Annotated in this window: 74 protein-coding genes, 1 tRNA gene and 2 pseudogenes (1 of these 77 only partly in view); 32 read left to right on the forward strand and 45 right to left on the reverse strand. The window is 47.6% G+C overall.

Annotated elements, in window-relative coordinates; genetic code table 11:
* The 4 genes from AC2VDX_RS11390 to AC2VDX_RS11405 form a co-directional block, all read right to left on the reverse strand.
* Nucleotides 1-1,243, reverse strand: partial view of an ABC1 kinase family protein gene (locus AC2VDX_RS11390; RefSeq protein WP_486928160.1) — the 5' portion only. The gene continues 485 nt to the left of window position 1, outside the view; 1,243 of the gene's 1,728 nt are visible here — the first part of the coding sequence; the start codon lies at nucleotides 1,241-1,243; its stop codon lies off the left edge, out of view.
* Nucleotides 1,244-1,402: 159 nt separating this feature from the next.
* Nucleotides 1,403-1,729 carry a DUF6825 family protein gene (locus AC2VDX_RS11395; RefSeq protein WP_378180181.1) on the reverse strand — a complete coding sequence of 109 codons (327 nt, stop codon included), beginning with the start codon at nucleotides 1,727-1,729 and terminating at the stop codon, nucleotides 1,403-1,405.
* Between the two features lie 69 nt (nucleotides 1,730-1,798).
* Nucleotides 1,799-3,250, reverse strand: a complete 1,452-nt coding sequence (locus tag AC2VDX_RS11400) for a serine/threonine protein kinase (RefSeq protein ID WP_378180184.1) — start codon at nucleotides 3,248-3,250, stop codon at nucleotides 1,799-1,801.
* A 176-nt stretch (nucleotides 3,251-3,426) separates the two neighbouring features.
* A complete protein-coding gene (locus tag AC2VDX_RS11405; protein WP_378180363.1) occupies nucleotides 3,427-6,156 on the reverse strand; it encodes a CBS domain-containing protein in 2,730 nt (909 codons plus the stop codon).
* Nucleotides 6,157-6,314: 158 nt separating this feature from the next.
* Between AC2VDX_RS11405 and psbZ the strand changes: the two genes are divergently transcribed.
* Together psbZ and ribH are read left to right on the forward strand one after the other, a co-directional pair.
* The gene (gene psbZ / locus AC2VDX_RS11410; RefSeq protein ID WP_378180187.1) at nucleotides 6,315-6,503 is read left to right on the forward strand and encodes a photosystem II reaction center protein PsbZ; all 189 of its coding nucleotides are present in this window, start codon (nucleotides 6,315-6,317) and stop codon (nucleotides 6,501-6,503) included.
* Between the two features lie 122 nt (nucleotides 6,504-6,625).
* The gene (gene ribH / locus AC2VDX_RS11415) at nucleotides 6,626-7,231 is read left to right on the forward strand and encodes a 6,7-dimethyl-8-ribityllumazine synthase (RefSeq protein ID WP_378180190.1); all 606 of its coding nucleotides are present in this window, start codon (nucleotides 6,626-6,628) and stop codon (nucleotides 7,229-7,231) included.
* A 111-nt stretch (nucleotides 7,232-7,342) separates the two neighbouring features.
* On the opposite strand, the gene serS is transcribed toward ribH, so the two are convergent.
* Both serS and AC2VDX_RS11425 read right to left on the reverse strand, forming a co-directional pair.
* On the reverse strand, nucleotides 7,343-8,635 hold the full coding sequence (gene serS, locus AC2VDX_RS11420; protein ID WP_378180194.1) for a serine--tRNA ligase: 1,293 nt from the start codon (nucleotides 8,633-8,635) through the stop codon (nucleotides 7,343-7,345).
* Nucleotides 8,636-8,785: 150 nt separating this feature from the next.
* Nucleotides 8,786-9,379 carry a DUF3611 family protein gene (locus tag AC2VDX_RS11425; RefSeq protein WP_378180197.1) on the reverse strand — a complete coding sequence of 198 codons (594 nt, stop codon included), beginning with the start codon at nucleotides 9,377-9,379 and terminating at the stop codon, nucleotides 8,786-8,788.
* A 136-nt stretch (nucleotides 9,380-9,515) separates the two neighbouring features.
* Between AC2VDX_RS11425 and AC2VDX_RS11430 the strand changes: the two genes are divergently transcribed.
* From AC2VDX_RS11430 to AC2VDX_RS11440, 3 genes are all read left to right on the forward strand, one after another.
* A complete protein-coding gene (locus tag AC2VDX_RS11430; RefSeq protein WP_378180200.1) occupies nucleotides 9,516-10,109 on the forward strand; it encodes a nuclear transport factor 2-like protein in 594 nt (197 codons plus the stop codon).
* 187 nt (nucleotides 10,110-10,296) lie between these two features.
* Nucleotides 10,297-10,650 (forward strand): PadR family transcriptional regulator, encoded by a 354-nt coding sequence (locus AC2VDX_RS11435; RefSeq protein ID WP_378180365.1) that lies wholly within the window; start codon nucleotides 10,297-10,299, stop codon nucleotides 10,648-10,650.
* Between the two features lie 101 nt (nucleotides 10,651-10,751).
* Nucleotides 10,752-11,285: a cofactor assembly of complex C subunit B gene (locus tag AC2VDX_RS11440; protein WP_378180203.1), complete on the forward strand. Its 534-nt coding sequence runs from the start codon at nucleotides 10,752-10,754 to the stop codon at nucleotides 11,283-11,285.
* A gap of 154 nt (nucleotides 11,286-11,439) precedes the next feature.
* Here AC2VDX_RS11440 and AC2VDX_RS11445 read toward each other — a convergent pair whose 3' ends face one another.
* Nucleotides 11,440-11,760, reverse strand: coding sequence for a DUF3155 domain-containing protein (locus AC2VDX_RS11445; protein ID WP_378180206.1), 321 nt, complete (start codon nucleotides 11,758-11,760; stop codon nucleotides 11,440-11,442).
* Nucleotides 11,761-12,204: 444 nt separating this feature from the next.
* Between AC2VDX_RS11445 and AC2VDX_RS11450 the strand changes: the two genes are divergently transcribed.
* Nucleotides 12,205-13,698, forward strand: coding sequence for an ATP-binding protein (locus AC2VDX_RS11450; protein ID WP_378180209.1), 1,494 nt, complete (start codon nucleotides 12,205-12,207; stop codon nucleotides 13,696-13,698).
* A gap of 251 nt (nucleotides 13,699-13,949) precedes the next feature.
* Here AC2VDX_RS11450 and AC2VDX_RS11455 read toward each other — a convergent pair whose 3' ends face one another.
* From AC2VDX_RS11455 to AC2VDX_RS11465, 3 genes are all read right to left on the reverse strand, one after another.
* On the reverse strand, nucleotides 13,950-15,200 hold the full coding sequence (locus tag AC2VDX_RS11455; protein ID WP_378180212.1) for an S-layer homology domain-containing protein: 1,251 nt from the start codon (nucleotides 15,198-15,200) through the stop codon (nucleotides 13,950-13,952).
* A gap of 335 nt (nucleotides 15,201-15,535) precedes the next feature.
* A complete protein-coding gene (locus AC2VDX_RS11460) occupies nucleotides 15,536-15,958 on the reverse strand; it encodes a tellurite resistance TerB family protein (protein WP_378180215.1) in 423 nt (140 codons plus the stop codon).
* A gap of 72 nt (nucleotides 15,959-16,030) precedes the next feature.
* On the reverse strand, nucleotides 16,031-17,416 hold the full coding sequence (locus AC2VDX_RS11465; RefSeq protein WP_378180218.1) for a 16S rRNA (cytosine(967)-C(5))-methyltransferase: 1,386 nt from the start codon (nucleotides 17,414-17,416) through the stop codon (nucleotides 16,031-16,033).
* A 365-nt stretch (nucleotides 17,417-17,781) separates the two neighbouring features.
* Here AC2VDX_RS11465 and AC2VDX_RS11470 point away from each other — a divergent pair, with 365 nt between their 5' ends.
* On the forward strand, nucleotides 17,782-18,918 hold the full coding sequence (locus tag AC2VDX_RS11470; protein WP_378180221.1) for a hypothetical protein: 1,137 nt from the start codon (nucleotides 17,782-17,784) through the stop codon (nucleotides 18,916-18,918).
* 633 nt (nucleotides 18,919-19,551) lie between these two features.
* Here AC2VDX_RS11470 and AC2VDX_RS11475 read toward each other — a convergent pair.
* Nucleotides 19,552-20,178 (reverse strand): annotated as a pseudogene (locus AC2VDX_RS11475) (PspA/IM30 family protein); the annotation flags it as partial.
* Nucleotides 20,179-20,411: 233 nt separating this feature from the next.
* On the opposite strand from AC2VDX_RS11475, the gene AC2VDX_RS11480 reads away from it, so the two are divergent.
* Nucleotides 20,412-21,608: a Coenzyme F420 hydrogenase/dehydrogenase, beta subunit C-terminal domain gene (locus AC2VDX_RS11480; protein WP_378180228.1), complete on the forward strand. Its 1,197-nt coding sequence runs from the start codon at nucleotides 20,412-20,414 to the stop codon at nucleotides 21,606-21,608.
* Between the two features lie 72 nt (nucleotides 21,609-21,680).
* On the opposite strand, the gene AC2VDX_RS11485 is transcribed toward AC2VDX_RS11480, so the two are convergent.
* Nucleotides 21,681-22,058, reverse strand: coding sequence for a GxxExxY protein (locus AC2VDX_RS11485; protein WP_378180231.1), 378 nt, complete (start codon nucleotides 22,056-22,058; stop codon nucleotides 21,681-21,683).
* Nucleotides 22,059-22,133: 75 nt separating this feature from the next.
* Nucleotides 22,134-23,363, reverse strand: a complete 1,230-nt coding sequence (locus AC2VDX_RS11490) for a methionine gamma-lyase family protein (protein WP_378180234.1) — start codon at nucleotides 23,361-23,363, stop codon at nucleotides 22,134-22,136.
* A gap of 172 nt (nucleotides 23,364-23,535) precedes the next feature.
* Between AC2VDX_RS11490 and AC2VDX_RS11495 the strand changes: the two genes are divergently transcribed.
* Nucleotides 23,536-24,387 (forward strand): acyl-CoA desaturase, encoded by an 852-nt coding sequence (locus AC2VDX_RS11495; RefSeq protein ID WP_378180237.1) that lies wholly within the window; start codon nucleotides 23,536-23,538, stop codon nucleotides 24,385-24,387.
* Between the two features lie 82 nt (nucleotides 24,388-24,469).
* Here AC2VDX_RS11495 and AC2VDX_RS11500 read toward each other — a convergent pair whose 3' ends face one another.
* The 3 genes from AC2VDX_RS11500 to AC2VDX_RS11510 form a co-directional block, all read right to left on the reverse strand.
* On the reverse strand, nucleotides 24,470-25,729 hold the full coding sequence (locus AC2VDX_RS11500) for a glutamate-5-semialdehyde dehydrogenase (RefSeq protein WP_378180239.1): 1,260 nt from the start codon (nucleotides 25,727-25,729) through the stop codon (nucleotides 24,470-24,472).
* A gap of 4 nt (nucleotides 25,730-25,733) precedes the next feature.
* Nucleotides 25,734-26,150, reverse strand: a complete 417-nt coding sequence (locus AC2VDX_RS11505; RefSeq protein WP_378180241.1) for a hypothetical protein — start codon at nucleotides 26,148-26,150, stop codon at nucleotides 25,734-25,736.
* Nucleotides 26,151-26,426: 276 nt separating this feature from the next.
* A tRNA-Gly gene (locus AC2VDX_RS11510) sits at nucleotides 26,427-26,498 on the reverse strand.
* Between the two features lie 257 nt (nucleotides 26,499-26,755).
* Here AC2VDX_RS11510 and rseP point away from each other — a divergent pair.
* The 3 genes from rseP to rpsN all read left to right on the forward strand — a co-directional run bounded on the left by rseP (nucleotide 26,756) and on the right by rpsN (nucleotide 29,014).
* Nucleotides 26,756-27,847: an RIP metalloprotease RseP gene (gene rseP / locus AC2VDX_RS11515; RefSeq protein WP_378180244.1), complete on the forward strand. Its 1,092-nt coding sequence runs from the start codon at nucleotides 26,756-26,758 to the stop codon at nucleotides 27,845-27,847.
* 89 nt (nucleotides 27,848-27,936) lie between these two features.
* Entirely contained in the window at nucleotides 27,937-28,653 is a 717-nt protein-coding gene (nth, locus tag AC2VDX_RS11520) for an endonuclease III (protein WP_378180246.1), read from the forward strand.
* A gap of 58 nt (nucleotides 28,654-28,711) precedes the next feature.
* The gene (rpsN, locus tag AC2VDX_RS11525; protein WP_378180248.1) at nucleotides 28,712-29,014 is read left to right on the forward strand and encodes a 30S ribosomal protein S14; all 303 of its coding nucleotides are present in this window, start codon (nucleotides 28,712-28,714) and stop codon (nucleotides 29,012-29,014) included.
* Nucleotides 29,015-29,077: 63 nt separating this feature from the next.
* Here the strand turns inward: rpsN and AC2VDX_RS11530 are convergent, their stop codons facing one another.
* Nucleotides 29,078-29,407, reverse strand: coding sequence for a hypothetical protein (locus AC2VDX_RS11530; protein ID WP_378180250.1), 330 nt, complete (start codon nucleotides 29,405-29,407; stop codon nucleotides 29,078-29,080).
* A gap of 187 nt (nucleotides 29,408-29,594) precedes the next feature.
* Here AC2VDX_RS11530 and aat point away from each other — a divergent pair, with 187 nt between their 5' ends.
* Both aat and crtA read left to right on the forward strand, forming a co-directional pair.
* Complete coding sequence (aat, locus tag AC2VDX_RS11535) at nucleotides 29,595-30,170, forward strand: leucyl/phenylalanyl-tRNA--protein transferase (protein ID WP_378180252.1); 576 nt, start codon at nucleotides 29,595-29,597, stop codon at nucleotides 30,168-30,170.
* 46 nt (nucleotides 30,171-30,216) lie between these two features.
* Complete coding sequence (gene crtA / locus AC2VDX_RS11540; RefSeq protein WP_378180254.1) at nucleotides 30,217-31,047, forward strand: cyanoexosortase A; 831 nt, start codon at nucleotides 30,217-30,219, stop codon at nucleotides 31,045-31,047.
* Between the two features lie 520 nt (nucleotides 31,048-31,567).
* On the opposite strand, the gene AC2VDX_RS11545 is transcribed toward crtA, so the two are convergent.
* From AC2VDX_RS11545 to kdpA, 7 genes are all read right to left on the reverse strand, one after another.
* Nucleotides 31,568-34,735, reverse strand: a complete 3,168-nt coding sequence (locus tag AC2VDX_RS11545) for a VIT domain-containing protein (protein WP_378180367.1) — start codon at nucleotides 34,733-34,735, stop codon at nucleotides 31,568-31,570.
* An 82-nt stretch (nucleotides 34,736-34,817) separates the two neighbouring features.
* Nucleotides 34,818-36,047 carry an anhydro-N-acetylmuramic acid kinase gene (locus tag AC2VDX_RS11550; protein ID WP_378180255.1) on the reverse strand — a complete coding sequence of 410 codons (1,230 nt, stop codon included), beginning with the start codon at nucleotides 36,045-36,047 and terminating at the stop codon, nucleotides 34,818-34,820.
* 29 nt (nucleotides 36,048-36,076) lie between these two features.
* The gene (locus tag AC2VDX_RS11555) at nucleotides 36,077-37,210 is read right to left on the reverse strand and encodes a sensor histidine kinase KdpD (RefSeq protein WP_378180257.1); all 1,134 of its coding nucleotides are present in this window, start codon (nucleotides 37,208-37,210) and stop codon (nucleotides 36,077-36,079) included.
* A 75-nt stretch (nucleotides 37,211-37,285) separates the two neighbouring features.
* Nucleotides 37,286-37,894 carry a K(+)-transporting ATPase subunit C gene (gene kdpC / locus AC2VDX_RS11560; protein WP_378180259.1) on the reverse strand — a complete coding sequence of 203 codons (609 nt, stop codon included), beginning with the start codon at nucleotides 37,892-37,894 and terminating at the stop codon, nucleotides 37,286-37,288.
* A gap of 107 nt (nucleotides 37,895-38,001) precedes the next feature.
* Nucleotides 38,002-38,268 carry a potassium-transporting ATPase subunit F gene (locus AC2VDX_RS11565; protein ID WP_378180261.1) on the reverse strand — a complete coding sequence of 89 codons (267 nt, stop codon included), beginning with the start codon at nucleotides 38,266-38,268 and terminating at the stop codon, nucleotides 38,002-38,004.
* Between the two features lie 48 nt (nucleotides 38,269-38,316).
* Nucleotides 38,317-40,434, reverse strand: a complete 2,118-nt coding sequence (kdpB, locus tag AC2VDX_RS11570; RefSeq protein WP_378180263.1) for a potassium-transporting ATPase subunit KdpB — start codon at nucleotides 40,432-40,434, stop codon at nucleotides 38,317-38,319.
* Between the two features lie 89 nt (nucleotides 40,435-40,523).
* Nucleotides 40,524-42,215: a potassium-transporting ATPase subunit KdpA gene (gene kdpA / locus AC2VDX_RS11575; protein ID WP_378180265.1), complete on the reverse strand. Its 1,692-nt coding sequence runs from the start codon at nucleotides 42,213-42,215 to the stop codon at nucleotides 40,524-40,526.
* Nucleotides 42,216-42,460: 245 nt separating this feature from the next.
* Here kdpA and AC2VDX_RS11580 point away from each other — a divergent pair, with 245 nt between their 5' ends.
* From AC2VDX_RS11580 to AC2VDX_RS11595, 4 genes are read left to right on the forward strand one after another with little or no spacing between them, the layout of a single operon-like run.
* Complete coding sequence (locus AC2VDX_RS11580; RefSeq protein WP_378180267.1) at nucleotides 42,461-43,561, forward strand: sensor histidine kinase; 1,101 nt, start codon at nucleotides 42,461-42,463, stop codon at nucleotides 43,559-43,561.
* A gap of 54 nt (nucleotides 43,562-43,615) precedes the next feature.
* Entirely contained in the window at nucleotides 43,616-44,299 is a 684-nt protein-coding gene (locus AC2VDX_RS11585) for a response regulator transcription factor (protein WP_378180269.1), read from the forward strand.
* 33 nt (nucleotides 44,300-44,332) lie between these two features.
* The gene (locus AC2VDX_RS11590) at nucleotides 44,333-45,106 is read left to right on the forward strand and encodes a Uma2 family endonuclease (protein WP_378180271.1); all 774 of its coding nucleotides are present in this window, start codon (nucleotides 44,333-44,335) and stop codon (nucleotides 45,104-45,106) included.
* A gap of 40 nt (nucleotides 45,107-45,146) precedes the next feature.
* Nucleotides 45,147-45,875, forward strand: a complete 729-nt coding sequence (locus AC2VDX_RS11595; protein WP_378180273.1) for a Uma2 family endonuclease — start codon at nucleotides 45,147-45,149, stop codon at nucleotides 45,873-45,875.
* Between the two features lie 29 nt (nucleotides 45,876-45,904).
* Here the strand turns inward: AC2VDX_RS11595 and priA are convergent, their stop codons facing one another.
* Nucleotides 45,905-48,490, reverse strand: a complete 2,586-nt coding sequence (gene priA / locus AC2VDX_RS11600) for a primosomal protein N' (protein WP_378180275.1) — start codon at nucleotides 48,488-48,490, stop codon at nucleotides 45,905-45,907.
* An 808-nt stretch (nucleotides 48,491-49,298) separates the two neighbouring features.
* Here priA and AC2VDX_RS11605 point away from each other — a divergent pair.
* Nucleotides 49,299-50,429, forward strand: a complete 1,131-nt coding sequence (locus AC2VDX_RS11605; protein WP_378180369.1) for an RNA polymerase sigma factor, RpoD/SigA family — start codon at nucleotides 49,299-49,301, stop codon at nucleotides 50,427-50,429.
* 67 nt (nucleotides 50,430-50,496) lie between these two features.
* Entirely contained in the window at nucleotides 50,497-51,000 is a 504-nt protein-coding gene (locus AC2VDX_RS11610; protein WP_378180277.1) for a GNAT family N-acetyltransferase, read from the forward strand.
* Here AC2VDX_RS11610 and AC2VDX_RS11615 read toward each other — a convergent pair.
* From AC2VDX_RS11615 to AC2VDX_RS11655, 9 genes are all read right to left on the reverse strand, one after another.
* Nucleotides 50,981-51,802 (reverse strand): phosphate ABC transporter ATP-binding protein, encoded by an 822-nt coding sequence (locus AC2VDX_RS11615; protein WP_378180279.1) that lies wholly within the window; start codon nucleotides 51,800-51,802, stop codon nucleotides 50,981-50,983. The two genes, AC2VDX_RS11610 and AC2VDX_RS11615, sit on opposite strands and share 20 nt — an antisense overlap.
* 60 nt (nucleotides 51,803-51,862) lie before the next feature.
* The gene (pstA, locus tag AC2VDX_RS11620; RefSeq protein WP_486928158.1) at nucleotides 51,863-52,843 is read right to left on the reverse strand and encodes a phosphate ABC transporter permease PstA; all 981 of its coding nucleotides are present in this window, start codon (nucleotides 52,841-52,843) and stop codon (nucleotides 51,863-51,865) included.
* A 52-nt stretch (nucleotides 52,844-52,895) separates the two neighbouring features.
* A complete protein-coding gene (gene pstC / locus AC2VDX_RS11625) occupies nucleotides 52,896-53,747 on the reverse strand; it encodes a phosphate ABC transporter permease subunit PstC (protein ID WP_378180284.1) in 852 nt (283 codons plus the stop codon).
* The gene (locus AC2VDX_RS11630; protein ID WP_378180287.1) at nucleotides 53,728-54,582 is read right to left on the reverse strand and encodes a phosphate ABC transporter substrate-binding protein; all 855 of its coding nucleotides are present in this window, start codon (nucleotides 54,580-54,582) and stop codon (nucleotides 53,728-53,730) included. The genes pstC and AC2VDX_RS11630 overlap by 20 nt, the downstream gene beginning before the upstream one ends.
* A gap of 21 nt (nucleotides 54,583-54,603) precedes the next feature.
* Nucleotides 54,604-54,918 (reverse strand): ArsR/SmtB family transcription factor, encoded by a 315-nt coding sequence (locus tag AC2VDX_RS11635; RefSeq protein WP_378180290.1) that lies wholly within the window; start codon nucleotides 54,916-54,918, stop codon nucleotides 54,604-54,606.
* Nucleotides 54,919-55,147: 229 nt separating this feature from the next.
* Entirely contained in the window at nucleotides 55,148-58,024 is a 2,877-nt protein-coding gene (locus AC2VDX_RS11640) for a GAF domain-containing sensor histidine kinase (RefSeq protein ID WP_378180293.1), read from the reverse strand.
* A gap of 275 nt (nucleotides 58,025-58,299) precedes the next feature.
* Entirely contained in the window at nucleotides 58,300-60,921 is a 2,622-nt protein-coding gene (locus AC2VDX_RS11645; RefSeq protein ID WP_378180296.1) for an ATP-binding protein, read from the reverse strand.
* Nucleotides 60,922-60,923: 2 nt separating this feature from the next.
* Entirely contained in the window at nucleotides 60,924-61,844 is a 921-nt protein-coding gene (locus AC2VDX_RS11650; protein ID WP_486928159.1) for an ABC transporter substrate-binding protein, read from the reverse strand.
* A gap of 128 nt (nucleotides 61,845-61,972) precedes the next feature.
* Nucleotides 61,973-62,971, reverse strand: a complete 999-nt coding sequence (locus tag AC2VDX_RS11655; RefSeq protein WP_378180302.1) for an ABC transporter substrate-binding protein — start codon at nucleotides 62,969-62,971, stop codon at nucleotides 61,973-61,975.
* A 524-nt stretch (nucleotides 62,972-63,495) separates the two neighbouring features.
* Between AC2VDX_RS11655 and AC2VDX_RS11660 the strand changes: the two genes are divergently transcribed.
* Nucleotides 63,496-63,702 (forward strand): glycogen debranching protein, encoded by a 207-nt coding sequence (locus tag AC2VDX_RS11660; protein ID WP_378180305.1) that lies wholly within the window; start codon nucleotides 63,496-63,498, stop codon nucleotides 63,700-63,702.
* Between the two features lie 143 nt (nucleotides 63,703-63,845).
* Here AC2VDX_RS11660 and AC2VDX_RS11665 read toward each other — a convergent pair whose 3' ends face one another.
* Nucleotides 63,846-64,910 carry a potassium channel family protein gene (locus AC2VDX_RS11665; RefSeq protein ID WP_378180309.1) on the reverse strand — a complete coding sequence of 355 codons (1,065 nt, stop codon included), beginning with the start codon at nucleotides 64,908-64,910 and terminating at the stop codon, nucleotides 63,846-63,848.
* A gap of 220 nt (nucleotides 64,911-65,130) precedes the next feature.
* On the opposite strand from AC2VDX_RS11665, the gene AC2VDX_RS11670 reads away from it, so the two are divergent.
* A complete protein-coding gene (locus AC2VDX_RS11670; protein WP_378180312.1) occupies nucleotides 65,131-66,408 on the forward strand; it encodes an aspartate aminotransferase family protein in 1,278 nt (425 codons plus the stop codon).
* Nucleotides 66,409-66,473: 65 nt separating this feature from the next.
* Here the strand turns inward: AC2VDX_RS11670 and clpS are convergent, their stop codons facing one another.
* Both clpS and AC2VDX_RS11680 read right to left on the reverse strand, forming a co-directional pair.
* Entirely contained in the window at nucleotides 66,474-66,824 is a 351-nt protein-coding gene (gene clpS, locus AC2VDX_RS11675) for an ATP-dependent Clp protease adapter ClpS (protein WP_378180315.1), read from the reverse strand.
* 266 nt (nucleotides 66,825-67,090) lie between these two features.
* A complete protein-coding gene (locus AC2VDX_RS11680) occupies nucleotides 67,091-67,657 on the reverse strand; it encodes a hypothetical protein (protein ID WP_378180318.1) in 567 nt (188 codons plus the stop codon).
* A gap of 137 nt (nucleotides 67,658-67,794) precedes the next feature.
* Here AC2VDX_RS11680 and AC2VDX_RS11685 point away from each other — a divergent pair, with 137 nt between their 5' ends.
* Nucleotides 67,795-68,814 carry a hypothetical protein gene (locus tag AC2VDX_RS11685; protein ID WP_378180321.1) on the forward strand — a complete coding sequence of 340 codons (1,020 nt, stop codon included), beginning with the start codon at nucleotides 67,795-67,797 and terminating at the stop codon, nucleotides 68,812-68,814.
* A 171-nt stretch (nucleotides 68,815-68,985) separates the two neighbouring features.
* On the opposite strand, the gene AC2VDX_RS11690 is transcribed toward AC2VDX_RS11685, so the two are convergent.
* On the reverse strand, nucleotides 68,986-71,007 hold the full coding sequence (locus tag AC2VDX_RS11690; protein ID WP_378180323.1) for an FAD-dependent oxidoreductase: 2,022 nt from the start codon (nucleotides 71,005-71,007) through the stop codon (nucleotides 68,986-68,988).
* 794 nt (nucleotides 71,008-71,801) lie between these two features.
* On the opposite strand from AC2VDX_RS11690, the gene AC2VDX_RS11695 reads away from it, so the two are divergent.
* Genes AC2VDX_RS11695 through AC2VDX_RS11715 form a run of 5 tightly spaced genes read left to right on the forward strand, consistent with a single transcriptional unit; the run spans nucleotide 71,802 to nucleotide 76,744 of the window.
* Nucleotides 71,802-72,641, forward strand: coding sequence for a DUF4142 domain-containing protein (locus AC2VDX_RS11695; protein WP_378180326.1), 840 nt, complete (start codon nucleotides 71,802-71,804; stop codon nucleotides 72,639-72,641).
* Nucleotides 72,642-72,685: 44 nt separating this feature from the next.
* Nucleotides 72,686-72,826, forward strand: a complete 141-nt coding sequence (locus AC2VDX_RS11700; RefSeq protein ID WP_378180329.1) for a hypothetical protein — start codon at nucleotides 72,686-72,688, stop codon at nucleotides 72,824-72,826.
* An 18-nt stretch (nucleotides 72,827-72,844) separates the two neighbouring features.
* Nucleotides 72,845-73,081 (forward strand): DUF2905 domain-containing protein, encoded by a 237-nt coding sequence (locus tag AC2VDX_RS11705; RefSeq protein ID WP_378180332.1) that lies wholly within the window; start codon nucleotides 72,845-72,847, stop codon nucleotides 73,079-73,081.
* Nucleotides 73,082-73,125: 44 nt separating this feature from the next.
* A complete protein-coding gene (locus AC2VDX_RS11710; RefSeq protein ID WP_378180335.1) occupies nucleotides 73,126-73,449 on the forward strand; it encodes a hypothetical protein in 324 nt (107 codons plus the stop codon).
* 10 nt (nucleotides 73,450-73,459) lie between these two features.
* Nucleotides 73,460-76,744, forward strand: a complete 3,285-nt coding sequence (locus tag AC2VDX_RS11715) for a tetratricopeptide repeat protein (RefSeq protein WP_378180338.1) — start codon at nucleotides 73,460-73,462, stop codon at nucleotides 76,742-76,744.
* 135 nt (nucleotides 76,745-76,879) lie between these two features.
* Here the strand turns inward: AC2VDX_RS11715 and AC2VDX_RS11720 are convergent, their stop codons facing one another.
* The 5 genes from AC2VDX_RS11720 to AC2VDX_RS11740 all read right to left on the reverse strand — a co-directional run bounded on the left by AC2VDX_RS11720 (nucleotide 76,880) and on the right by AC2VDX_RS11740 (nucleotide 82,236).
* A complete protein-coding gene (locus AC2VDX_RS11720; RefSeq protein WP_378180341.1) occupies nucleotides 76,880-77,215 on the reverse strand; it encodes a DUF4870 domain-containing protein in 336 nt (111 codons plus the stop codon).
* A gap of 74 nt (nucleotides 77,216-77,289) precedes the next feature.
* Nucleotides 77,290-78,975 carry an apolipoprotein N-acyltransferase gene (gene lnt / locus AC2VDX_RS11725; protein ID WP_378180344.1) on the reverse strand — a complete coding sequence of 562 codons (1,686 nt, stop codon included), beginning with the start codon at nucleotides 78,973-78,975 and terminating at the stop codon, nucleotides 77,290-77,292.
* A gap of 23 nt (nucleotides 78,976-78,998) precedes the next feature.
* Entirely contained in the window at nucleotides 78,999-81,566 is a 2,568-nt protein-coding gene (gene gyrA, locus AC2VDX_RS11730) for a DNA gyrase subunit A (RefSeq protein WP_378180347.1), read from the reverse strand.
* 213 nt (nucleotides 81,567-81,779) lie between these two features.
* Nucleotides 81,780-82,028, reverse strand: a complete 249-nt coding sequence (locus AC2VDX_RS11735; RefSeq protein ID WP_378180371.1) for a chloride channel protein — start codon at nucleotides 82,026-82,028, stop codon at nucleotides 81,780-81,782.
* Between the two features lie 76 nt (nucleotides 82,029-82,104).
* Nucleotides 82,105-82,236, reverse strand: coding sequence for a hypothetical protein (locus AC2VDX_RS11740; protein ID WP_378180349.1), 132 nt, complete (start codon nucleotides 82,234-82,236; stop codon nucleotides 82,105-82,107).
* Nucleotides 82,237-82,266: 30 nt separating this feature from the next.
* Between AC2VDX_RS11740 and AC2VDX_RS11745 the strand changes: the two genes are divergently transcribed.
* A complete protein-coding gene (locus tag AC2VDX_RS11745; RefSeq protein ID WP_378180351.1) occupies nucleotides 82,267-82,485 on the forward strand; it encodes a hypothetical protein in 219 nt (72 codons plus the stop codon).
* A gap of 75 nt (nucleotides 82,486-82,560) precedes the next feature.
* Entirely contained in the window at nucleotides 82,561-83,481 is a 921-nt protein-coding gene (locus tag AC2VDX_RS11750; protein ID WP_378180373.1) for a histone deacetylase family protein, read from the forward strand.
* Between the two features lie 569 nt (nucleotides 83,482-84,050).
* On the opposite strand, the gene AC2VDX_RS11755 is transcribed toward AC2VDX_RS11750, so the two are convergent.
* On the reverse strand, nucleotides 84,051-85,658 hold the full coding sequence (locus AC2VDX_RS11755; RefSeq protein ID WP_378180375.1) for a peptide ligase PGM1-related protein: 1,608 nt from the start codon (nucleotides 85,656-85,658) through the stop codon (nucleotides 84,051-84,053).
* A gap of 330 nt (nucleotides 85,659-85,988) precedes the next feature.
* Nucleotides 85,989-87,278: an aminopeptidase P N-terminal domain-containing protein gene (locus AC2VDX_RS11760; protein ID WP_378180353.1), complete on the reverse strand. Its 1,290-nt coding sequence runs from the start codon at nucleotides 87,276-87,278 to the stop codon at nucleotides 85,989-85,991.
* Nucleotides 87,279-87,595: 317 nt separating this feature from the next.
* On the opposite strand from AC2VDX_RS11760, the gene AC2VDX_RS11765 reads away from it, so the two are divergent.
* Nucleotides 87,596-88,138, forward strand: coding sequence for a carboxymuconolactone decarboxylase family protein (locus AC2VDX_RS11765; RefSeq protein WP_378180355.1), 543 nt, complete (start codon nucleotides 87,596-87,598; stop codon nucleotides 88,136-88,138).
* A gap of 80 nt (nucleotides 88,139-88,218) precedes the next feature.
* Nucleotides 88,219-89,379: pseudogene (locus AC2VDX_RS11770) on the forward strand (adenylate/guanylate cyclase domain-containing protein); the annotation flags it as partial.
* Nucleotides 89,380-89,504 lie beyond the last annotated feature (125 nt).

Consider the following 89,504-nt stretch of genomic DNA (forward strand, 5'->3'; position numbering starts at 1 on the left):
ACCGAAAAGGTTGGTCGTAAGCAATTTCATAAAGGTCTTCACTAATTTGACTCACCGATTGGTTTTCAAACGGCTTATCCATAAAGTGATCCAGCATATACTGAATCGATCGCCGCACGGGTCCCATATCATCAACCACTGCCAGCGCTCCCATTTCGACGAGCGAATTCATCACTCGGTCGCCATCTTTTTGGGCAATGCCAAACAGCGTTTCCATCAGTTGCTCGCGAATGTTGGACTTGATCCGCCCCATCATGCCGAAATCATAGAAAATTAGGGCACCTTCGGGACTGACTGCGATATTGCCAGGGTGAGGGTCGGCGTGGAAGAAGCCATCGTTGAGCAATTGTTGCAGGTAAGCTTTTGCACCCATGTGAGCCAGTTCCTTTCGATCCAGCCCCGCTGCTTCCAGCGCTTCATAGTGACTTATTTTAATCCCCGGAATGTACTCAAGAGTTACAACCCGTGGCGACGTATATCGCCAGTAGACACGCGGCACCTTTACCCAATCATAGGCGCGGAAGTTGCGGCGAAACGTATCGGCGTTGCTGCCTTCATTCAGGTAATCAATTTCTTCCCAAAGAATTCGGCTGCACTCCTCATAGATTCCCAGCCAGTCACGACCTCGACCCCAGTCGGGATGGTTTTGAAAGAAACGGGCAATTCCTCTAAGAATTTGCAAATCAACCGTAAACAGCTGCCGCAGTCCGGGTCGTTGTACCTTGACCACGACTTCTTCGCCGCTGTGGAGAGTTGCTTTATGTACCTGTCCCAAGCTAGCAGCCGCGAGGGGAATCGGGTCAAAAGTGCGGTAAAGTTGCGAAACTTTCTTGCCGAAGTCCTTCTCAATCATCACCTCAGCTTGTTCGTAACTAAAAGCAGGCACCTTGTCTTGCAGCTTAGAAAGTTCCTCCACATACTCCGAGGGGAATAAATCGGCACGGGTGGAGAACAGCTGCCCGACTTTAATAAAAGTTGGCCCTAAGTCTAAGAACGTCTCTCGAATCCAAATGGCTTGCGCTCTGCGTCTGTGGACTTGTTTTTCCTCTGTAACTCCGCCCTGATAGCTCCAAGATTTGTTGTAGCGCCAGAGCTTAAACAATAAGGTTAAAACAAACCCCCAAATATCTAAGAAGCGCCGTTGGTGGGAGTAACTTTCGCGGTTCCACCGATAAGCCTTATCCTTACGGGCTTTATCAGCGGCACGCTGGGCACTCGGCGTGCTAGCCGCGTATCGCTTCAGTTTAGAGTCATTAGGATAGGCTGACACTCGGATTCCTAAGTCGGTTTTTTCAAGTAATTGGCGCAAGAGCAGTTGAGTTTTGAGAGTTTTGGATAACTAACAACTCACAACTGAATTCCCACTCAGCACGCGAACAGAGCGCTGGTACGCTAACAGAATTTATACTGAGCGGCTGCGATAGCGTTGTAATTCGGAGCGAAAGCGAGCGACTTCTGCCCGAAGTTCATCAATCGTCGCTTGCAAATCTGTGGTTTGGTTGCCTTGAGGCACAATGCTGGTAGTGGTTCGCCCCCGCATCACCGTTTCAGCTTGGGCGTCAGAGCGTTCGGTCACTCGTGAGGTGAAGTGCCGCAAAGACTCTCGTTGTTCAGCATCAAATTTGCCGAGTTCCGAGAGAGCATTGGTGACGGCGTTTTCTACCTGTTCATTCAGAGCTTCTGCAACCGCTCTGCCGAGAAAAAATGCATGAACTACAGGATTAGTCATGAAAAAATCTATTTGTGCGTCCGTAACAAATTATAACTTGCTTGCTCTCAATACTACCTACAGCCTAGGTTACAGCTCAGGCTTTGGCAGTGTGCCTGGGGAAGGTGGCACGGGTGCGACAACGGCAGCGGGGGGTGATAGCAGATTAGCGCTGGAAGTGGGATCGGGGGTGTCTGAGATGGGCCAGTCGTCGCGGGGTGGAAAGGATTGTTCGGTGTGCAGGATAGAAGATCCTGGCCCCATTGCTTTGTTCAAGCGAACTGCTAAGCCAAATCCAGCACCCGTACAGGTAGCGATCGCTGCTGTGATCATCAGCCCTCTGGCTAGTGTCAGTTTGGGAAACTTTAAGTTTTGTAAGCTAGGAATGCCCGCTGACGAGCCAAGCTTTGTAGAGACAAGGGTTATCGCCTCTGGAATCTTGAAACTCTCTAACGAGATTTTCAGTTTGGCGAGGGCAATCGGGAAGGTTGCCCGTATCGCTGTTTTGAGTTTTTTCGGGGCAGCACTAACAATAGCAGGCTGAGTTTTTGCGGGGCGGGTTTTGCCCGGTCGCTTCACATCCTGACTGAGATTCCAGTTCACTCCGCTGGCAATCGATGTCTCCGGTTTCTTGTTGCTGGCTGGTTGCCGCTTTTGGGGGGCAGGCTGAGATTTGGGGAGATTCACAGGGGGACGAGCCGTTTGGGTCGCCCTGTGAACCTGTGGAGCCTTGCTAGCTGGCAACAGGGATAGCCAATCTTCTACTTTTTGGGGACGCTTCTCGGCTTTGATTTCCAAGCCACATAAAATTGCCGCGATCGCAGTTGGGCTGAGTTTGGGTTGAATTTGCCTTAAATTTGGGAGTGGGATGCGATCGCGTAGCGGTGCCGGAACCGGCGGTTGACCTGTCAGCAAGCAATACAAACTTGCTGCTAAAGCATACACATCTGTCGCTGGGGTGAGTTTTTTCTGGGAAAGAGATTGTTCGATTGGCGCATATCCGGGATTCAGCAAATTGGCTTGGGTTTGCGTCACTCCCTGCGTAAATTCATCGCCAAAACCAACGTCTATCAGCACTACATCATCAGTTCCTTGACGCCGGATGATGTTTTGGGGTTTGACATCTCGGTGCAGTAAACCTGCCTTGTGGATAACATTTAGGGCACTGCCAATTTGACGAATATAGCCAAGGGCTTGTGCTTCTGGCAACATCTGACCTGCTGGCAGCGATTCAGCCAGGGTCTGCCCCGGTATAAACTCCATGACAATGAAACATCGCCGAGATTCCTCAAACAAGTCGAGAACCCGAACCAGGTGAGGATGCTTGCAGCGGGCAAGGCGACGTGCCTGGGTAAGAAATTGCTGCCCAAACCGCTCAAAATCGGGATGAGTCCGCAGACTGTCGTTGAGGGTTTTGATGACGACCGCTTTCCCCGACTGAGTATGAGTCGCCCGGTAGGTGATCCCAAAGATACCTTGACCCAGTGGGGCGTCGAGGACGTATTTGCCGTTCTTCAGGACTGCTCCAGCCGTTAAGTTCATTAAAGATTTGTTACAGTTTTCCCAACTATGCTACCGTCTTGGTACCGAGTTTTGAGTCCTAGGAAATAGGTAGCGGCGGTTGATTACCCGGCTACCTACTGCTGGTGTCCCCGATCCCGGCTTTCTGTTGTCCGCGCATCTAAAGCAAACGTCCCCGGCTTTGACTTTTAGCCGCTTCAAAGTGGATAATACTCTGCCAAAAATTTTTCAGCATCAGCGCGATCGCGGATTTCTCCATCCAGTGTTGCCGCCAACAGACGATCTAACATGGGCTTGAATTCACGCCCCGGTTTGTAGCCCAGTGCTTTCAAATCATTACCGTTTAATATCGGTTGAATATTCGCCCAGATAGTGAGATACCGCCAAATTAGCCGCCGAATCAGACGCGAATTTTTTACAGCAATCAAAATCAACGTGGGCAACTCGTACCGCTTCAGCAAGACGACTTGACTGGGTCGCTGACATTCTGGCAAAAATTTCACCACCAAAGCGCGATCGCGATCTAGTTGCTCTAATCGTTCGATACTGTCTGTCGGTAATTGAAGATTGATTGCCACTTTCGCGCGATATTCGGGAGCGAGGTAGGCGATTAAAATTTCTAGCCGCATCTGCCAATGATCGAGGGTTTTCTGGGGATCAAACCGGCGCAGACACCGATCTAGTAAACGCACCTGCTTCCATAATTGCTCATTTAACTCTAGCGTGGGATGGAGACACCGCAACGCCCCCAGATCGGCAAGTAATTGCAACGCCGGTTTCCAGTAAGGCGCTTGTAGGATGTATTTGAGTTCTGCTTTCAGCCGTGTTTGTAGCGCCGGGGCTTTGCTATTTTCAGAGAGCGATCGCTCGTAAATTCCACTCTCTAGCGCATAGCGAATATACCCTTCCGTCTGCGGTTCAATCTGAAATCCCAGGCGGACTGCAAACCGCACGGCGCGATAAATGCGCGTGGGATCTTCAATAAAGCTATTAGCATGGAGGACGCGGATTTGGCGCGATCGCAAATCTAGCATTCCGCCAAAGAAATCCAATAATTCACCCGCACGGGGTGGCGTCAGTCGCATCGCCAAGGCGTTAATGGTGAAATCCCGCCGATACAAATCTTGGCGAATCGAACTCGCTTCGACTTCTGGATTCGCGGCTGGGTAAGGATAAAACTCAGTTCGAGCCGTCGCAATATCCACCCAGAGAGAGTCTAGGACTGGGTCATTGTGCCACAGTAGCGCGGCAGTTTGAAATTGACCGTGGACTTCCAGACGGGCATTTGAGTAGGTTTGTTGAAGTGCTTTCGCCAGTTCTACTCCAGCGCCGACATCCGCCGAGCGGTGAAAGCCATCTACCACCAAGTCAATATCTGAAAGCATCAGGGTTTCATGGGCAGCGGCGAGCAGTAAATCCCGCACCCCTCCGCCGACCAGATAGAGATTCCAGCCGCGTTGTTCTGCCTGCTGGGAGGCTCTGGTGAGAAATTCCCACAAGGGGGGAGCAAGGCGATCGCGCAAAATATCGGTCAGGGGTTGATGGGCATTCGTAATTGATAATGGGTAATTGGTAATCGGATTTTCTTTCCCATCACTGACTAATGCTCCATTTCCTCTTCCCTGATGCAACTGCCGCAAGACATCGGTGCGCGTAACCATTCCCACCAGATGTCCATCCTGCAATACCGGCAAGCGCCCGATATCGTAAGTCACCATAATCGATTCAATCTCTGGCAAGGACGTATCCGGGGTAATCGTCTTCAGATTGTTAGTCATGTAGCCTTTTACCGGCGCATGACTAAAGCCATGATGCAACGCCAGATCGATATCCCGCCGGGAAACAATCCCCACCAGTTGGTCTTCGGAATTAACGACCGAAAGACCAGAATGCCCATAACGTAATAAAATTCTCTGGGCTTGCTCAATTGTCGTGTCAGGGCGAATCGTCCGCACTGGCGATGACATCAGTTCCCGTGCTGTCAGCGGCTGGGGAATTTGGTCTTTTAGCTGACTGACTAGCCGATCGAGAGTTGCCTGGGTATCGACGCCACGCAGTGTCACCGACGCCGCCTGGGAATGCCCACCGCCACCCAACGGTTGAAACAATTCATTGAGATTGGTACCTTCAATGCGCGATCGCCCAATGACCGTGAATCGCTCCTCACCTCCATCCCCCACGGGATACGCCACTGCTAGTAATAAAGCATCGCTTTCGCCCAGATCGAGCAGTCGAGTGGCAAGCGTTGACAAACCAGGAACGTAGTCAGAGGTTTTGAGCAGCACCCAAGAAACGTTATAGCCGCACGTTGTCGCTCTTTGCAAGTTGTCCAGCGCTTCTGTCAAGAGTTCCTGCAATTGAGGAGATAAACCCGGCTCAACATAATCGGCAATTAAGCGCAAGCTTGCCCCTTGTTCCATTAACCAAGCCAACGCGATCGCATCTCTTGCCGTCGCCCCTTCATAAGTTAACGATCCCGTATCGACGTGGATTCCCAACGCCATCACGGTTGCCTCAGAAGGCGTCAGATGGATGCCTTCTTGCTGGAGCTGCTCGGCAATCAGAGTGGTGGTTGCTCCTACCGGCTCAACTTGGGTGCGGGTAGCGGGGATATCTCCTTCCCCGTCTGGGTGATGGTCGTAGACGACAACTTCCAATAAATCGGGCAAATCCAGCCATTCAGATGCCTTTCCCACGCGATCGCGCTTTTGAGTATCCACAACTGCAATCGACCGAATCTGCTTCGGGTTCACAGAGCGACGTTCAATCAGCGCATACTCATCTCGGTGCAACGCCAAAAAATCGCGCACCGCTGGATGGCAACCGCCGGTCAGCACGACCCTAGATCCCGGCTGGAGACGGGTTAGCCCCACTGCCGCTCCCAAGGTGTCAAAGTCCGCTGTTGTATGGCACAAAATCAGATTCATCATTATTAGTCCTTAGTCATTAGTCCTTTGCCCACGATCCATAACCAATGACCCATGACGAATGACCAATGAGTGTCGATTTTTGATACGGTACTACTGTATAGAATTGCGGCTGAACTATTTCTAGCCAGCCCGTTGCTGTCTTGGGAGAAGAGAAAATGACAATTTTATTTCAGTTGGTACTAGCTGCTTTAGTCTTTTTATCATTCGTCATGGTCATTGGGGTTCCGCTTGCCTATGCCACTCCTCAGAACTGGGCTCAGTCTAAGCCGCTCCTTCTTTTAGGATCTGGGGTTTGGATTGCTCTGGTACTTCTGACAGGTGCCCTAAACTATTTAGTAGTTTAAGGATAGTCAGACTCAGTCATCGGTCAGGGGTCATTGGTCATCAGTCCACTGCACCCGACTCAGGACTAAAGACAAATGACTGATGACTAAGAACAACTGGCAAAAAGCTTATATCTAAAATCATGGCAGTTTTCGAGGGAACGTTTACTCAGACTCAACCCCTGCGGTTTGCGATCGTCATCGGTCGCTTCAACGATCTGGTGACGACTAAACTATTGGAGGGGTGTCAAGATTGTCTGAAACGCCACGGTATCGATGTCAATCCTCAAGGCACTCAAGTGGACTATGTTTGGGTTCCTGGGAGTTTTGAGGTGCCTTTGGTGGCTCACCAGTTGGCACTCACGCGCCGATATGATGCTGTGATTTGCCTGGGTGCAGTCATTCGGGGTCAAACCCCCCACTTTGATTATGTCGCCTCGGAAGTCTCCAAGGGAATTGCCAACGCTGGGTTTCAAACGGGTGTGCCGATAATTTTTGGCATTCTGACGGTAGATACGATGCAACAAGCCTTGGAAAGAGCTGGCATCAAGAGTAACCACGGCTGGGACTATGCGATGAATGCCCTAGAGATGGCAAGCTTGATGCAGCAGCTCAAAGGGAATACAGGTGCTGCACCCTACGGTAATAATGCGGTTCATACGGTGACAACTCAAGCGCTGCCAGTTTCGCCGAACTTGGCGATTTCTCCAGATTCAGCAGTTGAACGCAACGCATCTGATTCTCTTTGATCGTTGCACTGAATGCAGGGGCGGGGTTTTCCCGCCCAAAGTCGGTAAGCCAGGAAGATTTATTTCTCGTCTTTCATCCCACCCTTTGGGAAGGGCAAAGCCTGACATTCTTCATCCTTTACCTAGCACTTCTCGTCCCAGGTAAGGTTGCAGCGCTTCTGGTATCTTGACGGTGCCATCTGGTTGTTGATAGTTCTCCAGAATTGCTGCCATCGTGCGCCCGATTGCTAATCCGGAACCATTCAACGTGTGGACAAATTGGGTTCCTTTCTTTCCAGCTTCTTTGAAACGAATGCTGCCGCGTCGCGCCTGAAAATCCATAAAGTTGGAGCAGCTAGAAATCTCGCGGTATTTCCCAGCCGAAGGTAGCCATACCTCCAGGTCATAGCACTTTGCTGCCCCAAACCCTAAATCCCCAGTGCATAACTCAATGACGCGATAAGGCAACTTCAAAGCCTGTAAAATTGCCTCGGCATTTTGTACCAGCGATTCATGCTCTGCGGGTGAATTGTTGGGATGGACAAGTTTCACCAACTCGACTTTATTAAACTGGTGCAGTCGAATTAGCCCCCGCGTGTCTCGTCCGTAGCTACCCGCTTCCCGGCGAAAACAGGGAGTATAGGCACAGTGATAGATAGGCAGCTGCGACGCCTCCAAGATTTCATCTCGATAGAGATTCGTCACCGGCACTTCAGCGGTGGGAGCTAGCCACAAGTCATCTTGAGCGCATTTGAAGCTTTCGTCGGCAAATTTGGGCAGCTGGCTTGTGGCGGTGAGAGATTTGCTGTTGATCAGAAAGGGGGGAATGACTTCTACATATCCAGCAGCGATTTGCCGGTCGAGCATGAAGCTAATTAAAGCTCTTTCCAAGGCAGCACCGGCACCGATTAGCGTGACAAAACGACTTTGTGCAACTTTAGCGGAGCGCTCAAAGTTAAGAATTCCCATTTGTTCGCCGATTTCCCAGTGGGGAAGAATTTCGGAGTTTTGAGGCAAGTATTCATCCCCCCAGCGGCGGACTTCTACATTCTCTTCTTCACTTTTACCAATGGGTGTGGACTGACTGGGTAAGTTAGGAAACGATAACAAGAGTGCTTCTAACTCGGCTTTCAGGTTTCTTTCTTGTGGTTCTAGTTCGGCAATCTGGGTTTTGATTTGGTTGCCTTCTTCCCGCAACGCTTGGATTTCTGAGCCGTTGGGATCGCTACCCGATTTAATTTTTTGACCGACTAATTTGCCGATTTCGTTCCCACGAGCTTGGAGTTGACTTCGCTTTGCTTCCAGTTCCCGTTGCTGCTGGTCTAGCTGCAAAATCGGCTGTATGTCATATTGCCCGATCCCGCGACGATTCAGGCGCTCTTGTACACCTTCTGAATTTTCCCGTATCTGCTTGAGGTCTAGCACAGATTTTTTCCAGCTTTTTTTGCCAATAAATCAGAATACACTGCGATCGCGCGATCGGATGATACAGCCGGATGATACAGCCGCTAGTCCGGATGCGCTCTCAGCCTTCTTTGCTTGCTGATGCCGCAATCTTTCGACCCTTCGCCTTTGTTACTGTCGGTTGATGCGACTATATAACCACAAGGAAACCACAATCCCGGCAAAGTGAGCGGTAATTGTATGCGTATTCGCCAGCACCACAAAAATATCTAAGGGTTGAATCAACCGATTAATAAATTGGGGATCGTAGATTGCTACCCCACCTTGAGCTTGAGCCAGCGACTTTGCCAACAGAGTGCCGGTAATCGCTTCTGCGCCCAAAACTGCCAGCAACAATCCCCCTAAACTGACGAGTAATCCAAACCTTAAAACTTTAATCGTATCTGCCTTTTTCGGGCGGAGGTTGGGATTAGAATCTTTTAGCTGTATGCCCAAACGGGTGTAACGCCAAGCTTGATAAACGCTGAAATACAGCACTAAAAGACCGCAAACTGCAAAAAATATACTGCCACTCGTCCCTGGACTAGCAGCGGCAGCGCCACTGGCACGCGGCTGGGCAGCGGGGATGGCAAACAAGAAAATTATGGTTGAAACAACGGCTAGGACTAACTGAACCCAGAAGCCAATCCAGCCAGTTATCCGAAAAGCGCCAGCGATTCGCTGTAGAGCTGAAGGAACGGGAGATGAATCAAACTGTTCTCGCATAAATTGATTTTAAATCGGTTTAATTCCGGATTTATCTATAAACAGAGCGTTTTGTTGAACAAGTAATGCAATCCCAAATTTATACGGTAATCTTCCTAACCACCAGTTTGAGGCAATGGGGCAGCAAAATTCAAATATGTTTAACCTCTGGAGAACTTTTAACCCAAGGTCGCCGTCTTTCTTTCGAGAGCAGGCTTCTGATTTACTTGGCTTTGATGACGACCTGCCATTTCCAGAGCAGCCCTCTCGAAGTGGAAGCAGCATGATGAAATTCCGGCGACCGAATCTCAGGCAGCATTTACTCTGTGTCGCTTATGCAGTTGCTTTGGTGGGGAGTTTGGCAATCTATCAAAGGACGGTGATGCCGAAACCGCTTTCGGTGGCGCAAAAACATTGGGCAGCGATCGCTACCGAAAACCCGGAGCGTACAATCACCCAATACAGTGACAATGCCATTTTAATGCGCTCCTATGGCGCGCTGGATGAAGTCTACCAGGGGAAATCCATCTACCCAGCTTGGCAAGAATTCTTCTCAAAGTACAAAATTCAAGATTTCCAGGTTGTTAAACAACAGCAGCGCGATCGCGCAGTCGCAGCGGTCATCACGATCTATGCCCAGTCCAAGCACGGAACCCCTGTGGTTCTGTCGCTTTCCTACCAAGTGCAATTTGATCGGGATGGCAAAATTATCCGTGAAGTCTGGCAGACCAACCCAGAATTGAGTGTCTAAAATTGATGGTATCGTTCTGTTATTTTGCTATTGACATCACACGCTGCTTTTGATCGTTCGCGGTCTCAGTACAGCAGTGATAGAAGCGTTATTTCGGGTGTGTTTTCTGATTGATAAAGGCATCGTTAGTTTGGGGAAACCGATCCTAATCCAATTTGTTTGGCTGGGAGTTCAGTGAATTATGCAGATGAAATTTGAGGATATTTATCAGTTTTTTCAAGACCCTCCTCCCACTTATCTCAACAAGGAACTAGCGGTGTGTTATGTCCTTTCAGTTTTGATGAGTGGAGAATCCTACGGAACAGAACTCATCGGGCGACTAGAGAGTGAATATCCCACCTATCGGCTTTCTGATACCGTCTTATACAGCGCCTTAAAATTTCTTGAAGACCAAGCCGCTATCACGGGTTATTGGAAAAAAGTGGAAGGGAGAGGAAGACCTCGTCGAATGTATCAAATTCGCCCAGAGTGTCTGGAACAGGCTCAGAACCTGGCTCGTCTTTGGGACGAGTATACAATGAGAGACTCTCAAGCCATCTGAGCCAATCCCAAAGGAAGCTCTCTTGCGATAGGCTATAGGTTATAGGCGATCTTGTATCTATTGGACAAGAGCCTATTTTCCATTGCCCTATCTAGAAATTCGTGAATACGACAATTCTCTTTTCAACATTTCTGCTAACACTGTTGTTAGCAGTAGGTCTATTTTTCTTTATTCGAGCCTCCGCTAAAGACCGAACGCAACAAGTGAAACTGATTGCGGAGCAACCAGAAGAATCGATTTTAATTCAATTGCAGCAGTATTTCGATCGTCGTGCCTACCGGATTGCTGCGGTGGATGCAAAGCAAAATCAAGTTACATTCCAAGGATTTGTCCGCCCCAGCTGGTTTTTGGCAATTTTTCTGAGCTTGTTAGCTTTTTGTGGCTTTCTTTGTTTGGCACTCGTTTTAGCAATACTATTTCCCCAGTTAGCTAGAATTTTTCTAGGTTTGGTTCTCCTTTCACCAGCAGCTGGCGTTTTTTACTGGAAAAAAGCTGGACGCAGCGAACAGGTTTCCCTGAAGGTGGAAGCATTCGCAGGTGTCGAAAAAGAGACAAGAAGTTTAATTACTGTCATCGCCCATCGTGATGAATTGGCTCAATTGCAACACGAACTCCAATTAAAGCCTTGCGAATGACGACTTTCCCGCTAAAAATCCCAAAATATAGTCAGTCTGCGAATCAAAAAAAGTTTTAATTAAAAGGAAAAATTCAAAATTTCTCCTGAAAACAATAGGGGCGGTTCGCAAACCGCCCCTACAACCGAGTTTTCACGTTTAAATGCCTAAAACTTCAGCTGCTACGAACAGCGGCAACGGTAGGCTTTTCCACACTATTGTCGATTATCCTAAGGCTAGGAAACAGAAAATGATTTTCTTCAACGTATTGGGCACCAAATAGCCCCTTTTCCGCCCAAAAGTACCGATCTGTGGTGTGTTCGTTCCGCTTCACGAGCAGCAAAGCGGGCGGAAGGATTCCCTCGGTTTGAATAAACTTTCGCGCGGCGGTGACTGGTTTATCTTCGCCGCTTTCAATACTATACTGAGGGACATGCTCTAAAATTCTACGTCCTTCCTGGCGACGGCGACTTTTCCGCTTGCGTCTTCTAGCCAACCTCCTTACCTCCTCTTTAAATCTGACAGTTGTAATGATAGATACAAAAACCGTCGCAAGTATATCGGTTTGAGTTCAAAATATCAACCGCTTTTTACGGATTGATACAAATATTACAGATATCAGAAATCAAAATAGGACAGCAGCAGAACGGGCAATAGACGCTATATATGCAAGCTTGTCCAAACTAGAGCCTAGATGTAGCGTAGAAAGCGCTATATTCCTTCAGTCTTGACAAAATTTAGCCAGTTTGGAAGCAGTTTTGTAACCAAACTATCATAAGAGATCGCTAAAATTTTTGTAATAAAAAGAAACAAAAATGAGGTCTTTGCACGACCTTTGCCGCTTCAGCGCCATTGCGTGCCAGGAGCGACGAAAGAAAACTCGACCCGATTAATGCAATTCTCCTCGCTGTCAAGTACCCAAGTATAAGCGAATGTGTCTATGTCTACCAGTTCAGAATTCGTAACTTTGTGCCAATCACAAGTAGCACTATTAACTCAAGGACTGGGAGCTGCCTTGAGTGTTGTGTATTTAACGGAAGAACTGGTAGAGGGCGTCCCAACTAAGCTAAGGCCGGTTGTTGCTTACCCACAGACAGCGGTGGAATGGGAAACGGATGAGGCTTCGGCTCTGGGATTTTCCGATCGACCGCTGGCATCAATTCCTCGGTTACTGTCAGCGGCACAGTCTCCGGTTCCTCAGAAGTCCGATGATGTTTCTGAGAAGGGTTCAACGGAATCGGCTGCTGAAGTCGGAAAAGAAGAGACCATTGATGAATTGCGGGCAAACACGGGGACATCGCCCCTCCAGCGATCGCTCTTCGCCTATGCCGCCCTGAGTGGCTCCCCCTTGCAAATTGTGGTGCCTTTGTTGCATGAAGGTGTGGTGATGGGGTTGCTGGTGACGGCTCGTGAAGATAGACCGTGGAACCAGCGAGAACGAACCGCGATTGAACGGATTGCCGATACACTAGCGATCGCCTGTATTCTGGATCGGCGTTCTCAATGGTTTGAGCAGCAACTGAGGACTCATCGGCGTCTTCAGGCTCAACAGCGCGATCTCATGGACGATCTGATACACCAGTTTCGCAATCCCATGACCGCCTTACGGACGTTTGGCAAGTTGCTCCTCAGACGACTGCTACCCGGAGATGCGAACCGCGAAGTTGCCAACAGTATCGTGCGCGAAAGCGATCGCCTGCAAGAGTTGCTTCTACAGTTCGATCGGGCAGTTGATATAAATGAAGGAGAGTTGGTGCCTTCTACCTTGCAAATCGCGGATCGTTCCTACGATGCAGTGCCCGTGCCAATTGCCCCGTCTTGTCCGCTTCCCCCTTCATGTGAAGACTTAGGATATCCCAACTCTCCCGCCGGGTTGCAACCTCAGACGATTCCGACGAGAGCGCTGATGCTGGAATCTTGCTCGGTAGCTGAAGTCTTAGAACCGTTAGTGGTGACATCCAGCGCTCTAGCCCAAGAAAAAAATCTGGATTTATTGGCAGAAATTCCCCCCAATTTGCCACCAGTACAAGCCAATGCGAAAGCGCTGCGCGAGGTGTTGAGCAATCTGATCGACAATGCCTTGAAATATACCCCAGCGGGTGGGCAAGTTTACATTCATGCCGGAAATCGACGACAAACATCTCAAGGGGATTTTCAGGCGATCGCAATTAGCGATACTGGTCCTGGCATTCCCGTGCAAGATAAAGAGCATTTGTTTGAGCGACATTACCGAGGCGTCCAGGCAGAAACTGAGATTCCGGGGAGTGGATTGGGTTTAGCGATCGCGCGAGATTTGGTAGAACAAATGCAGGGCGAAATTGAAGTGATTAGCCCCGCCGAACGCAACTGGCTCGATCGTAGTATCCCGCACACTCAAGGACAGGGAACGACATTTATTGTCTGGTTACCAACTGAAGGCTCAAAGATCGATTAGGAAGTTTGATCCATGTTCCCGTAGGGGCATTTCTTGTGAGTGCCCCTACTCAAAGCTCAAAGGTCGCTCTGGAAGTTTGATCCGCAGTGTGGCACAAATAAACGTCAGAAAAGCCTTTCGCACTAAAAACCCGATTTCTGGGAAGAAATCGGGCGCGAGAAAATGCCTATTTTTTTGTACCTATCTGCTTAAAGGATGAAGCAATCAGCGGTCATCTGAAATTACACACTGCACACTTCATCCGACAAATATTACTGCTCCAGCACTAACTCTTCATTTAACTTCAGATTCAGATCGGTATCTGGGTCAATCGCAATCAGATCGACTTTATCCCGACCTAGGAACAGTCCGATGAGTCCACCAATTCCCAGACCGCCCAAGACTTCTTCGGTAGCGATCGCTTTGTCACCCGTTACAGCGGAAACCGCCGCCGCCGCCGCCGCACCTAATGCGGCATTCTTGAGGATATTAGTGACGCTAGAACCCTTGGTAATGGATTGGGTTTTGGTAATGGTTTGAGAAGTAGCATTGATAGCCACCCGTTGACCGTTTGTGAAAACCAGTTCCTTTGCCACAAACTGAGAGCCTCCCTGAGCCGGTTGCAGTTCACCAACCACTTGACTTCCAGAGGGGATTAGTACCGTTCCATCAGATGTGGTGATATTTGCTGCCACCGTCAGCGTTAGCGGTGCCTTCTCGTCCTTTGTAACCAGAATTCTTTCTTTCTCGTACCTAACTGGGATCGTGGTTCCAGCCGGAATCGCCACAGTCGTGTTCTCTGGTGGTGTGTCCTGAAGAGAGACAATATAGGGCGAGTTGATTGCCGCTACTTGTCCAGAACTCACCAATGCCTGGTATATGAAAGCTGCCACTTCCGCTCTTGTCGCATTCCGAGTTGGATTCAGCGTCTGGAGAGTCGGATAGTTCACCACAATGCTCTTCTCTGTCGCCGCAGCAATGCTATTGCGAGCATAGCTAGAGATAGAAGAAGCATCGTTATACACTTGCAAATCAGTCGCTACGGAACTGCTGGCAGTATAATTCAAGCCATTCGCCAACGAAACTAGAACTTGCTCGCGGGGAATATTTTGTGTGGGTCTGAAGACATTACCAGGATAACCTGACAAAAATCCCATTTCATAAGCTTCGCGGATAGCCGAATATGCCCAGTAAGTCGATGAAAGATCCACAAAATTAACAGCATTGCGGATTTTATTCTTGTTGAAGGCTTTACGAACCATCGCCGCGAATTGGGCACGAGTCACCGGATCGTTGGGTCGGAACGTACCATCGGGGAACCCGGCGATTACATCCCGTTGTGCCAGCTCTTGAATAAAACTAGCAGCCCAGTAGCTTGAGGATACATCACTAAAGTTGATACTTTGAGCAACAGCCGGTGCCGGTGACACAATTGTTTCTACTAGGGGAGCCATCGAACCTGCCGACATTCCCAGCATTAGTAGTAAAGCTGTTCCAGATTTCAAGCGATTTAAGTTAGACATTGAGAACCTTCTCCACTTTTCACATTCCTTTGATTATTTAGACCTAAGATTACCTGATAGGTTCCTAGAAATTTCAATCTCAACAAATTTATTTACTGCCGTGACAGATTATAGAAATATAGACAGTTTCAGAGGAAAGTTCTGGACTCCCCAAGAGGGAAAGACGCAGATTTTGCAAAAATAGTTGCTTGTTGTAGAAAAAATTGGCTTCCAGAGCCTCTGGAAGCCGATAACAATAGATTGGGAATGCAAAAAAAAGGCACGCTATGTGTAGCGTGCCCTAACTTGTGGAATGATTGTGTCGAAATTCTGGTCTTTATCTATTAGTCTCAAAGCTAGTTCTGATGGTCAACCCACCGATGGTAGAGTTTTTGAATAGCTTTGAGGACAGGACTAGGGGCTGACTTCTGGGAGGCACTGTTGGGATCTAGAAGCTGTAATCGAGTCAGGAGTTTAGCTTCCTCGATCGCTACCTCGCCATCGCTATAAATTAAGGCACTGAGGGCTTCGATGAGGTGCTGGTAATCTTCGGTGCTGGGGCGATCGCCTAAATAATCTTGCACCCAATTGTAGACCTCGCTTGGGCTTACAGCTACGAGTTCATACAACAAAGGCTGAATCTCAGGATCGTCAGCAATGCCCTTTTCCTTCGCCACTCGCTGAAGATATTGCCGTTCCTCTGGCTGAATTTTGCCATCAATCCAAGCTGCACCGATGAGAATTTTGACAAGCTGTTTAACACTAGAATTGGCTACCATTGGCTTCTCCCTTATTTCCCCTAACAGATTAATCCATCAACAGATTTCTGCAACCACAACTACCATAGAGGCTTACCCATTTTTCTGCTGTAGCCGCACCATGAAAAATCCATCCATTTGATGCCGGTGAGGCCAGACTTCGATCCATCCAGCGGGGGTAGTATAGGCTGCTGCTGGTGAACTGGGGTTGGGTGGCGAAATCTGCCAATTGGGGTGACTCGCTAAAAAGGCGCGAACAACACCTTCATTCTCCAATGGATGCAGCGTACAAGTTGCATAAACCAAAATGCCATCCGGTTTAACCCAGGTAGCCACTCGATCTAATAGTTCGCCTTGCAGAATTGAAAGTTCCTGAACCGTCTGTAGGGTTTGCCGCCAACGGGCGTCAGCATGACGATGCAAAGTACCCAATCCAGAACAGGGGGCATCAAGTAATACCCTATCAGCTAGATTGATAAACTGGGGTAGGTTGCGGCTGTCCCCCTCCTGAATTTGAATCGAGTGCAAACTTAACCGTTTGGCATTTTCTTGCAGTTTCCGGAGACGAGAAGCAGTCTTGTCACACGCCCAAACAGTTCCCTTGTCTTCCATCAATTGGGCGATGTGCGTTGTCTTTCCCCCCGGTGCTGCACAGGCATCGATGACGACTTCACCCGGTTGGGGATTTAGCAGATAACTCACTAGCTGGGCACTACTATCTTGCACCGTCCACCAACCTTCGCTGAAACCAGGTAAATTTTGAATCGCACCTGTGCCGCCAGTTAGTCTCAAAGCTTGCGGTAGATGGGGCACGCGACTAACTGAGATACCCGCAGCTTGCAGTGCTGCCTCAACTTTCTCTATCTCAGCGCGGAGGGGATTTACCCGCAGGTCAATTGCCGGTGTTTGGTTCATCCATTCACACAGATGTTCCGTTTCTTCTAAACCCAGATGTTCTAGCCATACTTCAATAATCCAGTCGGGATAGCTGTGTAAGATGCCTAATCGTTCAACTGGATTTTTTGGCAGATGTAGAGGGTCAGATTCTAAGTCCTGAACTTCCCCTCCCATGTTTCCCGGCTTCTTGCCTTCCGCTAGACGAATATACTGCCGCAATAGACCATTGACAAAGCCGGAAAGTCCAGAAAATCCGTTTTCTTTCGCTAATTGCACGGTAGTATTAACAGCCGCCGAGACAGGAATTCGGTCTTGATAACGAAGTTGGTATAAGCCTAAATGTAGAATGGCGCGGAGGTCTGGGGGTTGTTGGTGGGCTTTCTTTTTACCTAGATGGTCGATGAGTGCATCGAGCGATCGCTGTCTTCTTACACTCCCATAAACTAACTCTGTCACTAACCGTCGATCGGTAGCACTTAAGTCTGCTTGACGCAGCAGTCGGTCGAGTGCTACGTCAGCAAAAGCGCCTTTACGGTGGACATCCCGAAGTGCCAGAAATGCTATTTGACGAGGATTTTGCATACTATTTAGTATGCGTTAGCAGATGCATTTGGAAGCATTGCTGTCTCACTTTGATTCAGCAGGTTTCTCTCTACGTCTTTATTGAAACAACGACTTTACGTTCCCTTCAACTGTCTGTGTCACTCTCTCGATTGTCCCAGTGACCGCCAGAAGGCTTCAGGAGATTCAGAAAGCCCCTGTCAGCCCTCAAACTCCATTTTTTGCCAGACAGAACGTTTCTACTTTTTCAGGAAACAACTCACAAGAGCTTGTTTCCACTTAATGTCACTCGAAGTATTGACACACAACCGCATCAGTTTTCTGCTGACGGCTTTCTACAATAGAGGACGTAAGAAATTAGTCATTCATCTATCTCTAAAGACAAAATGCACCGCATCCGCAAATCAACTTTATTATCTTTCTGCTTGTTATTGACAGTTGCGGGTATCAGTGCCTGTGGAACTCAAGTCACAGATGCCGCACAATCCTCAGAAACACTCAAATCCGCAATCAGACCATCGACAGAAGCAACCCGTTCCCAATCAAACTTAGAAGAATCTTCTTCAGAACAAACCGCTCAAACCAAACAAGCTCTTCTAAGCAGCTTCGAGCCAGTAAAAGCCACTCCAAAAAATGTCAAAGTCTTTTTTCCTAAAGACCCCCAAAGCGGGCAAGATTTCACTTATGTTGAGCCAGTTTGGCGAACAACAAACAGTCCGAGTATAGCCCAGTTTGCCATTGAGCAATTAATCGCAGGTCCTACAAGTCAGGAAAAAGTTCGTGGTTTGAGCGATCCTATTGAATTCAAAGGCAGTTCCAACTGCGGCAAAGATTTTACGATTTCCATCACTAATGGAATTGCTAAACTGAAATTTTGTAAGTCGGTTGTTTCGGGAGGCATTGGAGATGATGCTCGTCAAAAAAGCTCTATTAATGCCACACTTAAGCAATTTTCAACTATCAACTCAGTTATTATTCTGGATAGGAACGGCAACTGCTTAAGCGATCAAAGTGGCGAGAATTTTTGCCTAAAGAAAGCCGAAAAACTGACAACCCAATCGAGACTATCGATGAACGGCATTGGGTCAGTTAAAATTAACATGACTGTTGCTGAGGCATCAGGCGTTGCTGGGACTCAAATAGTACCATCCCGGCAAAATCCCAATCGCGTTTGTGACTATTACAAGCCAGCAAAGGGGCCTGAGGGTGTTACTTTCATGGTCACGGAAGGTCGGATCGCTACGGTGGAAATTGAAACCAATAAAATTACTACTGTTCATGGTATCAAAGTTGACGATACAGAAAGCACGATTAAGTCTGCTTATCCGGGACAAATTCAGGTAATTCGTCTTCTCAACAGCGAAAAAGGTAAAGCCTGGGTCGTTCAACCAAGCAGCTTTGCTGAAAAAGACTTGCGTCTCGTGTTTGTGTCTACGAATGGCAAGACTGTAAATCGCATGATTGCGGGTAAAGTGCCAGAAGTGAATTATGCAGAAGGCTGTCTTGATGTTCGCCCTGGGTGATAGGGTTGTAGTATAAATTTGCTAACCCAGCTAGTTAAACTGGCTGGGTTTGGCGTTTTGGTGGAAGGTGGGAAAGCGATCGCGCTCCTACATTACCTAGCTGTACGGAAGAAGTGGAACCACGAAGACTAGCTGTACGGAAGAAGTGGAACCGCGAAGACGCAAAGAACACGAAGGAAGAGAAAGAAAGAGCGATCGCTCTTTCTTTCCCTGCTCTGTCCTCAATAATGAAGCAGGTTAAGCGAGTCTATTTCCTATGAGACAGTCTACTTTTTAAAGGTTATCTAGTTGCTTTTTTAGGTCTTCCAATTCGTTATCAACTGCTGAATTAGATTTAGAGGTGGTATTTTGGTTAGCTGGCGGTAGTTGTACTTGGGTTGTAGAATAACCAGTCAGTTGTGCTTTTATCGCCTCCAATTCATCATTAAGGTCGCTGCCAGATTCCAGCATGGCAAATTGCTCGTCTAAATTATAGGAAATCAGTTCTTGCATGGGCTGGAAAAGAAAATCTTTAGTAGCCAGTTCCGTTTTAGACTGGGAACGAACTTCCTGAAGCATATCTCTCACCTCTTCTAAAGCAGTGGAGTTCAGTGTAAGGCTGTTTACAATAGCTGTCTGCTGAATTAGTAATTGAGCTTTCATAGCTTTAAGCTCACCTTCAAGCTTCAGCAATCGAGTTTCGATAGAATAAGGAGTTTGTTGAGTAACCACCTGAGAACGGGTTTCCAATTCCAAAACTTTTTCTTCCATGCGCTCGAAGGCGCTCATCGCACTGCTGGTATTTAAGCGTCCCACAGCGCTTTGAAGCTGTTCCTGAGCTTTGGTAGCTTGTACCTGTGCCTTGAGCCTATCCTGTTTCTGTTTGGCTTCAGAAATTTTACTTTTTAGGACAATTAAATTGCGCTTGAGGGTTTCTACATGAGCTGTTTGCTGATCCAAACTAGTTTTCAGGGTATTGGCAGTGTCAGAATTTACTTTTTTGCGTACTAACGCTTCTCTAGCAAGATTCTCATCGCCTTTTTGCAGAGCCAACTGGGCGCGGTTTTGCCAGTTATCTGCTTCGGTTTGGGCTTGGTTGTATTGTTGCTGAGTCCGTTTTTGCGTCGCAATGGCTCTGGCAACTGCCTGACCCAACTGCACTAAGTCTTCCTGCATATCAATGATGGACTGCTCCAAAATTTTTTCTAGGTTTTCAGCCTTGCTAAGCGCGTCATTTAGATTGGCTCTGGCATTTAGACTAATGCGCTCGAATAATCCCATGAGTGTTTCTTGCCTTTTGAGGAATATGAGAATTCACATAGCTCTGGTGTCAGTTCAGATAACTATCGCAGTGGCATTTGGGTAGTAGAACTTACTCAAAATTAAACTAAGTCAATTATTAATGCTTCGTAATAATTACTGAAGTCTTCATCAACTCTCTCGCTTTTTGTGTAAAAGTAAGCTTTGGGCTATCTTGCTCTGGTAAATGTTTTAGTTAATAAACTGCCCTTAATATGACCTCAGTGCGCCCTCACGATAAAGCCAAAGCCCTCAAACCCTCTAGCCGTCGCCCTGCTAAAGAACTATGTAGCGAGTGCGGGCTGTGCGACACATACTATATTCACTATGTCAAGGAAGCGTGTGCATTTCTTAATCAGCAGATAGCGGAACTAGAAGAACAAACTCACGGAAGAAGCCGCAATCTGGATAATCCCGATGATTGGTACTTTGGGGTTAGTCAAGACATGATGGCGGCGCGGAAAACTGAGCCAATTGAGGGGGCGCAGTGGACGGGAATTGTCAGCACCATTGCCATCGAAATGCTGAATCGCGGCATGGTTGAAGGTGTCGTCTGCGTCCAGAATACTAAGGAAGACAGATTTCAGCCGATGCCGATAATCGCTCGAACTCCAGAGGAGATTCTAGCAGCGCGGGTGAATAAACCAACGCTGTCCCCTAATCTCTCGGTGTTGGAGCAAATTGAGCAATCTGGGATGAAGCGGCTGTTGGTAATTGGCGTTGGTTGCCAAATCCAGGCATTACGCGCAGTCGAGAAGCAACTGGGACTAGAAAAGCTTTACGTTTTGGGTACGCCCTGCGTCGATAATGTTAACCGCGCCGGATTGCAAAAATTCTTAGAAACCACCAGCCGTTCCCCGGATACAGTGGTGCATTACGAGTTTATGCAAGATTTCCGGGTTCACTTCAAGCACGAAGATGGCTCTATGGAAATGGTGCCTTTCTTTGGACTGAAGACAAACCAGTTAAAGGATGTATTTGCTCCTTCTTGCATGAGCTGCTTTGATTATGTCAATTCTCTGGCAGATTTAGTAGTAGGATACATGGGCGCACCTTTTGGCTGGCAGTGGATTGTGGTGCGGAATGACACTGGCAAAGAAATGCTGGATTTGGTGCAAGATCAGATAGACACGCAGCCAGTGATGTCCCAAGGAAACCGCAAAGAAGCGGTACAACAAAGTATCCCTGCCTATGATAAAGGCGTTACTCTCCCGATGTGGGCGGCAAAGCTGATGGGAGTTGTGATTGAAAAAATTGGCCCCAAAGGTTTAGAGTATGCCCGTTTCTCAATTGATTCCCACTTTACCCGCAATTATTTGTATGTGAAGCGCAATCATCCGGAGAAGTTAGAGGCGCACGTACCAGAATATGCCAAGCGGATTGTCGGGCAGTATAAGTTACCAGAATCTTAGAAGGTTTCGCGCAAAGGCGCAAAGACGCTAAGAAAAACTTTGCGACGAGAGCGTCTTTGCGCGAAATAATTCCTACAGCCCATTCACCAGCCGCGTAATACCATCCTTGATCAGTACCTCACCGAAATTTATCAGCAAGCCAAGCCGCTTGTTAGTCAGGCGAAGGTAGGTCAGCAGTTGCTTCTTATGTACCGGAGCCAGTTTTTCCAAGGACTTGAGTTCAATAATTACCTTGTTTTCGACGATCAGATCGGCTCGAAAGCCTTCCTCCAGTTTTACACTCTCGTAAATTACCGGGATAGGCTGCTGCCGAACTACCCGCAGCCCTCGTCTCTCTAACTCATAAGCTAGAACTGCTTCATACACAGATTCAAACAACCCCGGTCCAAGGTGGGTGTGAACTTTGTAGGCAGCATCAACAATCTCTTTAGCGATCTCGTTTTCAGTCATATTATTTAGTTTCGCGCAAAGACACAAAGGCGCAAAGTTTTTCTTAGCGTCTTTGCGCCTTTGCGCGAAATTATCCTAAGCTGGTCCCACGGCTTCAATCGCAGATTCCAGAGCGATCGCTACATGAGTCCAATGGGTTCCCCCTTGACAAAATACAACGTATGGTTCTCGCAGCGGCCCATCGGCTGACAATTCAGAGGTGCTGCCTTCAATAAACGTGCCTCCAGCCATCACTAGCTGACTCTCATATCCCGGCATATCACCGGGTATGGGATCAACATAGGAATCGATGGGCGAGTGCTGTTGAATGGCTCGACAAAAGGCAATCAGCTTCTCACGCGAACCCAATTTGATGGCTTGAATTACGTCGCGGCGGGGTGCCATTGGTAAAGGATTCACTGCATAACCCAGCCGATCGAAAACGTAAGCCGTCAGGTGATTACCTTTCATGGCTTCCCCGACCATTTGCGGTGCGAGGAACAATCCTTGGAACAGCAGGCGATGTTGATCGAAACTGGCACCGCCACTACTGCCAATTCCTGGTGCAGTCAAACGGCAGGCAGCGGCTTCTACTAAGTCTGCCCGACCCGCAATATAGCCGCCAGATGTTACAATAGTACCACCAGGATTTTTAATCAAAGAGCCAGCCATCAGATCGGCACCGACAGCAGTTGGTTCGTGTTCTTCAATAAATTCCCCGTAACAATTATCGACAAAGCAAATCGTGTGGGGATTTTGTTGTTTAACCAGGAAAACAATTTTTTCGATGTCGGTAATGGAAAGACTAGGACGCCAGGAATACCCGCAGGAACGCTGGATTAACACGAGACGGGTGCGATCGCTAACTGCTGTCGCCAGCGCTTGGCAATCAATAATTCCTTCGCCAGTAAGAGCCAATTCTTTGTAACTAACGCCAAAATCAAGTAAGGAGCCTTGGCCTTGCCCTCGCAAACCAATGACTTCTTCTAGTGTGTCATAGGGGGCACCGGCTACTGCCAGCATTTCATCTCCAGGACGAAGAACTCCAAATAAGGCACAAGCGATCGCATGAGTACCGGAAACAAACTGCACTCGAACCGCAGCGGCTTCGGCATCCATTACTTCGGCAAATACCCGATCGAGCGTCTGTCGCCCTAAATCATCGTGACCGTAGCCGGTGACACCAGCGAAATGGTGCGCCCCCACCCGATGGTGACGAAAGGCTTCCAGCACTCGTTTGAGATTTTGCTTGACTGTGGCGTCAATTGCGGAAAAAATCGGAAACAGTACCTTTTCTGCTTCCTGTAGCTGTTGAAAGCTGTTCATCAATACCTGGAGAAAGAGATTTCTTATTTATTTTAGATTTTGGAGCTTTTGCCAATGTAAAAATTTGCATTTCCAGTCAAGGCGGGGCAAACAAGCCGCCCTTACAGACCGAGACCAAAATCCCAAATCCACTTAGCAGATTGGGCTGCACAATTCTTATCAAGGTTACTGCATGACTGTTGCGACCACAACTAAAGCTCAAGAACAGGTGAGACAAGACTCGCCTCTCCGTCCTGATTGGGTCATTATTATCTACATGGCTGCGTTACACATCGCAGCGCTTTTCGCCTTGTTTCCCAGTAACTTCAGCTGGGCTGCAGTTGGTGTCGCTGTCTTTTTCCACTGGGTGACGGGTGGCTTGGGAATTACGCTGGGATTTCATCGTCTGGTAACGCATCGTAGTTTCCAAACGCCTAAGTGGTTAGAATACTTTTTTGTTCTCTGCGGCACCCTTTCCTGCCAAGGAGGCCCGATTAACTGGATAGGCATACACCGCCTCCATCATTTGCACTCGGATCAAAACTTAGATCCCCATGATTCCAATAAAGGCTTTTGGTGGAGTCACATGGGCTGGATGCTTTATAAAAACCCTGCGGATACGGACATCCCTCGCGTTACTAAAGATATTTCTGGCGACCCAGTTTATCAGTTTTTCCAAAACTATTTCATTCCCATTCAGGTTGTCTTAGGTCTAATTCTTTACTTCTTGGGCGGTTGGCCTTTTGTGGTTTGGGGAATTTTTGTTCGAGTCGTAGCAGTGTTTCACTGCACTTGGTTTGTCAACAGTGCAACGCATAAATTTGGCTATCGCACTTACGAATCTGAGGATCGCTCAACCAATTGTTGGTGGGTGGCTTTACTCACCTATGGCGAAGGTTGGCACAACAACCACCACGCTTTTCAATATTCCGCTCGACATGGCCTAAAATGGTGGGAAATTGACCTGACGTGGATGACTATTCAATTCCTTCAGGCGCTCGGTTTAGCCTCGAAGGTAAAACTGGCCGAAGAAAGTAAACAATAAATAGTAAAAAAGCAAAAGAAAGCGGAAACAAAGGATGAAGGATGAAACAGTTTTCTCCTCCATCCTTCTCTCTTTTGCCTTTTTAGTTGTGTCCCTGCACGACGTGCTTCACGGTGGTAAAAGATTCCAAGCCAATTGGTCCTCGGCGATGTCCTTTTTGGTTAGACATTCCCAGAAATAGCGAATCTCCTCCCTTCGGGTTACGCGAAAATCGGGGAGAGGAATTGAGATAGACGGAGGCACTATTAACGCCGAGAGCAAATTGGCGGCTTTCTTGATAGGATTCAGAAACTAGACAGTCGGCGTGACCGCTGCTGTATTGATTAATCCAGGCGATCGCTTCCTCGATACTCTCTACCACTTTGAAAGCCACAATCTTGTCAAGATAGGCTTGACTCCACTCCAATTCCTCAGTCAGTTTCAAATCTGGAAATTGTGTCACCAGATCCTTATCTCCTCTGAGTTGAAACCCTTTTTCCTTGAGGCTGTTCCAAAGCATCGTCAGAGATGAAGGTTTGCCAGCTGGATGAATCAAAACCTTTTCAATCGCATTAACGGGGTCAGGATCGCTCTGATGACTGTCTAAAATTGCGTTCCGAGCCATATCTAAGCTACCCGTAGGCGACCAATAGAGGTAGCAGTTTCCCATCGCCGACTTCAAGACGGGTGCAGTTGAGAGCTGGATCACTTTTTGGACTAAACTGGGGCGACCGTAGGGAATCACCAAATTGATGTATCGGTCTTGGATGACTAAATCCCGGATGGAAGCGCCTTGATCTGATGGTAGTAGCTCCAGACAACCGGGTGGCATACCCGCCTGTTCTAAGGCTGATTGTAAAACTTGGGCAATGACTGTATTAGAGTGGCTGGCTTCGCTTCCACCTCGGAGAATCAGGCTGTTGCCAGTTTTCAGACACATCCCAGCAGCGATCGCTCCTAACTCCGGAAAGGCTTCGTAAATCAAGGCAATTACCCCCAGCGGCATTAGCTGAGAGTAGGTTTGCGAGTGTTCTAGCTGATAAGTCGCGTTCATCACCCGCCGGATCGGATCGGATAACTCAGCTAACCGTTGCAAAATGTGGATAGTGGTTTGCAGCCGCTCCGGTGTCAGCTTCAACCAATCTAAAATCAGCTCATGCGCTGCCATTTCCCGACTAGCTTCCAGATCCAGGGTGTTTGCTTCCAAAATATCGTCTAAGGATCTCTGAAGTGCCTGCGCCATCGCTGCAACAGCACGGCTACGCTCTACTCCCTTGGTGGTTGCCAATTCCAGGGAAGCTTCATAAGCGCGATGAACGGCGGTCATTGGGTCGGGGGTGGGAGTAAAAGCGTTGATTGCCATTGGGCTAACGTCGGTGAGTCAGCCAGATGAAGAGCGCTGGCACCAGTAGCGCCAGCACGCTCACCATCGCACACAGCACAATAATGATACCAGGAGGGGCTGGAGGTGAAATCTGAGCTAAGCAAAGCCCTGCGATCAGTACCACCGCAATAATTCCTAAGGACACGGGTAGGTAGCTGTCCCCAAGACCTGGATGAGCGGTACTCCAGCGATGACCCGTCCACCGCCACGATCGCTTGTAGGGATAGCTTGTAGAAAGTTGTTCGATCGCATACCCACTCTCTTCTACCACAAAGATTTGCTGGCAGCGATCGCAGCCTAACGCTTCTGTCAGCGTAATCGGGATTAAACGCCCTCTACGTCGGCATGGGCACGGGTAATCGTTATTTAAGTCAATCTTCTGATCTTTCTGAGATGGCACAAGCGCTAATTAAACAAAGATATGAAAGTGTTAACTTAAGGATTTTCGGAACCGGGTTCGTCTCTTAGACTTTTTTAGTTTGCACCTAGCAACCGCCTTTCTTGGGACTGGGTACGACTGAATGCCCTTGAAGCCACAGACCATCTAGGCGAATTTTAACACTGTAAACCTTTGCCTAGAAATGCTCCGACTTATAGATAATCAGATGTTGCCTCTCTACCTCTGGAGACCTACGCCTGGAGAAATGGCTACTTTTTATATGATTTTAACTAGAAGAGCGGGTAACGCGATTCGAACGCGCGACATTCACCTTGGCAAGGTGACGCTCTACCACTGAGCTATACCCGCAAAACTTTATCTATATCTAGATTCTCAAAATTCTCAGCATCTGTCAACTATCTTTAATCATTTCATCACCCACGCGATGGGGTTGGAAGTTGGCTAGAGTGTGACAGCTTGGTGAAGCGATTTCTGTGGGGAGGCGAGGAAGGAATTTCCACCCTCTCTTGTGACACTTCCCGGCTCCTCTTCTCTCAACTCACCCAGCTTCCGGACGCAACACCGTAGAATGAAGAAGTATGTAGTTAGTTGAATTAATTATTAATATGCCTGTTTTTGCGGCGATCGCAGTCTTGGCACTTTTGATTGTGGTACATGAGCTGGGTCATTTCATGGCAGCTCGTCTTCAAGGAATTCACGTCAACCGCTTCTCCCTCGGTTTTGGCCCGATTCTCTGGAAGTACCAGGGACCGGAAACCGAATATGCCATCCGAGCTTTTCCCCTAGGCGGATTTGTCGGTTTCCCCGATGATGACCCCGACAGTGATATCCCCCCAGAAGACCCCAATCTACTACGCAACCGACCCATCCTCGACAGAGCCATTGTCATCAGCGCTGGTGTCATCGCCAACTTGCTATTTGCTTACTTACTGCTAGCGACTCAACTGGGTTTAGTGGGCGTTCAGGAATTTAATTATCAGCCTGGTGTCCTGGTTCCCCAAGTCGCCTCAGAGGTAAGTTCTGCTGCACTCAAGGCTGGCATCAAAGCAGGAGACATTATTCTCTTGGCAGACGGTCAACCACTGAAAGCCTCCAAGGAAGCCATCCCCAAGCTTATGGAGGTCATTCAAAACAATCCCAACCAGCCAATCCCGCTGAGCGTTAAACGTCAAGGTCAAATCATTTCCCTGACCGTGACACCGCAACCCGGAAGCGACGGGAAAGGTCGCATCGGTGTCCAGCTAGCTCCTAGCGGCAAAGTAGTCCGTCGGCACCTCAAGAATCCTGTGGAAGTTTTGACCGCTGCGGCTACAAAGTACCAAGAATTCGTAGTTTTAACGGCTCAGGGCTTTGTACAACTGATCAGTAACTTTGGCGAAACAGCCGATCAGGTTGCTGGGCCGGTTAAAATTGTGGAACTTGGTGCCAGTATTGCCAAATCAGACGCGGCGAATCTGTTTCAGTTTGCTGCCTTGATCAGCATTAACCTGGCAATTATCAACATTTTGCCCCTACCGGCTCTAGATGGCGGTCAGCTGGCTTTCTTATTGATTGAAGGTTTGCGGGGTAAACCTTTGCCGACTCAAATCCAAGATGGGATTATGCAAACTGGTTTGATGTTGCTGCTGGGTTTGGGAATTTTCTTGATTGTTCGAGACACTGCTAACCTGGAGTGGGTTCAAAAACTCTTGCAATGAACGCAGTTGTCTGTCGTCCTTAACAAGGGATAACTGACCAGTAAGGGCGCACGACCGTGCGCCCTTACCAATTCGATAATTGACAATTTATGAGCATTACCCGTACATGGTCAGCTAAGCAGCAACGGACTTTGGAGATTCTGATTCGCTTGAAGCGATTGTATCGAGACGCACCCTGTACGCTGAACTACGAGACGCCGGTACAGTTATTGGTCGCAACCATTCTCTCAGCTCAATGTACCGATGAGCGGGTGAATCAAGTAACACCCGCGTTATTTGCTCGGTTTCCCGACGCCCCAGCTTTGGCAACCGCTGATATTGCTGAGTTGGAAACCCTGATTCGTTCAACCGGCTTTTATCGCAACAAGGCTAAAAATATTCAAGGTGCCTGCCGTCTCATTGTGGAGAAATTTAAAGGACAGGTGCCAAAACGAATGGAATTGTTGCTGGAATTACCAGGAGTAGCGCGAAAGACGGCAAATGTAGTTCTCGCTCATGCTTACGGCATCAATCAAGGCGTGACGGTGGATACCCATGTGAAGCGCCTTAGCTATCGATTGGGTTTGACAGAACATACAGACCCAGTGCGGATAGAGCGAGATTTAATGAGACTATTGCCCTTAGAGGATTGGGAAAATTGGTCAATTCGGTTGGTCTATCACGGTCGGGCAATTTGTACAGCCAGGAATCCGGCGTGCCACGCTTGTGTCCTCGCGGATTTGTGTCCTGCTGCCAATTTGTCTGCGTCGGATTCTGTAAATCTTAGCCTCGCCATATCCCCTCAAATTGTGGAAGCTTCTAATTGATGCCATCCGCTAGAATGGAGAATGGTGTCTTTATTGCTGGGAAGAAGTAGGATAATTCATGGCTAAAAAGAGCATGATTGAGCGGGAGAAAAAACGCCAGAAGCTGGTAGATAAGTATGCCGCTAAGCGTGAAACGTTGCAGGAAGAATTTCATAATGCAACGACCCAACAACAGAAGCTGACGATTCATCGGCAGATACAGCAACTGCCGCGCAACAGTGCGCCCACGCGCCTGCGGAATCGCTGCTGGGTGACTGGGCGTCCTAGAGGCGTGTACCGGGATTTTGGTCTGTCTCGCAACGTTATGCGGGAATGGGCACACCAAGGTCTGTTGCCGGGAGTGGTCAAGTCTAGCTGGTAGTCCTTAGTCTTTAGTCTTTAGTCTTTAGTTGATTACGTTTGACCAATGACTATTGACTATTGACTATTGACCGCAACAGCGGTCGATGCCAAGACTGTCTAAGAGCAATTCACTGACCGCATTCGCGATCGCAAACTCGCTATAAAAACTTTTGGAAAAGTCAAACGCCTGCATCTCTGTCAGAATGGCAATCACCAGAGAACCCAGGTCGTTTTCACCTTCCATCCGCTGGCGGACATAAATCTGGGAAGCTCTTTGGGCAATCTCCTGATTGACAGCCTCCGGAATAAACTCTTCATCAAGCCACTTGTGCAATGCACTTTGCAGCCATTTGCCCTCCTGCTGAGGATTTTCGGCTGGTGGTAAGGCGATCGGTGGGATGGGTTGAGACATTTTCACGTATCAGCTTTTCGCTTATCAGCTTTTAAATTTCAGCTGCCGACTCAATGATTCTAAAAGTTGGGGCAGTATTTTAGATATTAAGATGGCTCTATCTCATCAGGACATCTACCCAGCCATTTGTGGCTGTTTAGAGATATACACACGGATAATACGTCATTAACCCGCTTGGGCTGAGTGCATGGAGTTTGATATTCCCACCATTATTCAGGGGTATGCCCAAGGCTACTTCTTGATGGCGGATGACGACAATGGCTTGGGGTGGTATTCCAGTCGTCAGAGGACACTCGTTCCCCTAGATGAGCAGTTTCGCTACCCGAAGTCACTGCGGCGTGTTCTCAACCAAGAACGCTTTACCGTTGCCGTCAATCGGGATTTCCAGGGTGTGGTGGCTGGGTGTGCGGATCGAGAAACAACGTGGATCTCCCCAGAACTACAAGAGATTTATGGGGCACTCTACGAAGAGGGCTGGGCTTATAGCTTCGAGACTTGGCAGGGAGAGGAACTAGCTGGGGGAATTTTAGGAATTGTCATCGGGGGCGCGTTTATTGGGGAATCGATGTTCTACCGGATTCCAGAGGGGTCAAAGGTGGCGATGGTGAAGTTGGTGGAAAGATTGCGCGATCGCAATTTTGTTTTCTTTGACGCCCAAATGATGAATCCCCATTTAGAACGCTTTGGTGCCTACATCGTTAACGATCCACAATATCAAGTCTTGTTACGGAAAGCGTTGCAGCGTCGGTGTTCTTTAGTATAGCCGCAGTTAGCGGGTGAGTCCTACCGAGCAAAACTTTTATCGAATCATGAGCAGGCTAAAACTTGTTAAAGACTTGAAATTCTGGTTGTTAGCGATCGCGGCAGGCTTAATTACGATTCATCTTACTTTGACTTGGAGGAGTGGTAATACTGAACTGCTGAGTACAAGTTTCTTATTTTGGGTTGCTGTTGTGTCCCTGCTTTGCAAGAAACGGGACGCATTAGAGCTGAAAAGCGACAATTTTTCTAGCATTGTTGGGTTAGCACTGATTAGTTTGGTACTTTTTAAAAGTCTTTACCCAGCCTATGGTTTTACCCTTCACGTTACACCTTTGATTTCAATGCTGGGCTTGGGTTTAATTGCCTCTGGTGTTAAAGGATTAAAGCAATATTGGCGGGAATTGCTGCTTCTGGCTTTTTTCGTCTTAAATCAACAATTAATATTGAAATTTTTAAATGTATCTTTATTAACCGCTAAATTCACATCTGTTCTTCTTTGGTTTTTAGGCTTCCCAGTTGTGCAGCAAGGGGAGATTTTAAGTTTGCCAACGGGTTCTGTACAAATTGGAGGAGCTTGTTCTGGTGTAGGTACAATTCTTCAGCTATTGGGATTAACTTTAGTTTTTTTACTAATTTTTCCTACTAAATTGAAGGAAAAGATTTTATTGCCATTAGTCGCCGTCATCGTAGCATTTACGCTAAATGGGATGCGGGTGGCTTTGATGACTGTTTTGGCAGGGTTGTCTAACAAAGAAGCTTTTGAATATTGGCATTTAGGGGATGGTTCGCTGATATTTTCTCTAACTTCTGTATTAATTTTTGGATTAATCTGTCGATTTTGGCTAATAAAAAATATCGGTGAAAATGGGAGTACATAGAATTTTAATTGCACCTGTTTTTGGCTGATTGCAAGATAATCAATCCCTCTAACACCGATTCTATTCAATTCTCTCTAAAAATAAAAACCCTTGTAGGTTGGGTTGAGGTAACGAAACCCAACGATATTTTCGCATAGGTTGGGTTGAGCGCCTAAGCGAAACCCAACCTACAATTATTTTTAAATGTATTTTGTTTGAGTTAGATTTTGATTTAGCGAATTTTCTCAACCCAGTATTTTAGGCTGGATGCGCTAGTAGGTTGGGTTGAGGTAACGAAACCCAACGATATTTTCGCATGGGTTGGGTTTCGCTTAGGCGCTCAACCCAACCTACAATTATTTTTAAATGTATTTTGTTTGAGTTAGTATATCAATTTTAAATGCTAAAAATAGACAGCAAGAATAAAAGTTCCGTATCATTTTAATTGCCCATATCTTTTGCCGATTATAAAATAAGAAATTCCCCAACTCCGTGATGAATTGGGGGGCGAGAAATGTAACAGCAGTATCTTGAAATGGAATTAGTTGCGAGGCGGAGTGCTTTTTAAACCCTTCAACCGCTTCCAGGCAAAGTACATCCCCAGCAAGAGAATAGCCAAGATGTTGCCTAAGATTTGGCTGGGTTCGGGCACTGGATCGGGAGCTGACGATTGGCTGGATGGCTGTGCTGGACTAGATAGCGGCACGCTGTTGGCTGCTGAGGGTGCTGACTGGGATGGCGGCACTTTGCTGACGGTTAGTGGTTTGCTAGCTACTAGCGCTTTGCTAGGGGGCGGTGCTTGGCTGAGTGGGGGCACGTTACCGTTTTGACTAGAAGTTGGTTCGGCGTCCATACCCTCTGGGGTTTCTACCGGCACTTGTACCTGCTGAGTTTTCTTGGGATCGACTCGCACTTCTTCAGTGACAGCGACAAAGGAAGTGTATTGCGACAACAACCGATAAGCTAGCGCGGTATCTGTAACGGCTTTGACAGCAGTTGGATTTTCGCCGCCATACATTTGATTCATCAAATCTTTAATCCGGGCGCGTCCCCAAAGTTGAGCGATCGCGCTATTGCCACCGCCGTCAAATTCAATCGCTAACTTCTTCTCATAGCGTTTGCCACCCGCGACGATCCCAGTAATTCGCAAAGTTCCCTTGGCGCGATCGCCTTTGCGTCCAAACAATACTAATGGCTGATTGGCAAACAAATCTGGTGCCTTTAGCGGATAGATTTCTGGTGCTTTTCCAGTCCCTTCCCAGTCAACTTCGATATTTGTTAGTACGGGATTGTTGATTTGTTGGGAGAATTTTTCGACGACTTTTTGAGCGGGTTCATTAGGGGGAACAACTTCAGAAGTACCCCGTCCTTCCTCTGCCAGACGATCGATCAAGAAGCGGTTCACTGAAGGACCAACACCGAAGCTATAAAGCCGATTTCCAGGCTTCAGCCGCTTTTTAATTTCTGCGATCGCTTGCTGGTCGTTACCGATCAAACCGTCAGTAATCAAGACAATACTCCGCAGGCGTCCTGCTGGTGAGGCGGGGAAATTCAAGACTGTTTGAATTCCATTGAGTAACTCGGTGCCACCGTTAGCATCTAGGCGATTGATATAATTTAGGGCTTTCTCACGGTTTTGCGGCGTATTCGCTAAAGGTGTGGAAGATAGCTGCGTTGTGCTATCGGAAAAGTCAATAACATTAAAGGTATCGCCGGGATTGAGTCCATTGATAAACCGGCGCATCAGTTCCTTCGATTGCTCGATTGGCGGGCCACTTTGAGATCCAGAAGTATCCATGAGAAATACCACATCTTTGGGTACAATCTCATTACTTTGATACTCCACTGCTGGAATTAAATAGGCGGCAAAGTGACCGCCGCGTTCATCCGCCTCAGATAAGACTGTGGACTCGGTTTGGGCACTTGATACCTGATAACGCAGAATCAGGTCTTTATTAGGAATTGCGTTCTCCTTGCTCAATTCAACCCGCATAATGCGACCATCTTGAGTGGTGCGGATTTGATGAGAAGGCGATCGCACTTCTTTCACTGGCACCCCCGCTTCAATTTCCACCGTTACGCCAATATTTTGTCCCGAACGAGTTCCATCTGGTAAAGTCGGCGGATTTATCTGCGAAGCGTCGGTAACTGAGTTTGTATTGCCTTGATTATTCGTTGAAGTTCCTGAAATGTATCGCTGTCCTACCACCATTGGGAAGACAAATTCATAGTTACCTTTTTCAAACTTCAGGCTTTCACTGTAGCGAATTGTCACATCGATTTTTTCGCCTGGTTTGATGTTAGCCAAGGACTGAGTAAAAATATTGTCTCGTTCTTGGTCTAATAATGCAGCAGTTTTGCCTTCTTGTTTAGCTTGTTCGTAAATTTTCTTCGCTTCTTCGCGCTTTTTGATGACGCCTCGGATAATGCGATCGCCTACTTTTATTTCCATGTCATCCACTGCCGCTTCATCGGGAAGTGGAAACTTATAGACAGCTTCTAAGGGATTATTAAAGGGATTTTCAAAGGTCTGCGTTACCTCCACCCGCGACACATTTCCTGTTACTTTCGCCACTACTTCCGTATGTTTCAACGGAAACACTTGCTGCTGTCCGTCTATGATAGCGAATAAGCTGCCTTCCGTCAGAGACGCTTGCTTCTCAATTTGCTGAGTTACCATCTCCGCCACAGGAGATACTAAGTACCGCACTCCCACCAATCCAAACAACAGGAAGGCACCGGCTATCAGCCATTTTTTCTTAGAATTACGTTTAGTAATTGGGAGCGATCGCGCATTCAAATCTTGCAACACTTCATCTGCTGATTGATAGCGCCGCTTCGTACCCGTTTGCAACATTTTGTCGAGAATGCTACCTAACTGATTACTCACTGGCGTCTTCAAGAAATGCCGCCAAACCCAGGTATCTTCACTCGTATCGCTCAGATCGAAAGGAGGAATTTGGGTTAGCAAATGGATACAAGTAACACCCAAACTATACAAATCGCTCGCAAAAACTGCCTTACCTTTTGCTTGTTCGGGAGCCGTATACGCCGCAGAACCAATAACCGTTCCAGTTCTGCCTAACATCGTCTCAGTCGCATACTTTGCTGCGCCAAAATCGACTAACACGAGGTTGCCATCTCGACGGTTGCGAATGATGTTTTCGGGTTTAATATCCCGGTGAATCATCTGCTGACTGTGGACAAATTGCAACACTGGCAGCAAACTTTGCAGGAGTTGCCGAATTTCTACTTCTTTAAATGGTCCTTTTTGTGCTAATTCTTGAGCTAAGTTTTCTCCATCGATAAACTGTTGCACCAGATACTGATGATCGTCTTGCTCAAAAGATGCCAGCAGTTCGGGAATTTGATGATGTTTGCCAACTACCTCTAAGCGAGTTGCTTCTTGACGGAATAACTCTGCTGCTTTTTGGCGATTGTTAGTTCCTTGTTGTTGGAGAAAAAACTGTTTGATCGCACAGCGCGGTTCCGATGGCTGGGACTTATCCACCGCCAGAAAAGTTCTCCCCATACCCCCTTGACCAATCGGTTTAATCGCACGATAGCGATCGCGTAGCAGTAACTGAGATCCGCAACTTTCGCAGATAGAGGCATTTCCAGGATTTTCTGGCTGCTTACAATTAGGATTCAGGCAATAACACCGACGCTGATCGTGAGCTGTGCTTTCTTGAGGCGGAAAGGTTGTCATAGCAGCCATTTTTCAAAACCGTTCACGCCATTCTAGCCATTTCATTTCTAAAATTAGTATGAAGAATTGGCTGAAAACGCGCTCAGGAAATGGTTTTGAGCTTTGTAGGAAGATGAACTTCTCCAAGTAGTACGGCGGAAGTTGCGCCGGTAACTTGGGGAAGATTGCCAGGAATGCCTAGCTGTCGCCAATATGCCAAAACAGCGAAAGCGATCGCTTCTTTGAAATCAGCATTCACACCCGCTTCATCCGTCGTCAACACCGGCACGGGTTCCAAAGTCGCTTGTAGCCGCTGCTTTAAGTAGAGATTGCGGCTGCCACCGCCACACAATAACACCTCCTCAGGCATCTGTGGCAGGAAAGTGCGGTAGCTATGAACAATTGACGCAGCAGTAAGTTCAGTCAGCGTCGCCAGCAGGTCAGCGCTACTCAGCTCATAAGCAGAGGCATCTGCAATACACTGCTGGAGATAGGTGTAGCTAAATAGCTCTCGACCCGTTGATTTGGGCGGTTGCTGCTGGAAGTAGTCCTGCTGGAGCCATCGCTCTACTAAATTGGTGCAGATTGTGCCTGCTGCGGCCCATGCTCCATCTTGATCGTAGCTTTTGGCTCCATTCGTTAAATACTGCACCGCCAGGTCTAGAAGCGCATTTCCCGGCCCGGTGTCCCAGCCTCGGATATCTTCTAGCCAGCTGCCGCGACGCGCTGGTAGGTAAGTGACATTACCAATACCGCCAATATTTTGAACACATCGGTTCTTGTCAGGCTGGCTCAATAAATAGGCATCTATCCCTGAAACCATCGGGGCACCCTGTCCACCGGCAGCAATATCCGCCGCCCGGAAATTACTCACCGTGGGAATGCCCGTCAGGTGGGCAATTAAGGCACCCCGACCTAATTGCAGGCTGTAACCTAAAGGAGTGCTGAGGGCGGAGGACTGAGGACTGAGTGAAGGATGAAGCATAGAATTCTCCTCTTCTCCCCCTTTCCCCTGCTCTTTGGGCGGGCGATGAAAAACTGTCTGTCCGTGAGAGCCAATTAACTCGGCTGGGGGGTTGCCGTTTTGAATGTTTTGGGCGGCTTGAGCGAAGGCGGAAGCGATCGCATCATCTAATTGGGCAAATTCAGCCATTGACAAAGATGCCCCGCCACAGACCTCTAGAATTTGCTTTGAGAGCGCATCTGGATAAGGATAGGTGGCTCCTGCTAGCAGAGTCACTTTTATATCCAAGTCTTTACCAGTAATCTCTACTAAAGCGGCGTCAATGCCATCTACCGACGTGCCGCTAATTAAACCAATTACACGCATCATTTTAGTAATTAAAAATTAATCAGTTGTATTCATTGTTTAGATGAGGTTTGTTCAGATGCAATGATGTGCAAATCGATATTTTTGAGATAGCGCATCAACTGCTGGACAAAAGACCCCTTCCAGAATAACTCCCAACGAGATTTTTGAGAATGCCCAAGCACCACTTGAGTAATGCGATACTCTTGAGCGACAGAAGCGATCGCTTGCGGTACGTCAAGATTAGTTACTCTTAAAAATTCCCCGCCAAATTCCCAAGTCAGCTTCTCGCAAGTTTCAATATATAAACTTTCTTCCTTCGTCAAAAAGCGTTCCGGATGGGACACAAACACCGCATACAGGCGACCCCTCATATAATCAGTAATTCTCGCCCCGCGTCGCAATAATTGCACCGAATTCGGATAAGTCGAAATACACACCAGCACCCGTTCGTGAACTGAGCAAAATCCATCACTGGGTGTAGAAGTAATCGCATCCTCTTCAACGTTATCCGCCACTTTCCGCAGCGCCAACTCTCGCAACGCTACTAAATGACGCCTTTGAAAGAAATTTTGCAGCGCCCGATCTATCTTATCCGGCGCGTAGATTTTCCCCTCCACCAACCTGTCTTCCAAAGTTTCCGGCGTAACGTCAATCACCACCACTTGCGTTGCTTCATCCAACAACCGATCGGGAATGCGTTCTCGCACCACAACGCCAGTAATTCGCGCCACCAGATCGTTGAGACTTTCCAGATGCTGGATATTCACCGTAGAATTGACATCAATTCCTGCATCCAGAATCACCTCAACATCCTGGTAGCGCTTTTCCCGTAGAGAACCGGGGACATTTGTATGCGCCAGTTCATCTACTAACGCCAACTGCGGTTGACGCTCCAAAATGGCATCTGTATCCATTTCCGTCAGAGTCATCCCGCCTCTAATAATTGTTTTGCGGGGTATTATCTCTAGCCCCTTAGCTTTTTGGGCTGTCTCCTTGCGCCCGTGGGTTTCCAGAACCCCGATGACAACATCAATCCCTTCCTGTTTAAGTTGGTGGGCTTCTTCCAGCATCCGGTAAGTTTTACCGACACCGGGAGCCATACCAATGTATATTTTGTGCTTGCCTCGTCTGGCGGGACGAATGTTAGAATTCAGCGTTCCTGAAAACTCACTTTTAGGAATCATAATTGTTGAATGTTAATTATTCATTGCTCATTGCTGATTGTTAATTGTTCATTGCCTTTCACTATGAACTATGAACTATGAATTACTGGCAGATGGTAAATTATCCAGTGCCAAATTCAACTTGAGGACATTCACCCCAGGTTCGCCGAAAATCCCCAAAAATCTACCATCAGTGTATTTGGGAATCAATGCTTGAACTCGATCTGCTGATAAAGAGCGAGCCGCCGCCACCCTTGCGGCTTGGTTATAGGCAGTTTCTACGCTGATATGTGGATCTAAGCTAGAGCCAGACGTGTAAACTAAATCGGCTGTGGGCTGGATACCAGACGCTTTCAATTGTTGGGTTGTTGCTTCTACCCGCTTGAGTAAATCTGGATTGCTAGGAGCAAGGTTGCTAGCACCAGATACACCAGTGATTTGACCTATATTCTTTGGATCGCGTTCTGCGGTTGTAAAGCTACTGTAGTTCGTCGTGCTGGGACGACTTGTGAAATATTCAGGAGAAGAGAAGGGTTGACCAATTAAGGCAGAGCCATAGACTCGTCCTTGATTTTCGATGATGCTACCATTTGCCTGATAGGAAAACAAAACTTGCCCAACTATTATCGTGAACAAGGGATAAATTATTGCTGTTAAAAGCCAGAGAACTAAAGTGACTCGAATTGCTTTAATGGTTTCTCGCATAAAAGACCTAAAAAATGGGAGTTTTGTAGGAGCGGGAAAACCCCGCCCTTGCTTGCAGAGGTTTGAGTTTTATTAAAAATTCAAAATTCAAACCTCAAAATTATTTTTTAGAAGCGTTCCGGTTGGAAAATAACCACAAATAGGTAAATCGACAAGGTTATAGTTACCAGACCGAGCGCCATCAACCAGAAAGTTTGTCCTGAAGAAAGAGTTCCTCCGGTTGCGGCTTGCACAGCTGGCGTTATTAGCAGATTCAAGCACAACAAAATAAATAGTTGCCGCAGCAAAGGTTGCTTGCGCCATTGAGCTTTCAACAAATCAATACTCTGTGCCATTTCCCCCGAAAATATCTCACTCAAATTAAATCTGTTCATAAATCTCCGCGTTCACTCCTTCTTTTTGTGTCCTGGAGCGGTTCGTTTTTAAGCCAAACCCACAGCAGCAATCAAAACATCAATTACTTTAATTGCAATAAACGGCGCAATCACTCCACCCAAGCCATAAATTAGGATATTTCGTTGCAGCAATTGATTAGCCGTGAGCGGTCTGAATTTGACTCCAGTCAGCGCCAAAGGAATCAAAGCGGGAATAATCAAAGCGTTGTAAACCAGAGCTGATAAAACCGCCGATTTGGCACTAGCTAATCCCATAACATTGAGACTGTTAATTCCAGATGAAGCAAATATTGCGGGGATAATAGCGAAGTATTTGGCAATATCATTAGCAAGTGAAAAAGTGGTCAGCGCCCCGCGAGTAATTAACAGTTGTTTGCCGATTGTCACTAAGTCGATTAACTTGGTGGGGTCAGAATCCAAATCCACCATATTCGCAGCTTCTTTCGCCGCCTGAGTGCCAGAGTTCATTGCTACACCCACATTAGCCTGAGCCAAGGCTGGGGCGTCGTTGGTGCCATCGCCAGTCATGGCAACCAATTTACCAGCTGCTTGTTCGCGCTGAATGACGGCGATTTTGTCCTCTGGCGTAGCTTCGGCGATGAAGTCATCGACTCCGGCTTCTTGGGCGATAACGGAAGCGGTGATTCGGTTGTCGCCAGTTAACATAACGGTGCGAATGCCCATCCGCCGCAGTTGGTCAAAGCGATCGCGTATACCTGGTTTGATGATATCTTTCAGGTAAATGATGCCGTAGATGTCGCTACCTTGACAAACTGCTAGAGGTGTGCCACCGAATCGGGAAACTTTTTCGTAGGCTGCATTGAGGTCTGGTGCCAGATTACCATCACGGGAGAGAGCATCCGCCCCGCTTCGCGAACGCACAAATCCCTTGATCGCATCTACCGCACCCTTACGGACTTCACCACCATCGGGCAAATCCGTACCGCTCATGCGCGTTTTGGCAGAAAATTCGATTGCCTCAGCTGCATTGCGGTCAAAATCCACTGTTGACCCTAACTTCTCTGCTAGCCTGACAATTGACTTGCCTTCTGGCGTCTCATCAAATACGCTGGCAGCCAGAGCAACTTTAGCAATATCATCCATCGAATGACCGTTAACTGGGATAAATTCCTCGGCTAAACGGTTTCCTAGGGTAATCGTGCCCGTTTTGTCCAAAATCAGGGTATTGACATCGCCACACGCTTCTACGGCTCGTCCAGATGTCGCTACCACGTTAAACTGGGCGACTCTGTCCATCCCGGCAATCCCAATCGCACTCAGCAAGCCGCCAATCGTGGTTGGAATCAACGCCACTAACAGAGCAATCAGCGTGGCTACGCCCACCGGGTTATTTACGTAGTTGCCGTATGATGGCAGCGTTGCTACGACAATCAGAAACACCTGAGTCAGAACTGCCAGCAATACCGTCAAGGCGATTTCGTTGGGTGTTTTGCTACGTTCTGCGCCTTCCACCAGAGCAATCATCCGGTCTAAAAACCCCTTACCTGGGTCGGATGTTACTCGCAGAGTTAGTTCATCGGAGATAATCTTCGTGCCGCCTGTAACAGAACTCGCAATATCTGAGCCTGGTTCTTTCAACACTGGCGCAGATTCCCCAGTAATTGCCGATTCATCGACGGAGGCGACACCAGCAATCACTTCCCCGTCGGCGGGGATGATATCACCAGCAATAACTTTAATGCGATCGCCTTGCCTTAAATTAGTTGAAGATACCTCCTCAATTGAGCCATCGGGCAATAATTTCCGAGCAGTTGTGTCCGATTTGGTTGCCCGCATCGAGTCGGCTTGTGCCTTACCGCGTCCTTCTGCCACCGCTTCCGCAAAATTGGCAAATAGCAGGGTAAATAGCAAAATTACGGTAATTAGACCATTAAATAGCCGCTGGTTTTCGCCCGGTACTGTGCCAAACAAATTTGGGTCAATTGTTACCAGTGCAGTGATGATGGTGCCAACCCACACTAGAAACATAACTGGATTTTTCAGCATGATTCGTGGGTTGAGCTTGACAAAAGCATCCCGGAAAGCTCGCTGATAAAGCCCTTTAGTATTTACCTTGGGGGTATGTTTGCGCGAAGAACGTGCCCCTCTTGGCTGCTGGGGAGAAGAAATATTGTTAGAAGTCATATTTCAAGATTCCTTAAAGTTTAAACCCAAACAAGGTTCAAAATTTGAACAAAGGTTGTTATAACTTTGCGTACCGAGAGCGTTAAAAATTACCCTCCTTTAGCAATTTGGAAAGCTTCGGCTATAGGACCAAGTGCTAAAACTGGGAAGAAGGTTAGTGCGCCTAAAATCAAGATAATTCCCGCTGTGACGGCGGTAAATAGAAGTGTATCGGTGCGGAGGGTGCCGCTAGTTTCGGGTACTGGTTGTTTGTGAGCCATGCTGTCGGCTAACAGCAGCAGGGCGATAATCGGGATGTAGCGACCGAGTAAGAGGCTGAAACACGTACTCAAGTTCCACCACAGGGTAGCGTCGCCCAATCCTTCAAAGCCAGATCCGTTGTTGGCGGAGGCTGAGGTGTACTCGTAGACGACTTGGGAGATGCCGTGAAAGCCGGGGTTACTGATTCCAGCCAGGGTGTTGGGAAAAGCGAGAGTAATGGCTGAGGGAATCAATACTGCTATCGGGTGGATGAGTAGCACGACGCTGGCAAGAACGATTTCTTTTTTCTCAACTTTTCGCCCCAAAAATTCTGGGGTTCTTCCCACCATCAAGCCTGTCAGAAATACTGTCAAAATTAGGTAGATGAACAAGTAAGCTGTTCCAGTCCCCTGACCACCCCAGACAATCTGAAGGAACATATTAAACAGGGTGGAAAAGCCTCCCGGAGGCATTAGAGAATCGTGCATCCCGTTGACAGCACCGCACATAGTTCCTGTTGTCGTAATTGCCCAAAGTGCTGTCTGTGCCCAACCAAATCTAACTTCTTTGCCTTCTAAGTTGGGAATAGGTTGCTGTCCTCCCAGGAGATTATTAACTAGAGGATTTCCTTGATATTCGGCAATGGCAGTAATACTAATCAAGACAGCATAAATAATAAATACCATCCAAAATAGCAGCCATCCCTGCTTTTTGTTATTGGCAAAGATGCCGTAGGTTATAATCAGCGACGCCGGAATGCAAACCATCGCAATTGTTTCTAGCAGATTGGAGAAGCCATTGGGATTTTCAAATGGATGGGCGGAGTTGATGGCAAAAAATCCACCGCCATTTTCTCCTAGCTGTTTGATACTTTCAAAGTGGGCTACAGGGCCACGGGCAATGATTTGTATTCCATTTTCTAAGGTGGTAGCTACCTGCGGTCTAGCTAAGGTTTCCGGAACGCCCAGAATTATTAACAATAGCGCTCCTAAGATGGACAGAGGCAGCAATATCCGCGTAATGGATTGGATTAAATCAACGTAAAAGTTACCTAGCGATCTGCCAGTTAAGCCGCGAATAAAGGCAATTCCCACTGCTAATCCTGTCGCGGCTGAGGTAAACATTAGATAACCCAGCGCTAACATCTGACTGGCATAACTGAAGGTGGTTTCGCCAGAATAATGCTGCTGGTTTGTGTTGGTCAAAAATGAGATTGTTGTGTGCAGTGCTAAATCCCAACTGGGGGCACTTAATCCGGTAGGATTTAGGGGCAGGAATTGCTGTAGTATGAGAATTAGATAAACTAATATACCCATGACCAAGTTGGTATAAAGCACGGCACGGACATACTGCCAACCCGTCTGATTGTCTTGGTTTCGCACGCCCCCTAGTGCGTAGATAGCTTTTTCTATCGGTATCATTACCGGGTCAAAAAAGGTTTTTTCTCCTTTAAATACACGAGCTATGTAGTCGCCCAAAACCTTACTTGTTACTACCAGAATAGATAAGGTTATGACAATTTGAAAGAAGCCTTGCCACATAAATTAAACCTAATTTAATCTAAGTACAATTTACTTGCAGATAAATTAGACAAATAAATCTTTAACTTGTCTGATTAGCATCCTAATACGTAAGCGACAAATACCACAATTAGATTACATATATAACCTAGATATATATGTATTAATACATCTTCTATATCTGCAAGTATAGATTCAGGTTTGTCGCTAAACTGAGGATATAGTATAGGTCATGTGGTGCCGTTCATCAGTTAAAACTAAATCTGATGAGGAGGTTACGCACCTTGGTGGCTATCAAAGCAAATCTTGTGATAAAAAATCAGCACTCGAATATGGGTTGGCTAATTGCAGGGGCATTTGCTGTCTTGATTATGCTGGAGTTTTCCACACCTCCATCCTATGTATTTGGCTACCTCTATATCGGACCAATTTTACTGACGAATTCGCGCTTGAGTCGCCACGCAACGCTTAAACTCACGCTTTCTGCTGCTAGTCTAACTATCTTAAATTTGTTTTCTCCCACTATTGAACCGATCCAACCGTCAACGGTGGCAAACCGATTGATTGCAGTGATAGCGTTGGCGGTGACTTGCTGGTTGCTGCGTCGCAACCAGCGTTATGAAGAGGCGATGCAGAGACAACAAGCCCAATTGCGATCGCAAACACAACTGGCAAGTCTTCGTGAAGATTTTGCCTCCACTTTGACACACGATCTCAAAACTCCTTTATTAGGCGCGATTGCAACGATTAAATCTTTCCAATTAGGGCACTTCGGTGCTTGTACGTCTCAGCAACAAAAAGTTTTGGCGATGATGGTTCGTTCTCACACTTCGACATTACATCTGGTGGAGACGCTGCTGGATGTATATCGTAACGATACCAAAGGGCTAAAACTGGTGCTTTCGCCCGTGAATTTAGTTACCTTGGCTACTGAAGCGATCGCTACATTGACAGATTTAGCTTCTTCGCGTCGGGTGTACATTACTCTCAGTCATGGTTCAACCGATTTTCGCCGCTTTTTGTGGGTGAATGGAGATGCCTTGCAATTACAGCGAGTCTTTATAAATTTACTCACTAATGGCATTAATCATTCCCCGCGTGGCGGTAAGGTAGAAGTCATACTGGAGTACCATGCTGATTATCAAATTGTGAAAATTCTCGATAATGGGCAGGGCATCACAGAAGAAGAGTTACCCTACCTATTTGAGCGATTTTATCAAGGACATAGCGATCGCGTTGCTACAGGATCTGGACTGGGTTTATATCTGACTCGTCAGATTATTGAAGCGCACGGCGGTACAATTTGGGGAGAAAACCAGAAACCACGCGGGGCAATGTTTGGCTTTCGACTACCCGGTGGGAATTAAAAATTAATCATTAAAAATTTTTATGATTGCAACTTAACTTTTAAGACCTTAAAGATGAAACCTTCGTTGCGGATTTTATTAGTGGAAGATGATGAACTGTTTCGCCTGGGACTGCGGATGCGGTTGCAACAGGAAGGGTTAGAAGTCGTTGGAGAAGCGGTTGATGGCGAAACCGCTGTGGAACTGACGAATTGCTATTTACCAGATGTAGTGTTGTTGGATGTGGGATTGCCTGGTTTGGGAGGCGTTGAAGCGTGTCGCCAAATTAAACAGCGTCATCCCAAAATGCCGATTTTGGTTTTAACTTCTCATTCCCAAAAGCCTTTAATTGAGCGGTTAATTGCTGCTGGCGCTCATGGCTATTGTCTCAAAGGAATCGAAGCTGAACTATTAATTTTAGCACTACGTTCAGTTGCAGCCGGTGCCTCATGGTGGGATCAAACGGGGACAGCAGAAATTCGCGCTGCATTTACAGAAAATCCACACTCAGCACTTGCATCTAAAACCGCTGAACCTTTAGCAACTCCGCTTACCAGTCGGGAATTGGAGATTTTAGCATTAATTGCCGCCGGGAAGACAAATCAGGAAATTGCCGAACTTCTAAATATCGCCTTGGGTACAGTTCGGGTTCACGTCCACGCTATTTTACAAAAGTTGGAGGTACGCGATCGCACTCAAGCCGCCATCTTGGCAATTCAAAAAGGATTAGTAGCCGTAGATTTGTTACTACAAGAATAATTAATCAAGATTCATTTATATTAGCAAGTTCCTATGACCTCAACAGAAACACCATTTCCCATTGGTTTCACCCTTCCCGACCATACCCAATTACCAGAGTCGGATGGCAGCATCGTGCAAAACTTTCAAGAACATCCGCAAAGCATTTTGCTCACCGACTCTATACAGCCACTCTTACAACAAATACATCCCGATGGGCAATACTGCATCGGTCAAGATAGCGGTATCTATTGGCGGATAACTGACCCGCCGCTAAACGGATGCAAAGCTCCCGACTGGTTTTATGTGCCGAATGTCCCGCCGACTTTAAATGGTCAATACCGACGTTCTTATGTAATTTGGCAAGAACTCATAGCACCGCTGATTGTACTAGAATTTGTCTCTGGAGATGGCAGCGAAGAACGAGACCAAACCCCCATGAGTGGCAAGTTTTGGGTTTATGAGCAGGCAATTCGCGTTCCCTTTTATGGCATCTTTGATGCTGGAGTGCTTGTTGATTCTTCTCCTAGACCAGCGTTACTAGAAGTCTATCAGTTGATAGCGGGACGCTATGTAAGAATGCCAGCTAATGAGCGAGGACGCTACCTTATTCCGCCGATGGGAGTTGAGTTAGGAATTTGGCAGGGTCGATACCAAAATACAGAAGTTCCCTGGTTGCGCTGGTGGGATGCTCAGGGGAACCTATTGTTAACTGGATGGGAACGCAATCAGCAGGCTCAATCTCAGATAGAACAGCAACGCGATCGCGCTGAACGCTTAGCAGAAAGGTTAAGAGCAATGGGCGTTAATCCCGATGAGTTAACGTGAGATAAAAAACCGCGATCGGTCGGTATATTAGCAAGTTCCTATGACATCAACAGAAACACCATTTCCCATTGGTTTCACCCTTCCCGACCATACCCAATTACCAGAGTCGGATGGCACATTTGTGAAAAACTTTCAAGAACCGCCCCAAGGCGATCTGCTGACCCACTGTATAGAACCAGTTTTGCAGCAAATTCATCCCGATGGGCAATATTGCATCGGTCGAGATAGCGGTATCTATTGGCGGATAACAGAACCGCCTGAAAGAGGAGCAGAAGCACCAGACTGGTTTTATGTGCCGAATGTCCCGCCGACTTTGAACGGTCAATACCGACGTTCTTATGTCTTGTGGCAAGAATACGTTGCGCCGCTGATGGCGCTGGAGTTTGTCTCAGGCGATGGTTCCCAAGAACGAGACAGAACCCCGATAACTGGCAAGTTTTGGGTTTACGAGCAGGCGATTCGAGTTCCCTTCTATGGCATCTATGAAGTAAATCTGGCACGAGTGGAAGTGTACCAATTAATTAACGGGCGCTATCAGATGATGCAGCCTAACGAGCGCGGACACTATCCCATTGAGCCTTTAGGAGTAGAGTTGGGAATTTGGCAAGGTCGATATACAAATATGGAATTTCCCTGGTTGCGCTGGTGGGATGCTCAGGGAAACTTGCTGCTAGACGGTACTGAGATAGCACAGCTTGCAGAAGAACGCGCTGAACGCTTGGCAGAACGATTGAGGGCAATGGGTGTTAATCCGGATGAATTAGCTTAAGATCGGAAACCGGGTTTCTGGTTTGGATATCACATCAAATTCAGCGGGTCAACATCTATTGTCAAGCTGACTGAGGACGGGCAGAGGAGGCGCAACTCGTTGAAATCCGGTAATTCTGGCAGCGAATCAGGCGCAAACTTGAGCATAATCTGCCATCGATATCGATTCGCCACCCGTAAGATACTCGCCGGTGCTGGCCCTAATATCTCATACATCGGGCTGGTGGGATGGGCATCTGAACTGCTATCCCCCTGGAGTGTATTTGAAGCCAGCCCCGCTGCTAGCATTTCGGCAGTTTCCTGAACTTCAGCGGCATCGGTGCTGCTTAGCCGCAACAAAATGAGACGTCCGTAGGGAGGATAATTCAGCGCCTCTCGTTGTTCTAACTCTGTCTCGATGAAAGATTGATACTGGTGACGCCGTACTGCTTGAATGACTGCGTGTTCTGGGGTGTAAGTTTGAATAATTACTTGACCGGGGTCATTGCCTCGACCAGCACGACCTGCAACTTGTGTCAAGGTTTGAAATGCTCTTTCTGAGGCTCGGTAGTCGGGTAGATGCAGCAACCCATCAGCGGCGACAACTCCCACCAGTGTCACCTGGGATATATCTAGCCCTTTGGTGAGCATTTGAGTCCCAATTAACAAGTCGGCTTCTCCGTTGGTAAAGCGCGTCAGCAGCGTGCGATGAGCGCCTTTGGTGCGGGTGGTGTCGCTATCGAACCGGATATAGCGCAACTGAGGGAACTGCTGCGCTAATTCCTGGGCGACTCGCTGGGTGCCACTGCCGAAAAATTTTAGGTAGGGGGAACCGCATTCGGGGCAGGATTGAGGATGCGATCGCACAAAATTACAGTAATGACACCTCAATAATTCAGCGGCTTCTTCATGAGTGTGGTGATACGCCAGCGAAACATCGCAGTGAGGACACTCAATCACATACCCACAGCTGCGGCAAGAAACAAAGGTACTATGTCCCCGCCGATGGATAAATAAAATTCCCTGTTTCCCCTCATCTTGTAGCTGCTGCAAGCCTTCCTGAAGCGACCGGCTAAAAATCGAGCGATTCCCTTGCTGCAACTCTTGGCGCATATCCACCACTTCTACCGGCGGTAGAGGGCGCGATTGGATGCGTTCAGGCAATGAGAGGTAATGGGTAAGAGAGTTTTCAGTTGAAGAGGTTAACTCCTGACTCGTAATATTCACCCAGGTTTCTAGGGAAGGGGTGGCGGAACCTAAGACGAGGGGGCAGTTTTCCAACTCGGCACGCCAAGTCGCAACCGTGCGGGCGTGATAAGTGGGTGCGGGTTGGTCTTGCTTGAAGCTGGAGTCGTGTTCCTCATCTAACACTATCAGCCCCAGGCGTGGCAGTGGGGCAAAGATGGCTGAGCGGGTGCCAATGACGACTTGGGCTGCACCCGCCAGCATTTGCCGCCAGGTGTCGTAGCGTTCGCCATCGGAAAGGGCGCTGTGATAGACGCAGACTTTGTTGCCAAAACGGGCGCGGAATCGGTCGGTGAGTTGGGGTGTAAGACCAATTTCCGGGACGAGGACGAGGGCAGATTGTCCCCGTTCTAAGATCGGGGCGATCGCTTGTAAATATACCTCTGTCTTCCCGGAACCCGTGACTCCGTGCAACAGCACCCTCGCAAAACTAGATAAAGATGCGATCGCTTCTAACGCCTCAGATTGAGCAGGTGTTAATGCTTTCGGTTGATCCCCAGCCAAGATCGGTTCTGCGGAAGTTCGCAACATCTCCCGTTCTTGAATGACCACACAGCCTTTTTGCTCCAGCGTCTTGATGGTGGATGAACTGGCATTGCAGATTTGCAGCAACTCAGTCAACAACAAATCGCCGCCGCGCCGCCGCAGCACTTCCAAAATTTCCCGTTGGCGCTGCGTCAAGTCGAGGGGAAAAACATCGGCAACCAGCGTCACGGCTTTCTGTAACTTCGGTCGCTGGGTTCTGGGCGGTTCCAGGTAACTTTCGACTAATTTAACCCGCAATAACTCCCGGATTGCTCGATACGCTCCTCTAACTTGACGCTGGAGGTAGACGAAGCTGTAGTCTCCAGAGGGTTGAGCTTGCAGAAGTTCCAAAATCTGACAGGCAGATGGACTCAAGTAATTGGCACTTCCCGCTTGTCCGGCTTGTCCCCCCCTCTCCCCTTCTCCTGGGGCAAGACGGATGCGACGCTGCGATCGCCCTAACAATCCCGGCGGTAGCGCTACTCGAATCACCTGAATCAGCTGGGTGTAGTAATATTCTGCGACTTGGTTCAGCAGTTGCCAGTAAGTCGGCGGGAAAAACCCAGCACTCACCACATCCTCCACATCCCGGATTTTGGCTGGGTTCAAATCTGGCGGCGGTGCATCGCAAATCCGGATAGCGATCGCTCCCAAAACTTGCGCCCCAAACGGCACGCTCAAAATATCCCCCGGCTGCACTTGCAACTGGGCGGGCAACCGATAGGTATACAACCGCTTCTGCGCTTCTGCTTCTGGACAATCCACCAGCACTTCTATCCATCGATTCTGTCCAGAATCAGACTGGTCGTAGGATGCTCTACTTTCCAGCACAATGCCCGAACGCCCGACATTGGGATTTGACGACATATTCCCCCTCTCCCTTGGCAGCCAGATGCTACAGCCAGCTCTCCAGACCGCCATGCTTGTCGCTTACTGTAGACCAGTTAATTTTAGCTGGCTGTAGACTCTTGAGGGACTTGAAATTCAACAACGTCTGAGGTCGTAACGACTAGGATAAAAGTAGGATACAAATGTCCCGCCTGGATGCTTGTATGTGAGTATACTTGCTATCCTCTATCTATCGTGCAGAGCGCGGATGCCTATTTTCTCCCTATCGATAGAGAGGAAAGCTATCAAGTATATGAGATCCTGTGTGAATAGCATAGGAAATTTAAAAAAGTTTAAACTTTCCTGAATTAGGAGTCAGAAAGATGCAAACAATTCCCAGGTTTGGCATGGATTTGAATTTAATTTAATTGAAAATTATCTACGACCTCAAAGCTGATGGCAAGCTTCTGATAGACTAGGGCATCACCTTCATGTTCCCTGATTTTTTCTTAAGACGCATACCAAATCTAAAGCGCTTCTAGATTCTGTAATCGAGAAATGTAATCAGGGAAACAATCAAAAAGCTATTTTCTGGTAGCCTTAAAAAGCTATTTGTAACTTGAAAGGTTGGAAAAAAATTTTGAGTGTTACAAAGCTGGGAACCGATCTGGCATAGCCACGAGCGGATAAATGAAGCTCAAAATTAGCAAAGAATCCAGACAGTAAAAATAAAGTTGACCCTTGAGTCTATGCTCGTAGAGCCTGTCTTCAGTCCGTCATGGATATGTACAAAGAGAGCATCCGTTCCCATCAACTCGCTTTATCCAATACCGACTCAGACCTTGCTATGAATATTGCTGACCTGAACCGAAGCGACGTGGAATCTACATCCGATCGGGATTTTGTAGATATTACCGACCAGCAAATGGAAGAAACCACTGAAATAGAAATCGTCAGTGTTGAAGATGAAATTTCAGAGGAAATCGATAAATTAGCCGATGCCCGCCCCTCTGAATACCGCAAAACCATCTCCGACGATACTGTAGGAGCGTTTTTTAAGGAGATGGCACGCTATCCACTTCTGAAACCAGATGAAGAAGTGGAATTAGCCCATCGCGTCCAATATTTAGTCAAAATAGAAGCGCTCCAAGAAAAATTACAAAAAGAGTTGGAACGCGATCCCACAAAAGCAGAACTGGCAGCAGCAGATGGGATCTCGGAACGGCAGATGGAACATCTGCTGTATCGTGGACGGGTAGCGAAACGGAAGATGATTCGCTCGAACCTGCGATTGGTTGTTTCTATTGCTAAACGATATTTGAACCGAGGTGTTCAATTCCTCGATTTAATTCAGGAAGGGGCGCTGGGATTAAACCGCGCTACGGAAAAGTTTGATCCCGACAAAGGTTACAAGTTTTCTACCTATGCCTATTGGTGGATTCGGCAAGCAATCACGCGGACAATCGCCAACGATGCCAGAACGATTCGATTGCCGATTCACATTGTCGAGAAGTTAAACAAGCTCAAAAAAGCGCAGCGAGAACTCAAGCAAGAACTGCACCGCAATCCGACAGAAGAGGAACTGGCGCAATCTTTAGATATTGAGGCTTCGCAGTTGCGTCAGTTGTTGCAACTTAGAAGGCGATCGCTTTCTCTCAACCATCGCATCGGGAAGGGAGAAGAGACGGAACTGATGGATCTGTTGGAAGATGGCGATAATCAATCTCCCGAAGAGCAGATGAGCGAAGCCATGATGCGCCAGGAAATCTGGGAAGTGTTGGGCGACGTTCTTACCGATCGGGAAAAAGATGTCATATCTCTGCGGTATGGTTTAACCAGCAGCGAACCCTACACGTTAGAAGAAGTGGGCTGTTTATTTAATTTGTCCCGCGAACGAGTGCGTCAAATTCAAAGTAAAGCGATGCGGAAACTGCGGCGTCCCCAGGTTGCCAAACGCTTGAAAGGATGGCTCACGTAAAAGTTGTTCGTTATCAGTGATTAGTTATTAGTTTTATGATTGACCAATGACCACTGACTGATGACTAATGACTACTGAATTGATTTTACGTCCAGCGGAGCCTGGGGATGCGTCGGTGCTGTTTGGGCTAATTAAAGCACTGGCGGAGTATGAGAAACTCTCTGACGCTGTCACTGGCAATGCTGACGCCCTAAAAGACCATCTCTTCGGTTCTAAGCCTTATGTCGAGGCAATTCTAGCAGAATATGCGGGGCAAGCCGTGGGGTTTGCCCTGTTTTTCCATAACTATTCCACCTTTCTGACGAAGCCGGGAATTTATCTGGAAGACTTGTTTGTACTCCCGGAATATCGGCGTCAGGGGATCGGGAAGGCGCTTCTCACCCACCTAGCTCAGTTGGCTTTATCTCGCGGCTGTGGACGCTTGGAGTGGAGCGTTTTAGATTGGAATGAACCGGCGATCGCATTCTACAAGTGCATGGGTGCTGACGTTTTGCCCGACTGGCGGATTTGCCGCGTTACGGGCGATTCTCTCGTGAGTATGGCTGCAACCCTTAACCCCTTCTGCCAGTGACGTAGGCAGCCGTTAGAGGGTGCTGGGGAGATTCAAAAATCTGGGCAACTGAACCGGATTCGATCAATTGTCCAGCGCCATCCTGAACCCAAAACAGCGCCACATCATCCGCAATCCGCTTTGCCTGTGCCAGATTGTGAGTGACGACGAGGACTGTATATTTGCCGCGCAGATTGACGATCAAATCCTCTACGACTTCACCAGAAAGCGGATCGAGGGCACTGCAAGGCTCATCCATTAGGAGAACATCGGGAATGAGTGCGATCGCTCTGGCAAGACACAACCGTTGTTGTTGACCGCCAGAAAGGGCAAGGGCAGGAGATTTCAGCCTGTCCTTCACCTCATCCCACAAGCCGACATCCCGCAAAGCATCTTCGACAATTTCATCGATTTTTTCTCGATTCCTAACTCCGTGTTCTCTAAGCGGAAATTCAAGATTTCTGATAATGGAAAGTGGGAAGGGGTTGGGTTTTTGAAATAGCATTCCTACCCGGCGGCGCAATGAAATTACATCGATTTCTTGCACATCTCGATCCCCCAGCAGAATCCGCCCTGATAACCGACAGTTGTTCGTTAAATCGGTAAGGCGGTTCAGACAAGAGAGAAAGCTTGTTTTACCACAACCGGAAGGGCCAATTAGAGCTGCGATTTCACCTGATTTAATCGCGAGTGTGACATCTTTAAATGCGGGTTTATTCGCGTAAGAAAGGCTTAAATTCTCGGTTTTTATTTCCGGTGGATTACTGGGAAGTGAGGCTAAATTTTGCTCTTGGATATGAATTTCGCTTGTAGAGTGTTTCATGAAGAATTTGAACCGCAAAGACGCGAAGTATGCAAAGGAAGAACGCGAGGTAAGATTGGTTTACGCTACCCAAATTCGGGATTGCCGAAAACGCTCTGCTAGCCAAGATATTGCAGCATTAATGAGTAATAGAAAGCTGACTAATACGAGAGCAGAGGCATAGGCGTTTGGTTCGCCACCAGAGACGTTCATGGCGAGATCGTAAATGTGAACCGAGAGCGATCGCCCGGAATCCCACAGTGACTCTGGCATCCGATCGACATAACCGCTGGTAAAGATTAAAGCAGCAGTTTCAGCGATCGCTCTTCCCAAACCCAACAGCAACCCCACGACTAATCCAGGCATTGCGGCTGGTAGCAGTAACTCCCATAATGTTGCTGTACGCGAGAGTCCCAGCGCCGCCGCCGAACGTCGATAGTCATCCGGTACGCCTCGGAAACCCTCCTGGGTTGAGCGAATCACAATCGGCAGCACCATACACGCCAGCGTCAACCCACCAGAAAGAATCGAAAAGCCCATTCCCAAGGTTTTACAGAAAAAAGCATTGCCGAAAAGACCGAAAACAATTGAAGGGACGCCTGCTAAAACATCCAAGCTAAGGCGCACCAACCGCCCCAAAATACTCTCATTTGAGGTAAATTCAGCCAGCAATATTGCAGTCCCTACTCCTAAAGGAATTGAAACTGCCATGCAAACTCCTACAATCAGCGCTGTCGAGACTAAAATGGGTGCAATTCCTCCATCTCGACCAGCATTGTGGGGCGTTGTTGTCAGAAACTCCCAGTTAATTTGACCGATACCAGAAACAAAAATCTCGCTCAATAGCCATAACAGCGAAGCTGTTATTAAAGCGACAGATGCCCAGACAACTACAATTGAAATTAACTCATAAACAGGTAAAGATTTTAAACCCAAAAGATGGGTTCCTTCTTTTGATTCTCGCCTTTTTACTGGTGATTTTACCAAGGGTTTAGTCATAGATGTGTAATACCGTCCAGGTAAGAATAATTGTAGGTTGGGTTGAGGAACGAAACCCAACATTGATAAGCCTTTGTTGGGTTTCGTTCCTCAACCCAACCTACATTGAATCCTATTAATAAAAATCTCCCTGATTAATCGTTTCGGCAACAACGACTAAAACCACAATCATTGCCATCAATATCAACCCGCTGACAAACAAGGCGGCGCGGTGATTTCCCACGGCATAAGCCATCTCTAGAGCAATATTTGCCGTCAACGTCCGCACTGGCTCAAATACACCCTTTGGTACCTGCACGACGTTACCGCAAACCATTAGCACCGCCATTGTTTCACCGATCGCCCGTCCCGTCTCCAAGATGATCCCCGTTAATAGCCCTGATTTTGCTGCCGGAAAAACCACACCACGCACCATTGCCCAGCGTCCCAATCCCAGCGCCGCTGCACCCTGCAGGTAATCTGCGGGCACGTTGGCAAAGGTGGCATCTGCGACGAGGGCAATGGTGGGAAGAATCATCAGAGTTAGGATAAGAATCCCAGCGAATAAACTCGGTCCCGGCGGGTGAATCCGCCCGATAATTGGCACCAGCACGACTAAACCCCAAAAACCATAAACGACTGAGGGAATCCCTGCTAAAAGCTCAATTAAGCGTCGGTAAATTTTGGCTAGAATCGGGGGTGCGTAATAGTGACAAAAAACTGCTGAAAGAATGCCCAATGGTGTTGCGACTAGCACAGAACCCGCCGTCACAAACAGCGACCCCCACAGCATCGGCATTAGGTTAAATTCTTCGCTAGCTGGATGCCAGGAGGGGTCGTTAAAGAAGCGCGTCAGCCCAATATTTTGCAAGATCGGCAAGGTTTCCCAGATCAGGAATAGCAGAATTAAAAGAGCGATCGCGCCAGAAACAATCGCCATTCCCCGCAATATCCAGACGAGTATGACTTCATTTCGCGACTGGGACAAAATATTGCTCCTTCACAATGTCTTGCACATCTTGAGAACCGGCAAAATCAATAAAGTCTTTTTGCAATCCAGTAGGTGTGGTTTTTGTTACTAAATTGAGAGGACGAGAAATCGGAAATGTGCCGTTGCTGACGTTGGCGATGGAGGCGTCTACTCCTTCTATTGGCAGCAGTTTGATCGGAGTATTGTGAGTGGCACCATATTCGCCAGAACCAATGGAGACATAAGCGATCGCGTTGGGATTCCCTGCTACGGTTTTGATCCCTTGTTCGTTATCGCCAATCACCACATCGGCGCGAATGTCAGTTGTCTTTAATTTGAAGTGGTCGGCAAACAGTTCCAGGGTGGATCGACCCTCAGCTTTATTGACCACCGTAATCGGCGCATCTTTCCCCCCGACTTGTTTCCAGTTATTGATTTTGTCGGTGTAGATATCGACAATTTGCTTGTCGGTCAGATTTTTAACTGGATTGTCTTGATTGAGAATGACCGAGACGCCATCGTTAGCAATGGTAAAAGCTTGCAAATCCTTCTCGCTGTCTTTGAGACTTCGCGAAACCATCCCAATATCCGCCACCCCCTGACGGGCATCTGCTACTCCCCGCGAAGATCCGCCCGTTTGCACGTCAATCCGGACTCCCGGATGTTGAGTTTCATAGCGCTTGGCAATCTCAGCCGCCAGAGGCGCTACCGTACTCGATCCCGTCAAAACCAGCTTGCCTTGTAACTTATCAGACGACTGGGTTGCCGCTTCTTGGGGCTTCCCGCAAGATTGCAGCCAAAAGCAGGTCGCCAACGCCATAGAAAGCGGCACCAGCAGTCTTAGGTTTTTCATCTGTTATAAATTGAGGTTTTTTTATTGATTGGAATCAAAGGAAAGGAAACAACATCCCAAATCAATCGCCCGACCAGCATTTGCCCTACCGATTGCAGGAGCTAGCTGATAAAGCACCGCCTTGCCATCTCGCGTCGCCGTCACAAAACCCTCTTCCCGCAAAACTTTTAGATGATGCGATAGCAAACTCTGTTGCAATCCCAGCACGGCATTCATCTCGCCAACGTGCTTGGGACCGCTGATGAGCAGTTCTAAAACCTGAAGCCGCGTTGAATCTGCCAAAGTTTTCAGTTTTTGGGCACAAAAGGACTGCGATGAGACTTTTTGGGTACTCATAGATTCACCTGTGCGAAGTTGGGAACCAACCCAGGCTTGCCCTGGATCGAGATTGATATCAACTTATATTTATATCAATAACTGTTTATTAATTACAAATTAACCTATTCTTAACCAATGCTGAGATAACGCAGTTGCTCCCAAGATGTCGGGAAAATTCAGATTTTTCACCTGAAAAACAGAACCTCCTTTCCTTGCAAGGAAAGGAGGTTTCCGAGTGTAAGCCGTTCTAGCAGCTTTGTACTAACTGGCTGTTCAGGGGAATTTCTATCGAGAACTCAGTACCCTGACCGGGTTGAGACATACATTTAAAGAAACCGCCGTGTTTTTCTACCACAATCTGGTAGCTAATGGAAAGTCCCAGACCCGTGCCTTTCCCAACCGGCTTGGTGGTGAAAAAGGGATCGAAAACTTGGCACTGCACGTCTGCACTCATGCCAGGGCCATTGTCACTAATCTGAATGACAACGCGGGGGATACCATCTGGGTTGTCCTGCATCACAAAAGTGCGAATCGTAATCTGACTGGGTAAGTTTTTAATTTCCTCAAGCGATCGCAATTCATCGCGTTGCTCTAGAGCGTCAATGGCGTTGCTGATGACGTTCATAAAAACTTGATTTAGCTGACCGGCGTAGCACTCGATAGGCGGCAAGTCTCCATAATCTTTCACCACGTCGATATCGGCATGGTCTGGCTTTGCTTTCAGTCGCTGTTGCAAGATTAACAGAGTGCTGTCGATGCCACTGTGGAGATCGACAGGCTTCCTCTCAGCCTCGTCCAGTCGGGAGAAATTGCGTAAAGACAGAACGATCTGGCGGATGCGGTCAGCTCCAACCTTCATCGATGACAACATCTGGGGTAGATCCGAAGTCAGGAACTCTATGTCAATCGCCTCTGCTCGCTCCACAATTTCCGCATGGGGATTCGGGTAATGCCGTTGGTAGAGTTCCATGAGTCTGAGCATATCTTGGGTATACTCATCAACGTGGCTGATATTGCCGTAGATAAAATTAACCGGATTATTAATTTCGTGAGCGACACCGGCAACCAGTTGACCCAAACTCGACATTTTTTCGGTTTGAATTAGCTGGGTTTGGGTTTTCTGTAACTCTTGGAGGGCGCTAGAGAGTTGTTCTGCTTGCTGCTGGGTTTGAGCGAGTAATTCCGCTTGCTGTTGGTAGAGTTCGGCTTGCTGAATCGCGATCGCCGCTTGATCGGCGAGTTGTTGCAGCAGATCGACTTCCTCCGCCTTCCAAACTCTTGGCGCATGACACGCATGGGCAACCAGTAGCCCCCACAGTTGCTCCCCTCTGCGAATCGGGACGACTAAATTGGCTTTTACCTGAATATGTTCCAAGAATTCGAGATGACAAGCTTGCAAAGAAGCTTGATGCACGTCGCTAATTGCCCGAACCCGTCCGCCCTGGTATAAGATTGCGTACTCTATAGGAAAGCAGTTCTCGTCATATACCTGCCCCAGAATTGATTTCGTTTTGCAAGTGACCTCTTCGACAACCACCTCGCCTTGCCAGCGTCGGGTGAACTGGTAAATTATCACTCGATCTGTATTTAACAGGTTCCGGACTTCGCGCACGATGGTTTGCAGGATGGTTTTTAGCTCCAAAGTGCTGCGGATTTGGTCGATGACTTGCTTAAGAACGCTAGCCCACTCCAAGGATTGTTGTAACTTGACTGTACGCTCTTGGACTTGACAATCGAGGTTGACATTCAGACGCTGCACCTTTTGGTACAGTCCATACTGCTCAATCGCCATTGAGAAGCGATCGCCCAAAGCATCAGCGAGTTCAATCTCTTCCGGAGTCCACTGGCGAGGTTGACCTCTTTTTAGCTGTCGCCAAAGTTCAAAGGATTTACGGGGGTGGACTTGTCGCGTATCGGGGTCAAAATGCCCAGCCCATAACGTTTCTGTGTCAATTTCATCTCGAAAAATGGTCAAGTATCCCACCAACTGTTGACGGTGTTGGAGGGGTACAATCAACACGCCTTGAATCAGAGTAGATTGAAATACGGTTCCTAGCGGTTGCAAATATGTTTGTTTATACAAATCAGCGATCGCCACAATGCCACTGCTACCGCTAGCATCTGCTGTAACGAGGTTTAAATTGGTCCCACTTAACCATTCTTGCCAGAGAGGATGCTGCTCAATTAGAACGGATGAGGCAGGATTTGCTGCTACCACTCCCGGTTCTACTAGCGTCAATTGATTGCCACAGGTGTATACCACCGCTGACAAGCCAGTGGTTTCTGGGGTTATGTACAGTCTGCCACCGGAACCTTGCAAAGCGGTAACGGTTTCCTCAAGGGCTGATTGCAGCTCAATGGTATGTAGTGAATGCAGCAGGGTAGAGACACGGTTAAGAGTGACTTCTCGTTGAGTTTTTTCGCGGGTTTGGGTGAGTAAAGTTGATTGGGCGATCGCCATCGACACTTGATCCGCTACCATCTGGACAATTTCCAGTTCCCGTTCTGAAATTACTTGCGGTTGCGAATAGTGAGCGACTAAAAGCCCCCACAAGCGATCGCCATGCAGAATCGGCACCACCAGCGAAGACTCCACGCCCATTGATTTGAGATATGCCACATGGCAAGGGTCTACAGGGCGATAGTGGATCTTTCTGGTTTCTAGGGATTCTCCGGTTTCTGGAGAATCCAGTAGCGATAAACCAATAAGTCCGGAAGCAACATTCACAATCGAACGCAGACGCACTTTCCGATAGAGTTCGCGTGCTTGGGGAGGAATGTCATCCGCTGGAAAGTTCAAACCTTTTAAAGACGGAAGGCGATTTTTATGAATAAATTCGGCAATCACTTCTCCACTTTCATCAGCATGAAACCGATATACCATGACTCGGTCTGCTTCTAGTAACGAACTGACTTCTGCCACCGTTGCGATTAAAATTTCTTGAAATTCTAGGGATTGACGAATCCGGTTAGTGATTCGGTGCAGCAATCCTTCCCGATCTAATTCTGGCTGTAAAACTTGCGTATTTCTACTGAAAGTCATTTCTTTATCCACGACGCTTATAATATTTGTGGCTTTTTCCGCACTGTATCTATTTTCGGTGTGCTGACTAACTTCAGTCATACGTGAAAATATGGAACTTTTAAAAAAATGCTGTAGATTTGGGGATTTTTTATAAAATGAGTTGCTATAAATCCTATCCAGCAGCTAAAGTTTCTAGCTTTCTTTCCCGTCCACTGGGTAAACGCATCTTGAGCCTGGTGATTTCCCCTAAATAGCCTAGGGTTGAGGATTACGGAGTCAACGGCGTCGTGGTAGATTCGGTCAGTCCGGAAATTCCCCAGCGCGATCGCGCGTTGCGCCGACCTGTCGGTTCGCTCTTAAGAAGGTCAGTTAATTTAAACTCTAATTGGAATCTTGATGGCAAACTCAGCCCCTTGACCGGCTGCTGAAATACACTCCAATTGTCCCCCGTGTTTTTCCACTACAATTTGGTAGCTAATCGCTAAACCCAGCCCAGTTCCTTTGCCAACGTTTTTCGTCGTAAAGAAGGGATCGAAGAGTCTTGGCTGAACCTCAGATGGAATCCCCAAGCCATTGTCAATTATTCGGATTTCTACTTGATTTTTCCCTGCAACTTTGGTGCAAATCCAGATAGTAGTGGGGTTACATTTAATTTCATCGGTCGAGCGTTTACGATTAAATTCATCGAGAGAATCAATTGCATTTGTAAGTAAATTCATAAACACTTGATTCAGTTGTCCGGCATAGCATTCTACTAAAGGCAAATTGCCATACTCTTTAATAACCTGAATTTCAGGATGTCCCGGCTTATCTTTTAGTTGATTTTGTAAAATTACCAGCGTATTCTCAAGACCCTCATGAATATCAACGGCTTTCATTTCCGCCTCATCCAAACGAGAGAAGTTTCTCAGAGATAGAACAATTTGACGAATCCGTTCGGCTCCAACTTTCATAGAAGATAGAATTTTATGAAAATCTAGGAGCAGGAATTCGAGTTCAATTTCTTCGATATAGGCTTGAATTTCCGGATCAGGATTGGGGTAGTGTTGCTGGTACAAATTTAGGAGTTTGAGCAAATCTTCTAGGTATTCATTGGCAGGAGAGACGTTGCCATAAATGAAGTTGACTGGATTATTAATTTCATGAGCAACTCCAGCCACCAGTTGACCCAAACTAGACATTTTTTCAGTTTGAATTAATTGAGTTTGAGTTTGTTTCAACTCAGATAGAGTTTGTTGCAACTCTTGAGCTTTGTCTCGGTATTGAGCTTCAGCCTTTTGAATCTCTTCAAACAACCGGGCATTTTCTAAAGCAGTGGCGATTTGTCCCGCCAGGGTGTTGAACGTCTCCAGATCAGTTTGACTGAAGCGATCGCTTTCATTGTCTTGAATGTCCAGCACTCCTAGTAGCGCCCCACGGGCGATCAAGGGCACCGCTGCGGAAGAACCGATTGGGATGGGTTTCAAGCCTGCTGCTAGCCCTGCATTGTCCTGATTATCCACCCAGATCGTTTGCTGATTTCGGGCAGCAAGGGCGACCAAGCTGCGATCGTCAAGAGACAGACAAGCACTTTCATCATGCCCAAGCATATCCTGGTTGCCAGAGTCAGCCCGTCGGATGAGTTGATTCGTGGTTTGATCCAACAGATAAATTTGCACGTAGTGTAAGCCAAAGCGATTCTGCATGAGGGCGATCGCTTCGCGCAACAGCCGTTCCGGATCTACGATCGCTTTCGACAGTTCGCTGACGGCAACCGTAACGTGTTGACTGACTTCCAGTTCGCGGGTACGCTCTTCTAAGCCTTGAAGCAATTTACCGACTTGTTCTGCCATCGCATTGAAACTCAAAGCTAGCACCCCAATTTCATCCTGTGATTTGATAGAAGTACGAGCATCAAGGTTGCCAGCAGTGAATTGAGTCACTGTCCCAGCTAGATTAATCAGCGGCTTAGCCAGAAGTTGTCCGATCGTGATAGCCGCGATAATGACTACACCGGCAATGATCGCAGCCAGTAATAGCGTGGCGCGGATTTGGGCTTCGATAGGCGCTAGAAATACTGCTTTCGGCTGCACAAACACTACAAACCACGGCTGCGTCTTTAACTTGGTGACAGCGGCTGCATTTAGATCGTTGTTTGTAGAGGATAAAGCGGTTGTAAAGTAAGGGGATGTGGCAGCGTTATCTAGACCTTGCTCAAAAGCAGGGAAATTTGTCGATAAGTCTGCCGTTGTACCCTTTGGCAACCGTCCTTTTACTTGCAGAGCTTTCACTTTAGCCGGTGGGAGTGGTGTTACCGATTTAAAATTTAACTCAGGTGCGTTGCCGTCAGCTAAACGGATATGATTTTCGTCCAGCAAAATCGCAAAAGATGCGCTTCTTCTCACTAGGTTGGTATTTTGGCTAACCAATCGCTGGACAACAGCAGCCTTATAACAGATATGCAACACACCGATAATATTTCCAGCGGCATTCCGTACCGGGCTACTGAAAAACACACTCACCTCACGAGTAGTTGGGGAAAACTGGATGGGCGAGACATAGGGTAAGCCAGTTTTGAGCGGTTGCTGAAAGTAATCCTGGTCAGATTTATCTTTACCAATATCTGGTGTATACGTATCAATTACATCTCGCCCCTGGCGATCGAGCAGCGCGTATGATGAGATATTCAAAGTATCTTTACGGCTGAGCGAACGTAAAGCGCCCTCGACTTCTGCGGCAATATTTTGTCTCTGATTAGCAGGTAAACTTAAGTACTTCGCGAATACTGGCAACTGAGCTTCAACCCGGACAGCATCCAGATTGGAGGAGATAAAGGCATCTAGACTCAGGGCAGTTTGAGAGGCGGCTGTTAAGAGGGTTTGATTGGCATTGTTCGTCAGTGTCTTTTGGGTGGAGCGCTGATTCAAGAATGCCAGTAATAGCAAAGGGAGAAGCGCTACACCCAAGAAAGAAAAGATCAGTTTATTGCGTAGGGTATAAAGTTGAAAATGTTTCACGCTCACTTTACCTTTTGTAACTGCTGTACAAAGGATGGATCGAGCAGTTTTTGAATATTTAGCGCCGCGTTTAGCCCTCCGGTGCGAGTATAGAAGTCGGCGTACAATTTGGCTGTATAGTACAAAGAATCCTCTGTGTTGCCAGGAGTAAAGGCTTTTAAATTGTCTTGCAAGGTGTATAACTGGACTCCATCGGTGGAAACTTCTTCAGGTTTGAGGTTTAGTGTTTTGGCAATCAGTGCATTACTTTCCTCTGGATGAGCCTTCCAGTAATCTTGGGCTTGGAACCAAGCTCGGATAAATGCCTGTATTTGAAGAGGGCGATCGCGTACTACCGAAGTGCGAAAAGCGATGACATTCGGAAGCAATCCAGGTGTTTGCTTAGTGCTAAGTAGCACCTGCGCCCCGGCTTTTACCGCTTGCCCTGTGTATGGCTCCCAAGTATTTCCAGCTTGAATGTCACCACTTTGTAAACCCGCTGGAACCGATTCCGGTTCTACATTGACGAGAGTCACGTCATTAGTGGTGAGGTGATTTTTGTGCAGCAAGGTGCTGATAAATAATTCTCCAAAATCACCTAACTTAGTGCCGATTCGCTTGCCTTTTAAGTCATTCATGCTTTTAATATCGCGTTGCACCACCAAAACGTCCGCACCCGCTGATTGATCTGTCACTTGGGTAATCTGTACGTCTGGATTTTTCCCAATAATGTTGATGATGCTACCCAATGAGGTAGCGATCCCGTCGGCTCTATCAGCACTAAAGGCAGATATTGATTCTACGTAGTTTTCTATATAGATGGGTTCAACTTTCACCCCTTGAGCCGTGAAGAAACCTTTTTCGTGAGCGATCGCTATCGGAAAATTCCCAGGCCACAAATTGTAAATAACTCTCAGGGTCGGAAGCTCGCTTCGAGAAGTCACCTTGGGCGTGCTATTACAAGCGGTGATGAGTACAATGCTTAACAAGAAAAAAGATAGAAAGCGGAAAAATCGAGATTTCATACAAACCTATTGATTTTGTGACTGAATGCGGTCATGTTAGCTAAGTGTCAACTTCCCGATTGCAACTGCTGCACAAAAGACGGAACAATCAGTTTTTGAATATCCGGTGCAACGCTTAGCCCTCCGGTGCGAATATAGAAGTCAGCGTACAATTTGGCAGTATAGTACAACGACTGGGTTGTGGAACCGGGAGTAAACGCTTTTAAGTTGTCTTTTAAGGTGTACAACTTGACACCCTCATTGGAAACTTCTTCAGGTTTGATAGAAAGCGTTTTAGCAATCAGTGCTTTACTTTCTTCGGGATTTGCCTGCCAATAGTCTTGAGCTTGGAACCAAGCGCGAATAAAAGCTTGAATATCTTTTGGGCGATCGCGTACTACTGAGGTGCGAAACACAATTACCGTTGAAATTAAACCGGGTGTGTCCTTACTGGTGAATAATACTCGCCCTCCAGATTTGGTTACTTCAGATAGGTACGGTTCCCAAGTATGTCCCGCTTGAATATCACCGCTCTTAAAACCTGCTGGAACCGCTTCTCCTTCTACGTTGACTAGGGTCACATTATCGGTAGTCAAACCATGTTTCTGGAGCATTTCGATAACAAACAATTCTCCATCGCCTAACCTGACTCCGAGGCGCTTGCCCTTCAAGTCAGCGACATTTTTAATATCCGGGCGAACTACAATTGAGTCAGAACCAGCCGATTCATCAGTTGCCATCGCAATCTGCACATCTGGGTTTTTCTCAATCATGCTCATCAAGCTACCCATTGTGATGGCGACTCCATCATATTTTCCAGCACTGAATTCAGATACCGATTCTAGATAGTTTTGGATATAGACGGGTTTGACTTTCACCCCTTGAGCTGAGAAGAATTCTTTTTCAGATGCGATCGCTATCGGAAACAGTCCAGGCCACAGATTGTAACCGACGATCAGGGGCTGAGTCTCTTTTTGGGAAGTTACGGTTGTCGTGCTATTGCAGGCTGCGATTAGCACAATGCTGAGCAAAAAAAGAGACACCAAGCGGAAAAGTCGAGATTTCATAGAAACTTTTTTTGTGACTAAACTGGGATTATGCTGCCTTTTATCGTTGAACCGATCGACAGCTTTACGAACGTTCGGTCTCAACTCCTGCGCTTCTATTGGCTCAAAGCCTTGTCATCCCTTGGTTTTTGTCTCGCTAACTCAGGAATTCAGCGATCGCCTACAAGGATGACCTGCAATAATTAGAGTTTGCATCAGTACCCTTGTTAGAGTTCCCGATTTTTTGCAGGATGTAACGGGAGGTGTTCTATCTCTTTCGTGGAGGTAGGCTGTGGGGAGCAAAGTGGGTCGATTCCTTAGCCCCACAGAGCCAAAAAATGTAAAATACCTTGGCGTTGCCATTGGATTTGAAGGATGTGACAACGCGACTTGGTATAAGTATTAAATCAGCACCAATCAACAGATTGCTCTTTCAAGAGTGCGAACTGACTTTTTGGAGTGCTTCGCGATCGCAGCGAGAGAGGTAAGCGTTTTTTGTCGAGTTGCAAGCAGTCTATGCATTTAAAATTCAGGGAGAATGCCCGATGACCATTTGGGTAAACGAACAGATCGATCCGTCTGGAATGATCCATGCCTGTATTGCCTGTTGTGATGAAGGGCAGGCAAAAGATTGTCATGAGTCCTACGAGAAGAATTTAACCGATTTCCAAAAACAGGCAGGTTGGATTGCCAGATTGCGAACGGTTGATTCTTGGGATGAGGTGCCAGTGAATTCCCTGAAGCTGGATTAATATTAAATCAGTTTAGGTAGAAAGTGCGTTCGCGTAGCGGATGCTTCTAAACTGATTTACTTGCACTTTCACCCACCGTTCTTTTTACCGATGAGTCGCCGGATCTCCCAAAGTAATAGGTCGAAAACAATAACTGAATGTTATTAGGTATGCTTGGGCGGACGCAGCTTCCGAGAATTAATGGGAATCAGGATTTGGCTGAGGATTCGCAGTTGTTCTGCCGTACCCATGCAAATGAGCAAATCTCCCGCCAGTAATTGAGTTTCTCCCGTGGGACCACCGATGAGGCTGCCATCAGCGCGACGAATGGCGAGAACTAAAGCGCCGGATTGCGATCGCAACCGTGCTTCTCTAAGCGTTTGTCCCACAACAGGACAAGTTTGGGGATCGATCAGGAACTCTTCCATATAAAAAGCTCGATCGGTTCCCGTGAGGATACCATCCACAAAGTCCATCACTTGGGGTCTAAGCGCTGCTGCTGCCATGCGCCTGCCGCCGGTAATATAGGGAGAAACCACGGCATCAGCACCGGCACGTTGCATTTTTTGCACCGCTTCTTCTGTACTAGCACGGGCGATCGCTCGAATGGTGGGATTGAGCGTTTTCGCCGAAATCACCGTATAGAGATTTTCCGCATCCGAAGGCAGCGCCGCCACCAAACAAATCGCCCGTTCAATCGCTACCCTGTGGAGAGTGTCATCCAGAGTCGCATCGCCTTGCACCGCGATATAACCCAACTGTAGCGCCTCCTCTACCGGCTCCACCTGAGAGTCTATCGTCACAAACGGAATGCCTTCAGCCTGAAATTCCAGGGCAACCTGACGCCCCGTGCGCCCAAATCCACAAAGGATATAGTGTTCATTTAAAGAATTTACCAAACGCCGCCGCTGCCTCAGTCGTCCTCCCTCTTGAAAGTAGCCTTGAATTAGGGCTTCTGTAAACCGATTGACGATGTAGCCGATGCTGACTACACCCATCAAAATTAGGGTGATGGTAAACAAGCGACCGCGATTACCCAGCGGATTAGTTTCTCCATATCCCACTGTTGCTAGCGTGATCACAGTCATATAGGCAGCATCTGACCACGACCAACCCTCCACCAGCTTGTACCATAAAGTGCCGAACAGGGCGACACCAAAAAGTGCGATCGCACCGCCAATCAACTCTTTGCGAAGGCGTCGATATTTTTGTTCAAGGGTTGAGTACACCAGTCTTTGTCACCACTGCTGCGCGTTGAACGTATTCCCCTTGTAAAGATAACCGCGCCTGACCCAAGAACGCCAAAAAGAGGTTTGAGTTTTGAATTAACAAACCCTCCCTATTGCCTATTTATGTTTTCTCTTGCGTTTATAGTTCCCGTTAAACAGAACTTTTTGAAAATTCCCTTTAAGATTGCCAGATAAGGATAAAAAATTTCAGGAGTAAGCAGTGAGTTTAGAAACTCTGGTTGAAAATCCCTCAATTCCGGCAGAGTCAGGCGTGTCTGTTCCGTATGACCCAGAAAACTTTGACGCCTCGGTGATGAGTACCTACGGGCGCTATCCTCTAGCTTTAGAACGGGGTGCGGGTTGCCGCCTTTGGGATAGCGAGGGGCGCGAATATCTGGACTTTGTTGCCGGAATTGCCACTTGTACCCTCGGACACGCCCACCCAGCAATGGTAGAAACCGTAACTCGCCAAATCCAGACGCTGCACCATGTTTCTAACTTGTATTACATCCCGGTGCAGGGGGAATTAGCAAAATGGCTGATCGACCATTCCTGCGCGGATCGGGCGTTTTTCTGCAATTCCGGTGCTGAGGCGAACGAAGGGGCAATTAAACTGGCTCGGAAATACGCCCACACGGTCAAAGGGATTGAGTATCCGATTATTTTGACTGCTCACGCCAGTTTCCACGGGCGCACGTTGGCGACGATTACTGCCACGGGTCAACCGAAGTATCAGAAGAACTTTGACCCGTTGATGCCCGGTTTTTATTATGTGCCTTACAACGATATTCAGGCAGTCAAGAATGCGATCGCTCAACTAGATGAAGGCGATCGCGCTGTTGCCGCAATTATGCTAGAAGCCTTGCAGGGAGAAGGTGGCGTTCGTCCGGGAGAGGTGGAATACTTCCAGCAGGTGCGCCAACTGTGCGATGAAACTGGCATTTTGCTGATTTTAGATGAAGTGCAAGTCGGGATGGGTCGCAGCGGCAAGTTTTGGGGATATGAGAATTTGGGGATTGAGCCGGATATCTTCACTTCTGCCAAGGGATTAGGCGGCGGCATTCCCATTGGTGCAACTTTGTGCAAGAAACATTGTGATGTTTTTGGGCCGGGAGATCATGCTAGCACCTATGGCGGCAATCCCTTTGCCTGTGCTGCTGCGTTAACGGTCTGTCAGACTCTAGAACGGGATAATATTCTGCAAAATGTACAAGATCGGGGCGAACAATTACGAGCTGGATTGAGAGCGATCGCATCTAAATACCCCGACCAAATTAGTGAAGTGCGCGGCTGGGGTTTAATCGACGGCATGGAGTTGAAGGCAGATATTGAATTAACTTCAGCTTCGGTCGTTAAAGCGGCGATTGCCGACGGCTTATTGCTGGTTCCTGCAGGTCCCAAGGTGATTCGATTTGTGCCACCGCTGATTGTCTCTGCCGAAGAGGTAGACCAAGCCTTACAAGCCGTTGAACGGGCAATGGCAACCGTGACCGCGTAGGGAATCGGAAAGTTATGAGTTATGAGTTTTGAATTAAGAATGCTCGCCTCAAACTCATAACTCTTTTAAGCCGCCTCTAGGGGAGCCATTGTCAACCCAGCGCGGCTGAGTTGCTCGTGGTATAGTTCTGCCTGCTCTTGGGGACCCACCCAAACAATCGCTTGACCTTCAAAGTGGATTTGATAGGTGTGTTCCCAAGCGCGATCGCTCGTCATCTCAGGGATATACTTCACCAAACAATCGTGAACGTGTTCAAACGTATTAAAATCATCGTCCAACACGATCACTTTGTAATTAGGATATAACTTGCGGACAACTTGACTAGATCGTTCAGGAGCTTGAATCGGTGTAGCGGCGGTCGGGAAAGTTATACCGGAGGCGATCGCGCCAACAGCGGCTGAAAGTCTCCTAGTCATAAGGCAGATTGCGAAAAGACCTTAACAAAATTCATTTACAAGTATTTTGCTCTATTTTAACAATCCTTAATCCCCGAAAGTAACTGGTCGAGTCAGAATAATCGGGAGCATCCCGTGAAATTGGAAATATACTCCCACAGGCTAGAAGCCTAGGGCTAGAAGAACGAAGCCTGACGAGAGCAGGCTAATAAATAGCCTGCTCTCGTCAGGCTTTGTTTGTTTAGCCGCGACATTAGTCGTCGGACATTAGTCGTCGGACATTTTTACTAGAAACGCCCTACCAGGAATTGTTCAAAGCGTTGTACAAATCCAACCGCCAGCTGTACCAGAGGCCATCCTACCAAACAAATCAACGCCGAATTGCGAGTGCTAATATCTAACCCTTGGCGTACTGCTACAATCACAGCCAGCAAACTCCAAACGGCTAGCACCCGTTCAATTGGTTGTCCTAGCAAAGGAATCAGCGTTAAGAAGTTCAGCACTTGCGGAGCATAAGCAAAGCCAATCGGAATCATCAAATCCCCATAGCTAACGTGATTTGGTTTTCGCCACTGCCCGATCTTCCAAATGGTGAGAGTCCAGAAATAATAGCCTCCCACAATGCTAATCCCATCAATCAGAAGCGCCAGCAGCATCACGGGAAGCGTTGCTAGATTAATTAACAAAATGACTGCACTACCCAAAACATGGGACAGTGCTGCTAAAATCACAATAGTTTGGGCAATCCGATACGTTTTAGGCGTATTCCGAGCATTTTCATAAAAATTTCCATCCAAAGCAAGTGCATTCCAAAGGGTCGTGCCCAAACTTACTTTTGATTCCTCGCTGCTCACGTTGAATCCTTACTACTCACGATTGATGACAACTTTGATAGAATACTGTGTCAGGTAGCCAATCACCAAAAAATTTCACTTCCTGACTAAAATTAACTGACTTAAGACAGTAACAGTAGGCAACTAGACATTCTTGAATGCTGCGATTGATTTGGCGGATACTTGTATGGCTTCGGGGGGAAACCTTGAAGCTGTTGCTCCTAGCGGTAGTTATACTCTTAATCTGGGGCATTACCTCGCCAGTAGGGACTCTAGTCTGGTGGCTGGAACAAGGGGCAGAAACTTTAGGTTTGAAGAAAAACCAAATCTTGATCTTGCCACCTAACAATGACTCAAATCTTGTCTCCGAATCCTCCCAAATCAATTGTTACATTGTCTTTCTGACAGGAGTGGGAGATTTTTCTGCCAATGAATTAACGCCTGGAGAAGAAGTCTTTCTAGACGGTATAGTTGAGGATCATCCTAACTGCGTAGCGGTAGGAGATGTTTTCCCCTACTCAGCGGAAAACAAGGGTTTAGGAGGACAGCGATTACTTGCTCCTGTATGGCTCTTTGCGAATCAAACAGATGGTTGGTTAGGAGTAGCCAGCGTGCTGATCAAAATCCGCAATCTCTGGCGATTTGCTATTTCCGCTGACCCTCGCTATGGCCCCATTTATAGTCAGGGGATTGCCAATGCCATCATTGAGCGGATGAATGATCGGCAGCCCATTTCCCGCAATGAAAGTCAACCGCTTAACATTATTCTCGTCGGAACGAGTGGCGGTGTACAAGTTGCCTTGGGTGCGGCTCCCTATCTTAACCAATGGCTAGGCACAAAAATCAGTATCGTCTCTGTTGGTGGGGTTTTTAATGGCAGGATGGGCTTTCAGGCGATCGCTCGTTTCTATCACTTGCGAGGGCGTCGAGACTGGGTTGAGGATCTAGGCGGTATTGTCTTCCCCTCGCGGTGGCTGTGGAACGTGAGTTCCCAATTTAACCAAGCTCGTTTGCAAGGGCATTATACAGCCCGTATCAGCGGCCCCCACACTCACGATGGCCCTGAAGGCTATTTTGGTCTAGAAGTTGCTAAGCCGAAGAACATCACTTATGTAGAGTTAACCCTCCAAGAGGTTAATCAACTTCCTATTTGGTCGCTAGAGAAGCCAGAAAAATAAGTAGGCGGATGCGATTAAATTGAAGATGTTCGTAGGGAATGGAAAACACAAGTAAACCCAACACCTGCATGGGTTACGCTATCGCTAACCACTACTACAAATAATTAATCCCGCCTACTTAGTCATAGCTAATGGCTAAGCTAGAAAATAGCCATTAGCTATTAGCAAATATTACTTCCAATCTTCCCAATTTTGGTTGAAAATTGAGGTATCTGGAAAGGCAGTCGGATTGCTATTCTTATCCAATCGACGTTTCAGCGCTTCTAGTTGTGGTTCGGCGCGTGGCAGTTCATCCACTAGCTGATAAGGCGCGATCGCATTTTCTAGGGCAAAAGCGGCTGTCGTTCCAGCAGCTGCCCCCGCCGACCATTCAAAAGAATGCACTCGATAGGCGGCGGCGGCAATGTGACTGGTAGCAATACTTTTACCTGCCACTAGCATATTGTTGATTTTTTGGGGAATCAGCGCTCTGAGAGGGATTTGGAACGGATAAGCTTGACCTGCACCCCGTCGTTCACCTTCCCGTTCGGTGTTTCCTGGAGTTTCTGGAGGGCTTTGGGTCATGCAAGGATGGAAGTCAATCGCATAGTGACCGATGCCTACAGCGTCGGGATAGATGGTGGAACGAGTGCGTCGCATGACTTGTTCCGGCGGCTTGGTGCCGCTAAGTACAGACGCTACTTCCAGTCCTGCAAGCGCTGCCTGTAATCTCCGATAGGTATCGGGTGACAATGTTTGACGGTAGTAGTCGTCTTTGTAGTTACGGCGAGAAATATCAATTTCCCATAAGGTAAATCCTTGGGGATAAGCCAAGGTGGGGCGTCCAATAATTCGCCGTCCTTCCCGCATATAAGGATACTTGGATAACCCATGCACTGTTCCCATCGGAGAATCTAGCCCACTCACGTAGCGGTTATTGGGTTTCGCCTGCTTAACTCCTGGGCCGAGTTGAGAGTCGGTAGTTCCAGCAACCAGCCAGTAGAAATATCCTAGAGCGTTTTCCTCTCCTTTTCGGAGGGTTTGTGTCCGCAATCCTCCCATCCATTCTCCAGGCTGTAGCTGTCCGGCGGCTTGCAACTGGTCGCGGGTATAAATTAGGTTATCTTCGGCGGTTCCTGGGCGGTAGTCGTTGCCCCACGTCCAGTTTTGCATGGAGATGTCGCCGGGAGTGGGTGCTGTATAGGTGGCACCCCCGAATTTGACCTGTTCGCCAGCTTTCGGACTCCAAATCCGCCGGTAGGTGAATACTAGCCCAAAGTCCGCCAGTCGCTTTAATTCATAGCTGTAGTAGGGTTCATATTGAGAATAGAAGGGCGGCGGGGTATGGGTTTGCGGCTGTTTGGTTGCCTCCATTGCAAAGGTGTAGGTAAAGCCTTGGGTGCAGTAGCGATCGCCCGTTGCACTCGAAGAAGAAGGTTCCAGGTAAGAACGCGGATCGATACCTAGCCGGTAGGGAACGTCAGCCAGGGCAATCAGTTCGCCGGTTTCTGATGCGTCAACGACGTACCAATTTGGGGCATTTCCGGATGCTGGCTTTTTCGCTGGCTGCGGTACAAAGCGCACAATGGTTTTTTCAAACTGAGGCGAGTTCTCGTAGCGATAAGAATCCTCAATTGTTTGGGATAGCGGTAAGGTGTTGAGAGGGGATGCGCCTTTCGTTGGGCGATGCTGGATAGCGATCGCACCTTGAATCAAATTCCCCGCTTGGTCGAGATTTAGTTCTTTGATTACTGTCGAGGGAAACCATTTCAGCTTGCCTCTGCCTCTTTTGGCAGCATCTTGCAATTGGTCAAACAGCAGTTTGTGAGCATCGCGGGGAAGAAAGCAGGATTCACTTACCCAACAATCGCCGGGGTTGAGTTCTCCATATTTACGATTAATTCGCTGTCGCAAGTCCAGGTAGCCGCGAGAATATAACAGCTTTTGCCGTTGGGTGGGGCGTTCATCCAGTGCGGAAGTTCCCTGTGCGGAAATTTGTCCTCCTACCCAGTCAGTAATTTCGGTGAGGCAAACGGTTCGCCCCGCCAATAAGCCTTCGTAGGCAGTCGCCGCACCGGAGAGTCCACCTCCAACGACCAAAATTTCACACTGGACTGTTTGATCGGGGTTTCTAGGGGGTGCTGCAAAAGCAAGTGGAGTGAATGCTTCTAGCAATGTTAAGCCTAGAGTCAGGCTAAGGAGCGATCGCTTCATGTTTAGGCGTTTGTTCAGCTTCTACGTATATCTAGCTAGCTCTCAGACGCTACCACTCTCAATTTGTTCATTGCAAGCTTTTCTGGCGGCACTCAGAGCAAGCGATCGCTCTAGCGTATCCCGAAAAGGCGATAAATATCTCTCTGCTCGAATCCCTCTGTTGAATTAGATGGCGATTCAAGCCAGCAGTTGCACTTTTCATTTAGCTAGCAGTGCGGCTAATTCCCGCTATTAGTAGTGCTTCGGATTTTGATTGCAGTAGCTCTGCGAATAAATTCTAATTTTCTGTGAAATCAGTGAATCAACCTCTATCTAATGAGATGTTTTTTGTTCTCAAAATACCTTACTTTAGCCTAGTTTTTAATTTCGTTCTCCTGTATAAATCCGAACAAGAATAGCTTATCTTCAATTTTTTATGAATGATAAATCTTTATCAAAATTAAGTTACGATTTAGAGCAAGCTAGAAATTACATCTGATAGATACCGCGCTATAATGTCTTTTTTGGAATTTCCCGTAAAGCTACAAAGTAATCTTTAGCGGCAAGTAGAAATTTTTAAGAGTAAATTGATACGATTAGCTCTCAGGGTAAGCAAACATATCTAAAGAGAGAGGTAGTTTATGAAAGGGTGAGCAGTATTAAGAGTAGATGTATAGCTGCTCAGATGTAGATGATGGCTGAGTAGAAAAAAAAAATTTAGTGCATCAAGCCTTTGCTGAATTTGTTAGCTCTTTTTTGGCTAACGAACCTACTGAAAGCCCTAGCAAACAAGAGCATTTTCTGGAGATTCAACCATGATGAAACGAACAACAGCAACTGCTGCCCTTATAGCAGTCGGATTATTTACGTCTCTGGGCTTCTCAGCCGTAGCTCAGCCCACCCGCCCAACGCCATCAAACCGACCGGCAACGCCGTCACGCAGTAGCCAGCTGAGTGCCCTAGACAGGCAGTTTGTTATGGACGCCGCCCACGGGGGAATGGCAGAAGTACAACTTGGAAAACTGGCTTTGAAGCGGTCAACAGACCCGAATGTAAAGCAGTTCGCGCAGCAGATGATTCAGGAACATACACGGGCGAACCAAGAACTGATGCAGTTAGCTGTCCAGAAAGGAGTCACTCCTCCAACCACTCCGGGACCAAAGTATGAAGCAGCAATGATGCGGCTGATGCAGATGTCTGGAAAGAGCTTCGACCAAGCCTATATGATGGAGGGCGGGCTGAACGGTCACTTGGAAAGTGCGGCAGTGTACCAGCGTCAAGTTGGGCTGGGACAAGATGCCGATCTGAAAGCGTTTGCTGGCAAAATCTTGCCAAGGGTGCAGGGTCATTTAGAAATGGCTGCGTCGATGACAGGTGCCAGCGTGGCTGACAGAAACAATGCTATGCCTGGAATGTCTGGTATGCAGATGAACCGGGGTATGCAGATGAACCGGGGGATGCAGATGAAGCCGGATATGCAGATGACCCCGGATATGCAGATGAAGCCGGATATGCAGATGACCCCGGATATGCAGATGAACCGGGGTATGCAGATGAACCCGGATATGCAGATGAAGCCGGATATGCAGATGAACCGTGGGACGCAGATGAAGCCGGATATGCAGATGAACCGTGGAACGCAGATGAACCAGTAGCATCGGGCAATACTAAAGAGCGATCGCATTTTCCTCTCTTGAGAGTGCGATCGCTCTTTTTTGGGCGTTTATTTTGGCTGTTTGATAAAAAAATTGCCAAAGTGTTCATTCTTAGGCAGAATGGGCGACAACTCCTTTTGGAGGATGCCACGATTGAAGAAATTCGTCAGATTTTAGATGGTTGAATATTGGTAGCAAGACCGATGGAAAACATTGGTAAACTAATTTTCGGTACTGGTATTGTTTTAGTTATTGTTGGTCTTTGCGTTTGGCTGTTTGCAGACAAATTAGCATGGTTTGGTAATTTACCAGGCGATATTAAGATTGATCGCCCTGGTTTCAGCCTGTATGTCCCGATTACAACGATGATATCGATCAGTCTTGGATTGAGTGGTGTGATGTGGCTGATTAGCTTAATTACCAGATTATTTCAACAATGAATAATACTGTTCTCGCGCAGGTAAAATGCCTGAATTAAGAAGAAATGGCAGATATTCAATTTGAAGTTCAAGGACAAGATGCAGTTGCCGCAACAGAAGAATTACTCTCAATTTCAGGAGTTTCCGGGAATTACGAAACTGAGGGCGAAGCTGAAAGAGAAGGCACTTTAGCAACAATTGGTGTAATTGTGGGGATTGTCGGCGGCGCGATCGCGATTGCCGAGCAAATTCGCAAGTGGTATCAGCAATATAAACAGGGTAAATCTGGCAAGAAAATCGACAAGGTGCTGCTGATATCCCGCAGTGGCAAGCGGTTGTTGTTGGAAAATGCCACAATCGAGCAGATTAAGGAAATTCTAGACGAGTGACGCCACGCTTATGCAAACGCTCCACCTCGACCTCAAGCTAGTTGTAGATAATTATGTGGAGCTGCGTTACTTTTTTGACAATCCCAATGATTATCAGCGGCGATCGCTTCCTCTGTCAGATATCGCAGACCTGATTCAGCTAGCGGAACAAGATTATTATGTTCGCTTGGCGGTGGATTATGCTGTCACTGGGCGAAAACTATATAACTGGTTGGATGGAAGCGATCGCTTTCTGCAACGGTTGCTGGATCGGCATCGAGGTGAGGGAATTGTTTTAGCGATCGCGGCGACGGAAAAACTCGCCCATCTGCCGTGGGAAGTGCTGCACGATGGCAACAGCTTTTTGGTTGAGAGACTGCCTGCGGTGGTTCCGGTGCGGTGGGTATCATCGGATGCGGTGAAGAAGTTGTCCCTTGAGGCGGAACCGGAAAATCGGGCGCTGCAAGTTTTATTTATGGCAACCTCTCCGCTAGGGGTGGAACCCGTGCTGGATTTTGAGGCGGAGGAAGGGCGAATTCTAGAAGCGACAGCGAGGCAACCTTTAGCGCTGACGGTGGAAGAAAGCGGCTGTTTGTCTGAGTTGGGCTATTTAGCTAACGATTACGGTAAGGGGTATTTTGACGTATTGCACCTGACGGGTCATGCTACCTTTGCCGATGGGCAACCTCGCTTCATTACAGAGACAGAAACGGGGGAAGCTTACCTTGCCAGCGCTGCCGATATCGCCAAAGAGCTGCAATTTCGACTACCTAAGCTTATTTTCCTATCGGGTTGTCGCACGGGGCAAGCAGGGAAGTCGGGGGCTGTGCCTTCGATGGCAGAAGAGTTGCTGAAGTCGGGTGCTAAAGCGGTTTTGGGTTGGGGACAGACGGTTTTAGACCCTGATGCTACGGAAGCAGCAGCAGCGTTGTATCAAGAATTGGCGGCGGGAAAGCGACTAACCGAGGCAGTCGCCTGTACCTACCAAGTATTAATTAAGAATAAAGCGCGGGATTGGCATTTGTTGCGGCTGTACGTCGCTGGAACTTTACCAGGGGAGTTAGTCACGCCCTTGAGAACTCGCGGGCGTAAACTAGCACCACCACCGACTGTTGCTACCCAGTTTTTAGATCCTGCCGGAAAGGTAAAAGTCCCGACTCGTGAAAGTTTTGTGGGTCGTCGCCGTCAGTTGCAAAACTGTTTGAGGGCGCTTACTCAGTCGCCTGATGAGGTGGGGGTGTTGATTCATGGCATGGGCGGTTTGGGCAAAAGTAGCCTTGCCGCACGACTGTGTGACCGACTCCCAAATTTTGCGCGAGTGGTATGGGTAGGGCGCATAGATGAGCCTAGTTTGGTGAGTCGTTTGGCGGAAAAGTTAGAGGATAAGGAACTGCGGCAGGCGCTACAAGACCCCGATGAGGCGTTGAAATTCCGGCTGCGGCGGGTGTTTCGGCAAGATCCCCCCAACCCCCCTTCAAAAGGGGGGCAAGAGTTGCTGCCTTTTTTGCTGGTGCTGGATGACTTTGAAGTGAATCTAGAACCCCGTGATGGTGGGTATGTGCTGCAACCGGAAGCAGCAAGTGTTTTGGAGGCATTAGTCTGGGCAATTCGAGAGACTAATGCCCTCCACCGCTTAATCCTCACCTGCCGTTACGATTTTGATTCGGTTCAGTTGCAGTATTTCTATAAGCAACCGTTGGAGGCACTGCGAGGGGCGGATTTGCAAAAAAAGTGCGATCGCCTCACTGCCTTTAGTTCTGAATCTCAGGTAGATGAGACGTTGAAATTGCAAGCGCGAAGGTTAGCGGATGGCAATCCCCGCTTATTGGAGTGGTTGGATAAGATTCTGCAAGCACCCCGCCCCCTAGCCCCCTCCCCGCAAGCAGGGAGGGGGGACAATGAAAGTGTTGATGCGGCTGCGATTCTCAATCGTCTGGAAGCCGATCCGATAGAGTTGCGGGAGCAAGTTTTGGCAGCAGCGCTGCTGGAACAGATAGACGAACCGATGCGGCAGATGTTGTCGCGGGGGTTGGTTTTTGAGTTGCCAGTACCGAGGGAGGCTATAGCCGCAGTTTGTGAAACTATCCCTAATCTCGAACAGCATATCAATCGGGCGGTGGCGTTGGGACTATTGGAAGTTAGCTCTGATTCTTCGCTACGAGTGCCGCGCATTTTGCCGCTGAAGCTGCCAGAAGATGCAGAAGCTTTGCACAAGCAGGCGGCTAAGGTGCTGTATCGTCTGTGGTGGCTAGAGACAGAAAACCCAATAGAAGAACGAGAACGGGAAATTCATCGCTTAGCCTTTTCAGGGAAAGAAGCAAAAATAGCTTCAGATATGGCAGCAGTTCTCACAGTTCGTTGGTTTAATCAGAGTCGGTTTCGGGAAGCGCAAGATTTGTGCAAATCTACCTTGGAGCTGGATGAAAATTACCGCGTCTTGCATCGATTAGCACGGTCTGAGAAAGAATTAGGTGAAATTAATTTAGCACGGGAACACTATCAACAAGCTCTAGATTCTTGCCCGGAAGATGACGAACCAGAAAAAGCCGCTATTATTCACAATCTAGCTGAGATTTACGCCAATACTGGGGAAATTGAGCAAGCGATCGCTTACTATCAGCAGTCTTTAGAAATATTTGAGCGCATTGGTAATCTCCAAGGGAAAGCGGCGACGTTGCACTGTCTAGCTAATATCTACGCCGATACTGGGGAAATTGAGCAAGCGATCGCTTACTATCAGCAGTCGTTAGAAATATTTGAGCGCATTGGTGATGTCCAAGGGAAAGCGGCGACGTTGCACTGTCTAGCTATTATCTACGCCAATACTGGGGATATTGAGCAAGCGATCGCTTACTATCAGCAGTCCTTAGAAATAGAAGAGCGCATTGGTGATGTCAAAGGGAAAGCGGCGACGCTGCACTGTCTAGCTATTATCTACGCCAATACTGGGGAAGTTGAGCAAGCGATCGCTTACTATCAGCAGTCCTTAGAAATATTTGAGCGCATTGGTAATCTCCAAGGGAAAGCGGCGACGTTGCACCAACTAGCAAGTATCTACGCCAATACTGGGGATATTGAGCAAGCGATCGCTTACTATCAGCAGTCCTTAGAAATAGAAGAGCGCATTGGTAATCTCCAAGGGAAAGCGGCGACGTTGGCAATGCTGGGGCTGTTATTAGCAACGGGGAAAGGAAAATTTGACACAGCACTGGATTATTTACAGCAATCCCTAGAGATATTGCAGCGTCTCCAATCACCCGACGCCGCGACAGTGAGGCAAGCGATCGCCAGAGTGCAAAAGCTAGCAGACGCCTAAAGAATTTTTTGAGTTGTGAGTCAGCGCTTCAGATTCCCGACTTCGTAAGAGTTGTCGGGAATCTCGCCTTCACGAATCATTTAGGATTGCTATAGTAAATCTGGATCTACACCGAGCGATCGCTATTCTTTGCGACTACACTAAGCGAAAAATAAACGGGTAGCGGTAGGGTTGACTAGGATCGGCAAGAACCTTAATCAGGGCAATAATTGGCATTACAAAACTGGCAATGCCCAATGCAACCAGCAGCGGTATACCAATGACAACAAAAATTAGCGCTGCATAAATAGCTGCATAGATATAAAGGTTGATGTGGAAATTGAGGGACTCTTTAGCATTTTCTTTGACAACTGGATCGTCGGTGATGAACAAAATTGCAATCGGTATGCCGATAGACACAAGCGTGGAACTAAAAAAGATTGCTCCATGACACAGCCCAGATAATAGCTTCCGCCGATCTAAATCATCCATATTATTGCTCCCTCATCTAGCCTGATATTTTGGCTCACTCCTTGATGGTACATCCTAGAAACTTGGGGTTGCCATCATATTCCACGCTGATTATCTCGCCAGAAGATATTGAAGAACCAAGCGATCGCTCCCAACACCAATAAAACTGGTGTTAACCAATCGCCCCAACGCACATATAAAGTCTGAGTTTGTCGCCGGTAAATTGTTGCTACGTGTAGCTGGTAAGTATTCATTTTAGATATCCATAAGGTTCTCCCGTGGGGATCTATAACACCAGAAAATCCAGTATTTGTAGCGCGGACAGTCCAGCGATCGCTTTCAATTGCCCGCATCAAATCTTGAGCGTGATGCTGAGCCATCATTGATGAGGTGTAATGGGCATCATTAGATGCTGTGAGGATAAATTCCCCACCCGCAGCCGCCTGACGCCGGAAAAGTTCGGGAAAGGCGGAATCATAGCAAATACCCACAATGGCACGACCAAAAGGTGTATCAAATATTTGATTTGTTTTGCCAGGAATTAGGTGAGCATCGAGAGGAGAAAGTTTGTCAATTAGTTTTCCTAAAACTTTTTCAAAGGGAATAAATTCTCCTAAAGGCACTAGCTTGGTTTTGTCGTAGCGGCTAAAAGTTTCACCAGTACCAGTAATCGTATAAAGACTATTTGTATAATCATTTCCCTCTTCCCCAAAGGTTCCTATCCAAGCAACTACACCTTTATCCAAAATTGCTTGTAAAAAAGAATCTCGAATCCAACTTGGTTGCGTCCATTGGACGGGTAATGCTGTTTCTGGTATTAAAACAGCATCAACTCCTTCGTCGGCTAAAGTTGTGTAGCCACTGGTATAGCCTTCTATGGCGCGACGCCAGCCAATGGGATCGAATTTGAGTTTATTGGGAATATTGCCTTGAATAATTCCTACTTTTAAGGCGGTTTGTGGAGGTTGAATCAAGGGACGGCTATACAGTCCAAATCCGATCAGATGTAACGCTACTAATAACCCAGCCGCAATGCCTAAATAACCTGGATGGAGAACGAACCGCGTTAGCACTTTAGGCGCAAAAGACGCAGAGGAAAGAGTGGAAAAATCTGTTATGTGTCTTGTATTTTGCTTGCGGTTAATCCATGCCTCGGCAATTAAGCCATTAACAGCTACAATTGCTGCGGTTACTGTGTTAGGGCCAGAGATTTGACCAAGGTGCAAAATGGCTAGGTTGTGAGGACTTTGGGTGTAAGCAAGGGAAGTCCACCATAGCGCTCCAGAACCCCAAAGGCTTTCAAGTCCGCACCACAAAGCAACGCCAATCAAAAGACGAAGAAAGGATGAAGAAGTTTTGCTTTCTGGCTTGCAGAGAAAAGCCATACCAGTTGCCCAAATTGCAACTAATATGGCTCCCCAAAGAGTGATGAAAGTCCAACAGAAGAAAGCGATCGCTAAACTTGCCACCCAGGGAACCCCCAACCACGTCATCGGGTGAATTCCGGTAATCCAAGATAAAGCGACGCCGTGATAGCCAATCCCCCAAAGTAAAGGGAAAAGATAAAAGTAAAAGGGCAAGAGAAAGAATTTTTTATCTTTTTGTTTATTCTGCCCTTTTACTGCTAACTTTTTACTTTCTTCAACGACTAACACCCACAAAGGAGCTAAGGCAATCCAAGCTAGATACCATGCTCCCACTGGTGCTGTAGTTAGCCCCATCAAGATGCCACCAACAAGAGAAATTAAAAAGGCAAAATTAAAAATTAAAAGCTTTTTCATTTTTAATTTTTAATTTTTAATTTTTAATTCTCTACTACTTCATCCTCATCACCCGTTGAGGGGGGAACGAGAGCAACAGCCGCGATCGCATCATCTTCATCCAGCCGTTGCACCCGAACTCCAGTTGCCATCCGGGATTGCAGGGAAATCGCATCGGTTGCTTGACGGATGATAATGCCTCGGTTCGTCACCATCATTAGCTCATCGCCTTCATTGATCACCCGCAATGCGGCTAGTCGATCCTTCGGCTTCCGGAACTTCGTGGCGACTAACCCCATCCCGGCGCGATTTTGCAGGCGGAATTGGGAAACCGGGATTCGCTTACCGTATCCACCCATTGTAATCGCCAACACCCACGGCCCTTGACCATTGGTGATGGGAGCGTCTTCACCTGATGCTTCCGATGCTTCCGATGCTTCCGACTCCTCACTCTCGACGATGCTCGCAACGACTTGACTTGGCAAGATATCCATGCTAATCAGTTCATCCGCATTGCGGAGAGCCATTGCCCGAACTCCTCGCGTGGCGCGACCGAGGGGACGCAGTTGCTCGTGATTGGTTCTAAAGTGAATTGCCATTCCTTGCCGCGATCCGATGATGATGCTATCATCGGCTCTCGCTCTTCGCACCCAGCGCAGTTGGTCGCCTTCTTCCAAAGAAATGGCAATCAAGCCATTTGCCCGAATATTGCCGAAAGCAGACAGTTCTGACTTTTTGATGTAACCACCCTTCGTCAGCATCACCAGATATTCATCGCTGGTAAACTCCGTAACCGGCACGATGGAGGTGATTTTCTCGTCTCGCGGGATGGGCAGCATTTGCACAATCGGGATACCCCGCGCTGTGCGAGACGAGGCTGGGATTTGGTACGCCTTGAGGCAGTAAACGACACCGCGATCGCTAAAAAATAGAACGCTATCGTGGTCGCAGCAGGTGAGGAAATGCTCAACGCCATCATCCTCTTTCATGCCAGTGCCTTTCTTCCCTCTCGTATTGCGGCTTTGCGCCTCGAAGGTGTTGACTGGCATCCGTTTGATATAACCCTGCTCTGTTAGCAGAATTAACGCTTTTTCGTTGGCAATTAAATCGGTGTCATCGATCTCACCTTCCGCGTGTTCGATCGTGGTTCGTCGCGGTGTTGCGAAGGTGGTTTTGATTTGCGACACCTCATTTTCAATGATTTCCAGAATGCGACTTTTGTTCGCCAGAATATCCTGCAAATCGGCAATTTGCACTTGTAACTCTTCGTGTTCCAAGCGAATCTTTTCTGCTTCCAGTGCTGTCAGGCGTCGCAACTGCATCTGCAAAATTGCATCTGCTTGCGACTCAGACAACCCGTAAGTCTCCATCATTTCAGCCTTAGCGGTTGGGGTGTCTGCGGCTCTGCGGATTAGCTCAATCATCGCATCCAGGTGCAACAGGGCAATCAGCAACCCTTGTAGCATATGGTCTCGCTCTTGTGCTTTCCGCAATTCGTAGCGGGTGCGACGGGTGATGCACTCAATCCGGAAATCTAGGAAAACGCTGAGGAATTTCTTGAGACTGAGCAACTGGGGTTCCCCATTTACCAGCGCCAGCATATTCGCCCCAAAGTTTGCTTGGATGGGCGTTTGTTTGTAGAGGTTATTGAGGACAACGCGGGGATAAGCTTCTCGCCGGAGTTCTACGACAATCCGCATTCCATCGCGATCGCTTTCATCCCGAATATCGGCAATTCCCTCCAACCTCTTCTCATTCACCATTTCGGCAATTTTCTCAATCAGCGCCGCCTTATTTGTTTGGTAAGGTAACTGAGTGATAATGATTGCTTCCCGGTCAGGACGCCCCCGATGTTCAATGGTTTCTATCTGGGCGACGCCCCGCATTGTAATCGAACCGCGTCCAGTCGTATAGGCTTCCTTAATCCCAGAAACTCCCAGAATTTGCCCACCTGTGGGAAAGTCTGGGCCAGGGATATACTGCATCAACTCGATGTCGGTAATCTCTGGATTGTGGATCAAGGCGACCAATCCAGAGATTAACTCTCCTAGATTGTGCGGGGGAATGTTCGTTGCCATCCCCACCGCAATCCCAGAAGAACCATTGAGCAACATCTGGGGAATGCGTGCGGGTAATACCAGCGGTTCTTGCTGGGAACCATCGAAGTTATCCCCAAAGTCTACGGTTTCCGATTCAATATCCTGTAGGAGGGCAACCCCTGTGAGGGCTTGCAAGCGGCATTCGGTGTATCGCATTGCCGCTGGTGGATCGTTGTCCACCGAGCCAAAGTTGCCGTGTCCGTTAATCAGCGGGTCGCGCATGGAAAAATCCTGCGCCATCCGCACTAGGGCGTCGTATACCGCTGTATCACCGTGAGGATGGTATTTACCCAGCACTTCCCCCACCACACGGGCACACTTGCGGAAAGGTCGATCGTGGGTAAGACCCAGCTCATTCATGGCGTAGAGAATCCGCCGGTGTACAGGTTTCAGACCATCCCTAGCGTCTGGGAGTGCCCTACCGACAATCACGCTCATCGCGTATTCTAGGTAAGACCGGGACATCTCGCTCCCTAAATCCGTGGGGATAATCCGCTCCGGGGAAGTGGTCATACTGTGAGAAAGCTCCAAAAGTATAGAAAAATGGCAGATAATATGCAAAAGCTTGCAATAACTTCCGCCTTAATTCCAAAGAATGACAAATTCTATTAAAATTTTATCACATTTTGAGCTTTCTTGGTCATTAGTTAAGGCTTAATTGTTAATGGCTAATCGTTCGTGGCTAATAATGGGTTTTGCCATTCGCCACGAACAATCTTCAATCTTTCAACTGACTGTGGTTACTCGGCTCTTCGCTTCTTGGTTCGTCTTGAGTTGAGCTGTAATCAGAGGTACTTTGGGAGCGAGAAAAAAGCCAATCAAACTGGCAAACAAGACGGGCGTTAACGGACTGATGTTAGTTAATTTCGTCAAGAGTAAAGTCGTACTTACAGGCGTTCGCGTTACCGCTGCATTGAAAGCCGCCATGACGCAAATCATGGTAAGGGCAGGATTCAGTCGCCCTGACTCCACAATCGGGCGTAAAAATTATACTTTCTTAATCATAAATTGAATCATAAGATACAAATTATTGATGTTAGTCATGCAGAAGTTATCTACGCCGATCGGTTTCTGCTGCATGATACAGGCGAAGTGTGAGGGCACGGACAACGCAGACGGCATTTGGAAATTTAAGCCTCAAGACAGTGTATGCCTCCCCATAGAGGAGTTTAAGCTGAGTCACATACAGTTAAACCTATTTGGGCAAATATAGATGAGCGGTGAACAAGTTTCTCAAGATGAAGAGATGAACGAACAAGAACAAGCAGTTGACCCAGAAGTGAAAGAAGCGATCGCCAAGATCAAACAGCCTCCGTCAATCAATGAGACTCTGATGAACCTAGAACCAGAGGAACTGAAGAATAACCCAGCGGTGTCACCTCAAATGTACAACGAAGGTGAAGATTTGAGGGATGATTTGAAGCGCGATTAAGCAAGGTGCAGACAATGCCAGAAAGCATTGATGCTGCCTGTTATCGATCCTGCTGCTGCCAACCTTTCTCGGACTATGTTGCCTGTAATCTACTCAGATGAGTTTCTCGATCACGACACGGGTCGATTTCATCCAGAACGACCAGCACGCCTGACTGCAATTGTAGACGCTTTAAAGGCTGCGCCTTGGGCATCTCAAATTGAATGGCAGCTACCAACGCCGATAGAGAAACGAGCGATCGCGCCTATCCTACAACAAGTCCACACTCAACAACACATTGAGAAAGTCCGGCGGATTGCCGAGAATGGTGGCGGATATTTGGATGGTGGCGATACCCTCGTTTCCCCTCGGAGTTACGATGTGGCAATGCTTGCAGCCAGCGCGTGGCTGGATGGGGTGGATCGCGTCCTCGCCACCAATAACCCAGCTTTTGTGCTGGCACGTCCCCCCGGACACCATGCGGAACGCAATTATGGGATGGGGTTTTGTTTATTTTCCAATGCAGCGATCGCCGCCTACTACGCCCTCGAACAACCCAGCATCAATCGCGTTGCCATCCTCGACTGGGATGTTCATCACGGCAACGGCACCCAAAATATTGTAGAAACCCACCCCCAAATTGCCTACTGTTCCTTGCACCAATCTCCTTGCTATCCCGGCACCGGAGAAGCCTCCGAACGTGGCAACCACAACAATGTGCTGAATCTACCCATGTTTCCCGGCAGTACGGTAACTGATTACCAACCGCTTTTTGAGCAGAAGATCGTACCCTTTTTAACCAATTTTCATCCAGATTTGTTGATAGTCAGTGCCGGTTATGACGCGAATGCAGATGACCCATTAGCTAGTATTAACTTGCAACCGCAAGATTATGGATTATTTACCGATTATTGTCTGCAAGTGACTCGTCGCATTGTTTTTGGTCTTGAGGGCGGTTATGACCTCTCAGCATTAGCTAAATCTGTTCTATCGACGATTGAGCGATGTTTAGTATAGGCTTTTTGCGCTCAGTTTTTGCAGCAGATTTTGACAGAATAAAACAGGACGGAGGAGTGAGGATTGAGGACTGAGGATTGAGGACTGAGGATTGAGGATTGAGGACTGAGTAATTAATAGTTTAAAGCACCATTATTTACATTTTCGTAGGTTGGGTTGACATAGGGAAACCCAACACCTGTAAGGGTTACGCTATCGCTAACCACTACTACTAGCTTGGCAAGGCTAAAATAGTGGAATAGATTGTAGGTTGGGTTGAGGCACGAAACCCAACAGTAGCAAGAGTTTTGTTGGGTTTCACTATCGTACCACTACGCGGAAGCAAGCTACAACCATTCCCTACATTTTTAGCCTTGGCACGCCACTACAAATAATTAATCCCGCCTACTTATTTAGTTATGGAGAAGGAGAAAGAATTGTTTCTCTTGTGGCGCAGCCCGAAGAAATCGCATCATTACTTCCAGCGCCGACTTTAGCGTTAAGGGGTATACTCAGTCCGTGCTTCGCACCGCAACGCTTAACAGCACTTTTACCTCAGTCAGTCAAGCGTTGCGCTGACTCAAAACTCTTTAGCTTTTTCCAGTCCAAGCAATGGGAGGACTAGGATAGGATGCCGAGTAAAAAGAACTAGGACGAGTTTTAGTTTCTTCGTCTAGGACTTTCACAACTTTGTTGTAAATTTCTTCTGCCTGTTGCAGGGAATCACCAATACTGGTTAATCCCAGCTTGCCGAACTCGGAAAGACAACCCATGAGATGGAAAACGGTGCCGGTTTCTGTACTGGTATCAAAGTGCAGCCGCTGGTGGGCAATAATATCCATCAAATCATTTGGCAACAGCCCCACATAGCGTTCTTTTTGGAGGTTGTCGGTAGCAACATAGTATTTTGGGCGACCTTGTTGGCTGTAGAACAAACCTGTGGAAGTGTCATAGCGACCGTTAGTTAAAAACTTGAGGGTCATAAAAGGATGGGTAGTACCGCCCTTTCGCAGATTGATTTCAATCGCTTGGATGTCCCACTCACCGCCAGATTTTTCGGGGTGATGGCAGGCGATAAAATCCACACCAAAGCGTTCTAAAGCTCCTTTTTTTGCCAGGTTTCGCCCCACACGCAATCCTAAGTCCTGCAAGCGCAGTCGGTAAGTTTCATCCGCTGGGAAGTTGCAACCTAGATAAATCTGACCATCTGGACCACCGAGAATTTGGTCGTGAGTGGAGAGAATTTCTACCTCTCCATTGGGGTCGATGCGACCTTGAACGCTGGGCGATCGCTTGTGGTCTCCTTCAATAAAAGCTTCTACAATTGCCCCTAACTCTGGGATACGGCTGGAAAAATTTTCCCAAGTTTCTGCTTTGGCTTGAAAGCTTAAAGAGGAAAAGCGATCGCTTATCGCGGCTACCCTTTCTGCATGAGAGGCTTCTCCTGGCGCTACATTTTTGATCGGTCTTAGATCCAGTAGCGCATTCCCCTCGCCGGAAAATCCTTCATTGAGTTTGACAACCATTCGCTTCAACTGCGGTTGGCGTTCCCACAATTCTGCTGCTGCTACGCCCAAATCTTCGGCATTCCAGATACTGTCGCTGCCATCGGGATGAGGAACCCCGCACTCTGCAAAGATTTTCCGGCTGCCGCTTTTGGTTCCCCAGGTGAGTAAATCGGGATCTAGCGCCAGAAGCGGAATGCCTATCTGTACTGCCAAATCTCGCTCTAGGAATGTGGAATTGTAACAGATCATGTAAGATTTTTCGGGACGCAAGGCTTGTCGCATCCGCTCCATCAAGCGAGGGCGCTCTAAAATCTTTTGAGTGAGAGGTTTGGCTGAGGAATCGTAGGTAGAAAATAGTAGCAAGCGATCGCGGGCATGAGAAAACGGAATTCCCGGCAACAGCTGCAAGTAGTAATCAATCACAATCGGCGGTAACGGCTGCGAAGTTACATAAATCAGCCGCGTGCGCGGGTGTCGCAGGCGAATCAAAGAAAAGAGCAGCCGCTCCTCATAATTGAGAAAGCCCTGAATTTTGAGCAGTTCCCGCTGATCGAGGCTGACAGAAGGAATCACTAAAATATCGTAGTCATCGCTGTCGAACAAATCGACTCCCTGCCAGCGATCGCGCAGTTGGTCTTGAAGCAGTCGAAACTGCTCCGCCTGCTTAGAGGAATTATTTACACCTGGCATTACCATAAACCCCGCCTTGCTCCCAACGCTGCCCCTATCAGCGATTTTACCCAGATAGAGGGGAAAATATGGGCTTTACGACACAAAACTGTAATTCTACTTGACTGATGGCAGCCAGTTGGAAACGAACAAACAGATTTCCCCAAGCTTCAACCTGGCTAGCTATATTCAATGCACTCAGACGCAGAGGTTTACACACCAAATAGCAGAGTTAACGCTTCCCCTTGGCGTAACGAGAGCGCTATCCTTTGCGCCCCTTTGCGTTAAAAAACCTCCTCACTAAACCCGTGGACTTAGGGATATTGATGAAATTTAAAGTTTAAATCCCATCTACTTGGGAACCGCCGCCGTTAGCACCTCATGTCCTGACTCAGTAACTAACACATCATCCTCAATACGGATGCCAATGCCACGCCACCTGTCATCAATTGCCGGTTGCCCCTCGGCTGGTTCTACATCCAGTCCAATATATAGACCCGGTTCCACTGTTAGCACATGACCGGGTTGCAAACTCTGCCAGACTTCTTCCCCGTGCTTATAAACACCGGCATCGTGGACATCTAAACCCAGCCAATGTCCGGTGCGGTGCATATAAAAGGGTTTGTATTTCTCCTCTTTGATAATTTCTTCAATGTCACCCGCGAGGAGTCCCAAATCCATTAAACCTTCGACCAAAACGCGCACTGCCGTGTCGTGACATAAGTTGTAGGGATTTCCGGGTTGAACTTGCGCGATCGCCTGTAACTGCGCTTCCAATACCAGGTCGTAAAGCGTCTTCTGTTCTGGCGTAAACTTGCCCCCGACTGGGAACGTGCGCGTGATATCGCCGTTGTAGTAGTTGTAGCAACAACCAGCATCAATCAACAGTAACTCGTTATCCAGCATCTGCCGATTATTCTCAATGTAGTGCAGCACGCAAGCATTCGCGCCAGAAGCAACAATTGTGGGATAAGCTGGCCCCATTCCACCCCGTTTTCTGAAGATGTGTTCTATCTCCGCCTGCACTTCGTACTCGTAACGTCCCGGTTGCGCGAATTCCCGCGCCCAGTTGTGGGCTTCTACTGAGATGTCAGCCGCACGACGCATGAATTCTAACTCGGCTGGACTCTTCACCAGTCGCATCGCATGAAGCACCGGATTGGTGTCTTCAATGGCAATTGGCCCGGTGCCGCGCTTGGGATAACCCGCCATCAACCGCTGCCAGTGGGTGAGGATAGTATCATTGAAAGCGCGATCGCGTCCTAAATGATAATAAATCCGATCGGCTTTTTCTAAATACTGAAGCAGTTTCTCATCCAGTTCCGCAATGGGGTAAGCTTCATCCGCCCCATAGAATTCTTTTGCCTTTTCCACCCCGACGCGATATCCCGTCCAAACTTCCTTATCTCGTTCCTTCGGCTGCACAAACAATACAAATCGGTGTTCTGCATGGTGGGGCGCTAAAACTGCCACCGCCTCTGGTTCATTAAATCCGGTTAAGTAATAAAAATCACTATCCTGCCGAAAAGCGTACTCAACATCGTTGTGCATGACAGCCACTGGGGCACTCCGAAAGATGGCAGTGCCGTTGCCAATTTTAGCCATCAACTGCTGGCGACGCGCTGCGTATTCTGCTTGCATAATCTCAATTGCGTAGCTTTGTTTTTCTAGGTGGTCGAGTCAGGAGAATTGACCAATATATTTTCAAGGTTATACTATTGGAGATTTGGTAACAAATCTTTATAGGGTGTAATCGAATACAACTCAAATTGTACTTTCTGAATCGTTAGCGATTTTTCCAGGGAGTAGGCTGCGCGATCGCGAATAACTGCATTCAACGGAAGAATACTCCCGATCGACTCTTGCATCTATTGAATGAAAACAAAAATATTCAGATAACCAAAAAACACCGCTTGCATCTCGCGCAGTAATTTTACAAACTAATGCTAGAGGCAATTATGGCTCACTTTCCCCTTCAGGAACCAGATGAAGTCACAGATTCAAAGGTAAAAGCAGTATATAACGAAATTTTGTCTGAACTAGGGTTTGGCATCATTCCCAACATTTTCAAATCAATGGCGATGAATCCCGATGTGCTGGAAGCGAATTGGAAAAAATTCCGCGCTACCATCCTGCAAGGAGATGTGCCCCGCACCCTGAAGGAAATGGTGGGAGTTGCTATTTCGCAGGCTAACAACAGTCCCTATGCCCTCAACGTTCACTTGCATGGATTATCAGCTCTAGGAATGAGCGAAGAAGTTCTTCGGACATTGGTTTCAGACTTTGCTGCCTGTCCGCTTCCCAAGCGCGAAAAAGCAGTCATTCACTTTGGCTTACTTGCCGGTACTAAACCCCACGAACTGACCGCTAAAGATTACCAAAATCTGCGAGAGTTGGGGCTAGATGACTCAGAAATCTTCGAGATTATTGCGACTGCTGACTTATTTACTAGCATAAATCGATACACAGACGCGATCGCTCTCGAAATTGACCAATTGTAAATTGCCAGTCTTCTCGTGAGTCCGTATTTTCTTGAGAATGTAGTTCATTAAATTTCAGGAAAAACAGAATCATCCTTATAATGGGCAACACCCATGACTGTTTCCCTCAGTTTGATAGTAGCAATGAGCTAGAAAAACAAGCTCGCGAACCACTACTGCTGATAGCCCGCCGTCTGCTTGCGGAAGCCCAAGCTCTTTCCAGCCGCATTGCCGCTGTCAATGAAATTGCCACAGCGATTAACCGCACCCTGAATATAGATGAGATTTTGCGGGTTGTCGGTAAACAAGCCAAATGGCTCTTGGATTTCGAGCATTGTAGCGTCTATATCTGCACCGACACCAGTTCTTGCCGCCTGGTAACGCTATTTGGCAATCCTGTAGAGTTGAACGCCACTACTGTCGCACAGGACAGCCCTCTAGGGCGTGCCATGAAAACGGGTCAATCGCAACTAATTCGAGAAGGTTCTACAGCAGTTTTTCTGCACTCCTATGCTTCCCAGCTTTTTGTGCCCCTACAAAGCGATCGCCAAGTCATTGGTACTATCAACTTTGCTACTACACAAGCGCACGCTTACACTCAAGAAGATTTACGCATCAGCTATTTACTAGCATTGCAAGTATCGGCAGCAATTCGCAACGCCAGTGGCTTCACGCAATTAAATCAGCTATATGCCCAACTAGAGGCAGAAAAACGCAAATCTGAGCAACTGTTATTGAGCATACTCCCTGTAGATGTAGCCGATGAATTAAAACGCACTGGCAAAGTTAAACCCGTGCATTATGAATCTGCCTCAGTGTTGTTTACCGACTTCAAAGATTTCACTCAATTAGCCGAACAACTCACTCCCCAAGATTTAGTCGATGAATTAGATTATTGCTTTTCTTGCTTCGATATGTTGATTGAAACGCACAAGCTAGAGAAATTAAAAACAATTGGTGACAGTTATATGTGTGTTGGAGGAATTCCCACTTCTAACCGCACTCATGCCATTGATGCTGTACTCGCCGCCTTACAAATTCAAGCCTTTATGCAATGGCGGCGACTCGAAAAAATCAAAAATAATCATCCCTATTGGGAAGTCCGCATCGGCATCCATTCAGGAGCATTGCTAGCGGGTGCCATCGGTCATAATAAATTTGCGTATGATGTTTGGGGCGATACTGTTAATACTGCCTCCAGGATGGAATCCTGTGGTGTTTGTGGCAACATTAATATTTCAAAAGCCACGTTTGAGTTAGTGGGACTTAAACAAATTTTAACCCCAAACAAAGCCCAAACTAGCTTTATAAGCAAAGAATACGTTCTGATTGTGGTTCAACCACTCAATAAAACGAAAAGACATCGCTGTACGAAACGCCTCTATTG

The organism is Coleofasciculus sp. H7-1, assembly GCF_057473865.1.

What these genes read in the sequence shown, in the direction of transcription:
- AC2VDX_RS11685 (WP_378180321.1), top strand. Translation starts at nt 67,795, where the DNA reads ATGCTGCGATTGATTTGGCGGATACTTGTATGGCTTCGGGGGGAAACC.
- AC2VDX_RS11660 (WP_378180305.1), top strand. Translation starts at nt 63,496, where the DNA reads ATGACCATTTGGGTAAACGAACAGATCGATCCGTCTGGAATGATCCAT.
- AC2VDX_RS11745 (WP_378180351.1), top strand. Translation starts at nt 82,267, where the DNA reads ATGAGCGGTGAACAAGTTTCTCAAGATGAAGAGATGAACGAACAAGAA.
- nth (WP_378180246.1), top strand. Translation starts at nt 27,937, where the DNA reads ATGAGCATTACCCGTACATGGTCAGCTAAGCAGCAACGGACTTTGGAG.
- AC2VDX_RS11635 (WP_378180290.1), bottom strand. Translation starts at nt 54,918, where the DNA reads ATGAGTACCCAAAAAGTCTCATCGCAGTCCTTTTGTGCCCAAAAACTG.
- AC2VDX_RS11605 (WP_378180369.1), top strand. Translation starts at nt 49,299, where the DNA reads ATGAATATTGCTGACCTGAACCGAAGCGACGTGGAATCTACATCCGAT.
- AC2VDX_RS11590 (WP_378180271.1), top strand. Translation starts at nt 44,333, where the DNA reads ATGACCTCAACAGAAACACCATTTCCCATTGGTTTCACCCTTCCCGAC.
- AC2VDX_RS11480 (WP_378180228.1), top strand. Translation starts at nt 20,412, where the DNA reads ATGACCTCAGTGCGCCCTCACGATAAAGCCAAAGCCCTCAAACCCTCT.
- AC2VDX_RS11750 (WP_378180373.1), top strand. Translation starts at nt 82,561, where the DNA reads ATGTTGCCTGTAATCTACTCAGATGAGTTTCTCGATCACGACACGGGT.
- AC2VDX_RS11395 (WP_378180181.1), bottom strand. Translation starts at nt 1,729, where the DNA reads ATGACTAATCCTGTAGTTCATGCATTTTTTCTCGGCAGAGCGGTTGCA.
- AC2VDX_RS11460 (WP_378180215.1), bottom strand. Translation starts at nt 15,958, where the DNA reads ATGGTAGCCAATTCTAGTGTTAAACAGCTTGTCAAAATTCTCATCGGT.
- aat (WP_378180252.1), top strand. Translation starts at nt 29,595, where the DNA reads ATGGAGTTTGATATTCCCACCATTATTCAGGGGTATGCCCAAGGCTAC.
- AC2VDX_RS11585 (WP_378180269.1), top strand. Translation starts at nt 43,616, where the DNA reads ATGAAACCTTCGTTGCGGATTTTATTAGTGGAAGATGATGAACTGTTT.
- AC2VDX_RS11565 (WP_378180261.1), bottom strand. Translation starts at nt 38,268, where the DNA reads ATGAACAGATTTAATTTGAGTGAGATATTTTCGGGGGAAATGGCACAG.
- kdpB (WP_378180263.1), bottom strand. Translation starts at nt 40,434, where the DNA reads ATGACTTCTAACAATATTTCTTCTCCCCAGCAGCCAAGAGGGGCACGT.
- AC2VDX_RS11640 (WP_378180293.1), bottom strand. Translation starts at nt 58,024, where the DNA reads ATGACTGAAGTTAGTCAGCACACCGAAAATAGATACAGTGCGGAAAAA.
- AC2VDX_RS11695 (WP_378180326.1), top strand. Translation starts at nt 71,802, where the DNA reads ATGATGAAACGAACAACAGCAACTGCTGCCCTTATAGCAGTCGGATTA.
- AC2VDX_RS11435 (WP_378180365.1), top strand. Translation starts at nt 10,297, where the DNA reads ATGAAATTTGAGGATATTTATCAGTTTTTTCAAGACCCTCCTCCCACT.
- AC2VDX_RS11425 (WP_378180197.1), bottom strand. Translation starts at nt 9,379, where the DNA reads ATGCGAGAACAGTTTGATTCATCTCCCGTTCCTTCAGCTCTACAGCGA.
- AC2VDX_RS11470 (WP_378180221.1), top strand. Translation starts at nt 17,782, where the DNA reads ATGCACCGCATCCGCAAATCAACTTTATTATCTTTCTGCTTGTTATTG.
- AC2VDX_RS11630 (WP_378180287.1), bottom strand. Translation starts at nt 54,582, where the DNA reads ATGAAAAACCTAAGACTGCTGGTGCCGCTTTCTATGGCGTTGGCGACC.
- AC2VDX_RS11495 (WP_378180237.1), top strand. Translation starts at nt 23,536, where the DNA reads ATGACTGTTGCGACCACAACTAAAGCTCAAGAACAGGTGAGACAAGAC.
- AC2VDX_RS11455 (WP_378180212.1), bottom strand. Translation starts at nt 15,200, where the DNA reads ATGTCTAACTTAAATCGCTTGAAATCTGGAACAGCTTTACTACTAATG.
- clpS (WP_378180315.1), bottom strand. Translation starts at nt 66,824, where the DNA reads ATGACTAGGAGACTTTCAGCCGCTGTTGGCGCGATCGCCTCCGGTATA.
- AC2VDX_RS11610 (WP_378180277.1), top strand. Translation starts at nt 50,497, where the DNA reads ATGACTACTGAATTGATTTTACGTCCAGCGGAGCCTGGGGATGCGTCG.
- AC2VDX_RS11400 (WP_378180184.1), bottom strand. Translation starts at nt 3,250, where the DNA reads ATGAACTTAACGGCTGGAGCAGTCCTGAAGAACGGCAAATACGTCCTC.
- AC2VDX_RS11705 (WP_378180332.1), top strand. Translation starts at nt 72,845, where the DNA reads ATGGAAAACATTGGTAAACTAATTTTCGGTACTGGTATTGTTTTAGTT.
- AC2VDX_RS11765 (WP_378180355.1), top strand. Translation starts at nt 87,596, where the DNA reads ATGGCTCACTTTCCCCTTCAGGAACCAGATGAAGTCACAGATTCAAAG.
- AC2VDX_RS11550 (WP_378180255.1), bottom strand. Translation starts at nt 36,047, where the DNA reads ATGATGCGTGTAATTGGTTTAATTAGCGGCACGTCGGTAGATGGCATT.
- AC2VDX_RS11500 (WP_378180239.1), bottom strand. Translation starts at nt 25,729, where the DNA reads ATGGCAATCAACGCTTTTACTCCCACCCCCGACCCAATGACCGCCGTT.
- AC2VDX_RS11545 (WP_378180367.1), bottom strand. Translation starts at nt 34,735, where the DNA reads ATGACAACCTTTCCGCCTCAAGAAAGCACAGCTCACGATCAGCGTCGG.
- rseP (WP_378180244.1), top strand. Translation starts at nt 26,756, where the DNA reads ATGCCTGTTTTTGCGGCGATCGCAGTCTTGGCACTTTTGATTGTGGTA.
- AC2VDX_RS11485 (WP_378180231.1), bottom strand. Translation starts at nt 22,058, where the DNA reads ATGACTGAAAACGAGATCGCTAAAGAGATTGTTGATGCTGCCTACAAA.
- psbZ (WP_378180187.1), top strand. Translation starts at nt 6,315, where the DNA reads ATGACAATTTTATTTCAGTTGGTACTAGCTGCTTTAGTCTTTTTATCA.
- AC2VDX_RS11405 (WP_378180363.1), bottom strand. Translation starts at nt 6,156, where the DNA reads ATGAATCTGATTTTGTGCCATACAACAGCGGACTTTGACACCTTGGGA.
- ribH (WP_378180190.1), top strand. Translation starts at nt 6,626, where the DNA reads ATGGCAGTTTTCGAGGGAACGTTTACTCAGACTCAACCCCTGCGGTTT.
- AC2VDX_RS11430 (WP_378180200.1), top strand. Translation starts at nt 9,516, where the DNA reads ATGTTTAACCTCTGGAGAACTTTTAACCCAAGGTCGCCGTCTTTCTTT.
- AC2VDX_RS11710 (WP_378180335.1), top strand. Translation starts at nt 73,126, where the DNA reads ATGGCAGATATTCAATTTGAAGTTCAAGGACAAGATGCAGTTGCCGCA.
- AC2VDX_RS11720 (WP_378180341.1), bottom strand. Translation starts at nt 77,215, where the DNA reads ATGGATGATTTAGATCGGCGGAAGCTATTATCTGGGCTGTGTCATGGA.
- AC2VDX_RS11715 (WP_378180338.1), top strand. Translation starts at nt 73,460, where the DNA reads ATGCAAACGCTCCACCTCGACCTCAAGCTAGTTGTAGATAATTATGTG.
- priA (WP_378180275.1), bottom strand. Translation starts at nt 48,490, where the DNA reads ATGTCGTCAAATCCCAATGTCGGGCGTTCGGGCATTGTGCTGGAAAGT.
- AC2VDX_RS11615 (WP_378180279.1), bottom strand. Translation starts at nt 51,802, where the DNA reads ATGAAACACTCTACAAGCGAAATTCATATCCAAGAGCAAAATTTAGCC.
- lnt (WP_378180344.1), bottom strand. Translation starts at nt 78,975, where the DNA reads ATGAAAAAGCTTTTAATTTTTAATTTTGCCTTTTTAATTTCTCTTGTT.
- AC2VDX_RS11595 (WP_378180273.1), top strand. Translation starts at nt 45,147, where the DNA reads ATGACATCAACAGAAACACCATTTCCCATTGGTTTCACCCTTCCCGAC.
- AC2VDX_RS11465 (WP_378180218.1), bottom strand. Translation starts at nt 17,416, where the DNA reads ATGCAAAATCCTCGTCAAATAGCATTTCTGGCACTTCGGGATGTCCAC.
- AC2VDX_RS11450 (WP_378180209.1), top strand. Translation starts at nt 12,205, where the DNA reads ATGTCTACCAGTTCAGAATTCGTAACTTTGTGCCAATCACAAGTAGCA.
- gyrA (WP_378180347.1), bottom strand. Translation starts at nt 81,566, where the DNA reads ATGACCACTTCCCCGGAGCGGATTATCCCCACGGATTTAGGGAGCGAG.
- crtA (WP_378180254.1), top strand. Translation starts at nt 30,217, where the DNA reads ATGAGCAGGCTAAAACTTGTTAAAGACTTGAAATTCTGGTTGTTAGCG.
- kdpC (WP_378180259.1), bottom strand. Translation starts at nt 37,894, where the DNA reads ATGCGAGAAACCATTAAAGCAATTCGAGTCACTTTAGTTCTCTGGCTT.
- AC2VDX_RS11490 (WP_378180234.1), bottom strand. Translation starts at nt 23,363, where the DNA reads ATGAACAGCTTTCAACAGCTACAGGAAGCAGAAAAGGTACTGTTTCCG.
- AC2VDX_RS11755 (WP_378180375.1), bottom strand. Translation starts at nt 85,658, where the DNA reads ATGCCAGGTGTAAATAATTCCTCTAAGCAGGCGGAGCAGTTTCGACTG.
- pstA (WP_486928158.1), bottom strand. Translation starts at nt 52,843, where the DNA reads ATGTTGGGTTTCGTTCCTCAACCCAACCTACAATTATTCTTACCTGGA.
- AC2VDX_RS11690 (WP_378180323.1), bottom strand. Translation starts at nt 71,007, where the DNA reads ATGAAGCGATCGCTCCTTAGCCTGACTCTAGGCTTAACATTGCTAGAA.
- AC2VDX_RS11555 (WP_378180257.1), bottom strand. Translation starts at nt 37,210, where the DNA reads ATGATTCCTAAAAGTGAGTTTTCAGGAACGCTGAATTCTAACATTCGT.
- kdpA (WP_378180265.1), bottom strand. Translation starts at nt 42,215, where the DNA reads ATGTGGCAAGGCTTCTTTCAAATTGTCATAACCTTATCTATTCTGGTA.
- rpsN (WP_378180248.1), top strand. Translation starts at nt 28,712, where the DNA reads ATGGCTAAAAAGAGCATGATTGAGCGGGAGAAAAAACGCCAGAAGCTG.
- AC2VDX_RS11580 (WP_378180267.1), top strand. Translation starts at nt 42,461, where the DNA reads ATGAGGAGGTTACGCACCTTGGTGGCTATCAAAGCAAATCTTGTGATA.
- AC2VDX_RS11760 (WP_378180353.1), bottom strand. Translation starts at nt 87,278, where the DNA reads ATGCAAGCAGAATACGCAGCGCGTCGCCAGCAGTTGATGGCTAAAATT.
- AC2VDX_RS11530 (WP_378180250.1), bottom strand. Translation starts at nt 29,407, where the DNA reads ATGTCTCAACCCATCCCACCGATCGCCTTACCACCAGCCGAAAATCCT.
- AC2VDX_RS11655 (WP_378180302.1), bottom strand. Translation starts at nt 62,971, where the DNA reads ATGAAATCTCGACTTTTCCGCTTGGTGTCTCTTTTTTTGCTCAGCATT.